Consider the following 95,215-nt stretch of genomic DNA (forward strand, 5'->3'; position numbering starts at 1 on the left):
ACTTCCGCGTGCGCCATCTCGGCTTCATCTTCCAGGGCTTCAACCTGATTCCGGTGCTCACCGCCTACGAGAACGTCGAGTATCCGCTCGTGCTCGCCAATGCCCCGAAGGCGCAGCGCGCGCGGCGCGTCACGGAACTGCTGAACGCCGTGGGCCTGGCCGACAAGGCGAAACATCGGCCGAGGCAGCTCTCGGGCGGCCAGCGTCAGCGCGTGGCGGTGGCGGCATCGCCGCGGATCGTGCTTGCCGACGAGCCGACCGCCAATCTGGACAGCCACACGGGCGCCGCCATCATCGCTCTGATGCGCCGGCTCCAGCAGGAGCAGGGTGTTTCCTTCGTGATCTCGCCCCACGATCCACAGGTCCTTGCCACCGACGACGACGTGGTCAGGATCGCCGACGGCAGGATCGTCGACGCCTGCCGCGGCCTTGTCGAACGGGAGGCCGCATGAATACGTTTGCCCTTGCGCTGCGCAACCTGATGCGCAATCGTCGCCGCTCGATCACGACGATCCTGGCCATGAACGTTGGCGCCCATGCGGTGCTGCTGTTCGGTGGCTACAGCCGCAACATCACCTACGGCCTGCAAACCGACTACGTCAAGTACGGCGGTCACTTGCAGATCCAGCGTGAAGGCTACTATCGCTACGGCAGTGGCAATCCGGCAGCGTACGGCGTCGCCGGTTACGACAGGACCCAAGCTGATTGCGTGGGTCGCCGCGCAGGCGCGCAAGGGCGCCACGGTGGTGGGCGTCTGCGACGGCGTCTGGGTGCTCGCGCGCGCTGGCCTGCTCGAGGGGCGCGAGGCCACGGGCCACTGGTATTCGTTCGACGACCTGCGCAAGGCCTATCCGAAGACGCAGTGGCTCCGCAACAAGCGCTACGTCGCCGACGGCAAGGTCGTGACCACCACCGGCGTCACGGCCACGATTCCGGTCTCGTTCGCGCTCGTCGAGGCGATCGAGGGCCGTGAGAACGGATTTCGGCGAGCGGACCGCGACCTGGGTGCGCCTGCAGATGGAATACCCGGGCCACTGACGCGCCGGGCAACACCCTCCTTTCATTCCTGCTGACTCGCCCCGGGCGCCGGCGCCGACCGGCGGGGCCACGCACGTCCAATCGGAGAGACTTTGAAGATGTTGATGCGTTCATTTGCCATCATGATGTCCGCCTTCAAGCAGAAGGTCTTTGCCTTTGTCGCAAAGCACGGCTACACGTACCGTAGCTATTTGCTTTCCATCCTGTTCCTGCCGCCCGCCGCAATCTATATCGCATGCAAGAAGCCTGGGCTGCCCAGGAGCGGACGTGTTTCGCTCAGCATCACGGGCGTAGTCGCACCGCCCATGGTTGGCGCGGCCACGGTAATGTTGGTCAAGACGGTGGTGGAGACCGTCCGTCAAGTCCTTTGACCCGCCGGGCTACATGCCCAGGCTACAAGCAAGACTGACCCGCTGCAGCAAATAAAGCGCTATAGCTACGACGGACTGGATAACCCGACCCAATGTCCACGCCGTGGTTAGAGAGCATCATTTGAGTGGGGCGACAACCACGCCGCGTACTCCGGCCCTCTCAATCGCGGCTTTGACCAAACCCTCGGACTTGGCGTCTTCAATGAACTGGCGCGCGTACGCATGGCCGAGATCTCGTCCCTTCGGCATCGCCATAGCGTGCGGATCGACACCAGCGCGGCCGTCGAGAACCCGGGAGCCAGGCAATTGATTCGACAGCTCGAACAGGATTGGCTTGATGCTGCCCCATACGTCTGCTTTCCCCGATTTCAGCGCCTCCAATGCTGCAGGGTTGCTTGGCGCTCGGACGAACACTGCATTCTTCAGCGTGCGAGTAAAAAAGAACTCCGGGCCGGACTTCTCCTGCAGGGCAACTCGAACCCCGGGCCGGTCTACATCAGCCATTGTCGAGATGGAAGAACCGGCAGGGACGAGGTACCCGAATTCGACTTCCAGGTGCACGGGAGCGAAATCAAACTCCTTTGCCCGCTCAGGAGTAAACCCAATAAAGGCGACGTCCCATTTGCCCGCTTTCCCGCCGTCGAGAAGGGCGCCGATTGACCCCGGGTACAGAACCGGTTCAAACGGAACCCCCATGCGCCGGGCTAGCTCTTTTCCGAGGTCAAATCCCACCCCTTTGATCTCGCCCGATGCAGTCTCCCGGACGACTTGTGTGGAGTTTCCGAGCAAGAGGCCAACGCGAAGCTTGCCGGTCGGCGCCAAAGCCTGTTGCACTTGCGATGTCGGGGCGCTACGTGTCTGGGCGCTTCGTGTCGGGGCGCTATCGATGCCCGCACAGCTCGAGAGCAGCAGCCCGAGCATTGCAGTCATTAGCCAATGTGTCGTTCGCATTGCGCCCTCCTTCAAGTTACCGTTGTTCTCTAATTTAGCCAGGCAGTCCGCGCATGCGGGCCTATCCTATCGTGAGAAGAAACAGGGCCAAAGCCTGCAGCCAAGGATGCTTCCCGCAATGAGGGGCGTCAATGGTCTGAACTGCTGCATCGTGGGCTTCCGAACGCGCGATCTATGGCCACCGCCGCCGACCCCGCGCCTGGTTTGCTACCGCAACGCCGCGGGGCAGAGCTGGGACGGGCAGGGCGAGATGCCGGACTGGCTGCCGCGGGCGGTCAATGCGGGACAGAGTGTGGCGTTTTACCGGATCAGATAGCTTCGGCAGCGGATTTGCTGGGGGCGGTCGTATTGTGAAAGTGGACTCACACCATTGCGCGAGGCCGTGCGGGCCGGTGGCCAGCAGGCAGGCGCTCTGTCGCATGGCTGCTCAGGTGCCCCGGCATCGAAACGGTCAGCTCGGGTGGCGCTCAGCGCGTGCACATTCCATACTAGAAGTGGTCGTCCCCGCCGGAATGCAGCGATGCGCGTTGGGACGTCTGCGCCTTACGACAGGAGGTATCCCATGTGCTTCCGGATTCATTACCTGGATCGCCCGCGTGAAAATGCGGCCCAGCAGCGGCATAGCTCGACGACCTTGCCGCTTCGCTCTCGCCTCGACGTGCGCCGGGCGGCGTTAGTGGCCTGGCTGCGTTGGTCTCCAAAACCAGCCAGCCCGGTGACGGCCGCATCCCTGGAGCAGGCCGAGCCAAGTGAGGCTGCGGCGAAGCAGGTCTGTTTGCCCATTCACCAGGCTTGCGCCGTCGCCAGTCCCGCTCGCGAGCGGGAGGCGGAGACGGCGTAGCTGCCGTTACTCCTACATGAGCCCTCCCAAGACCACCGGCCAGGCAAGCGCAGGACCGCTTGGACTTAGGGCGTGCGATGCCCGCCAACAGGGCTGGCAGGCGGAGGGCAACACGCACGGACTGGCTATCTTTATATAGAAAAGGGGGCGAAGCCAGGTATGAAAACGCTAGGCTTGCTTGTCGCCATATCCATGGCGGTAGGGGTTGCGCCGCACGCCAGTGCACTTGGATGCCAATATGACATGCAGTGCAAAGGGGAGCGAATTTGCGAGAAAGGCCAGTGCGTCTCGCCGGTAGCGGAGGACCAGAACGCAGAGCAAGCCACCAAGGCTTTCCCAGCCACGAAAAACGTCCCGACACCTGAGCAACCCGCCAGGGTTCCCCCAGCGACGAAGACTGTCCCGGCACCTCGGCAGCCCGCCAAGGCTCCCCCAGCGATGAAGAATGTCCCGGCACGTGAGCAACCCGCCAAAGCTCTCCCGGCAACAAGAAACGTCCCGACAGCTGAGCAACCCGCCATGGCTTCCCCAGCGATGACGAATGTCCCGGCACTTTCGACTGAGTTTCGTTATTGCTGCACGAAGGTCGGAAAATTCCCCCTCGCGCGAGAACCGAACTCAGAGGGCGATGCCGTCAACCTGAGCGACAGCTGTCATGGGATAACCAGTTATGGGACGCCTCTCCCGGGTACGCCGTGCAACTGACATGTTCCCGGTTCTGTCCGCGTGAGCGATCGTACTAGACCGGCGCATCACTGCCCCATCGCATACGCCCGCCGCATGACCGCGCTGGCCGCATCGACCAGGGCCGCCAGAACAAGCATGGCGATAATCACCGTACAAGCCTGGGGCAGACGGAACAGCGAGAGTTCGAAATACAACATCTGCCCAAGCCCACCAGCCCCGACGAATCCCAGGATCGCCGCCATGCGGATATTCGTCTCCCAACGGTACAGCACGTAAGCCAGGAGCTGCGGCAGCACGCCGGGCAGCGTTCCGTACATGAAGGCCAGCGCAGAGGGAGCACCACCTTCCGTCAGCGCACGGGCAGGCACGCCCGGTGCATTCTCCAGCGCTTCGGCGAACAGGCGGCCGAGCACGCCGGCGGTATGCAGGGCCAGGGCGAGGGTGCCGGCAAGCGGCCCGAGGCCGGCCGCGAGCACGGTCAGGGCGGCCCACACCAGCTCGGGAATCGAGCGCAACAGGTTCAGCAGGAAGCGCGACAACGTGCGCAGCGCGTTGCCATGCATGCCGGAAGCAGGCAGTGCCAGGCCAAAACCCAGCACCGCCGCGCACAAGGTGCCGACGGCGGAAACCGCGAGCGTTTCCAGCATGCTCCTGCCCGTTCGGGCCAGGAACCCGGACGACAGCTCGGGCGGAAAGAAAGACACCAGGAAGCGCAGCATCTCGCCGGCTACCTCCGCCGAGAAAAGCCGGCCCAGGTCGAGCGAGAGATAGGCAAAGCTGCCCGAGACCGCGATCGCCACCGCGATCAGGGTGAGCAGGCAGCTCAGGCAGAATTGGGCAGCCCTGGTCTGGTCCGGCACGATTCAGTCCAGCAGCTTGCGCAGCCGGGCGCTGATCGCGTCCGCCAGCAGGACCAGCAGCAGGAACACCAGCAGGATCGTCGCGGCTTCACCGCCATTGAGCAGTTTCATCGCCTGGTCCATCAGTTGGCCGAGCCCGCCGGCGCCGACGAAACCCATCACCACCGATGCCCGGATCGCGCACTCCCAGCGGTAAACGGTGTACGAGACCAGCTCTTGCGCGGCATTGGGCAGCAGTCCATAGAGCAGTGCCGCCACGCGTCCGCTGCCGCCGCCGAGCAGGGCATCCACCGCGCGCCGGTCGCTGGATTCGAGAATTTCCGCATAGACCTTTGCCAGCATGCCGCCATAGGTGACGGCCAGCGCCAGCACGCCCGCCGCCGCGCCCAGTCCCAGCGCGCGCACGAAGACCAGCGCCCAGACCAGTTCCGGCACCCCGCGCAGCAGCAGCACCACGGCGCGCACCCCGAAGCGCAATGCCAGGCGCGGCTTGCGCCCTGGGCCGGGGCCGATGCGGGAAACCGAAAGGCTGCCCGTCATCGCCACAGCCAGCGGCGCGGCAACAACAAAGGCGAGCGCAATGCCCGCGGTGGCGATCGCCAGCGTTTCGAGCGTTGCCCTGGCGAGGTGGCCGAGAAACTCGGCCGAAACCTCAGGGGGAAGGAAGTTGCGCACAAAGCTGCCTACCACCTTCAGGTTTCCGGCCTCGAACAACGCCGCGGGGCGGAACCGGGACAGCTGCAACAAGGGCCATAGCACAAGCAGCGCCAAGACCAGGCCGCTTGCCCGGCGCAGCGCCTGCGGATCGCGTGGATGGGACGTCATTTGCACGCTGCCCTGGGCCGGGCCCCGCCGCCAGTGGTGACGGTAGCAGCCGCGGCGACTACCAGGGGCTGGCTGCCCTGCACCGGTGGTGACTCGCTCTCGGAGGCATAGAGCGCGCGCAGCAGGGCATCGGTCACGCGCTCGGCCGGCAGGTCGAAGGCGATTTCGCCCGACTTCAAACCGACGATGCGCGGAAACCAGCGCAGCGCGAGATCCACGGCATGCAGGCTGGCGATCAGGGTCACCGCCCGCGTATCGGCTTCCTTGCGCAGTTCGCCCAGGGTGAGGTTGGCCAGAACGGGATCCATTGCCGAGACGGGTTCGTCCGCCAGGATCAGCTCCGGGCGCTGGTAGAGCACGCGCGCGACACCTACCCGCTGCAGCTGGCCGCCTGACAATTGGTCGCAACGATCGAACAAGCGGTCGGCCAGCTCAAGGCGGGCAAGCTGTTCGCTGGCGCCGGCAATGTCTGCCGGATAGACCAGCGAGAGCATGGATTTCCAGCCGGGCCAGACGCCGAGGCGGCCGGCAAGGATGGCGGTGACCACGCGCTGGCGCGGCGGCAGCGGCGGCGCCTGGTGCACCATGCCGATGCGGCAGCGCAACTGCCGCAGGCGTGAGGCGGACAGCGCCCAGGGGCTTTGCTCCAGCACCTCGACACGGCCCTCGCTGGGCCGCAGCGACGTTGCCAGCAAGCGCAGCAAGGAGGTCTTGCCGGCGCCGGACGGACCGATGACGGCGATGCGCTCGCCGCGGCCTGCCGACAGCGCGATCTGGCTGAGCGCACGCTGCCCGCCGGGGTAGCTGACGCTGGCGGCGTCGAGCCGGAAACTCACTTGATCAGGCCTGCGGCACGGGCCGCGGCCTCGATGCCGGCGTAGTTCTCCGGCTGGGTGGCGATGTACCTGGAGGTCCGCTGCAAGGCCATGATCTCCCGGTGCTCGGGATTGGCCGGGTCAAGGCGCAGGAACGCCTCGGTCAGCTTCTTGCGCAAGGCCGGATCGAGCCCGCCGCGTACGGTCCAGTTGTAGTCGTAGTAAGGCGGCGTGACGGCAAACACCCGGACCTTGCTGGTATCGACCTTGCGCTGCTCCACCAGCTTGTCCCAGACCGAGGCATTGAGCACGCCGGCGTCGGCCCTGCCGGCCTGCACGAAGGCGACCGTGGCATCGTGGGCGCCCGAATAGGCCACGGTCTTGAAGTCCTTGTCCGGATCGATGCCGGCCTGCAGCAGGAAGTGCCGCGGCATCAGATGGCCGGAAGTGGAGGAGGGCGAGCCGAAAGCGAAGGTGCGGCCCCGGAGGTCGGCCAGCGATTGGATCGCGCTGTTGGCGGTGATGAACTTGCTGGTGAATGCGGCATCTTCCTGGCGCTGGACGATGGGGATGGTGGCGCCCTTCGTGCGGATCTTGCTCTGCACATAGGTAAAGCCGCCCAGCCATGCCAAGTCGATCTTGCCGGTGGCCAGCGATTCGACCACGGCGGCGTAGTCCGTGACCGGTATGAACTCCACCTTCATGCCGGTTTCCTTCTCCAGGTATTTGCCGAGCGGCGCGAACTTGCGCTGCAGCTCGGTCGGTGCCTCGTCGGGGATGGCCGAGACCTTGAGGACGGCCTGGGCACTGGCCAGGCTGGCAAAGCCCAGCAGCGCCAGCGCGGCAAGGCGCTTCAGGATGCGCGGGAAAACATTGGGAATCATGGCTGAGCGGTGTTGGTGGATCGGGTGTGCAAGGCGACTATGCTACCGCGCCCCGGGCACCATGCGCACTCGCATTGCAGGCAACCGTCACTTCGCGCAGATCTGATGAGGCTGCGGAGACCGTCAATCAGGGAAGTCAGGGAATAAGGGTATACGGGCCCCACGGCGAGGAGCCGGGGGTAGGCAATGCCTCACTGCCGGCCTCAGGCTTGTTTCAAGGCATCGGCGACAAGCTTGAGCACTGCCGCTCGTTCCCGCGCCGGCGCGAACAGCGGCGCCCGGCGCGCAACCTGCTGCCGCAGGCAGGCCAGGAAACCGGCATCCCGGCTGGCCCGCTCGAGCAGAAGCGCCAGTTGCCCGGCGTCGCCGGCGGGGAAATAACCCGCATAGTCGCTGCCCAACATGCCGATGTTGCCCGGGATGCGGCTGGCCAGCACTGGTACGCCGCTGCACACGGCCTCGACGATGACGTTGGCACCGCCCTCCATCATGCTGGAGATCACCATCGCCTGCGCGTGCCGGATGCGCCGCCGCGTCTCGGCGTGCGGCAGGCTGGCCAGCCAGAGGTAGCGCTGCACTGCCGGCCAGGCACGTGCCTGCAGCGCCTGCGCCGCATGCAGGTACTGATCGTCAAGGGCGCCCCCTATATGGATGAGGCGCACGCGGGAATCGTCGGGCAGCAGGTCCAGCGCCCGCATGGGTGTCAGCGGGTCTTTTTCCGCCCGCATATGGCCGACCAGTACCACGTCGAAGGTGCAATTGTCGTGTGCACCCGGCGCGCAGGACGGCGCCGACTGGTAAATCACACGGCACTTGGCGCGATGCTCCGGCGGCAGTTCGGCTGGCCCCTCGTCCTGCAGCACCACCAGGCCGGTGGCGAGATCGAGGGAACGCCGGGCGGATTCGTCGCAGCGGATGTCGCGATACAGGTCAGTCCCCGTCAGCACCGTCACCAGCGGCCGATCCGGGCAGGCCATGGCGAACCTGGCGATGCTATCGGCCGAGCGCCGGGCGTGCAAAGCGATCATGCAGTCCGGCAGGACGCCGGCCTCGCCGCCGGACGGCCACTCGGCGGCCAGCAAGACATCGTAGTCGGCGCGCAGAAAGCGGGACCAGCGACTGGCGGTCTGCCAGTTGCCGTTATTGGCTTTCCGGAGTGCCGGACTGATAATTGCCACTGTGGCCTTTGGAGGGGGCATGGCGATGGGCGCAGAAGGGATTGCAGCAAGAAGGATAAACAAATCCGGGCTGGATCAGGCGTTCGTCGATGCGCATCGGCGTACCTGGGCCATCCTGCAGGACTTGTCGCCGTCCCAATGGCAGGTTCGCTACGATCCGGGGATTAACCCGCCCTTGTGGGAGTATGCCCATATCGCCTGGTTCACTGAGCACTGGATACTGCGGGATCCGCGTGCCGGCCAGGATGGGCGATTCACTGCCGGCCTGCCGTCATTGCTGGCCGACGCAGACCGCTGGTTCGATTCCATGCGCGTTGCCCACCAGGACCGCTGGCACCTGGACCTGCCTCAGCTTGCGGAGATACGCGACTACGTGGGCGCGGTGCTGGAAGGCGTGCGCAACAGGCTTGCCGCAGCAGACGACACCGACGAGGCGCTCTATTTCTTTCGTCTCGGCCTGTTTCACGAAGATATGCACGCCGAGGCGCTGACCTATATGCGCCAGACGCTCGATTATCCCCTGCATGCTCCGCTTGCGATGCCATCGCTTATGCCCCGCGCCGGCGATGTGGCGATCGCCGGCGATGCCTTCCTGATGGGCGCATCGGGGGACGGCGGATTCGTGTTTGACAATGAGAAGTGGGCCCACGCAGTCCGGATCGCCCCGGTTCGCATCGACCGCCAATGCGTCAGCAACGCGGCATACGCCCAATTCGTTGCCGCGGGTGGTTATCGCGACCGGCGCTGGTGGTCGGATGAGGGCCTGGCGTGGCTGCAGCAGAGCGGGCTGGCTCATCCGGCGCGGTGGCGCCAGGCGTCAGGGGACGTGCAGGGGCCTTGGGAATTGCGCTGGTTCGGACAGTGGGTGCCGCTACCCCTCGACCAACCGGTCTGCCATGTCAACGCCTATGAAGCGCAGGCCTATTGCCGGTGGGCCGGCAAGCGTCTGCCCACGGAAGCCGAATGGGAGTATGCGGCGAGCCGCGACCTGATCCAGTGGGGTGGGGCGGTATGGGAATGGATGGCCGATCCTTTCCTGCCTTATGCGGGTTTTTCGGCAGACCCCTACCAGGAGTACTCCGCGCCCTGGTTTGGCACGCATCGCGCTGTTCGCGGCGGATCGTTCGCCGCCCATCCCCGCATGCAGCATCCCCGCTACCGGAATTTCTACCTGCCGCACCGCGGTGACGTGTTTGTCGGATTCCGGTGCAGTGCTTGAGGGGTATTTTGCGTGGGATCGCGGATCGCCGCCGAAGCCGTCCAGGAAAGACCAGTAACCAGATTGGCGTTCTACTGGATGATCACTGAGCTCGAACTCGCCGTGAGCCGATTCACCGGATCGCCAGACCACAACAAGTTCGACTTCTCGGACGCTGTCCGACGAACCGCTACGCATCGTGGTTCAAGGTCAGAAAGTGGCCTGACAACGGCCAACTGAAATGATGGTGGCGAATGTCGCTTGATGGAGAGCGGAGCTCCTCGATCGCGGTATTCGACAGCCTTCTGTATCTTCGTTCCTGCTATGCTGAACAAATCGGAATCCCCTCTGTCAGGGAGCTTCCGGCAGTCCATCATTGCAAATCGCGCCAGCAGTTGTTCAGGTTGATCCGGAATCTGAATCGTACAAGATGGAGACCCCCATGCGCATTTCGCCTTTTCTGTACGGCATTCTACTTTCAGCCTTTGTTGGACTCGGCGGTTGCGCGATGCGGGATACGTCGAAGCCGACCACGCCATCGCCTTCGTTATACGATCGGCTAGGTGGCATCCAGGCAATTACAGCGGTGGTGGACGATTTTGTTGGCAACGTGGCTGCCGACACGCGCATCAATGCCAAGTTTGCCAATGCCAACATTCCTCGTCTGAAGATGAGACTGGTTGAACAGATTTGTGCCGGCGCAGGAGGGCCATGCACTTATTCCGGGCGAGACATGAAGACCGCCCATGCCGGTATGGGAATCACAAATAGTGAGTTTGATGCACTGGTGGAAGACCTGGCGAAATCGCTCACCAAATTCAAGGTGCCGCCGCAGGACCAGAAAGAATTGCTCGGCCTGCTGGGGCCAATGAGGAAGGACATCGTCTCTCGATAACCTTCGCGCAATCTTGTCTCGTAGTCGATTCGGCCTCTAGAGCTTTAAGGTACCGCTGGACGCTTTCCTCGATCTGCTGCTGACACTTATCACCCTTGCCCGCTGTGAGATTGCGATCGCGCGTATTGGGGCGGGAGCACGGCGAGGTCTTTCCACGCCGGAGCCGACGTAGCGGGCTTCGCGCCTGCCGCGTGGCTCGTCCTTGCAGCGAGCGGTTCATTCTTGCCGAGTTCGGCGCCCCGGGGTTGGGGCGGGAGTGGTGCGGAAGACTTCGGGCGTGTGGCACGGGGATCACGCGTAGCCTGCGGCGCGGACGCCCGCGATTTTTTCCCACCCGTTGATCGCCACCCGTTTCATCGCAGCCCCCAGGTCCCGTCCCGCCGTGGAAAATACAGTAGTACCATCGTCAATACCCACGCGCCAAGGAGCAGGGCATGCAGTTTCTCTGGCCGCAAATGCTCTGGCTGCTGCTCTCGCTCCCCCTGCTGGCAGCCGCTTACCTGTACCTGATTGCGCGGCGCAAGAAGGTCGCCCTGTTGTATGCCAGTCTTGCGCTGCCGCGCGCGGCGCTGGGTCGCAGCCAACGACTGCGGCGTCACATCCCGCCGCTGCTCTTCCTGCTCGCGCTGGGCGCGGCCCTGCTGGCTTGCGCCCGTCCTACCGCGACCATCACGCTGCCGTCCGACACCATCACCCTGGTACTGGCCATGGATACCTCCCGCAGCATGGAGGCGACCGACGTCGCGCCCAGCCGTATCAGCGCCGCCCAGCAGGCTGCGCGGGATCTCATCGTCGGGCTGCCGGCCAGCGTGCGCCTGGGCATTGTCTCTTTTGCCGCCACGGCGACCGTAGTGCTGCCCCCTACCGACAACCGGCAGGACATGCTCGACGCGATCGATCGCTTCCAGCTCCAGCGCGGCACGGCGACCGGCAGCGGACTGATCCAGGCGCTGGCGGTGTTGTTCCCCGACGATGGCATCGACCTGGAAGCGATCCTCTTCAGCGGCGAGTCGCTCGCACCCGGGCCCGGCGGCAGATCGCTGGCAGAGGCCGCCGCAGCGGACGCCGTGCGCAAGCGCGAGCAGGAGCGGCCGGGGGCGCAGGCCGGCTCTTACCGGCACGGTGCGGTGATCCTGCTCAGCGATGGTCGCCGCACCACCGGCCCGGATCCTCTGGACGCCGCGCGCATGGCCGCCCAGCGCGGCGTGCGCGTCTATACCGTGGGCTTCGGTACGCCGCCGGACGCGGGAGCGGCATTGTCGAACCTGTCTTACTTTATGCAGCTGGATGAACCCGCGTTGCGCGCGGTCGCGATGCTCACGGACGGCGAGTACTTCCAGGCTGGCTCGGCTGCGGACCTGACGCAGGTGTATCGCCAGCTGAACGCCCGTTTCGCGCTCGAGCGCAGGTACATCGAGATCAGTGCCTTGCTGGCGGCGACCTCGGTCCTGCTGCTGGTGGCGGCGTGCGGGCTGTCGCTGCTGTGGTTCCGGCGGTGAACTGAAGCGCGGGCGACCGGTTTCGGCACCCGCTTCGCGAACCGTCCACCGATAAGCGTACCCAAAGCACGCTACTTCAGCGCGCGCTCGTACATGCCAGTGACGTCGTCCATCACCTGAAGAATTCGCTCGCTGGTCGTGGCAATGTTTCTCAACTGCTCCGCTCGACTGACACCGGTTTGACTGAGCGCCTCCTTAAAGAACAGCCACTGGGAACCCGCAAGCTGCAGTTCGCTTCGGATTGTTGCAGTGTTTTGCGGTGCAGCGGTCAGCAATTCCTGCGCGGCGGTAAATTCCGTGATAGCCGTGTCCAGCTCCTGTGTCAGCTGGGGGGAGGTGATACCCCAGGCGCGTAGCATGCTGATCTTGGCGATTCTCTGCGAGAGCATTCGCTGGCGGCCGGCAACGTTGATCAGCTTTGCCGTCGTGGTGCCGGAGAATCTCTCCAGCTGTACGGTTCCTTGTTGTGCAAGCTTCAGTACCTCCTCGCTCATTCTTGCGATTGTCATCGCGTTCTCGAGTTTCGGATCGCTGCCGGACAGCAACTTTTTATAGGAAGCCCACGCCTGCTCGAGGCTCGCATAGGTGTTCTTGATCTCCGGGGTAGGCGCGAACGCCTGCAGATCGATGAGTTGTTTGTCGAAGAGCGCTACTGATTGCTCGAGGATCCTCTTGGCTCGTTCGACTTCCACACCGAGGCCAACCTGGCAATAGGCCTTGGCCATGCGCTGGGACAGCATGCGCTGGCGGCCCGCCTTGTTGATTGCCGCATTAACGGTCAGTGTTTCAGCCGAAGCGGTTCCGGCCACGGCAAGCGCCAGGACGCTGCAGACGATCAGGCAAACGACACCGAGGTAACGCTTCAAGGCAGTCTCCGCATCAAGTTCTCACGGCACTCTTCTGGGCGCCGTTCGAGCCAACGACGTTGCCTGCCCCAAACGCAATATGTGTGCCATACCTGACACAAGCTCCGGCGAGGCTGAGACGCAGGGAACAGCGACCGGATTTCTGCCGCGCACTAGTCTGGTGCCAGATGCGCATAGCGATGGGTGCGTTGGGGAGAGGTCTTGCAAGGGGCCTTGAGGCGACAGACCGGGCCGGCCCGCCAGGGAATCATCTTTCCATCTGGCCGGCAGATGGGTACCAGCCCAGAGGTGTATCGCCTTGCGCAATGGCCAAGTCCGATTGCACGTTAAATGACCGGCACCAACTCGTTTATTGAGGGTCGGCCGGAATTCGTGAAATTTTCGCCAAAGTTGCCTTAAGTATTTGATCCGAAACGTAAAGGCGGTTCTCTGCCTCGGGCCAAGGCACGGTTGTGTGGGCGATGCCGAGCCGTGACGCATCTATCGCGTACGGATTGTTCAGCAACTGAGCTGCCCCGTGCAGGAGTGGCCCGGTATCCAAAATTCCTCTACGCCGCCGATCCGAAAACGAAATCGATCGACGTATCGCTATCGCGTACGGATTGGATCTCCAGCGGAAGGTGCCGCCGCTCGCGAGCTGGCCGACGGCCTACCGCCGCCGCCGGAAATGCGAACGGTTGCGGCGCAGGGCAAGCGGATTGCCTGCGAGGTAGCCGGCCGCGACAAGGTAGTGCAACAGACCTGAGAGGATACCGAGCGCCTGACGGCGGCTGCGCTCGGCAAGCGGCCCCCCGAATAGGCGCCGAGCGCCGCCGCGGCGCGGCAGCGCCGGGTCGACGCGTGGCTCGCGCGCGCGACGCGTCGAGCGCTACCTCGATCATGCGCTGTGGCAGGTGGTGCTCGCGTCGATGGAGGGCTGGCCGCAGGGCACGCCGCGCGAGTGCCAGCATTACGAGCGCAGCCGCTGGGTGATGCGCTTCCTCTACCATACGGCGCTGCGCGCGAGCGAAGCCGCCCACGCGAAAGCAGCCGACTTCGTCCAGCGGCGCGGGCGCTGGTGGCTGTACGTTGTCGGCAAGGGTGGCGCCGAGGGCGAGGTACCCGTGAGCGACGCGTTGATGGCCGAGTTTGCTCGCTATCGCGCGTTCCACGGTCTGCCGCCGATGCCGGGGCCCGGTGAGCTGAGCCCGGCCATCCTGAGCGTCGCCGGCGACGCGCAGCGGCACCTCACGCCGACGGCGGTCTATCTGATCGCGAAGGAGGTGTTCCGGCGGGCGGCCGCCGTGTTGGTGGCGAGCGATCCGGTCGGCGCGGCGACGTTGGCGCGTGCCTCGACGCATTGGGTGCGCCATTCCGCAGCTTCGCACCAGGCCGACGCGGGTACCGATATCCGCTTTATTCAGAAGAACCTGCGGCACGCTTCGATTGAGACGACCGGCATCTACCTGCACGCCGAGGACGACTGGCGGCATGCGCACACCGTGGGCGAGCAACAAGCTCAACCATCCACGGCGCCCGTCGCGCCACAGTAGGCGCTTATTGGCTCTGGCCTTCGTGAAGCGCTCGGACCATCGGCCTCGAATGGATCGGCCCCACCGGTTTGCCTCATCGATCGCGTGCGCCAAAGCTCGTGTCGGAACCCATTGGCCCTCTTGCGCTATGAATCGCGCGGACGCGTCGACGACGGGTGGCTTGCTCTCATCCGCGGATGCGGCGAAGACGGGGGCAACGACCGACTCCGCGAGGGCAAACTGCTGCCTTTCGAATGCCCCTGGATCGAGGCGACCTTCGGCATCGAACGTGAGAATGGAAAACGTCGTTCGAACGACGCGCACAGGCTCTCTGGCCACGAGTTCGACGACCACATCGGCCATGCGTGCGCGTTGCCCGGCAAAAGTGGCTAAGCAGTGTTTGGCCGGCTCCCGCAACATCCGCTGGAATTTGGTGCTTGGCAGCTGCCAGAGAGTATCGTCACGCGCGATGAGGAATTTTCGGCAAGAAAACCCCATATCTGCCCCCCATGCACCACTTTGAGGTTCCACAATGTCCCGTCCCACCGGGACGGCTCTCCCCGCACATCGTACACCGAGAGCATGACCGGGCCTTGTGCTGTGACGAAGGTCGCTTCCCGGCCACAAGAAGCCATTCGCCACCTCACAATCGACCGGCCGTTAAATAGCCTTGATCGGTCATCCAATTGGTCCGTGCCCCCAAGCTCCCGATAGCTCTGGGAAGATTAGCAGCGTCGCACCTGCTATGGGCTTCCACGAACTCAGCTATGAATTCGTGAAGTCCGTGCACGGACGCATCTGGTTAGCCGGTGGCGAAGCGTTTGCCATTGCCGGCCTTGGCGCGACTGGCCAGACTGCGTGATCAGCTTCACCATCCCGACTGCCAACGCGCATAGCCGGTGATGCTCGGGCGTGCTTGCCCAGATAGACCGCCCTTCCAAGGCGACAAGCTGGCCCCGTTCTGGGAAACGTAGTCTACAACGCCGGGGAAGATCGACGGGAAGCGGTTACAGCTTTGGAATGGGCGGATCGGATTTATCGTAAGATCGCGGCTGCTAGTGATCGCGAAGCTTATCCCGAGCCGAGATAGCCGGTCGCATTACGTCAACGGACCTGCGAAATCGTTATTGTCTTCAGGACGACTTGGCCCGTGCTCTGGTGCCGAATACAAAGACTGGCCAAGCGCCTACCGCCCCGGTGAAGCCGATCATGGCAATGGCGACCGCTGCTATTTGCGGCAGCGAAGGCATCTCATGTAGAACAATGGCACCCAGGATAATGGCGACGGGCGGCACCATGGCAGGCAATACCGCGGCGCGGGAAGCGCCCAGCCGGCGGACCGATTGCGCGTAGAAATATACCGTTACCAGGGCGGCGACAATCCCCTGTATGAAGGCCGTTGCGGCAAACCATCCCATGCTGACCTCAGGCAGTCCGTGGCCGGTAAGCAGATAAACCGGAAGGCAGACGAGGCCGGAAATCACGTTCACCGCCGCCACGGACGAGATCGGATCTGCATTCCAACGCCTCAGCATGAAGGTGTAGGCGGTCCACAGTATTGAACACGGCCCAGCCGAGCACGGCCAATAGACCCGCGGCAATGCCGGAACGTAGCGCGTCGTCGATATTGGCCTGGATCCGGGATTGGCTGGCATTCATGTCGTTTCTCCTAAGCGGTCAGTGATGCGTTTCGCCCCGGAAACCGGCAGGGCGAACGGTCACTCGAACTATCACTCAGGGCAGCAATGCCTACAAATGCCGCTTTATGGGGTGGGTGATGCCTTTTGCATATCACCCAAGGTGGCATGCAGGACGGAAAGGAAGCGGGACAGAACCGGGTTGGACGCATCACTGCGATGCGCAAACGTCAGCGGCATTGGTATCGACAGATCGTTCAGCCGGAAAAAGCGCACCTGAGCCGGCGGACGCCCGAGATTGGCCGAGTTGACAACAGCGGCGCCGATCCCGGAGCAGACCAACGACAGGATCGCTGCTTCGGTCGTCTCTTCCTGCACCACGTTCAGATGGATGCCGCTTTGCTGAAAGGCGCCGATCAGCCGGTCGTAATAGGTCGGGTAGGCCATGCGCGGAAACATCACGAAGGGACGGTCGGCCAGGCTGCGCAGATCGATGGGGAGGGTTTCGTCATGGTCGATGTCCCAGGCGCGCGGCACCGCCAGCACCACGTTATATTCCAGCAAGGGAATCGTGGTGAATTCACCGGACAGCGGCCCGTACTGATAGATGAATCCGCCATCCAGCGTTTCATCCGCTATCGCGCGCAATTGTTGCGGGCTGTTCAGCGCGGTCAGCTCGATTTTGACTTCCGGCACTTCGGCCTGGAAACGGCTGAAGGTCTTGGGTACCAGACCATCCCAGCCGGCGTTCTCGACGTAGCCGAGCCTGAGCTGGCCCCGCACGCCCACGGCCACGCGCTTGGCCACCTCGGCCGCGCTATCAAGCGCCGCCATCACTTTGCGCACGTCGCGCAGATAACTGTCCCCCGCTAATGTGACCTTCAGCCCGCGCGGTGAGCGCTCGAACAAGAGAAAGCCCAGTTCGTCCTCCAAGTCCTGGATTTGCCGCGAGATGGCCGGCTGGGTAATGTGCAGATGCTCGGAGGCCAGGCGCACGCTTTCGAATTCGGCCACGGCCATGAAATAGCGAAGATGGCGCAATTCCACGTTGAGTCTCTCGGATGAGCGATGCTTCGAATTTATCGCATGTTAGGAAATCGGCATTGGAAAGCATCAGCCGATTCCACGATAGTACTGCTCAACGAGACGGTCATCCCGACTTGCCCACCTTGAAGCGAGGAAGCGTATGAACACCACCAAAACCTACCGGATCGGCGACGCCAGGATTACCCGCGCCACGGACACGCTGCTCCACGGTCTGACGCCATCGTTCCTGTACGGCGACTGGAGCGCCGACGTGCTGAACGAACAGCCACAATTGCGCCGCCTGCTTGACGAGACGGGCGAGCATGTGATTCTCAGTGTCCATACCTGGGTAGTCGAATGGGGCGGGCAGATCTTCCTGATCGATACCGGGGTCGGCAACAACAAGGAGCGCCCGTTCAGCAAGCTGTTCCACATGTTGCAAACGCCTTATTTGGAACGCCTGGCCGCGCTGGGCATCCAGCCGGGGGACGTGAATCACGTGCTGCTGACGCACCTGCATGCCGACCATGTCGGCTGGAACACGCGCCTGGTCGATGGCCGTTGGGTGCCGACCTTTCCGAACGCGAAGTACGTGATGTCGCAGGGCGATCTGGATTTCTACGCCACGCCGGCCGCGGACAGCCGGCGGATGGTATTCGAGGACAGCGTGGCACCGGTGATCGAAGCCCAGCAGGCGGTCTCCATCAGCATCGACGGGGGCGAGTATCTGGATGGTTTTCGCTTCCATCCGACGCCTGGCCATTGTGCAGGCCACATGTCGATTTCGTTGACCTCGCGCGGCGAGACGGCGCTGTTCACCGGCGACGTGGTACACACCCCGATCCAACTGTATCGGCCGGAATGGAACTCGGTGTTTTGCCGGGAGCAGGAGCCGGCGCGGGAGTCGCGCCGCTGGCTCCTCGACTTCGCCGCGGATCAGGGCGCCACCTTGTTCACCGCGCATTTTCCCGACACCTCCGCCGGTCTGGTCAGGCGCCAGGGCAGCGGCTTCGAATGGCAGTTCGTTTAATCCCGCTTACGCCCGGAGCAACCAATGACTTCAACCACTGTCACGCCACAAGCCCTGGAGGCCCTGGCCAAGGAAACCGGCTTTGAATTTGACGCTGAACGCCTGGATGCCGTCACCGGCACCCTCGCATTCATCCGCTCGGTGATCGGCAAGCTGGACGAGCTCGACATGTCCGACGACAGCCTTTCCCAGCCATTCAACGTCGACTGGAGCTAATCCATGCAACCCTTTGAATTGAGCGTTGTGGAGGCTGCCCAGTACATTCAGTCCAATAACCTCTCGCCGGTGGAGTTGACCCGCTCCGTGCTGGACCGGGTACAGGAACTGGACAGCAAGTTGTCTGCCTACGTCACGGTCACGGAAGAGCGCGCCATGGCGGCCGCCCGCATTGCTGAGCTGGAAATCCGCCGAGGCGAATACCGTGGCGTGTTGCATGGCATTCCCTACGCCCTGAAAGACCTGATCGATGTCGAAGGCCTGCCGACCACGGCAAGTTCACGTGTCCGCCAGCATCACGTCGCTACTGCCAATAGCGTAGTGGCGGACAGGCTCGCACTAGCCGGCATGGTACTAACCGGCAAGACGCACACCCACGAGTTCGCCTTTGGCCTGACCACGCCGCAGACCAACAACCCATGGGCGCATGACCGCTCCCCGGGCGGATCGAGTGGTGGCTCCGCCGCCGCGGTGGCTTATGGTGGAGCGCTGGCTGCTCTGGGGACCGATACCGGCGGCTCAATCCGGGTACCGGCCGCGCTATGCGGCGTGGTCGGTTTGAAACCGACTTTCGGTCTGGTCTCGCGCCAGGGTGTGGTGCCACTCTCTGGCTCACTCGATCACGTCGGGCCGATTACCCGCACCGTAACCGATGCCGCGGCGATGCTCGATGTTATCGCACAGCCGCGTTCCAAACGGTCGCAGAGCTACCGCCATACCTTGGGGCAGGACATCAAAAGGGTGCGTGTCGGGGTGCCGACTAACTATTTCTTTGACCATGTCGCTCCGGACATCAAGGCCACGGTCCACAGCCATCTCACCGCACTTGCCGCCGCCGGCGCTGTACTGGTGGACGTCGAAATCCCGCTGCCGGACTATTTGATCCCGACCCAGTGGGGGTTGATGGTGCCCGAGTCCGCCACATACCACGAGGACACCATCCGCCGGGTGCCACATCTGTATGGGGACGACGTGCGGATTCTGCTTGAAGCCGGCTCCTTTGTACCGGTGCGTGACTACATCCTGGCCCTGCGTGCGAGAAATGCCCATCAAAGGGCGTGGCGGGAAATGTTCGCGGGCATCGATATCCTGCTCACGCCGACTGTCCCACACACTGCGCCGCTGCATGGGCAGGAGACCTTCACTTGGCCGGACGGGGCCGAGGAAAGCGTGGTGTCCGCCTTTGTCCGGCTGTGCGCACCAGCGAATGTACTGGGGTTGCCTGCGTTGAGCGTGCCGGCTGGATTCGATAGAGGCGGTTTGCCGTTCGGCGTGCAGCTAATTGGCAAACCTTTCGACGAGCACACGGTGCTGCGCGTCGGTCATGTCATCGAGGCGCAAATCCCGGCTTGAGCCTGGCCTGCTCGTAATTCCCCCTGCTGATGCAGGCCAAGTTTGAAGTCCCCTCTCCAAAAATGGGAGGATACCTGGGACGCTATCGCCATTACGAATCCAGTCATCTTGCGATTCATCACTCCCACTACTTTGGAGTCAGACATGTTTGCCAGATCCGCTATGTCGTTGCGTGCCCTGATGCTCGGCGCGCTTGTGGTTACTTCCAGCATTGCGGTCGTTACGCCGCGCTCTGCCTACGCCGCCGCGCCTCAAGTGCGTACTCAAGCGCCGGGCTATTACCGGATGATGTTGGGGCATTACGAAATCACCGCTCTTTCAGACGGCACCGCCAAAGTCCCGCTCGACCACTTGCTGGCAGGCATTTCGCCGGCGGAAATTCAGCGGTTGCTTGCACGCAACTTTGAGATGCCCAAGGCGGAGACCTCTATCAATGCCTTCCTGGTCAATACCGGGACAAAGCTGCTGTTGGTGGATACTGGGGCCGGCAACGATTTCGGGCCTGGCATTGCAGGAGCCTTGCAAGCCAATATCCAAGCAGCAGGTTACCGGGCCGAAGATATCGACGCAGTTTTGCTGACCCATATTCACCTCGACCATTCCGGTGGGCTGACGGTAGATGGGAAGGCGATGTTTCCCAACGCCGTGATTTATGTGAATCAGGAGGAAGCGGAGTTCTGGTTCAACCCCGCCAACCGCTCCAAGGTGCCCGCGGGGCAGAGGGATGCATTTGCTCGCGCAGATGCGTCGTTTGCCCCGTACCGAACCGCCGGAAAGATCCGTACGTTTGCCGGAGGAACCGAGCTTTTTCCTGGCGTCCGTGCCATAACCATGTCGGGGCATACGCACGGGCACACTTTTTACCAAGTCGAAAGCCGGGGGAAGCGCATGCAGTTTTGGGGTGACACCATTCACGCTCAAAGCGTGCAGTTCTCCAGGCCAGAGGTGACAATCGATTTCGATGTGGACCAAGCTGCTGCGGCAAGGCAGCGTAAAAAAGCATTTGCCGATGCTGCCGCAAAGGGATATTGGGTGGCCGCAGCGCACATCTCTTTTCCTGGTCTGGGACATATCCGTCGCGATGGGAAGGCCTATAGCTGGGTACCCGCCAACTACAGCAGTGGTCAGTAACTCAAGAGGTGAGTTCAACGACAGACCTTTTCCCCACGAGGATACAAAGGAGGCTTCAACGGGAGCCTCTTTTTTTTCAGGGACATGTTCACTAGGACCTGGCTGAGTGGCCGCAATTGCCCAAACTTTGCAATGTTCAATCCCGTCGCGACGAACTCGATGACTGCTGTGCGCCCAACACCCGCCGTTGGGTTAGCGAGTCTCCAACGGCAGCGAAGGGTCGGACAGCGACCGTTACAGCAGGCGCAAACTGACTCTCCCTTCACCAGAAAGGAGCTTGTCATGGACACGCAAACCTCCCCCGCGCCTCACGTTCCTTGGAACAAAGGGAAGCTTACGGGTCAGAAGCCGCCCTTGAAGCTCAAGGAAATCTGGGCGATCCGCACCAGACTCTAAATGTCCTCGAATGCTCGCGAGCTTGCGCTATTCAACTTGGCCATCGACAGCAAGCTCCGAGCTTGCGATCTGACTCGAATGCTGGTCCAAGACATATGCCACGGCGATCACGTGGCCGCCCGAGCCACAGTCACTCAGCAAAAAACCCATCGACCGGTGCAGTTTGAGATCACCGAGCAGACCCGTGAGAGCGTTGCTGCCTGGATTCGGATACGAGGGCTCCGTTCATCTGACCACCTTTTCCCAAGCCGACTTCACGCCACCGCGCGGGCGGCTTCGTCCGATCGGCCGCTACGGCCGACTTGACACAGACAGTTGACCTCACGGCAGCCATGGTCGACGACTGTCGCGGAAGAAGGCCGCCTGGCGCCGAGTTCATCTCTCGCCGTCGCGAGAGGTCCTAACGAGAAAATCGTGAATGTAGTCGGAAATAAGTTCGGGGTGTTGGTGCTGTGGGGCGTGCCCCGCTTCGGAGAAGAAGATGAATTGTGCTTGCCGCATCTTCCCGATCAAAGGAAACCAGTTCTGCCCAGCGGTGCTCGTATCGTGGTCTCCTGCAATTACCAGGATCGGCACATTCACTTGCCCCATGCGATCGCGCCGGTGCTCCTCATCCTTGCGGAAGCCCTCTGCCGCCGTGAAGTACGGCGCCAACTCGTCGGGCCTGGCGGGTATCTTGGAGGTAACGTCAGCCCTAGCGTAGATGCGTTCGTGAGATGCCTTGGCCGCGGCACGGCTTGCCTTGGAGGCGGGCTCGAAAAACAAAACCTCCTCATCCGCCAGATCGTTCACAGGCTTGAATGCACGATCGAGAAACACCTGCTGCAGTGGGATATCGTTATGTCCGGGTGGGTTGGTTCCGATGAGGATCGCCTGAGTAACGCGTTGCGCGTGGTCAAGAAGATAGGTCTGAGCGACAAGTCCTCCCCACGACCAGCCGAGGATGACGAAACGATCGGCCTCGATTGCGTTGGCGAACTCATCGATGAACTTCGACGCCGATGCCATGGAGTCGGGCAGTTTGCCAGTCGAGTATCCGATGCCGGGATAGTCGACGGTGACGACGGTGTACCGCGACGCTAGTCCGTCAAGAAACAACGGATCCCATGTATCGAGCGTCCCGCGTAAGCGGTTGGCGAGAATGATCGTCGGTCCCCGCCCTATCTTGCGGTAGGCAATCCTGTCGCCCTCGACCGTCACGTAGGACGTCGGGGCGGTACCCGCGGAGACCGCGGCATCGGCGGCAGCCGCGTGGGCCGCAGTGGGGAGAACGCCGAAGGTTGGCATGCATCGGGCGAAAAAACGCTTCATGACCGTATCTCCTGGAAAGTTGGTGGCTATGTCACCACCGGATCATTGGGAGTGGCTTGAGGAGGTGCAGGACAGCGTGCCGGCATGTCAGTCGAAGAAGACAGCGGTGGAATCCGGCGTTTGGAAACAGCGCGAATTCGTCGGCCAGAAACCTTTTCGAAATCGACGCCGTGATGAATCCGCCGGTCACGTCTACACAGTCGGCCTGCTGAAAATATCGACCAACTCGCCTTCGGTGCCGCGATAGGGTCGGATCTTGCGATGCTGGCAGATCATGGCGTCCACCAATTCGCCGATGCTCCGGTGATCGGCATCGTCCAGCCAGTCGCCGTCGAGCAGCGGCAGTTGGGCAAATAGCCTCGGCTGTCCTTGTTCTGCATGGCTCATCACAAGGGCAACAGAGATTCAGGGGGTGACCGTCAGTCGGTGGGAGCGGCGGATACGCATCGCCTGGACCGTCGCGCCAGTCAGGTAGACGAGGAAGCCGATGCCAACCATCGCCTTCAGTGTCGGATCTTCCGGACCGCTGAAGGCCGGATGGCCGATCGGGATGCGCGTGCCGGTCTCCGTCAATCCTGGGATCAGATGGAAGAACAGCGTAAGCGAGTAGCCCAGTACGGCCAGGTAGCGTGCTACGCCCGCTTCCCTATGTCGCTCGCAGGCACTGGCAATGGCGAGCACTGCCAACGTCAGGATTGCCAGTGCATGGGGCGGCCCGAATCCGCCATGGCGGAAAATAAAGAGCCCGGTGAATGCCGTCGCTGCCGTCAGCCATATATAAAGCCGGCCGGATCGCGTCCTCATCTCGATTTCGCCGTGCTTAAACAACGCCACCAGACCACACGCCACTGCCACCAGGGCAATCGAGGTGTGGAGTATTCCGAGCGGACTGAGGTTGAGCATGATGGCACTCCGGGTTCGCCTGCTTAGACGCCGTGGAGGATCCGTATCGGCAGTACGTCTGCGCGAGCGGGGGAATAATCAGGAGCGAACGAAAGCCAACAGGTCCGCGTTAATCGTCTCGGCATGCGTGGTAGGCATGCCATGTGGGAATCCCTTGTATGTCTTCAGGATGCCATTGCGCAACAGCTTTGCCGAAAGGGGTGCTGAGTCGGCATAGGGCACAATCTGGTCGTCGTCGCCATGCATTACCAGCGTCGGCACAGTGATCTTCTTCAGATCCTCCGTGAAATCGGTCTGTGAGAAGGCGACGATGCCGTCGTAGTGCGCCTTGGCGCCTCCCTGCATGCCCTGCCGCCACCAGTTCGCGATGACTCCTTCGTCCGCCTTGACGCCCGGTCGATTGAAACCGTAGAAGGGACCGGCTGGAATGTCACGGTAGAACTGTGCCCGGTTGTTTGCTACCTGCGCCTGGAAGCCGTCGAAGACGTCCTTCGGCAATCCACCTGGATTGGCCTCAGTCTTGACCATCAATGGTGGCACCGCGGCGATCAGCACGGCTTTCGCAACGCGACTTTCCCCGTGTCGAGCCAGATAGCGGACGACTTCGCCCCCGCCGGTGGAGTGGCCGACATGGATGGCGTTCTTCAGGTCTAGATGGGACGTCACGGTTGCCAGATCGTCGGCATAGTGGTTCATGTCGTGACCGCTGGCGATCTGGGTCGACCTGCCGTGGCCACGCCGGTCATGGGCGATCACCCGGAATCCGTGGTTCAGGAAGAACATCATCTGCGCGTCCCAGTCGTCCGCGCTCAGAGGCCATCCGTGGGAGAAAACAATGGGCTGGCCACTGCCCCAGTCTTTGTAAAATATGTCGACGCCGTCCTTTGTTCTGACCGTATGCATGGCATTGTCTCCTTGTTGGTTGCCCGTGCTCGCCGGGACGGTTGCATTGGTGGCGGCGTCCGCTGCGCGGGACATCGAAAGCCATGCCGCGATCGACGCGGTGGCCATCAGAATGCCGCGCCTTGTCGCCATCATCACCGGTTCTGTTGTGTCGTTCATTGCGCTTCTCCGCGGTTCTCCCACATCACCCGGCCAAGGAACGTCAGCGTGCGGTCCCAGGCCTGCTCGGCCCACAACGGATCGAACTGCGTCCGCGAAATGCGACCGGGTCCGATTGCCGTCTCGTTCGCGAACGCGTGATGCGCGAGGTAGCGGTGAAACTGCGCGCGCGCGCCGGCCGCGTTCAACCGGCGCTCCAGCTCGTTCACCGTGTCGATGGCGAAGAACGCATCCTGGATCGCCCAGTGGCCAATGATCGGCGCCCGGATCTCGCTGGCGTCCAGATATTCAAGGGGTGGATAACCGTACCAGATGACGCCGGCCGCGAGCATTCGGTGCTGGCACAGCGATAGCAGCGACAACGCGCCGCCCATGCAATAGCCCATCACCGCAATCCGTCGCGACCTGGCGCCGAGAAAGGCCAGCGCACCGGCCACGTCCTGAGCGGCCACGTCCGCGAAGTCGAGGTTGTTCATCAAGTGATGGGCCTCTTCCTCTTCCACGGTCATCCGGCCGCGATACAGGTCAGGCACCAGGGCAGCATAGCCGGCCCGGGCAAGCCGGTCGGCAACACCGCGGATCTGGTCGTTCAGCCCCCACCACTCCTGCAGGATGAGCACCGCGGGCGCGTCGGCCGGATCGTCGGGTTCAACCAGGTAGCCATCGAGCCCGCGTCCATCCGGACGCTCGAAACTCGCCATCGCTCCGCGAAATCTCATAGCACTGCTCCTCCATTGGCATGCCGCAGTCCTGCAAGTGCTTTCGAGGTTAGCGCTCCACGCCTTGGTTCGCCTTGGGGAGTGCTGAAACGTCCTGAAAAGTCCTGACAAGCGGCGGTGGAAGGCAGCCTGGGTCACGCTGCGTCCCGCCATCGCTGACCCATAGCCGTGCGAGGCTCGCGCGGCAGCGCGCCTCCCAGGCGACAAAGCGGTGTCGGCGTGCCAGGTAGAACGCATTCAGGAGCATCGCCTCGGCTGATGGCCCGGCCGACGTCTCCGATCGCCGCATCCGCACCTCGGCCTTTGCCCGCAGCAGTTCTACCCACGAGAACAGGTCGTTCGTCGCTACAGCGCGTGCCAGCGGGCGGGCCAGCAGGCGTTGCGCATCGTCCGGCCGCCCGGCCTTGGCCAACGCGATGGCGGTCTCCGAAAAGAAGGCAGCCAGCACGACGCAATACTGCGCGTGGCCAATCTCCTCGAGCGACGGGACGATGCTGGCGTCATAGGCCTGCACCACGCCCGCGCGCAGCGCCAGCAGCCCGCGCCACATTTCGGCGCGCGCCTTCCAGGTGGACACACCGTGCCGCCGCGTGACATCGGCAAGCGCCTGAGCCGCGACGTCGAGGCCGTCGTGGTCCTCGCGCAGCAGCGCGGTCGGGCATACGGCCTCGCTCAGCGCATAGCACGCCGATGGCGCGTGGCCTAGCGCCTGGGCCTCGCCAAGCGCGCATCGGGCTGCGTGCACCGCCTCGTCGAACCGGCCAAGGAAGGCCAGCGACTGCGCGAGCAACGACTGCGTCATCGCACGTTCGTCGTACAGGAACCGGATTCGTTCAAGACGGCTGGCGCCCTCCGACGGCATGCGAATCCGCGCCAGTTCCGCCAGCGCATTGTCCATCCGCCCGATGCACATCTGCGAGATGGCGGAAATCCTGCGCGCCACCATCCGGTCTCCGGGCCAGCCGGTGCGTATTGCGACATCGGAGAATCGCGACGCCAGCCGGAGCGCCTCGGGATGTCGTCCGTTCAGATAGGCGTGACTCCAGCAGCCCCAGAGGCCGCGCAACTGGTATTCGGCGTCGCCAGCCTCCTCGGCAAGCGCCAGTGCTCTCGCAAAAGCATCGCTTGTATCGTTGCCCACATTCTGGAAGAGCAGGCAGGCGCCGCGCGCGGCATGGAGCTTCATCTCCCATTCGGGCAACGGCAGCGATCTCCGGGCCGCCGCAGGCAAGTGTGGCAGGCGTTCCAGGGCGAGGTCCACTCGCCGCAGGCATTCTTCGATCAGCGAGAGCTGCATCATCGGCGCGATGCTTGCCACCACGAGTTCGATGGCAATCGCCTGCGTCCCGGCGCCCGAGAAGCCCCAGTCGATGGCCGCGCGAAGATCGTGCAGATACAGTCCAAACGTGCGACGCCAGTCGATGTCCGCCCTGTCACGAGCGAGCTTCTCTGCCGTCCGGAAGACATCGAGAACGTGCCGGGCGTGGCGGCCGATCCAGTCATGGCTCGTGCCGCTCTCGGCCAGCCGTTCGCGCGCGTAGGCTCGGATGGTGTCCAGCAGGCGATAGTGCATCTGAGGCAGCCTCGTTACCGTTCCGACGAGCGACTTGTCGACCAGCTCCATGAGGACAGAGGCCACTTCATGCCGTGGCATTTCTGCGCCCGCCAGCAAGCGCTGCGCCGATTCGAGCGTAAAGTTGCCCGCGAAGACGCTCAGCCGGGCCAGCGCCGTCTGCAGGTCCGGGCGCAATAGCGCATAGCTCCAGTCCACCGTGGCGCGCAGAGTCTGCTGGCGCGGCAATGCGGTCCGGGCGCCGTAACGCAGGATTGCGAATCGGTCCCCCAGCCTGGCCGCGACTTCGTCAAGACCCAATGCGGGCGTGCATGCGGCAGCGAGCTCGATGGCCAGCGGAATGCCGTCGAGCTGGCGACAAATACCCGCAACGAGTGGCACGTTGCTCGCCTGCACCTCGATGCCGACGCGCTCGATGAAGAGTTCGACCGCACCGAAGCGCATCGCGTCCCCAGCTTCGTCGCGCGGAGGCATGGCGAGCGAAGGCACACGATGCACACGCTCGCCATCGATCCGCAACGGCTCCCGGCTCGTGGCCAGTACCTTCGAGGCTGGTGAGATCTGCAGCAGGGAAGCAACGAATTGCGCGGCGCTGTCGATCAGGTGTTCGCAATTGTCGACGACGATCAGGCACTGGCGGTCGCACAAGCGCGAAGCCAGCTTGCCAAGATCCGGCGTGCCATCCCCCGGCGGGAACCCAAACGCGCCCGCGATCGCGGCAGGGACATAGTCCCCCGACGAGATTCCCGCGAGCTCCACCAGCACTACGCCATCGGTGAACGCGCCCGCCTCGCCTCGCGCCGCTTCGATGGCGAGCCGGGTCTTGCCGACCCCTCCCGCGCCCGTCAGGGTCACGACGCGGTGCGCGCCGATAAGATGTTTCACCTCGGCAAGCTGTCCATCACGGCCGATCAGGCGCGACACATGGGCGGGAAGCCCCCGCCTGTGCAAATCTGCCGCCCGTCCTTCCGCCGATGCGGCGGCGGAAGGGGCTGGGGCTGCGGTCGATACTGCCGGCCCATCGATAGTCAGGTCCGAAACGAACTGATATCCGTGCCCCGCTATCGTGCGTATCGCGTCGCGGTCGTCGCACAGCGCTCGGCGCAACAGCGATACCTGTCCCTCCAGCGTGTTCTCGCCGACGACGCGGCGGGGCCAGACCGCTTTCATGATCTCCGCCTTGCTGACCACCACACCACGCTGCTCAATCAGCAGCAACAGCAAGTCGAAGGCACGCTCCCCGACGTTGATCCGGACGCCATCGCGCAACACTTCTCGCCGCGCGGCGTTGACTGTCGTCGTACCAAAACGGCATTCCACAAGGGACGAGGGCGTCGGGGATATCTGCGCCATGATGCGGTCTCCGGACCGGGCGAACTCAAGATAGTCTAGCCGTGGACGCGCCCGTAGCTTTTCCGCCGTCCGGCTAGTGACAAGTTGGTATGGCTCAACTCCACTTCTGGCCGGTCGGCCGCGGAGATTCGCCAGTTCAAGCGACCGGCGAACGTGCGGCGCGTTGGTGACAGTTGCGTGGGCCAACCGCCCATCATTTCTTGAAACTTCGATCTCCAGCTACGTAAAATCGGCAAGTGTCGCCTGAACTTTGCATGGCAACCCCACGTGAAGTGCCTCCCAAGGAGCCATCCATTGACGAAGCTGGTCTGCCCGGAGTTCGACGAGTTCGAGGCGGCGCTTTACGGCGTCCAGGGAAGATATGTCTTACGGTCCCGGCCACAGCGAGACTGGCAGCTAAAGGTCATCGACCTCGATGGCGTGGCGATCATGATGGGCCGGGAGGGCGCCTCCACTGCCTATTCCGGCGTCGGCATGGCCGACTACTTCAACATCTTCGTTCCGTTGAGTGCACAACAATGCACCATTGTCGATGGCCATGCCTTCGACGCCCGCACGGTCGGCTGGATGGCGCCCGACCAAATGTTCCATATCGTTGCGGAGCGGGCGGCAAGCTGGCTGACGGTGGCAATATCGGCGCCATTGGTCCTGCACTGGGTCCACATGCACGTCGACGAGTTCGACGCCACACTCCTCTCCAACAATCTGGTCTGCACCGGTCGCAACGGCGTGCCAACGCTACTGGCAACGATTCGGCGCATCTTGCGCGTCGAGCGCGACGAGCCCGATCAATTGCGCCATCCGGGCGCCTTGCTCGCAGCGCGCGCCGAGTTGATCGACCTCGTGTTTCGCGCCGTGCTGACGTTCGACGATGGCGCGGCCCAAATCCGCCTCAAGCCGCGTCATCGGCAGATCCTGAGCAGGGCGCTGGGCTTCCTCGAATCCGTGGGGGAAACGACGGTTCTTGTGGACGACCTCTGCGCGGCTGCCGATGCATCTGAACGCACGGTCCGCAACGTCTTTCATCGATACCTGGGCATGGGACCGCATCGCTACCTGGCGCTGTACCGCATGCATGCCATCCGCGTAGCCCTCTGCAATGCAATGCCGGGCGATACGGTATCCGCGATCTGCGGACGATTCGGTGTCTGGGACTTTGGCCGGTTCGCCGCGCTCTATCGCGCCTACTTTGGGGTTCTCCCATCGCAGACGCTTCGACGGCGCCGGCGTTGATTGAGGGGGAGAATTTGGATTGGTTGGGGCGCCCGCGGACGGGCGACTGCAATGCGAGATAGCAGGCGACCAGCCATGCAGTGCCCTTGGCGATTGACGGTAAGCGGAAATGGATACTAAATTCCCTTATAGATCAATGCGTTAGACTATTTTTGGCGAAAATTTCACGAATTCCGGCCTTTATTTGCGCTTGCCGATCCGGGCGAGGGAAAGGGTTTCAAGCCGCTCCGCAATGACGTTGCGCATCGTTGCAGGTGCGTTCAGTTGGTCCAGCAGCCCCGGCCAGTTGGCATGGGCCAGCGCAACGGCTTCCTTGACCGCGGCCGTCGCGATGCGGCGCGGCACGCCAGCCTTCTCCGCGATCATCTCGTACGTGGCGAGCGTTTCCTGCCGCTGCAGCTTGTCGATCGCTACGTTCTGGCCATAGCCGGCAAAGCCCGGTAGCGCGGCGACGCAGACAATGTCATACGCCGGCGACAACTCGGGAAGGATGCCGTTGTGGTAGATCACCGAGAAATTCTTCAGGTGCGCGTCGCTGTTGCCGATCAGGGTGTTGACGGCTTGGCGCAGGAAGAACTGCCGGACGTTCTCTACGCCGCTCGGGCTCAGCCGGTAGAGCGTGGCGACGAGCTGGATATAGGCGCCGACGTTCGCGTACTTCTTCGCCGGCATCCGGCCCAGCATCTGGCAGCCGTCTTCCGCGTGCACGTGGCCCGCCGGCGTGCGGTCGAAGCGATCGACCGCGAGGTAGTGGAGGTCCGCGCCCAGCGAATCAGCCAGCCCCTCGACGTCGATGGTCGACATCGGAAGCACGCGCGTCGGGGCGACATTGACGCCAGCGGCCGCGGCAAGGCGCATCGAGATGAACTCGTTGAACACCTGGGCGTCGTCGTTCTTCGCCGGCAGCTTCGCAATGATGTCCGAGAGCTTGCCCCTGGTTGGCAGGGTATAGCGCTCTCCCTTCTGCACGGTGGACAGTGCCAGCTTGTTCTGCACGCCGGACACCGAGGCCGCGCCTTCGGTCGCACCTTCCACCACCGCGATCTTGAGATTGTCTGCGCCGCCGGTGACACCAAACGTCCGGGCGTATTCCGGCAGCGAATCGATATCCGCAGGTATGGCGACGACCGCTCCAGGCAAGTCATTGCCTGCCGAAGCGAGGATGCCAAAATCGTCCTTGTCGTCCGGATTGCTGCGGGTCACCTCGAGGCGCTTGCGCAGTTCGCCTTCCGGAAGCAGCCCCGCAAAATAGGGCGGAAGCTCGTGGCCAGTGCTGTAGATCGCCGGATGAAAGGGGTTGTCCAGCACCTCGGACGTCGCCTTGCGGCCCGCTTCGGTCGGGACGGTGATCGACAGGCTCAGCGTCGGCCGGTCCGCGTCGCCACGATACGCCTCCGACGGGACGAAACGGACATTGCCCCCGGCCTCGCACAGGTAGCCGCACAGGCGACCGTACAAGTGGACCTCAAGAAAACGCGGGTGCCATTCGAAGCTCATTCTTTATTCAGGAATACGTCGAGGGCACTGCGAGCGCTGCGGTCGGGGCCGCTGCCTTTGCCTTCCAGGATCTGCTTCACCTCCATCAACCGCTCCTTGGGCACCAGTACCCATTCCGAATCCAGGGCGGCGGCCAGCGCTTCCAGAGTCGAGGCGCGACTGTCGTTTTTCCCGCGGAGAATGGCAGAGAGATTCTGCGCGGCCATGCCGAGCGTGCGGCCTAGCTCGGCGAGCGTTTTGTGTCTTGCCAGTCGCATCTGCTGGCACTGAAGGAGTAATGACATATCATTAACCAGCTTGGGAATGTATGCCATAGTATGAGCCATCCATCGCGTCGCCACAAGCCAGGCACAATGATATGGCATGAAAAAGCCTGAAAACTAATGCCATATCATGCGAACCAGCTTGAGGGCAAAATACCGCACGCAAAAAGCGTTTATCGCGCGTCTTTGACATCAGGATAGGGGCCAACATGCGGCGATGACGAGGGCTGCCCGGCCCGCCGGTCGGCATGGCGTGCTGAGCGGCAGGCTTTCGTGGTGAACTCGGGGCGGGCGCAGTCTGGACAACGATGGCAGGACTTTGTGGCCCGAATAGGCAGCCCCGGACCGTCATCGTCAAATTTAATTGAACATTTTGTCAATGTGAGTGGGGATTGTATAGCGTAATTATCCAAGCAAGAATGCTAGGCTGACCGCGATGGGACAGCCCACGCCCGAGAAACCTTCAGCTTCAGGGACGGCGCGTGCCTCGAAACAGCCCAAGGAGACAAACAATGCAGACGCCTGACCAATCCCAAGGCATCGACTTCCCGCTTGAGGGCGTGCGCGTACTCGACCTGTCGCGCGTGTTTGCGGGGCCGCTGTGTGGCCAGGTCCTGGCCGATTTCGGGGCTGAGGTGGTCAAGGTGGAGCATCCCGGCCGCGGCGACGACACGCGCGACTGGGGCATGCGCATCGGCAAGACCGAGACGACCTACTACAACAGCATGAACCGCAACAAGCGGTCCATCACGCTGGATCTGCAGAGCAAGGAAGGCGTGCAGATTGTCTACGACCTGCTGCCGCAGTTCGACGTGGTCATCCACAATTTCAAGACCGGCGGGGCCGAGAAGCTGGGCCTTGGCTACGAGCAGCTCAAGGCGATCAAGCCCGAACTGATCTATTGCGCGGTTTCCGGCTACAACAGCAGCGGCCCCGAGGCCAAGCGTCCCGGCTACGACCTGGTGATCCAGGGAGAAGCCGGCCTCATGGCGCTCAACGGCGAAGCCGACACGCCGCCGCTGAAGTTCGGTGTGGCGGTGGTGGACCTGATGACCGGCATGTATGCCGCGCAGGCGGTACTGGCAGCCTTGTTCCGCCGCGAACGCAAGGGCAAGGGCCAGCTGATCGAAATGGCGCTGTACGACTGCGGGCTGATGGTCACCGGCTATTACGGCCTGGACGCCATGCTGCTCGGGCGCGACCCTGCCCGCTATGGCAATGCCCATCCGTCCATCGTGCCCTATGGCATGTTCGAGGCCGCCGATGGCCCGCTGATCATCGCCGTGGGCAACAACAGCCAGTTCGACAAGTTCTGCCGCCAGGTCATCGAGCGTCCGGACATTGTCGAGGACCCGCGCTATGCCACCAATGTGGAGCGCGCCAGAAACCGCGAGACGCTGACCCCGCTGATCACGGGTTTGATCCGCGGCTTTGCGCGCGACCTGCTGCTTGAGCGCATGACCGCCTGCGGCATTCCCTGCGGCAAGGTGGCGGGACTGCACGAGGCTTTGACCAGCGAGCGCACCCGCGAGGGCGGCCTGCTGCGCGAGATGCCGCATCCCGTGGCAGGCAGCACGCACGTGTTCGCGCCCCCATATCGTTTGGATGGCCAGCGCCTGCCGATCCGCAACGCGCCGCCCACGCTGGGCGAGGGCACGCGGGCGGTACTGCAGAACCTGCTGCAGATGAGCGATGAGCAACTGCAGGATCTGCAGGCCCGCGGCGTGCTGACGCTGCCCGAGGCACCGCAGCAAGCCTGAGTTTTCGCGCCGCGCGGACGCACATTGACGTCCGCGCGACCCCGCCCGGCAAGGGGGGCTTGGGTTCCCTTGCACTGATTCAACCTGGAACAACAATCGTGCGTACTCGAAATTTCACCCGTAAGGTCCACTCCCGGCGTCGTGCCATTCTGGCCCTGGCCGCAGTGCCGCTGCTCGTCAGCAGCGCTTTCGCGCAATCCTGGCCCAGCAAGCCGATCAAGCTTGTCGTGCCGTTCCCGCCGGGCGGGCCCACGGATACGGCGTCGCGCATCGTCGGCCAGAAGCTGGCCGAGCGCCTGAAGCAGCCGGTGGTGGTGGAGAACCGCGCCGGTGCATCGGGTTCCATCGCTGCCGCGCAGGTGGCCAAGAGCGCGCCGGACGGCTACACGCTGATGATGCTGGCCACGCCCACGCTGCTGGCGCCGTACCTGTACAAGAAGGCGGGCTACGACACGACCAAGGACTTCACGCCCGTAGCCACCGTCTATGACCTGCCGATCGTAGTGGTGGTCAACCCGACGCTGCTGCCCAACGTGACGGACCTGCCCAAGCTGATCGCACAGGCCAAGGCCCAGCCGGGCAAGCTCAACTACACCAGTTCCGGCGCGGGCAGCTTCGGCCATCTGAGCATGGAACTGCTCAAGCAAATGGGCGGCTTCGAGATGCAGCATGTGCCGTACAAGGGTGGTGTGCCTGCGATCAGCGACACCATCGGTGGCCAGGTCCCCATCATGTACGCCGACCTGGTCGCCGCGCTGCCGCATATCCAGGCAGGCAAGCTGCGTGCGATCGCGGTCGGCTCGCCGCAGCGCGTGAGCATGCTGCCCGACGTCAGGACCATTGCCGAGCAAGGCTTCAAGGGCTATGACGCCGTTTCCTGGGGCGGCCTGCTGGCGCCGCCGGGCACGCCCAAAGAGGTGGTGGACCGCGTCGCCGGCGAGGTCGGCAAGATCCTGGCCGACAAGGATGTGCAGGACAAGTTGCTGAAGGCCGGTGCCATTGCCAACTACCAGGCGCCGGCGCAGATGGGCCAGCGCATCCAGCAGGATTATGCCAAGTGGGGCAAGGTGATCCGCGAGAAGGGCATCGCGGTCGAGTAAGCGTCAGCAAGCCGGGCACGCTGCAACGGCGTGCCCGGTGCACCCATTCCCGGGCGGTCAGCGACCCGGCATCCACGAATCTCCCCGCAGCGCCTCCATCGCGCTGCCGAAATCTCCCACGCGCGGCATTGCTGCGTTCAGTCCAGCGTCACCCCAGTATCGGCAGTCAGCTTCATCACCACCGGCAGGTACGCCTTGTAGGCGTTTTCGGCTTCGGCAGGCAGATTGCCGATGGGCTCGGCGCCCATGTCCTCGATACGCTGCGAGAACTGCGGGCTTTTCACCAGCGCGCTGACCTCGCGGCCCAGGCGGTCGATGATGGGCTGGGGGGTCCTTGCCGGGGCCATCAGGGTGATCGGTCCGGTAAGCCGGTAAGCCTCATCGGGATAGCCGGCCTCGGCAAAGGTGGGCACGTTGGGCAGCGCCCTGGCGCGATGCGAGCCGGCAACCGCCAGGGGCCGTAGCCGGCCGCCAGCGAAGTGCTGCTGCAGGGCGGTGACCGAACCCACCGTGACATTGATCTGGCCGGCCAGCAGATCGGTCACCATCGGCCCCTCGCCACGGTAGGGCACGTGCAGGATGTCCACTCCATACATTTTGGCCATGTAGGTCTGGATGGTATGCGGCTGGGTGCCGGGTCCCCACGAACCCATGCGCAGCTTGCCGGGTTCCTTTTTCGCAAATTGGATCAGTTCGCTCACCGTCCTGGCCGGCACGGCGGTGTTGACCGCCAGCACGGTACGTGCGGTCGCCACGTCGGAAATCGGGCGCAGGTCGGTGCGCGGGTCGTAGGGCAGCTTCTTGTACAGGGCCAGGTTAGCGGTGATCGGGCCAGGGATGGTCAGCAGCAGGGTGTAGCCGTCGGGCGGCGACTTGGCCGCCTGGTCGGTGCCGATGATGCCGCCCGCGCCGCCCTTGTTCTCCACCACCAGGGTCTGGCCGAGGCGCTTGCCCAGGCCATCAGCCAGCGCGCGTGCCAGGGTGTCGGTCAGGCCACCGGCCGGGTAGGCCACGATCAGGCGCACCGGCTTGCTCGGGGAGCTGGCCTGGGCCTGTGCGCCCAGCGGCAGCAGGCACAGGGCTGCCGCCATGAACAGGGCGGCACGCCGCCCGCCGGACTGGCTGCGGATTTTCATGTTCTGTCTCCTGGAAAAAGGTGGAATCACCCCCGGGTGGTCCATGGCCCCGTTCAGGTTTCCCGCTCCGGTTTCGAATCTCTGTCGAAGCCACAGAACATAGGGGTGCTCCGCGAGACCGGTCAAGGCGATGGCCTATATTTCCAATATGTGGAAATTGATTCCGCTTTTTGACACAGGATGGACAGCTGTCCAGACTGGATAAACGGGAGACGCCATGAACATGCCAGTCGAACAATTCATCGCCGAGCGCCGCCGCGAGGACCCGTCCTTCGGTGGCCTGCTGGCCAAGGGCTTTGCCTTGCTGCGCTGCTTTATCGATGAGCCGCGTCCGCTGGGCAACGGGGAACTGGCGCAGCGCCTGGAACTGCCGCGCGCCACGGTGTCGCGCATCTGCCGCACCCTGTTCGAGCTGGGCTACCTGGACTGGGACCCCAAGCTCGACAAGTATTTCGTCAGCGCCCAGGTGCTCGCACTCGGCTATCCCTACCTGAGCGGGCTGCAGGTGCGCCACGTGGCCCGGCCGCTGATGCAGGCCCTGGCCGACCGGATCGAGGGCGCCGTATCGATGGGAGTGGCGCACCGGCTGGACGTGACCTACCTGCAGTCCTGCACCCACAACGAGGGGACGCCGGCGCGGCCGGGAACCGGTGCCGTGCGCTCGGTGCTCAGCACGGCGATGGGCCGGGCCTACCTGTGCACCTTGTCGAAGGCCCAGTTTGAAAGCCTGATGGCGGCCGCCCGCGAGGAGCGGCCCGAGGAATACGCGGCGTTCTACGACACGCTTTGCCATAACGTGGCGCATTACCCCAAGCGCGGTTTCGCGCTCAACGAGGGCGACGCAGGTATCGGCGTGCATGGCGTAGGCGTTTATTCGCGCATCCATTACCTGAATCGCCCGCTGCTGTTCAACTGCGCGCTGTCCGGTTCCCAGGTGAAGCGCGGAATGATGGAAAAGAAGGTGGCGCCGCTGCTGATGGAGATGGTCCGCTCCATCGAGGCCACCACCGGCCTGCGGCAGTAGCGACCGCAGGCCATCCCTACAACGGACCAGATCCGGAGACTTCCACATGGTTGACCTGAATTCCCTGCTGTACCCGCGTTCGATCGCGGTGGTGGGTGCTTCCACCCAGCCGGACAAAGTGGGCGGCATGCCCATCCGGCTGCTGCGCGAACTCGGCTACGAGGGACGCCTCTACCCGGTCAACCCGTCCGCCGCCGAAGTGCAGGGCCTGCGCGCCTATGGTTCGCTGTCAGATATCGGCGAACCCGTGGATCTGGCGATCGTGGCGGTACCGGCCAGCGCCAGCCAGGACGTGATGGCGCAGCTGGCCGGCAACGGCACGCGGGCAGCGGTGGTCTTCACCTCGGGCTTTGCCGAGGCGGGGGAGGCGGGCGTGCGCATGCAGGACATGCTGGCCCGGAGCGCGCAGGAGGCCGGTGTAACGCTGCTGGGGCCCAACTGCCTGGGCGCAATGAACCTGCGCGAGCGCATGTTCGCCACGTTCTCGCCGATCCCGCTGAGCGGCGTGCCGCCGGTCGGCGAAGTGGGCCTGGTCAGCCAGAGCGGCGCCTTCGGGGCCTATGCATACGCCCTGGCGCGCGAAGCGGGCCTGGGCCTGAGCCACTGGGTCACTACCGGCAACGAGGCCGGCCTGCAGGTGGCCGACGTGATCGCATGGCTGGCCAATGACCCGAACACGCGCGTGATCCTCGCGTACATCGAAGGCTGCCGCGACGGCGCCCGCCTGCGCCAGGCGCTGGACGCCGCGCGGGCGGCCGGCAAGCCGGTCGTGATCACCAAGGTCGGGACCACGGCGGCCGGCGCGCGCTCGGCGCAGTCGCACACGGCCAGCCTGACCGGGGAGGATGCGGTGTACCAGGCGGTGTTCGACGCCTACGGCGTGCACCGGGCCCATACGCTGGAGGCGTTCTTTCGGCTGGGCTATGTGTTGTCCAGGGGCCGGCGGCCCGCGCTCTGGCATTGCCCGGAAGACCTCGATGCCAGTGCCGTCACACCGCTCGCGGTCGTCACGGTTTCCGGTGGCGTGGGCATCATGATGGCCGATCGCGCCGAAGAACTGGGCCTGCCGCTGCCGCCCATGCCGGAAGCGGAGGCCGAGGCGCTACGCACGGCCATCCCGTTTGCCAGCACCGCCAACCCGATCGACGTGACGGGGCAGGTGGTGGCCCAGCCGCGCGTCTTCATGGACGCCATCGCGGGCGTGGCGCGAAGCGGTGCCTACGGCTGCGTTGCTGCCTTCCTGGCCGGGGGCGCCAATGCCCCGCGGCTCTGGCCGGAGCTGCAGCAGACCGTGGCCATGCTGAGCGACGAGCCGAATGCCGCGCCGCTGTTGCTGGCAGGCATCGTCGATGACGACAAGCGCGCATGGCTGGAGGCCCGCGGCTGCCTGGTGTTCCGGGAGCCCGCCCATGCAGTGGAAGCCGCAGCCACGCTGGCGCGCGCGGCGGCCATGGAAGGTGCCAGCGGAGCCGGCACGCCACCGCTGCCGACACCGGTCATGCACGCAGGCATGTTGCGCGATCTCACGCCTGCAGCCAGGGCGCTTTCCGAATACGAGGCCATGCGGCTGCTTGCAGACGCCGAGGTGCCAGTGGCCCCGCACGGGCTGGCACAGGACGCGGATGAAGCGGTGCGCATCGCCGAACGCCTTGGCTATCCCGTGGCGGTCAAGCTGTGCTCGCGCGAGATCCTGCACAAGAGCGATGTGGGCGGCGTGGCCCTCAACCTGGCTGACGCGCAGGCGGTGCGCGCAGCTTTTGCCCGGATGGAAGCGGCCGCGGCACGGGCGGGGACAGAAAACGGCGCTCCGGTGCCTTTCGAAGGCGTCCTGGTGGCCCGGATGGTGCGCGGCTGGGGCGAGGTAATGGTGGGCGTGCGGCGCGACCCGGTGTTCGGGCTGGTGGCACTGGCAGGCATCGGCGGCACGGCCGTCGAGATCTTCCGCCAGACCGCCTGCGGGCTGGCGCCGCTGTCGCGCGAGCGGGCCCGCGCCATGCTGCGCGAGAGCCGGGTCGCCGCGCTATGCGAAGGGCATCGCGGCAATCCGGCGGCAGACCTGGACGCCGCCGCGCAGGTGCTGGCCAGCGTGTCGCAGCTGGCCGCGAACCTGGGCCCGCGGCTCGACACGCTTGAAATCAATCCTTTCATCGTCACTGCGCAGGGACTGGTGGCCGCCGACGCGGTCGTCACGCTCCGCCCGGACGGTATCAGCGCCCCGTAGCTACGCAGTGCTGCGCGGTGGACAGGATGCCTGCACAGACGGGCACCGCCACCGCGGAAAAACGCCGTCCACCCATCAAGACAGGAGACAAGCATGCCATTGCAGAGGCAATTGCCGGCGCGGCGCATGGTGCTGCGCGGACTGGGCGCGCTCGCCGTGACGGCGCTGTGCGCGGTCCAGCCGGCCGCGCACGCCGGCCCGTATCCCGACAAGCCGATCCGCCTGGTCGTACCGTTCCCGCCGGGCGGCGGCACCGACGTGGTCGGCAGGCGGCTGGCAGCCGGCCTGTCGAAGGAACTCGGGACGACCGTGGTGGTGGACAACGTCGCCGGTGCCACCGGCACCATTGGCTCGGCCCAGGTCGCGCGCGCCGCGCCGGACGGCTACACCCTCGTGCTGGGGATTTCCGCCACGCACGCGATTGCCCCGGCCATCTTCCCGAAGCTGCCTTATGACCCGTTGCGCGATTTCGTGCCCGTCGGCCGCCTCTTCTACGGCGGCAACGTGCTCGTCGCCGGTCCGGCCTTCGCCGGCCGCGACCTGCCAGCGCTGATTGCTGCGGCAAAGCGTCCAGGCGCCGATCTGACCTACGGCTCCTGGGGCAACGGCTCGGGCGGGCACCTGGCCGGGGAGAGTCTCAACGTGTCCAGCGGCATCCACCTGCGTCACATCCCGTACAAGGGCGTCAGCCCGATGCTGACCGACGTGATGGGCGGCACGCTGCCGGTGGCCATGTCCGACCTGGCCGGCACACTGCCCCTGATCCGCGGCGCCAAGGTGAGGGCGCTGGCCGTCAGCGGCTCCGAGCGCTCCCCCGCGCTGCCCGACGTGCCGACCTTCAAGGAAGCCGGCGTGGCGTTCGGCGTGGACAGCTGGTTTGCCCTGTTCGCGCCCGCGCGGACGCCGCCTGACATCGTCGACAAGCTCGAGCGTGCCACGGCCGCCGTCATGCGCGACCCTGCCATCAAGGCGCAGGCCGATGCGCTCGGCATGCGCTATGCCCCCCAGCCGCGCAGCGCCTTCGCCGCGCAAATGCGCGCCGACGTGGCCGCCTGGGCTGCGCTGGTCAAGTCGAGCGGAGCGGCACAAGAATGAACCGCTACGCGTCCCAACTTTCCCTGACTTCGCTGTCTTCCCATTGCCGGAGCCATGCATGAACCATCCCGCGCCAGAGTTTTTCGCTGCCCCCGTCTACAGCTCCAGCCAGGAAGCGCTGGTAGCCGCCGCCGCGGTGCCGCTCGTGATCTACGGCTATCCGCTGCTCGAAACGCTGCGCACCTGCCGCTTGCAGACCGCCGTCAGCGAAGCCACCGGCTATGGCCGTGCCCCGGTCAACACGCTGTCGGCGAGCGAGCGCCCGTGGACGCATGAAGATCGCGACGTCGTCACGCCCGCCAACGACCTGCTTTATTTCTGCGGCTGGGTCAACCTGGCGGACGGGCCGGTCACGCTGCGCGTGCCGCCGCTGCCGCAGCATGACCGGTACTACGTGGTGGAATTGCTGGACGCGCACACGAACAACTTCGAGAACCTGGGGCCGCGCAATGTGCCGGCCGAAGGCGGCAAAGTGACCCTGGTCGGCCCCGGGCAGACGGCCGCAGGCACCCATGTGGTGACTTGCCCGACCTCTCTGGTCTGGCTGCTGGGCCGAGTGCTGGTGCAAGGCCCCGATGACCTGGACACGGCCCATGCCTTCGAGCGTGGCTTTGCGCTCGACGCGCCGGGCAGGGCGCTGCCGCGCTGCGTCAGTGCCTGGCACGAGACCGGCAACGAAGGCCTGGACTTCTTCCAGAACCTGTTCAACGCGCTGCGCGAGTTCCCGCCCGCCGAACGGGAACTGGGCGCCTTCACGCTGCTGCGCAAGGCTGGCCTGAAACTGGAAGACGAGGTGGAGGTTGCATCCCTGCGCCCGGACCTCCGCGCCGGCCTGGGGAACGCCTATCGCCAGGCCATGCAGCTGATCGAGGCGCACACGCGCAGCCAGGGCCGCAAGAGCTGGGGCTACAGCCTGAAGCTCGGGGTCTATGGCGACGACTGGTTGCAGCGCGCCTGCACCGCGATGAAGGGCCTCGGCGCGCTGCGGGCCGACGAGGCCATCTACGCGATGGCGGACTTCGATGCCGACGGCGAGCCGCTGAACGGCGCACACGCGTACGAACTGCGCTTTCCGCCCGGCATGCTGCCGCCCGCGCAGGCCTTCTGGTCGGTCTCCCTGTACGGCGAGGATCGCTTCTTCAGCGCCAACGAGATCGGCCGCTACGCGGTGGGCGATCGCACGCCCGGCCTGCAACTGGAGCCCGATGGCAGCCTGGTCATCCCCATTTCCCACCGGCGACCGGCCCAGCCCGACAACTGGCTGCCGGCACCCGCGGGCCCGTTCTACCTGATCCTGCGCCTGTACCACCCCGCGCCTGCCTTCATCGAGGGCCAGTACCGCATCCCGGCCGTGCGCCGCGTTTCCTGAGAGCGAGCCCAATGACCCGATCCCAAGCTGATTCCCGCACCCTCGCTCTCGCCCGCGATGCCGTGCTGTACACACTGCCGCTCTACGAGATGGCGCGCATGCGCGCCGCCACCTGCCCGCGCCGCCGCCGCGAAGGCGCCTTTGCCGACGAGCGGCCCGATGGCACGCTGCGCTGGGTCAATCATTTCATCCACACGCGCCAGCTGCTCGGCCCGCAGCACCGGCAGGTGGTCACGCCCAACAACGACACGCTCTACAGCAACGCCTGGCTCGACCTGTCGCAGGGACCGCTGCTGCTTGAAGTGCCGGACAGCGCCGGCCGCTACTACGTGCTCGGCCTGCTCGATTTCTACACCAACCCCTTTGGCTATATCGGCAGCCGTACCACCGGCACGCAGGCCGGACGCTACCTGTTGCATGGCCCGGACTGGCAGGGCGAGCTGCCGCCTGGCGCCACTGCCATTGCCTGTCCGACCCCTGCGGTGTGGCTGCTGGGCCGGCTGCTGGTGGACGGCACGGACGATCTGCCCGCGGTGCATGGGTTGCAGGACCGCATCCGTCTGACGCTGCCGGACGGTGGCGATGCGGTACGCGCCTACGACGTGGGCATGCAGCCAGGCGAGCAACTGGGCGCATTGCCGCAGCAGGTGCAGCGCTACGCCGAAGTGGTGAACCGCGCGTTGCGCGAGAATCCGCCACCAGCCGCCGAAGCTGCGCTCGTGCAGGGCTTTGCCGCGCTCGGCCTGGGCGCGGAGTGCGAGGACACACCGCTGGATGCCGCGCAGGTGCAGCAACTCGCCGTTGCATTGGCGCAGGTGCTCGCCGAGCTGGCCAGGCCGATGCCTTCCGCGCTGGGCGGGGGCTGGACGCTGCCGGTCGAGATCGGGGCTTCGTTCGGGGCGCGCTATGCCGAGCGGGCGCAGGTGGCGCGCAACTATATCGGCGCGCTGGGCATGGAAGAGGCCATGTACATCGTCGCCGACTGTGACGCGCAGGGCCGTCCGCTGGACGGTCGCCAGCCGCACGAGCTGGTGTTCCCATCCGGCCAGTTGCCCGACGTGGGTGCGTTCTGGTCACTGACCATGTACGACAAGGGCGACTGCATGCTGGTGGACAACCCGATCGGCCGCTATTCCCTGGGCGACCGTTCGCCGAGCCTGCGCCATGAACCGGACGGCAGCCTGCGCCTGCATCTGGGCGCCGCGCCGCCGCGCGACCCGGGGCGCCACGGCAACTGGCTGCCCGCGCCCGCCGGCCCCTTCTACGTGGCCTTGCGACTCTACGTGCCAGGCCAGGCGCACCTGGACAAGACCTTCTCCTATCCGGGCATCCACGCCGCGGAGGCATGATGACAACCAACACGATGTCACGCAGGGCCATGCTCGGCCGTGTGCCGGGCCTTCTGTTGCTGGCCGCGGCGCCGGCCCTTGTACCGCGGGCCGCGCGGGCTCAGGGCTATCCGGGGCGGACCGTGCGGCTGATTTCCCCTTATGGCCCCGGTGGGTCCAACGACACCTCGGCGCGGTTGCTGGCAGGAGCGCTGAGCCGCAAGTACGGCCAGCAGTTCGTGGTCGAGAACAAGCCCGGCGCCGGCACCCGGGTCGCCAATGAAACGCTGGCGCGTGCCGCCCCCGACGGCTATACCCTGCTGTGGGCCGCGGCACCCTTTGCCATCAACACCGCGGCGGGCCTGCCGCAGCAATACGACATCCACAAGGATTTCGTTGCGGTGGGCCCGCGCGTGATCGGTCCCCTGTTCCTGATCGTCAAGGCGGATTCCCCGGTACGCTCGGTGGCGGATTTCGTGCGGATGGCGCGGGCGAAGGCGCAGGGTGTCACCTTTGCCTCGCCGGGCGCGGGTTCGGGGCCGCATCTTACGGCGGAACTGTTCGCCGTGCAGGCGAAGTTCAAGGCCCTGAACGTGCATTACCGCGGCGATGCCACGGCCTACACCGAACTGCTTGCGGGCCGCGTGGACGCCACGCTCACGGCCATTACCTCGGCGCTGCCCTTCATCAAGGCGGGTCAGTTGCGGGTGCTCGCGGTGGCGTCGGAGCAGCGCACGCCCGTCTATCCGGATGCGCTCACCTTCGCCGAGCAGGGCTTTCCCGGTGTGACCGGCTACGGCTGGTTCGGGCTGATGGCACCGGCCGGCACACCCGCCGCCATCGTGGGCCAGCTCAACCGCGACGCCAGCGCCGTGCTGGCCGGCGCCGACGTCCGCAACAAGCTGGCAGCGCTGGGTCTGCAGCCCGAGCCGGGAGACAGCCCTGCCTTTGCGCAGTTCATCGATGCGGAAGTGCGCAAATGGGGCGCCGTGATCAAGGCCAGTGGCCTGGTCCTGGAGTAGCGGGCATCCGGCGCAGGGCGCCTAGTGCAGGCCGAAGGTATCGGTCGCGCCAGCCAGGGGCAGGTCTTGCCGGCTTTCCATGCGATCCACTCCTCGTCCGTGCCGGCGGTGCCGGCGTTGCGATGATGCGAATTAATCATGCGGCAGCACGGCGCATCGCGGCACAACGGCAGCAAGATCTGGACGTCGTACGCGCAGTACGCCGACTGGATCTTCTGCCTGGTGCGCACCGATACCGAGGCACGCGCGCAGCATGGCATCAGCTTCCTGCTGATCGACATGCGCAGCCCCGGCATCAGCGTGCGGCCGCTGATGGGCATCCACGGCTGGCACCTGTTCAACCAGGTGTTCTTCGATGAGGTCGAGGTGCCCGTCGAGAGCCGCGTCGGCGCCGAGAACGCCGGCTGGGCCATCGCCAAGTCGCTGCTGAAGCATGAGCGGCTGAACCTGGCGCGCGTGGCCGGGAACCGGCGCCGGCTGGCCAAGGTGCGCGCGATTGCCGCGGCGCTGGAAGAGGGCGGGCAGCCGCTGATGCAGCGGCCGTGGTTTGCGCGACGTTTTCGTGAGCTGGAGGTGCGGCTCGAAGCGCTGGCCGCCACCGTGCTGCGCTTTCGCTGGCGGGCGCGCGCGGGCGCACAACTTGGACCGGAGACCGGCATGCTCAAGCTGCTCGGCAGCCGGAACCTTCAAGGCATCGGCGCTCAAGCGGCAGATCCTGGGCGGCGGACAACGGCCGCTGGCGGTGACGCTGGGGTGGGATCATGATCTCAGCAAGCGCACCACGGCGTATATGCGCGCGGTGCTAGTGCATAACAGCCCAGGAGGCAGCGTCAGCCTCAACAGCATCGCGATCGATCCTGGCAGCGGCGATGATGCCAGGTCGATAAGCGTGGGGTTGGGGCATCGGTTTTGATGAAAACTGGCCGTGAACCGCCGGTCTAAACTTCCTTCGTGTCGAAGATGAGCATGTCGACGCCGGCCTGGGCAAAATTGGCCAGGTCAGTTGCTGTTGCGGCGCCCTCAGGCGAAGCCATTGCCTGCCGGAGCGCCGCCAGCGAATCGAAGGTCAGCACGGCAACCAGGTGAAACGGCGAATCGCCGCCCGGGCTTGCAACCGGGCCGCTGCTGACCTCGTAGCATCGCACGCCGGCGATTTTCTTGGCGATGGGAACATGGGTCGAGAAGTAATATGAATCGAACGCCGCCTGGTCCGCAGGTTTCTTGTATAGCACGACCAGCTTCGCCATCGTGGTTTCTCCCAGACGTGAGTCAGCCAGAGCCTGAGCTTGCCAGGTGTTCGGTACAGCTATCCCTGCAACTGGCTAGCAGCCCACCGTTGACCTGCAGGGCTAATACTTGATACGTGGCTTACAAGGGTGCGACCACCCTTACCGAATGCGGCGCACGGCTTCGAGCATGGAATGCCCCTGACTTGTCAGGCGGGGGTAAGCCTCGCCGCTGTCATGACCATGCTCGAACGTGACCAGCTTGTGAACCAACAAGGTGTCCAATTGCTCGGGCTCCAGGTCGTCGATATCGTGCGCGTCGCCAAGCAGCAGTAGCGCGGCGATTTCATGCGGGCTTAGCATGTCGGCCTCCTTTGTCGTGGTTGGAAAATAGAACTACGACTGCTGCCCCGAGCTCGCTTCCACGGTCGACGGTGACGACGGCAGTGGGTGCATCGGTGCGAGGAGCGCTGGGAGCGTACACCGAACGGGAACAATAGACGTCTTTGTCGCCTGCATCAAGGCAGAGATATGCGGCAATGCAGCAGACTGAAGCAGCGCCCCAGTCTGCGACGGTCAGCGACTGCGCCTGCATCAAGCCACTTTCGCCGAGCCGACATCCCACTGCGCCGCTTCGCGCTGGAGCGCTGAGGCGCGCTGCGCCAGCTTGCTGAGGCTGGGGTTCATCGGCTTGAGCTCCATGCGCTCGGCCGCCAGCGCGCAGGCCAGATTGGCGCGTTCGCCGCGCAATGCCGCCTCGATCAACGTCAGGTTGATGAGGTCGCGCTGGGCGTGGCTGCCGCCAAAGCGGTGCGCGATCTGGCGGACCGGCAGCAGCAGATCGATGGCGTGGTCGTAGTCTTGGCGCGAGAAGGAGAGCAGGGCTTCGGTCACAGGCAGTCCCACTTCCCGCGTCATCATGGCATTGGTGCCGTTGCCTTCTGCCGCCGCGCGCATGCCGACAAGCAGGGCATCCAGTGCGCTGTCGCGCCCCGCGCAGAGATAGGACATGGCCGCATGGGTGTCGTTGAAGGCGTAGTAGCCTTCGGCGCCCCGTGCCTGCCAGGTGTCGGCGAGTTCGTTCCAGCGCTCGCCCACGTCGATGCCGCGCAGGTGCAGGCGCCACAGCATGGCACAGGCATCGATCAGCTCCAGCGCCACCGCGGAGTGGTTCTCGCGGATGTGCGCGTCGTAGATGGCCAGCACCTGCCTGGTATGGCCGAGGTCGAGATGGAACAGCGCCAGGTGCCACCAGTTGTGCACGGCCATCATATTGTCCTGCGACCAGTCGGCGGCGCGCCCGCTCAGCCAGTCGATGCCTTCGTCCTGGCGACCCTGCATTTCCATTACGTGGGCGACCGCATGAATGGCCCAGGGATCACGCGGGTTCAGTTCCAGGGCAAAGCGGCCGCGTTCCTCGGCTTGCTCGTACAAGTGCGTTTCCTCGAGACCGAATGCATGCATTCCAAGGACATAGCCGAAGCCCGCTACGCGCGTATTCCAGTGGGGCAGCACCTGTGCGATGCGGTCTCGCAGCAAGGTGGACTGCCCGAGCAGGAAGTCGCCGATATGGGCGATCTGCAGCGCGAGGCTGTCGCGCGGATAGTCGACCACGATGTCGCCGTACAGCTGGATCGAGCGCGCGAAGTGACCATCCAGCCAGGCGCGCGCCGCCGCGATATGCCGGCGCTCGCGCTCGTTGGCGCTGGCGGACAACGCTTCGCCTGCCTCCACGCTGTGCCTTAGCATCGGCGCCACGGTGCCGTCACCAGCCGTGATCATCATCCCCGCGCGCATGGCATGGCCCATCACGAAGTCCGGGTCTTCGGCCAGGGCATGTTCGATCACCGTAAGCGGGTCTCCGTAGTAGCCATGCAGCAATTCCAGGGCGGCTTCAAAGCGCTCCAGCGAGCTGATGTTGGTGCTCGAGACCGAAACACCGCGCGAGTCAGTATGTGTCATGACGCAATCCTTCCAATGTGGCGGAGGCAGCCTTTGCCTCGACGGCAGACCCGGTTCGCCCGCTTCGGCGGATGCCACGCGGGCCGGGGTTGTCCACATACTAGGTAGCGGGCGTGAACGGGCCCGGCAATCGAGCGTGAAAGAAGCGTGAAAATTGCGGCAGGGCGGCAAGTACCGGCTTCATCTCTTTGCGCCGGCGAGGCGCGCGCGGCCCGTGCCGTCGCCTATAAATGATGGGCTTTCCGGTTTCCCTATCATGGCCCGCGCCCGACTTGACCTGTTCGGCGGCTTCCAGCTGAGTTCCGCAGCCGGCACGCCGGTTTCGCTGACTGCCCGCAAGGCGCGTGCAGTGCTGGCCTATCTCGCGCTGGCGCAAGGCCGTGCCCAGCAGCGCGACAAGCTCGCCGCACTGTGCTGGGCCGAAAGCAATACCGAGCAGGCCCGCAGCAGCCTGCGCCAGGCGCTCAGTGCGGCGCGGCGCGCGCTGCAAGAGGCTGGCCAGCAGGTGGTGCTGGCGGAAGCCGACTGTGTGACGCTCGGCGCGATCGACGTCGACGTGTGCGAGTTCGAACGGTGTGCCCGTGAGGCCACGCCCGCGTCGCTGGCGCGCGCCGCGGCGCTGTACCGGGGTGACTTGCTGGAAGGCTTTCATGCCGCTGCGCCGGCGTTCGACCATTGGCTGGCGATCGAACGCGAGCGTCTGCGCGGCGTGGCATTGGCGGTGATGGCCAGGTTGCTGGCGCACCATGAGCAGGCCGGCGAGACGGAGCAGGCCATCGCCACTGCCACCCGCCTGCTGGCGCTCGATCCGCTGCAGGAAAGCGTGCACCGGGCGCTGATCCGGTTGTATGAACGGCAGGGCCGGCAGGCGCTGGCGCTCAGGCAATACCGCTTGTGCCGGACGGCGCTGCAACGCGAACTCGGCGTGTCGCCCGAGCCCGAAACCGAGGCGCTGTACCAGGCAATGCTGCGGGCCCGCCGCGAGCCGGTAGCTGGCATGCCGGCCGGTGACGACGGTGCCGCGGTGCCTGCCGCCGCCGTGATCGCTTCCGAGCCGCAGCTGCGCCACGCGGTGGTCCTGGTAGCCAGCCTGGACGATTGCAGCGCTGGCCTGGAACCCGAGCCACTGCACGCTGCCCTTGCCCGCTGGCGCCAGCATGCCAGGGCATTGGCTGGTGCATGCGGCGGCCATATCACCGATGAAATCGGCACCCGGCTGACCATCGTGTTCGGGGTTCCGGTGGCGCATGGGAACGATGCCGAGCGAGCCCTGCACACCGCCGGCGCGCTGCATGCCGGGCTGGCGCGGCTGGCGGATTCTGCAAGCGCCATGCTGCTGGCGCGCGTCGGTCTGGCCAGCGGGCAGGTGCTGGCGGCCAGCGGCGACAGCGGCATGACGCTGACCGGCGGCCCGGTTGGCGTAGCCTTGCAGGCAATGGAGCGCGCCGAGCCTGGCTCGACCGTGGTGTCGAACCGGGTCTACCAGGCGCTGCCGGGACGCCTGGAAGCCGACTGCGTGGCACAGGCCGCGCTCCCTGGCGTGGCCGAACCGATTCCGCTCTGGCGCGTGCGGCGCTTTCTCGGGGTGGAACACGCGCCGGCGCAGCACGCCTTCGTCGGGCGGCAGGCCGAGCTGGCCCAACTCGCCGGTGTTGCCGACAGCGTCCTGCGTTCCGGCCATGGCCGGGTCGTGCTGATCCGCGGCGAGGCCGGCATCGGCAAGAGCCGGCTTGCCGACCGCTTCGTTGCGCTGGCGCGCGAGCATGGCCTTGAGGCGCACCGGGCGCTGGTGCTGGACTTCGGCGCCGGCAGCGGCGGCGATCCCTTGCGCATGCTCGCGCGCAGCCTGCTGGGTGCCGCCTCGCGTGCGGGCGCGGGTGGCGGTGATGCCGAAGAAGCGACCGGTGCGGCCATCGAGCAGGCGCTCGCAGCCTGCCAACTCGGCGAGGGCGAGCTTGTATTCGCTCGCGAGATGTTCGAACTGCCCCCGTCCGCCGAGCAGGCCGCCGCGCTGGCCGCAATGGACGCCGCCAGCCGGCAACGCGGCGCACAGCGATTGATGGTGACGCTGGCCACCCGGAGGAGCGCCACGCGGGCGCAGTTGATCGTGGTCGAAGACGTCCACTGGGCCGAGCGGATGGTGCTCGATTGCCTGGCGCAACTGGCCGCGGCAACGCGCAGCCATGCGCTGGTCCTGGTGCTGACCGTACGCCCCGAGCACGACCCGCTCGATGCGGCCTGGCGGGCAACCAGCCAGGGCGCGTCGCTGACCACCATCGATCTCGGGCCGCTCGACGATGCCGAGGCGCACGAACTGGCCGCATGCCATCGGCAGGTCGATCCTGCCGTGGCCGCGTCCTGCATCCGCCGGGCCGAGGGAAATCCGCTGTTTCTCGACCAGTTGCTGCGTGGCGCGGAGGCGGGCGCGGACGAGCTGCCCGGCACGCTGCAGAGCATCGTGCTGGCGCGGCTGGACCGGTTCTGTGCCGCCGACCGCCAGGCGCTGCAGGCCGCCGCCGTACTGGGCCAGCGCTTTAGCCCGGCCGCGCTGCGGCATTTGATCGACGATCCTGGGTACGTTTGCGAGCGCCTGGTGCAGCAAGCCATGGCCCGGCCGGAAGGCGAAGACTTCCTGTTCATGCACGCACTGATCCACGAAGCGGTGTACGCCTCGCTGCTCAAGTCGCGGCGACAGAACCTGCACCGGCGCGCGGCCGCGTGGTACGAAGGCCGGGATCCGGCGCTGATGGCCGAGCACCTGGATGCTGCCGGCGATGCGAGGGCGCCCGAGGCCTATGCCGCTGCCGCGCGGCATGAGGCGGCTCACTTCCGCGGCGAGCGCGCGCTGCGCCTGGTCGAGCGCGCGCAGCGTCTGGATAGCGACAACGCCTGCAGGCACACGCTTGCCTGCCTGCACGGCGAGCTGGCGCTTGACCTGGGCCTGCCGGCGCAATCGCTGCAGGCGTTCCGGCAAGCGCAATCGCTGGCGACCGAGGCGGCACAGCGGGCCCGGGTGTGGCTTGGCACGGCGGCCGCCTTGCGCCTGCTCGACCGCTATGAAGAAGCGCTGGCGGCACTGCGCGAGGCGGAGCAGGCCGCCGCTGCTCCGGGCCAGCCCGAGCGGCTGGCCGAGATCGAATCGCTGCGCGGCAATCTCTATTTCCCGATGGGCGACATGGACGAATGCCTCGCCGCCCACCAGCGCGCCCTTGGCCATGCCAGGGCGGCCGGATCGGTGCTGGGCGAGGCGCGTGCTCTGGGCGGCCTCGGCGATGCGTACTATCAGCAGGGCCGCATGCTGACCGCGCATGCGCATTTTGTTCGCTGCGTCGAGCTGGCACGCGCGCATGGCTTCATCCGCATCGAATGTGCCAACCTGCCGATGGTCGGCGCGGTGGAACTGTTCCGCAACCAGCTTGGCGCCGCGCAAACCCGTTGCGAGGAGGGCCTCCGCCTGGCGCGGCGTATCAGCGATGCGCGCAGCGAGATGCTGGCCTACGATGTGATGACATCGACCGCGCAACTCGCCGGCGACTGGCCGCGTGCCGAAGCGCACGCGCGGCTGGCGCTGGCGTTGACGCGCCGCTTGGGGGCCCGGCGTTTCGAGGCTGAAGTGCTGGCACGGCTTGGCCTGGCCATTGGCGCGCTCGGCCAGGTGCAGGAGGCGGAGTCCCTGCTCGACGAAGCGCTGCAGCTGAGCTACGCCAGCGGCGTGCGGTATTCAGGGCCAACCGTGCTGGGGTTCCTGGCGCGCACCGCACGCGATCCGGACAAGCAGCTCGAGGCGCTGCGCCAGGGCGAGGCCCTTCTGGCCCAGGGCTGCGTAAGCCATTGCCATATCGACCTGCTCGAAGCTGCGATCGAAGTTTCCCTGGCGGCAGGCCGGTGGCAGGAAGCCGAACGCTACCTGGCTGCGCTACAGGATTACATGCGGCATGAGCCGTTTCCGTGGGGAGATTTCCTGATCCGCAGGGGCCGCGCCTTGATATGCGCCGGACGGGAAGAGGGTGGGGCGAGCGCGACGGCCCTGCTTGCCCGGTTACATCTGCTCAGGGACGAGGCCCATACGGCCGGTTTGATGCAGTCCGTGGATGCCATCGATGCGGCACTGGAGCGGCTGGCAGCCTGATCGCGGATCGAACAGGCGGCATCAGACCTGTCCTGCGACCTTCCTGCTCTCGCGGATCACGCCTGTAGCGCGCCGGGCGCCTTCCCGCTGCGGTTCGCCCATCTCCTATCATGGAATCACGCCTTGCCTGTGAACGAGCAGGCAGCTTCAAGCCCGGCGCGAACCGGCCGGCCGATTCCTGATATGGCGTCTCCGACGCCTGTGCATGTTGGGAGAATTCCATGGGCGACAACCAGCAACAAGCTGTCTCGGCGCTGAACCAGCTGATCGAGGCTGGCAAGGACAGCGAACTGGCCTGCATGAGCGGTGCCAGTGAAGTGCGCGATGCGCAGCTACGCGACATTCTGACCAGCACCGCGGAATCCTACCGGGCGTCGGTGAAGGAATTGCAGTCACTGGTCGCTGGCATGGGCGGTCAGCCGGCCGAGCGCGGCAGCATGAATGGCACGCTGTTCCGCGGCTGGATGGCGTTCCGCCACATGCTGCAGCCAAACAACGATGACGCAGTGCTGGGGATGTGCGAGCACGAGGAAGATGCCGCCAGGCGGGAGTATCAGTCCGTCATGATGAAGCCGTTGCCACCAGAGGCCAGCGCAACGCTTCAGCGCCAGTATGACGCGTTGAAGCGGCACCATGAGCGGATTCATGCCATGCGCGGCATGCAGGTTCACTGAGGGCGCGCAGTCATCCACGCGGCATTCAGACATGGCAACCTACGAGTTCAAGGACAAGGATCTCCAGTTCCTCGCCCAGGGCGCTGACTCCTGTTTTCCGTCTCCTGATACGGCTTTCGTTGAATGCGCAGACAGCCATCCGGCGTTCATGGTGACATGGCCGGAGAGCGGATCGACGATGATGAGTCTCAAGGTGCAGATTCGCGCAAGCCAGTACGCCAGTTACCTGACGGATCCGTTCAGGGGACGCGAAGTCCTGCGCAAGGCAGTCGAGGATCGACTTGCGCTGATCCACACAGTGAAAAGCGGCCTCCTGCTCGCCCCCGACATCTAGTTTGTCGTCGTGCCGCAATCGCGCAATGGTGGCGGCTGGGATGCGGGCGGCCGACGTCGTCCTGCATGCCGCCAACAAAAAAGCACCTTTTCAGGTGCTCAGCGCTTGCCATCTGGGTGCGTCCGAACCGGGTCAGTATTTCATGATCCGGTCCGGACTTGCAGGCATATTTCTTCGCCTGCACGATCGTGCTTCACTTGGAAATCATCCAGGAAACATGATCGTTTCGCTGGCCTGCCTTCGCTTTATTCAAGCGTGTCTCAGTCAGCACTTCAATTATAGGCCAGCCCGCAGTCAGGTCAACCTCCATCCGGCTGCGCCGCCGTCGCGCGAGCCACATGGTCCATCGCGTTGCGCTACAGGGCGGCGATAGCCTGGTCCCATGGCGTCGCTTGCAGGGTCTCGGTAGAGGCGTGTCCATAGCCTCGGATAATCAGTGCCGCGCGCTCGAGTTGCTTCAGGTCATCCGTCTCGACAATGTCCACCACGTCAAAGCGCCCGAGTGTCAGATAGCTGTCCTTCCAGGTCACGGCAGGGCATTCGGTCTTGATTTTCTCGGCGACTGTGGCGGCGAGTTTCTTTATGTCCTTGGGATCCGTGAACGCGTCAGGAGCGAGACGGCTGAGAATGACGTACGTAGTCATGGCATACCTCCGTGCAAGAAATTGCTCCGCAATTCGGCACGACAGTCACAAGCGAGAGCCGGCCGCGCCAAGCAGAAGCGTTGCGGCGCGTCTGCTATCGCCATTCGCCTGCTTGAATCGGAGGCCAGCGACGTTGCATTGCCTCAAAGCGGCACCGGGCAAGCGATAGACGGTCTTTTAGTCTATGCCATCGTCGCTCGCCTGCTCTTTGATCAGCGGTGCACCGCAATGGGCACAACGCGTGAAGGGTTGGGGGAAAGCGTTTTCCGAATCTGAAGACTTATTAGCTTTTCCCTGAGGAGTGAAGAACGAATATCTTGCCGGCCGACTTTATTATGCGTATAAGTCAACAATGACTGGAAAATCGGAGGCACAGATGGCAACGTATCAGGAACTGATGGCGCAAAAGCAGGCGTTGGAAGCCCAGATTGAACAGGCGCGCGCCAATGAGGTGGAGAGCGTCATCGAACAAATTCGCGGCCTGATGACTCAGTATGGTCTGGCGCCCGAAGATATCGCACCGCGGCGCGGTCGCGGCCGGCCCGCCGGGGCGGCTTCCACTTCAACGGAAAAGGCATCGCTGCCGCCGAAGTATCTGGATCCCAAGACCGGGAAGACCTGGTCGGGACGTGGCCGCGCGCCGGCGTGGCTGGGCAAGCGACCCGAGCGGTTCCTCATTCCGCAGGAATGACAGGTCGCCCGCGGGGCGAGCAGCGCGCCCGCGACGGCGACGATTACCCGGCGCGCCATCCGCAGCGCTGGTCGAATGGAATCCGCGGGTTGCCGGGCCTTGGTCGTGTCATGTCTGCCACGCTGAGCTAGCCCGGCTGTAATATCGTTCACAGCGACTTAAGATATTCCGCCAGATCAGCAATATCCTGGCTGCTCAGCCCCAGCCCCCGCTTTGTGTTGTAGGTCCTCACGACATCCGGCAAAGTCGCCGCAGATCCGTCATGGAAATAGGGGGGGTGTTGCCATACGCCCTTCAGCGGCGTGGTTCGGTATTGCTTGGTGGCGGAGCGCGAGGCGTAGCTTGGGGTCTCCGGTTCAGCCATCGAGTCGCCGGGCGGATGAAGGAGCGAGTTGGCATCGGTAAATGCCGGGCCACTATGGCACGTGGCGCATCGGCCCGCGCCTTCGAAGAGAACCTTGCCCCGCAGTGCCGCCACGGGGTCGAAACTGCCAGCCGGCGGCGGCGGAGCGCTCAGGGATAGCTGATACGCTTGCAGGGCCGGAAGCTTGCTGGTGACAAGATCCACCGAGCCATTCGTGATGGAGATATTCAGGCGCGGCTCGGATACGGAGCCAAGGCCGCCCATCTGGGAGACGGCGACATACCGATTCCAGTACATGATGTCTTCGCCATCGCCGGTAAAGGTAATGCGATGAATGCCGGCCAGCCCGAAGGCGGGCGGTATCACGACCGGCTTGCTGAGGCCGTCGATATTGTTGCGGGGATCGTACTTGCCTGCACCCCAGGCGTTGAGGACCTTCTTCATGGCGTCGTCAATGGCAGGTGACAGCGCGATGATGGCGCCAGGATTGAGATCGCGATTGGGCCATCCGTCCAGTCGCTTGCCGATGCCCGGCGCGAACGAGTTGTCCACCGTCGAATGACAGAGCGCGCAGGTAATGCCGACGCGGGTGAGTCTGTCTACCCCATTGACCGTCTCGACGGTCCCTTTGATGCCGACGACCGCGTCCAGTTTCAGCAGCGCCACCGTCGTTGCCGGACTCTTGAGGTCGATCGTGCCGTTGCGGATTCCATTCGCGACAGCCTCGGGCAAGGCCTCGGCGTCCACCTTCAGCCCGACGGAAAATGCGGTCAAGGGATCCACCGAGCTGGCGATGACCTCGTGCATCTTCAGGTTATCGGTCCACTTCGCTTCGTCCCCGAAGGTATCGAAGCGAAATATCTGCTTGCCCTGCTCGACCAGGGCCTTCTGCGCCGCTTCCGTGCTGGCCGCGTCAGTTCCTCCCCCTCCAGAACCGCCGCCGCATGCCGAGGCTGCCGCCACCGCGACCGCCGTCATGAGTGCATTGACCAGCCTCCGTCGAGGCAGCCACTGCATCGACCGATGCAGTAGCGGGACGGGCTGCACTTCCGTTTCAGGTGCCAGGGAGGAGGGTGGCTTGTTCATGATCGACGTCCTTGTCAGGATGAGATGCGGCAACTGATATGACAACCGACATGTCTCCGACGGCAGTGGCTCGAACATGTCCGTTGCATATGTCGTTAGACGCTGGCGGACGCGGGAAGGTGACACGAGGCCTGGGCCACATTGCGATGGGTTGTGGCGGGTGCGTTTGCCTATGATTGCTGACGCGTGGCTCGACTCGAGGCCAGGGATGGCAGCAGGGTATGTGCCCCAGCCGACTGTCACCTTTTCGCAGCGGTGCCGTCTAATGATCAGGAACGGGAAAGGAGGGATATCTCCAACATGGACGCAAACCGGGATCCCGGGCCACCCATGCCGTCTGGCGTCGATGCCACCACAGATGCCGAACTGGTCGCCAGCGCTCGCGCCGGCACCGCGTCTGCCTTCGAAGCCATCATGCGGCGTAACAACCGCCTGTTGTTCCGGACGGCGCGTGGCGTGGTCCCGGATGATGCCGAAGCCCAGGACGTAGTGCAGGAAACCTACCTGCGTGCCTTTACCAGCCTGGATTCGTTTCGCAGCGAGGCCGCGTTGAGCACCTGGCTGGCGCGCATTGCCATCAATGTCGCCCTGACGGCGCAGCGCAAGAGACGCCGGCTCGTCCAGATGGAAGACCGGATTGCTGAAGAAGATCTTCCTGGAGAACCTTTACAGGAGAACGTGATGTCCTTGCGCAGCGCTGACGACGAATCACCTGAAGCCATGGTCGAACGCGGTCAGGTGCGCGATCTCCTGCAGGCTGCGGTCGAAAACCTGCCGCCTATCTACCGCAGCGTGTTCATCCTGCGGGCCGTCGAAGACATGAGCGTAGAGGAAACGGCTTATTGCCTTGGCGTAAACGGTGACGTGGTCAAGACGCGCTTCCTGCGGGCCCGCATGATGCTGCGCGAATCCTTGGCCGAAGAGGTAAAGCCCTATCTGCAGGGCACGTTCAGTTTTGCCGGTGCACGCTGCGACGCGGTGGTCAATCACGTGTTCGCCGCACTTAGCATGCGCGGACTGGTCCGCTCGCAATGACGAGGGGTCTTTACCTATGTGTGCACCCTGCATCCAATGATGAAGGCTACGCTGCGGGTTGAGTAGGACCTGGTGAATTGGCAGGCCGGCCAGGTGGTGGCATCGAGCGCTTCCACCGGCAGGATGTATGCCTCCCGCCTGGCGCCGAGCTTGTCGATCACACTCGGCCGATCATCGGGTATAGCCGTTCGTTGATGGCCCCGAGATTTCCACGCGCTGGCGATCTGAAAGGCCCGCGGCGCACGCCGGTCCGGCCTTCGACATATCGTCACGCTGTGCTGCCTCCCGCTTTCGGCCCGGTCACCGTGTCAGTGCCGCTCGCCAGCGTACCGGCCTTGTCCGCAGACACCGCGCCGCTGCCCGCTGCGGACCCCTCCGTCGTTACGCTGGAGGTGCTTAACCCGCTGATGCCCCCGCCCCCGGTGCTGCCGGGCCTGGCGGCGCCCGGCGATGGCGTCGTGCTGATTTCCGCGCCGACGCGCAGGCGGTTTTCGACCTCCTTCACACCGAAGGTATCTTCCACGATTTCCTCGATGCGGTATTTCAGTGCGCGCTCGGCGACCGACCCTGTCAGGGTCACGACGCCGGCCGCGACACTGACTTCCACATCGTGCACGGGGTAGCGGCATTCGATGAGCCGCTCGCAGACCTCCTCGCGGACCCGTTCGTCTGAGCGCTGATAGCCCTTCGGCCCTGTGCGCGTGCCGCCCGAGGGGCCGACGCCGGGACTTTCACGGTCGTAGACGCCGAAATTGCTTTCGCCGAAGGCCCCTTCATAAACATCCTTGTCAGAGAAGCCGCCCCTGGGGTCTGGCTCGTTGCGTCGGTTTATGCCTTGGTTCATGTTCTCTCTCCATTCGGGTCTAAACTGACCGAAGCGAGGGCGGACTCTCCGGACAGCTATCGATCCGGCGCAGAAGGGTTCGAAACCTCGGCGAACGTATCGCCGGTCTTCTCGATTTCGCCGGACTTCGTTGCGATGTCGCCGAGCGAAACCATGCCAACCAACTTATTGTCGCGATCAACCACCGGCATCCTGCGGATCTGCCGCTCGGCCATGGCAGCACGCGCGTCATCGACGGTATCGTCCTCGCGGCACCATTCTGTTCCCGTGGACATGGCTTCGGACACCTTCGCGTCGGCATTGCGACCGGCTGCCGTGCAGCGGACGGTGATGTCGCGATCCGTGATCATTCCCTCCAGGCGTCCGTTCATGCAAACGGGCAACGCGCCAATGTTGAGATCATCCATCAGCTTGGCCGCCTGCTGGATGGAATCGTCGCGGCCGACATAGACAGGATCCCTGGTCATGACGTCCCGCAAGCGCAGCGAGGCGTTCGTCGTTTGGGAGATATTCCGGGTCTGCATGGTACGCCTCCAACAGTATTTCCTTGCGGGCACGAGCTCGCATCCTCGCGTGCCAACGTGAACGCCTACGCGCGGGCCTCGACGTACTTTTTGAATCGCTCCAGGTCACCCTCGACTCTGCGTTTCAGGACGCCCGCAGCATCGCCCACGGCCTCCACCACGCCTTCGGTTTCGTAATTCATCCGTACCGACACCCGAGTCGTTCCCTCGTCGAGGGGGGAAAAGTTGACCTCGCCTGAATTCTCGGCGCCCGCGACACTTCGCCACGCGATGCGCTGCCCGGGAATATTCTGCGTTATCTCGGCATCCCACTCTTTCTCCTTCCCGGCGATCTCGGCACGCCAGTGCAAACGGCGTTCGTCAAGCTGTTTCACCTCTTCCACGCCCTCCATGAACTGCGGAAATTCCTCAAACCGGGACCATTGCTGATACGCGAGCTGCACCGGCACCCTTACATCGACCGATTCTTCGATGGTTGACATATCACCTCCATTTTTCAAAGGCGGGTGAACCGGCGCAAGTCTCATTCCATGTTGCTGGGTGCCACTCGCGCTATTGCTGCGGGAAGCGTTGTAGAAGGCAGTGCAGAAATTACGCGCAGGACTGAAAGAACGGGAAGGCGAGGGCCGGTCACCGTCGAGAATTCTCATCCGGGCGGCGCTTCGACATCGTGGGCCGTGTGCCGACACCGTCGCTACGCAGCTTCTTTCCCTCAGCGCAACGTCCTGAACGCGGATCGCAGTTCGGCGCTGAATAGCTCCGGTTGTTCCCAAGCGGCGAAGTGACCGCCTTTGGCAACGCGGTTGTAATAGATCAGGTTCTGATAGGCGCGTGCCAACCACGGCTTCGGTGGCCGGTACACCTCGCCAGGGAAAATGGTCACTGCCGCGGTAACGGTGATGGGGCGTTCTTTGGCGGGGCGACACTGGTTTCCCAGTAGATCCGTCCGCTCGACGTGCCCGTATCTGTGAGCCAGTAGAGCGAGGTTTGCGGCCGCGTTTGCATGAGGGCCGCGTAACCGAATCCCTTGTTGACATCGCTACTGAGGCCGCACGCAATGCGTGATCAACGGAATGAGGCGCGAATCTCTTCAATGGTTTGCTGCGGGTTCTGCAGGTGCGGGTAATGACCGATTCCAGGAAGAAGGGTGAGCTCTGCATGAGCCTTCCCGGCGAACTCGATGCCCATTTCCTTTTTGATATAGATATCTTTCTCACCCCAGACCACCTTGACAGGCGTTTTGAGGCGGCCCAGGTTCGACTCGAAATACTCCTGATCCCGCGTGAAGTGCGAGTAGTAGTGATAGAAGGCGTCCGCTGACGTCATCTCGCCGTGGCTCCATCCGCGCGCCATGTCGTCCTCGAGTTCGCGGGATATGTCGAACTGCGCTTCCCTGGGCAAGCCGCGCCTGTAGGCATTCTTGAGAACATCCTCGCGATTCTTGTTCAGCTGAGCACGAGCCAGCTCCGCCGACGGTTGCGACTTCAGGCTCTGCAGGCTCTCATACATGTATTGAGGTCGGTTGAGCGGAGCGAAGTCGCCCACGATCATCGTCCTGGCAATGCCCGGTTCGTCCAGAGCCAGCAAAAGCGCTGGCAACGCTCCGATATCCGTTGCGTAGATCGTGAGCTTCGACGTGTCGATGCCGGCCTTGCGGATATACGCCTTCAGGACACGGGCGTAGTCTCTGGGCGCATAGGAAAACTTGTCGGCCGTCGGTCGGGATGAGAGACCGTAGCCGGGCCAGTCGATGGCGTGTACTTCGTAGTCATCGCCCAGAGCCAGGGCAATGTCCTTCCAGGCGTACAGGGTCTCCGGGAATCCGTGCAGAAGAAGAACTGTCCCTTTCGGGGCAGGGTTGTGCACGACCATCCTTCTGAGCGAGATACCCTCGTCGATATCGACGAATCCGGTCTCGGCTTTCTGTACCTGCTTGTGGGCGTGATGGGCACATCCCGACGCCATCCATGCGCCGAGAACGATAAGGGAGATAAGCAGCCGCTGTAGCAATGGCCTGGACATGTCAGTGGTTCCTTGAGGCGGGCCTGCGGATCAGTGAATCAGGCGATCGACCTGCGCTTGCAGACGCGGACCGACCAGCAGAATGGCGGGAATGGCGATCACGTATCCGACACCCCAGGAACGCAGCCACATCAGGGCAAATCCTTCCGAGAATCCGAGATTCAGAGCAAGGAGCGCGAAAGAAATGATCCCCGTCGTCACGACTCCCATTGACAGGGCGAAGGCGACTTTCCGTTTCAGTTGCAAGCTCATGGCTACTTCCTTTGAAAATAAAATACCAATTGGTATATTCTTGGTCAAAAAAAATCACGCCAGATCGATGATGGTCTTTTTTACCGCCGACATCACGGCCTTCCTGTAGCCGGCGTTGCCCGTTAGGCGAGAGATCATGATGGCGCCCTCAATCAATGCAATCAGCGTGACGGCAGTCTGCCCGGCATCGACGTCTTTTCGGAATTCCTGCGAAGCAATCCCTGCCTGGATGACCGTGACCAGATTCGTGTTCCACCCCTGAAAAGCCTCCCTGGCTTTCTCGCGTAGCGCCGGGTGAGTGTCGTCGGCTTCAATGGCGGTATTGAGCAGGGGACATCCGCCTTCCGGAAAATCCACAGGGAGGTTTTCGTACACGCCTGTCAAGGCGAGCAGCTTCTCCGTGCTGGTTTCTCTACTGGCCATTACGGCCCGAACCGCGCCCTGCGCCAGCTTCCAGTTGTGATCGAAAGCGGCCAGGGCCACTTCCTCCTTGTTGGCGAAGTTGCCGTAGACGCTGCCCTTCGTCAGCCCGGTGGCCTCCGTCAGATCGGCCAGGGACGTGCCGGCATAGCCCTTGGTGTTGAAGATCGGGGCTGTCTTCTCGACGATGAACTGGCGGGTTCGCTGAGCTTTATTCATAGGAACTCAGAATATACCAATCGGTATTTTTGTCAAGGTCATCCTTCCTGGGTGGCCCTTGCTTCCCTTTGTGGCATTGGCATCGCTTGCCAGCGCGCCGGGTCTCTGTGGGATGCTACGCGGAGCCAATTCCTTCACTTCACAGGGGCTGTACGATGCGCAATCGTTTCCTTGTCAGGTTGTTCTGGTTCGCCCTGGTGGCCGGTGTGCTGTACTTGCTTATATGGGGCGTCCCGGATTATTCGAGCTGGTTCGGCAGGTCCTCACCGGAATTGACACCCCGCGTGGTCACCGCCCGCGGTGAGCTTGCCGGCGAGGAGCAAACCACCATCGAGATCTTCGAGAAGTCGCGTGGTTCGGTGGTATTCATCACCACGAAGGCAGAGGTGATGGACTTCTGGACGCGCGACATCTTCGCGATTCCGCGCGGCAGTGGCTCAGGCTTTATCTGGGACGACGCGGGCCACGTCATCACGAATTTCCATGTCATCGAAGGCGCCAGCGAAGCGACCGTGAAGCTGGCAGACGGGCGCACCTTCAGGGCGGTACTGATTGGCGCTTCTCCGGGCCACGACATCGCGGTCCTGCGCATCGGCGTGAACATGAAGCGGCCACGGCCCGTGCCCCTTGGCACCAGTGCAGACCTCAAGGTAGGGCAGAAGGTGTTCGCCATCGGGAATCCTTTCGGCCTGGACTGGACGTTGACCTCCGGCATTGTTTCCGCGCTGGACCGCTCGCTGCCATCCGAGAGCGGGCCGTCCATCGAGCACCTGATCCAGACCGACGCCGCCATCAACCCCGGCAATTCCGGCGGCCCGCTGCTGGATTCCGCCGGCCGGCTGATCGGCATCAACACCGCCATCTACAGCCCGAGCGGCGCCTCGGCTGGCATCGGCTTCGCTGTGCCGGTCGACACGGTCATCACTGTCGTCCCGCAACTCATCAAGAGCGGCAAATTTGTCCGGCCGACCCTGGGCATCGGGGTGGATGAGCGGGCTAACCAGACGCTGGTGCAGCTGACCGGCCGGCCCGGCGTCTTCGTGCTGCAGGTGCCGCCCGGCTCTGCCGCCGCTGCTGCCGGCCTGGTCGGCGCGAGGATTGCGCCCGATGGCGCCTTTGTGCCGGGTGACGTCATCACTGCGGTGGAAGACAAGCCGGTCGGATCGGTCGGGCAGCTGATGGCACGGCTGTCGGACTATAGGGTCGGTCAGGCCATACGCTTGTCGGTGGAACGAAACGGCACGCAGCGCGATGTCACGGTCACCTTGCAACCGGGGGTCTAGCACTCACCCTCGTTCCATCGGGTGCAGTCGCTCTGCGTCAAGACAGTAATCGAAGACGACGATGCAGGAACGAAAGACGCATGGCCAACTTGTTTCAGAGGTATTGGGGGAAAAGGCTGGTCACGCGCGCGCGGCGTATTTCTTGCTGTTGCGGCCATCGCAAATCAAGGCGACGGCGGAGGAAGCTGCATTGATGATCCCAGCGGCCGCGAAGTTTCGCGATCTTTACTCCGGGCTGGACGTGCCGGTGACCCTGATAGCGGGGGCAGGGGACAAGATTATCGACGTCGAATCGCATTCGGCCCGGCTGCATCGCGCTGCCCGAGAGCAAGTTGATGGTCACGCCAGGAGCGGGTCATATGGTCCACTACGCGGTGCCCGATGACATCGCGCAAGCTGTCGAACAGATGTCGGGTGCGTTGGATATTCGATCAACCGTACCGTCGGCAGGATCCTCGCCATACGCAGACGATGCCGGAGGTCGACTGAAGGAAGATGCCTCCACAGCAGAGTGATGTCCCTGCCCATCCGGGAATCGCACGGAGACGTCAACTCCTATGGACTCATCTGGACACTACGGAGGTTTAGGCCATTCACGACTTAACACATTGGGGTGCCCTTATGGGCCCTGGCACATGGATATCGACGACAAGCGGGCAACCCAACAACCACGCCGCTCGTGACAGCGGCGGATTTCGTTGGTGCCTGGATGAACTGAACGTGGTGCTGTCGTTTTCAGGCTTGTATGTACGGAAGGACGGTCGTGTCGCTTTTTTAGCCAATGGATTAACGCGTGACGGCTCGTAACCGCGCGGGCGCGGTGGCGCTCATGGCGCCGCCAGGCGTCTCGCATTTGCTGTCGCACGGTTGTGAATCGGCGCCAGGATTTCTTGCATCAGGGATGTCGCGGAACTGACCAATTGCAGGGGATGCGCGGGGAAGTCAGTGGCAAACCTCAAGAGTTCGGTCTGGCATTCGAACCATTGCGTGGCCGAACGACTCGACACCAGCGTCGTCACTGCAGCGGATGTCGCCCAGAGATGAGCGTTGGTGTCCTTTGCGAGCACCATGGTCAGATTCATCAATCCAGAGTGCATCGCAAGGATCGATTCCGATGCAGCCTCGCCCTTTTCAACGCTCATGAGGCTGAATTCGCGCCGGTCCTGCTCATCAGGCGACGGACCCGCTATTGCCATGCGTGTTGTGCGTACGCTGACGACTTGCATCGTCGCTTCCAGCAATTCGCACATTTCACTGAAGAGGCGCGACCAGTTAGTAGAAACGTCAATGACAGGCTGGGACAGGGTGGGGGAAGGCACGTAATATTTTCCTTGGATGTCCGCTTATACGGGCATCTGACAAACGGACAGGGTGAGAATCGCAATCAGAGCCGGCGACAAATACGGTGAGCGCACTCGCATTCATGGTGCTTTGTGTCTCGGCAATCGGTTCAAGCATAGTCGCCTGCATGCTGCACTGCAACATATTCCTTGTCCGTTGCGACAGCGCCCTGCTGCGTGGGCGACAGGCGAGAATCCGGGGCGGACTCCTTCCGCCAGGACAGCTCCGCCCCTACGAATGCAGTTCCACCACGTCCCGATCGTCAACCAGATGACCAGCGCCCACTTGCTGCCCGCTGAACTTGCCACTCCCCCAGATGCGCGCGAACTTGAACGTACGCGCGAGATCAGGGTGCACCCGCTGGGCGACATCCATGACGATGTCGCCGCGCCGCATCGTAAAAGGCCGACTCTGGTCGACGGGTTTCCCGGGTGCCTTGGTGTAGACACGCACGATGCCCAGAGCGCTGAACAGGAACGGCCCGATCTCGGCCAGTCCGCTCCCACGGGTTGCCGAGGTTGCGAGTGCCGGAAAGCGGACACCGAGCAGGTCTTCCAGCACGGCTGCGTCTTCCGGGCTGGCGAGATCGGTCTTGTTGGCCAGCAGCAGCGTAGGGAGGTGGACACTGAACGGGTCAGCCGCCTCCGGCTCCGCCGGCGCCACGGGGCTGTCGGCGTGACCCGGCCAGCGCTCCGACAGGTGGATTTTTGCCTCGCCGAGCCGCTGCAGAATCAGCGACAGCCGTTCTGTACAGTCAGGCGCGCTCAGGTCAACCACGAGCAGCACGCCGTCTGCCATGCGCAAGATGTCGGTGAGCCCGGGTTGCATGAATTCGGCGGATACAGAAGGCAGGTCCACCAGCTGAAAATTGATGTCCTCGAACGGCAACATGCCGGGCACCGGCAACCGGGTGGGGTGAGGGTAGGGGCCGGCCTCGCTGCCCGACCCTGTCAGCCGCTCGTGCAGGGTGGATTTGCCCGCGCCGGGCGGGCCGATCAGGCAGAGCTGGGCAGCGCCCTCCGGATGCACCGCATGTGAGGGCCCTCGGTGAGCCGCTTTCCCGTGGCCCGCGGATTCGTGGCTGAGTTCCCTAATGCGCGACTTGATATCGGCTTGCAGGCGCTCCGTCCCCTTGTGTTTCGGGATGACGCGGAGCATCTCCTTCAGGCATTCGAGCTGCTCGCGCGGCTGGCGTGCCAGCCGGTAGGCTTGTTCGGCATGCTTGTACTCGGGAGTGAGGTTTGCTGGCATGGGGCCGTCAGCGCTGCAACTACGTTCCGATGTGGACAGGGATCCGCCGCCGCCCGAAGTGATGCTCGAACTGCCCGAAACGACCGGCAACCGGCGCAAAGCAGTCGGGGCAGGTTCCCGTGGGCGTGAGGCGATAGCTGTCGATGGCATGCCAGTCGCGCACGATCAGCGGCGCATGGCAGGCGGGGCAGTAGGTGGTTGCGCCTTCCGTGTCGTGGACATTGCCGGTGTACACATACCGCAGTCCCTCCGCGAGCGCGATCTTGCGGGCACGCGCGAGCGTGGCGAACGGCGTCGGCGGTACGTCGCGCATCTTGTAGTCGGGATGAAATCCCGTGAAGTGCAGCGGGATGTCGGTGCCCAGTTCTTTCGCGATCCACTGGGCCTCCGCGCGGATCTCCTCATCGCTGTCGTTCTTTCCCGGGATCAGCAGCGTGGTGATCTCGAACCAGACCTTCGTTTCGTGCTTCAGGTACAGCAGCGTATCGAGCACCGGCTGCAAATGCGCGCCGGTGCAGGCAACATAGAACGCGTCGGTAAAGCCTTTCAGGTCGACGTTTGCGGCGTCCATCCTGGTGTAGAAATCGCGTCGTGCCTGCTCGCCCATATACCCGGCGGTCACCGCCACCGCCAGCACGCCCAGGTCATGGCAGGCATCGGCAACGTCCATCGCATATTCGGCGAAAATCACCGGGTCGTTATAGGTAAAAGCCACGCTCTTGCAGTCATGGGCCGCCGCCGCTTCGGCGATGGCGTCGGGCATGGCCGTGGCGGCCAGGGTCTCCATCTCGCGTGATTTGCTGATGTCCCAGTTCTGGCAGAACTTGCAGGCCAGGTTGCAGCCGGCGGTGCCGAACGACAGCACGGCGCTGCCGGGGTAGAAGTGGTTGAGCGGCTTCTTTTCGATGGGGTCGATGCAGAAGCCCGAGGAGCGGCCATAGGCGGTCAGCAGCATCCCATCGCCAAGCCGCTGGCGCACGAAGCAGGCGCCGCGCTGCTCGTCATGCAGGCGGCAGTGGCGCGGGCACAGGTCGCACTGCATGCGGCCGTCGTCCAGCAAATGCCAGTAGCGGCCGGGATACGTTCCCGGAGAGGGCTTGTCGAATGCCGTCATGGCATATCCCTCCTGAAACGCGTTTTGAGACAGGTTACGCGCGGCAGCCTGGCCATTGGGCCAAAAACGCCAGAGTCTCGGCGTCCGGAACGCCAAAGGGTAATTTCATTCTAGTCCGCAGGCGGCGTTGCTACTGCCCAGCGGGTCCGGCGGTAGTGGCGCCGTAGCCGGTTTCCAGCTCCACGTTTCGCTCGGCACGCAAGGCAGCCCGCCGGCCCCGTGCCGTGTTGACCCCGAACAGCAGGGCCAGCCCGACGACGAAGTAGCTGCCGGTGACCAACAGCGCCTGCCGGTGATCGCCGCCCGTCAGCCAGCTCGCCATGCCATAGGTCAGCGGCCCGGCGATCGAGGCCAGCTTGACCGCCAGGCCCCACAGGCCGAAGAACTCCGCCGCGCGCGAGGGCGGGGCCAGCAGCCCCACCATGGCCCGCCCGGCGGACTGGGAAGCGCCCAGGCACAGGCCGGCCACATTGGCGGCAAGCCAGAACAGCGGCGCTTCGCGCGCGGCGCGCGCCAGCAGGATGGTCAGGATCCAGCCCAGCAGCGTCAGCGCAATGGCGCGCACGTGGCCGATGCGGTCCTGCACCGGGCCAAACAGAAAGGCGCCGGCAGCCGCCGTCAGGTTGACCACCAGCACCAGCATCAGGGTCTGCTGCATGGTGAAGCCCATGGCCTGGTTGGCGTAGATGGCGGTCAGCGTGATCACCGCCTGGATCCCGGCCTGGTAGAACAGCGTGCACAGCAGGAAGCGGCGCAAGTCCTTGAACTGGCGCAGGTGGCCGAGGCGTTGCCATACCTTGGCCCAGGCCATGCCAACCGCCTGTTCGCCAGCGGCTGCAGCGATCTGTGGCGCCGCGCGGTCGCGCAGCAGCAGGAAGGTCGGCAGGCTCGCCAGCGCAAAAATGGCCGCGGTGATCAGCATGGTGACCGGCACGAACTGGCTGGCCCCGTGGCCGCGTGCGGTGGCCCAGTTGACGTAGAGCAGGCAGGCGCCCAGCGTGGCCAGGCCCCCGATATAGCCAAGGCTCCAGCCCCAGCCCGATACCCTGCCTAGCGCGCGGGCGGTGGAGAGCGATGGCAGGAACGCGGCGATCAGGTTTTCCCCGCTGCCGAAGAAGAAGTTGGACAGGACCACGCACAGGATGGCCAGGCCAAGGGTGCCGGGCTGCGCGAAGTAGAGCAGGGCGGTGAACACTACACAACCGGCCGTCGTCACCGCGAGCAGTGGCTTCTTGGCAGCGCGCAGATCGGCATAGGCGCCAACGAGCGGGGCGCTCAGCACCACCAGCGCATAGGAAAGGGAAAGTGCCGCGGTCCAGGCCAGCGTGGCCCACTGGGCATTGCCGGCCACCACGGCGACGAAGTAGGCATTGAACAGCGCGGTGATCACCACCGTGGTGTAGCCTGAATTGGCAAAGTCGTACATGGCCCAGGCCCATACTTCGCGCGGCCGTACGTCGGCGCCCAGGGCGGAGGGCGCGCGCGCCTGGTCACGCGTCTGAGGTATGGTCATGTCGTTCCTCCACGATCCGGCGCCGCTTCAGCCGGGCAAGCTGGAATGCCGCACGTTAAGCCTCGCCTGGCAGCCCCGCTACAATACTCCCCTCGACCCCCACTTGAAGTTGGAATGATGAAGACGAGAATCTCGATCATGGCATTCGTGCTTGCCGCGCTCAGTTCGTCGGCGCACGCGAGCCTGGCTTCGGATGCCCGGGCGTTCAAGCAAGGTGTCAAGACCGCAGGAAAACAGACCGGGCACGCCGTGCGCGATGCCGCGCGCGCAATAGGCCATGGTGCGAAAGGGGCCGGTCACGCCGTTGCCGACACGACAAAGCGAGGCTATCACGCGACGAAGAAGGCGGTGAAAGGGAGCGAGTAGCGGTCGCACCGCTCAGTGCTGGGTTGTGAAATGGCGAGTGAGGCCAAGTGTAAGCGAGGTTTCGGGTCAAGCACGCGATGGCCCACACGCCTGAATGACGGCGCCATCGCGCGTTGCCTCGCTCAGTCGTCGTGACGATGTTTCTTGCGGCCCTTGTGCTTGCCGCGATTGCCCTTCTTGTGGTCATCGGCATAGTTGTTGCGCGACACATTGCCACCCAGCGCTGAACCCGCTGCACCACCCGCCGCGGCGCCGACGATGCCGCCGGTCCTGCCGCCCATGGCATTGCCGGCCGCAGCGCCAGCGCCGCCACCCAGCGCGCCGCCGACGATGGCGCCAGTTCGTTCCTTTTTGTTGGCGGTCACCGCGCCGCCCGCGCCACCGCCTACCGCACCGCCGATCACGGCACCCGTGCTGCCGCCCAGTGCGCCGCCGACGGCCGCGCCCGCGGCCCCGCCCAGGCCGCCGCCGGCGGCGTTTTTCAGGTCATCGGCCAGTGCCGGCGTGGTTGCTGCGGCCAGCAGCACGGTCAGGCACAGCGTACGAAGTGGTTGGCGAATCATGTTCTTGCTCCTATAGGGAATGGTCGGCAATGCAACGATGCAGGAGTCTACATGGAGCGGCGAGCGGCGGGGCCGTCGGTCTGGCAGGGCTCGGCGGACGGTCCCCTGTTGGGTCAGGCCCTGTAAAATCGGCACCCACCCAACCCCAGGAACGTCCCGCATGGACTCTCAAGCCCCGGATCGCAGCGCTCTGGTGCCGCTGGCCTATCACGCAGCGGTGGTCGACTACCTGCGTCGCCACGAGCCCGAGGTCTGGCGCTGGGCCAGCACCCGCGCGACCGGCGCCGATCACCGCGAGGCCTTGCGCTCGATGCTGCTGCGCGATACCTACCGCATCGAGGCCGACGCGCATGCCGACGTGCACGCGGCGCTGGCCGAGGCGATGGCGCGGCTTGGCATCGAGGCGCGCGCGACGCTCTACCAGTCTCCGGGCCGGGACATGAACGCCTCGCTGGTCTACGTGCCGGGCGAGGTCCACATCGTCCTGCAGGGGCCGCTGCTGGAACGGTTGGCGCCGCCGGAGCTGCTGGCGGTGTTCGGCCACGAACTGGCGCACTACCTGCTGTGGTCACGCGACGACGGCCAGTTCCTGGTGGCCGACCGCATCCTGAACGACGCGCTGGCCGCGCCGGGCGCCAGCGCCAGCCATCGCGAGACCTGGCGCCGCTACGCGCTGCACACCGAGCTGTTCGCCGACCGCGGCGGCGCCGTGGCCGCGGGTGCGGTGGCGCCGGCGGTGTCGACGCTGGTCAAGGTGCAGACCGGCATGGGCAGCGTGGACGCCGCCGCCTACCTGCGCCAGGCGGCCGAGATCGAATCCCTCGAAGCGGGCGCGAGCGCCGCCCACAGCCATCCCGAAACCTTTATCCGGGCCCGCGCGCTGGCGCTGTGGTGGGACGGGGCGGCCGATCTCGATCCGTGGATCGAAACCCGCCTGCATGGCCCGCTGGCGCTGGAGAAGCTGGACCTGCCGGGACAGGTCCGCCTGCAGGCACTGACGCGCGGCTTCCTCGCCCACTTCCTTGCCGGCACGGCGCTGGCGAGCGAGGCGGTGCTTGCGCAGGTGCGGATGATGTTCCCCGACTGGCGCGACGACGAAGCGGCGATCGGTCCCGAGGGGTTGGGCCCGGACGTGGCCGACGACAGCGTGCGCGGCTACCTCAACGCGCTGATGATGGACCTGGCGCTCGCCGACGCCGACCAGCAGGACGCGGCGCTGCTGCGCGCCGGTGAGGTGGCGCAGGCGCTCGGCAGCCTGGAAGCGCTGCAAGGCAACCTGCGCCGCGACGCCGGCTTCGGCAAGCGTGAACGCGATCGTTTCCAGCGCCAACTTCACCGCCAACGGGCCAGGGAGGGCCGGGCATGACTGACAGCACGACCCACGGCACGAGCCCGATTCCCGGTACGACCGGCAGCAGGGAGCGGCGCGAGCCCGGCACGCTGCGCGCCCTGATCGACGCGCAGGCGGGCGCGGCGCTGTCCACCGACGACGTCCTGGTGCTGATGCTGCCGCTGTTTGCACAGGTCGCGGCGCTGCACGCGCAGGGCAGGGTGGCCACGCTCGATCCCGACAGCATCCTGGTGGACGAGGACGGCGGGCTGCGCCTGCGGCGGCCCGATGGCGACGCGCCCGTGATGGACATCGGCGCGGTGCATCGCGTGCAGCCGCATCCGGCCTCGGGCCTGAACATCGTTGGCGCGCTGCAGCTCGGCCACGCCGACGACGGAGAGCGCGACCAGACCGACCTGGCGCTGCAGCTTGACGCTGCCGCGCCCGTCAAGCGCCCGGTCTACCTGCCCGGCCCGGCCAGCTGGGAACGGCTGGTCGGCCACCACGACGAGATCGGCGACGTCTTCCTGCTGGGCATGGTGCTCGCCAGCCTGGCCTGCGGCCTGGACTTCGCCGACGAGGACGACCTGCGCAGTTTCGTGGCGCAACGCCGCAACCTGTTCCTGATGCACGAGCGGTTGCATCCGATCGTCGCCGCGGTGATCGTCGAAATGACCGAGATCAACCGCCACGACCGCGCCACCGATGTCGCAGCGCTGGCGACCCGGCTGCGCACATGGCGTGACCAGCCGCTGGGCCTGGACGTCGAACGCGCACTGGCCGGCACGACCGGCGCCGCGCCGCGCCGCGCCGCCGTGCTCACGCATCTGCGCGACCGCCTCTTCGATCTGTCGCGGCGCAACCGCCTGCTGCACTTCCGGCCGACCGCGGCCACCGTCAACGTGACCGTGGCCAGCGTGCCGCTGATGCTGCAGATCGAAAGCGTGCGGCCCGAGCATATCTGCACCTGGGGCGGACCGTTCGCGGCCGACCTGGTGGCGGGCAAGCCGGTGTCGCTGCAGCACTGGCTGCGCTTCGAGGACCAGCCCTACCTGCCGGCGTCGCTGGACCGCCTGATCGCCGAGACCCGCCGCGACCGTGCCGAGTACGGCTTCAGCAACCTGCGCCTGGTGGTGGCGTTCCTGCGCTGGCACAACCTGAAGGAGGCGCCGGACGAGCGCATCGTGACGCCGCTGCTGTGGCTGCCGGTGGAACTGGTCAAGCGCAAGGGCGTGCGCGACCAGTATGTGATCCAGTGCGCGGGCGGCGAGGCCGAGTTCAACCCGGTGCTGCGCCACTACCTGAGCCAGCTGTACGACATCCGGCTGGACGAGACCGTGGATCTCGGCAAGACCTCGCTCGAGGAGATCCATGCCGGCATCCTCGCGCAGATCCGCCGCTCGGAGCCGTCGGTGGAGCTGCGCCTGGTGGACAAGGCCGCGGTGCGGCTGGTGCGGCAGAAAGCGCTGCAGCGGATGCAGCAGTTCCAGCGCCGCAAGCCGGGGACGGCCACCGCGCGCACCGGTGGCTGGCTGCCGCCGTACAGCTATGCGCAGGACGACTACCGGCCGCTGGGACGCGCGCTGTTCGAGCACTGGGTGCGGCCGAGCGAGCTGCCGCAGCGCTTCGAGGCGGGCGCCGCACCGGGCGCCGGTCCGCGCCAGCCACACATGAGCGGCCCCGCCGCCGCGGAAAGCGATGAGCGCCAGGGCTACGTGCTCGAGGAGTCCGAAGGCCACCGCTATGCCTGGGACCTCGACCTGACGCAGGTGACGCTCGCCAACTTCAACTACCGCAAGATGTCGCTGGTGCGCGACTACGCGCAGCTACTCGACGAGCCTGGCGCCAATCCGGCGTTCGACCGCGTGTTCTCGATCGAGCCGCGCGACGTGGAGACGCAAGCGCCCGCGCCGCTCGCACCGGCCGAGCAGTGGAACGTGGTGGCGGCCGATGCGACGCAGAACGCCGCGGTCGGCCTCGCGCGCAGCCAGCGCAGCTTTATCATCCAGGGCCCGCCGGGCACGGGCAAGTCGCAGACCATCACCAACCTGATCGCCGACTACGCCGGACGCGGCAAGCGCGTGCTGTTCGTCTGCGAGAAGCGCGCCGCGCTCGATGTGGTGTTCCACCGGCTCAAGCAAAGCGGGCTGGACTCGCTGTGCTCCCTGATCCACGATTCGCAGACCGACAAGAAGGCCTTTATTGCCGACCTGCGCGTCTGCTACGAGCAGTGGATCGCGCAGCCGCACGATGGCGACGCGCTGGCTGCGCGCCGCACGCAGGTGGCCGAGGCGCTGGCCGCATACCAGCATCGCATCGACGCATTCGAGTCGGCGATGGCCAGCGCGCCCGAGGCGCTCGGCGACAGCGTGCGCGCGTTGCTGCGCCGCGTGGCCGCGTTGCCCGCTGTGCCCGAGGCAGGGCCTGCACTGCGCGAACGCCTGCCGGCGCTGGCCGCATGGGACCGCCAGCGCGATCTCGCGCACCGGGTGCATCGCGCGATGCGCGAGCGGTTCGGCCTGGACAGCCTGGCCGCGCATCCGTTCGCGCGCCTGTCCCCGCAACTGCTGGCCGACGAGCGCGCCTATGGCCGCGCCGAGCAGCTTTGCCATGACGCCGAGGCGCTGTTCGATGCGCTCGACCCGCTGCTCGACAATACCGCGAGCCTGACCGGCCAGGACACCACGCTGGAACTGGCACGCGCGATTGCGGCCGACAGCCAGTGGCTGCTCGACACAGGCCTCGCCGCGCATCTGGACCTGCTCGATCCGGCCTCGCCGGCGCAAGCCGCGCTGCGCGAGGTCCGCGCGGACCTGGAGCGGCGCGCGCAGGCACTCGCCGGCGCGCAAGCCGCAACGTCGAACTGGCAGGACAAGCTGAGCCCCGGCGATACCGAATCGGCGCTGGCGCTCGCGCGGCGGCTGGAGCCGTCGTTCGCGCGCTGGCTGCAGCCCGCCTGGTGGCGGCTGCGCGGCGAACTGAAGCGCCGCTACGACTTTGGCAAGCACGCCGTCCATCCGGGCTACGGCAAGGTGCTGGCAGCGCTGGCCGCCGAGCACGCCGCGAGCGCCGCGCTGGCGGCGGCCGATGCCGACAGCCGCCGGCGCTACGGCGTCAGCGAGATGCAGGCCTTCCTGCGCGCGCTCGGCGAACTCGAGCAGCGCCTGCAGTCGGGCGCAGGCCCGCGCGAACTGGTCGCGCACCTGCGCCAGGCCGTCGATCCGGTCGGGGCGGCGCGCGCCGAGGCCGGTGCGCGCGAGGCGCTGGAGAAGCTCGCGCAGCGCGTGCGCGACGGGCTGGTGCTGGCCACCGACGCGCGCCTCGGCGATATCGCCGAACTGCTGCGCGACCTGCGCGAGGCGCTGGACGACTTGCCCGACCTGTTGCCGCTGTTGCGCGCGGTGCATGCGGGCGACCCCGCCTGCGCCGCCACGCTGCAGTGGCTCGACCATGCGCCGGCGCAACTGGAGGCGCTGGTCGCCGACGAGGCGCTGCGCCGTCTCGCGCGCGAGAATCCGATCGTGGCGCGCTTCGGCGGCGCGGCGCTGGCGCAGGCCGCGCGCGCCGTGGCGCAGAGTCAGCGCGAGCTGCTCGCGCTGAACGCCCAGGTGGTGCGCGCCACGCGCCACAAGCAGTTCGCCGAGCATGTGCGCGTGTCCTCGCTGTCGGCCACGATGCTGGACGCCGACGGCAAGACGTTCAAGAAGCAATACGCCACGGGCCGCCGCGAACTGGAGCATGAGTTCGGCAAGAGCATGCGCCACCGCTCGATCCGCGACCTGTCCGACGACGAGACCGGTCTCGTCATCAACGACCTGAAGCCGATCTGGCTGATGAGTCCGTTGTCGGTGTCCGACACGCTGCCGCTGTCGCCGGACCTGTTCGACGTGGTGATCTTCGACGAAGCCAGCCAGATTCCCACCGAGGAAGCCGTGCCGGCGCTGAGCCGTGCACGCCAGGTGGTGGTGGTCGGCGACGAGATGCAGCTGCCGCCGACGAGCTTCTTCACGGCCGGCGGCGCCGAGGGCGAGGACGAGATCGTCGTGGAAGAGGAGGGCGAACGCATCGCCATCAACCTCGATTCGGACAGCCTGCTGAACCAGGCCGCGCGCAACCTGCCCGCGACGCTGCTGGCGTGGCACTACCGCAGCCGTCACGAGTCGCTGATCAGCTTCTCCAACGCCGCCTTCTACGACGGGCGCCTCGTCACCATTCCCGACCGCGTGCTGGAACAGGCCGAGGACGAGGCGGCGCCGCTGCGCTCGGACCAGCAGGATGCCGGCATCGCCGGCGCCGACGCGCTGCTGGCGCGGCCGGTCAGCTTCCACCGGCTGGCCGACGGCGTCTACGCGGACCGCCGCAATGCGCCGGAGGCGAGCTACATCGCCCGGACCGTGCGCGAGCTGCTGCGCCGCGAGACCGGGCTGAGCCTGGGCATCGTCGCGTTTTCCGAGGCGCAGCAGGGCGCCATCGAGTCCGCGCTGGAGGCGCTGTCCGCCGAGGACGCGGACTTCGCGATGCGCCTCGAGCGCGAGTACGTGCGCGAGGACGACGACCAGTTCAACGGGCTGTTCGTCAAGAACCTGGAGAACGTGCAGGGCGACGAGCGCGACGTGATCATCCTGAGCATCTGCTACGCGCCGGGACCGGACGGCAAGATGCTGATGAACTTCGGCCCGATCAACCAGCGCGGGGGCGAGAAGCGGCTGAACGTGATCTTCAGCCGCGCGCGCCATCGGATGGCGGTGGTGTCGACGATCCAGGCCGAGGCTATCACCAACGTGCACAACGACGGCGCGGCCGCGTTGCGTGCGTTCCTGCAGTTCGCGCAGGCCAGCGCGCGCGGCCAGTTCGAGCGCGCCCAGGCGGTGCTCGGCGCGCTGAACCCCGGCGCACGCGACGCCTTCACGCGCGAGCCAACGCCGGACAGCATCCGCGACGCACTGGCCGGGGCGCTGCGGGCGCGCGGCCACCAGGTGCACGCCAATGTCGGCCGCTCGCAGTTCCGCTGCGACCTGGCCATCGCCGCTCCGTCGGGGCAAGGCTACGCGCTGGCGATCCTGCTCGATGCGCCGTCCGAGGTGGTGACGGACACCGCCGAGCGCTATGTGTTCCGCCCCGGCATCCTGCGCGGCTTCGGCTGGCGGGTGCTGGACATCCCCGGCAAGGACTGGCTCGACGACCGCGACGCGGTGCTGGCCCGCATCGAGGCCATGCTGGCCGACGGCGAGGATCGCGCGCTGGACGTGGAGATCGGGATGCCGGCGCCGCTGACGAAACCGGCCGCCGTGCAGAGCGCTGCGTCAACCGCATCGACGGAAGGCCGCACGGACGCGGCGGCGGCATCGACGGCGCAGACGGAGCTGGTGCGGTCGCTGCGCTTCGAGCAGGGCACGTCGCGCAAGTTCTGGCGCGCCAGCGTGCGCGGGGCTGAGCTTTCCGTCACCTTCGGCCGCATCGGCAGCGCGGGACAGACCGGCGTGAAGGCGTTCGACAGCGCCGAGCGGGCCCGGCGCGAGATGGACAAGCTGGTGGCGGAGAAGCTGCGCAAGGGCTATGTGGAGGAGGGCGTGGACGATTAAGCGCTGCGGCGTGCGGGGCGGCATCGTGGACAGCGCAGCTCAGGCCGGCTCCCGCCGCAACCCGCGCCGCAACGTCTCCACCAACGCATCGCGCACTGCGGCGCTGGCATCGCTCATGCCAGCCACTTCCAAAGCGCCACCAAGTTGTTGTAGAATCCGCGCTTCGCTGAACGGCGATTCCCTGATAGCTCAGTCGGTAGAGCGACGGACTGTTAATCCGCAGGTCCCTGGTTCGAGCCCAGGTCGGGGAGCCAGCATGCGGGAGTAGCTCAGTTGGTAGAGCGCAACCTTGCCAAGGTTGAGGTCGCGAGTTCGAGACTCGTCTCCCGCTCCAAATATTCCGGCGCACTCGCGCCGGAGCGCACGCCCATGTGGCTCAGTGGCAGAGCACTCCCTTGGTAAGGGAGAGGTCGGCAGTTCGATCCTGCCCATGGGCACCATCCCCCATTCTTCGCTTCGGCATCCTTTGCCTGGTCCCGCCATCGACGGCGGCTGCATGCACCTGGCTCAGATCGCAACCCCCGCCTGCCGCCACCAATGGCCTGATCCGCCACGCCACGTTTCATTTTCTATACATACTTTTGCCGGTCTTTTTGGCTGAAGAGTGTGGCTTTACCCCAAATTCGTAGGTCGTCCATCGGGCCGATTCTCCATTCCAATTCCGCCAGCTAGATTGACCTCATCGTTGGCGCTTCCATCGCCAGCGACCTTTACGTACCGAGAAAAAGCCTGGGGAAGGGGGTCCACCATGAAACAAATCCATATGAAGCTGGCGGCCGTGCCGCTCGCCTGCCTGATCATCACGGTAGCCGGTTGCGGGGGCGGGGGCGGTGACTCGACGCCTGCCGCCGCGGCAGGACCGGGCGCGGCAGCGGGGACGGGGACGGAAACTGGGACGGGAACGCCAACGACGCCGACCAACGGCACGGCGAGCAGCAGCGCCTTGCTGTCAGGCACCACCGATCCGGGTCCCGAGGTCGGTAAAGACGGCGACTATTACCTGAATACCGTCACCTGGATGATGTTCGGGCCCAAGGCAAACGGCGTGTGGCCGGCAGGGACTTCGCTGGCCGGCCCGACGGGTGGAACCGGCACCCAGGGAGGTACCGGCAATACCGGCACGGCCGGCAACACCATCCTGTCCGGCTCGGTCGATCCGACCGACGGCGTCGGCAACAACGGCGACTACTACATCAATACCTCTACCTCGACCCTGTTCGGGCCCAAGGCGGACGGCACGTGGCCGCCGGGCGTCCAGCTGGGTGGCGGCACGGGATCGTCGGGCGGCGGCACCATCCTTTCAGGCACCGGCGCTCCGGACAACAGCGTCGGCAACAATGGCGACTTCTACCTCGACACCAGCACCTGGACCCTGTATGGGCCCAAGGCCAATGATGTGTGGCCTGCCGGGATCTCGCTGGTCGGCCAGACGGGCGGCAATGGCGGTACCGGTGGTACCGGGGGCACGGGGGGCACCGGCGGCAGTGGCGGGCATATCCTGTACGGCAGCGGTGCGCCGAGTGACTCGCTCGGTGTTGATGGCGACTTCTATTTCGACACCTCGACCTCGACGATGTACGGCCCCAAGCAGGACGGCAAGTGGCCGACCACGGGCGTGACCATGACGACAGGCACCGTCTACAACGGCAACTTCAACGTGCCGGACACGCTCAGCCGCGGCCGCTATGCCATGACCGGCGCCGGCGGTGCGGTTCCCCTGCCGTCTGACTTCGGCGTCATGATTCCCTACGACTGCAGCCGTGTCACGCTGACTGCCACCACGCTCGGCAAGGTGCAGGGGACGCTGGACATTTCGGTGCATAAGGTAACGGGATCCGGCGCTTCGGCGACCATCACGCCGATCGGCGACCTGAGCTGCAAGATCACCAACGGCCAGCAGATCTGTTCGGAGGAAGTGCCGTCCGGAACCGTCAACCACAGCGACAAGCTGCAGGTACAGGTTGACAACAACCAGGCCACCGACTGGGGCGGCCTCACTGTCAACCTCGCTTGCGCCAAGTAAGCTGGTTGGATCGGGGCGCGCGTCTGTCCAGCAGTGGCAGACGCGCGCCTCTGCGCATTTCGAACCGACCTTGAAGTGCGAAGCCTGGGCAGACGCGGCGTAGACATCCTCGCCGCCGGCCCGCTGCACCCACGTTGCCGCTCTGACATGCCGCCCGCTCGCAGCAGCCTGGCGTGAGCAATGTCAAAAAAATCCTCCGCTTCCGGGCCGCCGCTGTGTTGCATTGCAGTGTGATCGGCGGGTCGGGATGTGTTAAAAATGCGTGCCGCACGGCAGTGCGGCGCCGCATCGTTTCGGCCCGGTACGCGGCCCATCTCCTCTGGACGACACTAACGCACGGCATTCAGGATTTACGCCTGTTGAGGAAGCTGACATGACGCAATCTTATGCATTGCAGCACGCGCGACGTGTGTCATCCGCGGTCGACACAGCTTCATCCTGCCCGGCGGACACGCAATCGCGCCTGTTTCGCTCGTGGGCCCGCTCGCTCAATACCTTCCGGCTGGACCCCGGAAATACCTCCGGCCCGCGCGTGATCAGCGCCGCGGAGCTGAAGGACAGACGCAACAGTGCCGAAGCCCTGCTGCGCTTCTCTGGCCCGGTGGTGGAGCGCTTGCACGGCGTCGTCGGCACAGCGGGCTATTGCGTGCTGGTTGCCGATACGGACGGTGCCCTGATCTATTTTCGCGGGCAGGACGACCGCCGCAAGGAATATCGGCAGCACGGGCTATATCACGGCCGCTATTTCACGGAAGATGCCGAAGGCACCAGTGGAGTGGCCTGCGTCCTGGCCGACCAGGAACCCATTACCGTCCACACCGAGGATCACTTCAGGGCAGCTTTCACATGCCTGACCTGTACTGCGGCACCCATTTTCTTGCCATCCGGTGAGCTGGCCGGCGTACTCGACGTATCGGCCGTGCGCAGCAGCGAAAACCGCGACTCGCAAGCGCTGATCTATGGCTGGGTTTGCCAGGCTGCGGAAATGATCGAGAACGCCTACCTGCTGCACGATGCCACGGACCTGTGGACGCTGTACCTGCACCGCAGCCAGGACTATCTGAGCCTGTACCCCGAATTACTGATTTCATTCGACGATGCCGGGACCATCGTATCGATGAACCGGCAAACCCAAAGCACGCTGAGCGCGCTATATACCAGGATTCCGCAGAATATCCAGCATCTGTTCGACCTGAACGCCGGACAGGTTATCGACCTGACCAACGGCCCGGAGATGTTCCCGTTGCGCCTGACGCGCGGGGCAGGGCGCTTCTTTGCAAAACTGCGCCCGCCGCGCCGCGCCATGCGCACGATATCGCTGTTACCGGAACACCCGGCCACCATGCACGCCGCACCGGCCTCGGGCGCCATCGCCAGCCAACATCTCGTCACAGGGGACGCCCGAATCTCATCGCACCTCGCCCGCGCGCTGCAGATCGTCGACCGGCGCATTCCCATGCTGCTGCAAGGCGAGACGGGAACGGGCAAGGAGGCGTTCGCGCTCGCCGTACATCGCGGATCGCTGCGTGCGTCGCAGCCGTTTGTCGCCGTGAACTGTGCGGCGATCCCGGATACGCTGATCGAAAGCGAGCTGTTCGGTTACGCTGAAGGCGCGTTCACCGGCGCGAAGCGCAAAGGCCTCAAGGGAAAAATACGCCAGGCGGACGGAGGCACGCTGTTTCTCGATGAGATCGGCGACATGGCTTTACCGCTGCAGACGCGGCTCCTTCGCGTGCTCTCGGAAAACGAGCTGGTACCGCTGGGGTCCGAGCAACCGGTGCGGATCGATATCAACCTTATCTGCGCCACCCACCGGGATCTTGCGCGCATGGTTGCCGATGGTACCTTCCGGGAAGATCTCTACTACCGCCTGACCGGCGCTGTGTTTGCGCTGCCCGCGCTGCGCGAGCGCACCGATCTTGACGAGCTTGTCGCGTTTTTCCTGGCGGCCGAAGCCGAAGCGCACGGTAGCCGGCCGGTGCTGTCCGATGCAGCGACGGCGTGCATCCGCCGCTATCGATGGCCAGGGAACGTGCGCCAGCTGCGCATGGCCTTGCGGTACGCATGCGCGCTGGGCGCAACCCGGGGCGTCATTGCTGTCGAAGACCTTCCCGACTATCTGCGCGGCGACAACGCCGTCATGGCGTCACCGCAACCGCCGATCCCGCCGGTGGCCGCGCAGGCCGCGGACCTTCGCCCCAGTGAGCTTCTCGAACGCGAGCACATCGTCCAGACGCTCGCCTGCCACCACTGGCGCGTCAAGGAAGCCGCCAAAGCGCTGCGCATGAGCCGGGCAACCATTTACCGCAAGATGGCGAGATACAAGATCGCCTATCCGGGCCCGACATCATCGCCGGAATCCGCGTCCTTGTCTCAGGCGGACGAGACCAAATGAGGCACGGTGTCTCACCGTACGAGGCAAGCCATCTCACCCTGGTGCCTCAAGTGGCCGGCGCCAGCGCTCATCGGCCTCGTGCTGTATCGCAGCAATAGACCGGCGCAACCAACGCTTCAGCGCACATGGGCCCATACGCCCCGGCATTGCGTCGCAGCGTACGCAGGGCTGCGCACGCATTCGCTGCCGTCTCGATTCCACTTTGGCATGGTTAATGCGTTTTGACCCTGCACGAGGGCCATGCCATGCACGCTGCCGTGGCACCCGCATGGCCTGTCGTTCCCCATAACCCGATGGAGACAAAACCGTGAGCAACGAAGGATCGGTGCAGCAGTCCAGCATGAAAGCCGCCGTATGGCGGGGCAGACACGATATCCGCGTCGAAGACGTACGCGTACCCGACAGTCCCCCCGAAGGATGGGTAAAGATCCGCGTGCACTGGTGCGGCATCTGCGGGTCGGACTTGCATGAGTATGTCGCCGGCCCGGTCTTTATCCCTGTCGACCATCCCCACCCGCTCACAGGCCTGAAAGGGCAGTGCATTCTGGGCCATGAGTTCAGCGGCGAGATCGCCGAACTTGGCGCTGGCGTCACCGGCTTCAAGGTCGGCGAACGCGTCACCGCGGATGCCTGCCAGCATTGCGGAACGTGTTTTTACTGTACCAGCGGCCTGTATAACGTCTGCGAGAATCTTGCGTTCACCGGGCTGATGAACAATGGCGCATTCGCGGAGTACGTCAACGTGCCGGCGGAACTGCTCTACAAGCTGCCGGAGGGCTTCCCGACTGAGGCGGGCGCGCTGATCGAACCGCTGGCGGTAGGGCTTCATGCCGTGAAGAAAGCGGGCAGCATCGTCGGGCAGACGGTTGTGGTGGTCGGCGCCGGCACCATCGGCCTGTGCACGATCATGTGCGCGAAGGCCGCCGGTGCCGGCCGCATCATCGCGCTCGAAATGTCGTCGGCACGCAAGAAGAAGGCACTTGAGGTCGGCGCAAGCATCGTCATCGATCCCAGGGAATGCGACGCGATCGCGCAGCTCAAGGCGCTGACCGGCGGCTATGGCGCGGACGTGTCCTTTGAGTGCATCGGCAACAAGGCCACCGCGAAGCTTGCCATCGACGTTATCCGCAAGGCCGGCAAATGCGTGATGGTGGGCATCTTCGAAGAGCCAAGCTCGTTCAACTTCTTCGAGATCGTATCGACGGAAAAGGAAATCATCGGATCCCTCGCCTATAACGGCGAGTTCGCTGACGTGATCCGCTTTATCGCCGATAGCCGCATAGACGTGCAGCCGCTCATTACCGGGCGAATCTCACTGTCCGACATTGTGTCGCATGGCTTTGAGGAGCTGGTCAACAACAAGGACGGCAACGTCAAGATCATCGTCCAGCCAGTTGCCAGCCCGGGAAGTTGACGCTCGCCTGATTCAAGCGCCGCGTTGTCCCACGCGGCGTTCGGCCCCCATCATCGGGAGGATCCCGATGGTGGGGGCGCGCTATGGATGGGGGCATTTCAGGGGGAGGGCAAAAGCGGCGAAACGTGGTGGCGTACGAGACATCCGCGCCCATTACCCTCGTCTCAGCTAAAATCGGCTCCAAGCGGTTCCCCAAGGTTTATAGCGTGGCACTCCAGCAAGGTTTTGTCCTCACCCGACATTGGCGCGATACGCCGGCTGGCACCGAGGTCGAGGTCTGGCTGGCGACCGATGACGGGCCGCGCCGGCTGCGCCTGTCAGGCCAGCCCTCCATTGCGTTTATCCCCGAGGCACAGCGTGAGCGCGCCGAGGCGCTGCTGCGCGGCGAGCGCGATGTCGAACTGCGCCCGCTCAAGCTTCAGGATTTCCAGCGCAGGCCCGTCATGGGCCTGTACTGCCAGCAACATCGGCAACTGATCCAGCTCAGCCGTTCTCTGCGCGACGCCGGCGTGGATGTCTACGAAGCCGATATCCGCCCGCCCGAGCGCTACCTGATGGAACGCTTCATCACCGCCCCGGTCTGGTTCGACGGTGAACCGGATGCCAGCGGCACGTTGCGCAATGCCCAGATGAAGCCGTCGGCGGACTACCGGCCCACGCTACGCCTGGTCTCGCTCGATATCGAGACCAACGCGTTCGGCGAACTCTATTCGATTGCGCTCGAAGGCTGCGGTCAGCGCCAGGTCTACATGTTGGGCCCGGCGCCGCAGGTGCCTGTCGGCCTCGACTTCTCGCTCGAATACTGTGCAACACGACCAGCGTTGCTGGAAAAGCTGAACCGGTGGCTGGCCGAACACGACCCCGACGCGATCATTGGCTGGAATCTGATCCAGTTCGACCTGCGCGTGTTGCAAGAGCATGCACGCCAGTTCCAGATTTCGCTGCTCCTGGGGCGGGGCGGGGCCGAAATGGAATGGCGCGAGCACAATGCCCAGCAGCACTATTTCGCCAGTGCACCGGGCCGGTTGATCATCGACGGCATCGAGGCGTTGCGTTCCGCCACGTGGAGCTTCCCGTCGTTCAGCCTGGAATCCGTGGCACAGACGCTGCTCGGCGAAGGCAAGGCGATCGACAACCCATACGACCGCATGGACGCCATCGACCGCATGTTCGAGCAGGACAAGCCGGCGTTGGCCCGCTATAACCTGCGCGATTGCGAACTGGTGACGCGGATATTCGAAAAAACCGAGCTGTTGCCCTTCCTGCTGGAGCGTGCCACGGTCACGGGCCTGGCAGTCGACCGCAGCGGCGGTTCGGTGGCCGCCTTCACGCATCTCTACATGCCGCTGATGCACCGCCAGGGTTATGTAGCACCCAACCTCGGCGACATGGCACCGGAGGCCAGCCCTGGCGGCTTCGTCATGGATTCGCGGCCGGGGCTGTACGAATCGGTGCTCGTGCTCGACTACAAGAGCCTCTATCCGTCGATCATCCGTACCTTTCTGATCGACCCGATCGGCCTGGTCGAGGGTCTGGCGCATCCCGACGATGCCGATTCGGTACCTGGCTTCCGCGGTGCGCGGTTTTCCCGGACGAAGCATTGCCTGCCGGCTATCGTCGCCAAGGTCTGGCAAGGCCGTGAGGCCGCCAAGCGCGACCGCAACAAGCCGCTCGCTCAGGCGCTCAAGATCATCATGAACGCGTTCTACGGCGTGCTCGGGTCCAGTGGTTGCCGGTTTTTCGATCCACGACTGGCGTCGTCGATCACGATGCGCGGGCACGAGATCATGCGGCAGACCCGCACGCTGATCGAGGCGCGCGGCTACGAGGTGATCTATGGCGACACGGATTCCACCTTTGTCTGGCTGCGTCGTGCCCGCACGGAAGCCGATGCCAACCAGATCGGCCGCAGCCTCGTCGCGTACGTCAATGACTGGTGGCGCGACCATCTCTGGCAGGCTTATGGCCTGGAAAGCGCGCTCGAACTCCAGTTCGAAACCCACTTCCGGCGCTTCCTGATGCCGACCATACGTGGCACGGACCTAGGCAGCAAGAAGCGCTATGCCGGGCAGGTCGAACGGCCTGACGGGACGGTCGAGATGGTGTTCAAGGGGCTGGAGACGGTGCGTACAGACTGGTCGCCGCTTGCCCAGCGGTTCCAGCAGACCCTCTACGAGAAAATCTTCAACCGCGAGCCGTACGAAGACTATGTGCGGGACATCGTGCGTCGCACGCTGGCCGGTGAGCTCGACGAGGAGCTGGTTTACCGCAAGCGGCTGCGCCGCAAGCTCGACGAATACCAGCGCAACGTGCCGCCGCACGTCCGGGCCGCCCGCATCGCCGATGCCTATAACGAGCGCCAGGGGCGCCCGCGCCAGTATCAGCATGGCGGCTGGATCAGCTATGTGATGACCGTGGCCGGCCCGGAGCCACTGGAAACCCGCTCGGCGCCGATCGACTATAGCCACTACGTCGCCAGGCAGCTCCAGCCGATTGCCGATGCGATTCTGCCGTTCCTGGACGACAGTTTCGAGACACTGTTGAGTGGGCAGATGGCGTTGTTTCCCCAATAGCGGGACATCAGGTGGGCAGCTGTCATGAACCTTGGCATGGCCGGCTCATCGTCGGCACCTAGTAAGTGGCCTAAACGGCATTTATCCTCATTTATTTGCCAAGGATAATTTATCCGGCTAGGATAAATACCGATAATCACACCCAGAAGGCCACCATGTCCGAGCCGTCCGCCGCCTCCGAACGCTACACCTTCCGCCGCCCGGCGCTGGCGGCAAGCTTCTGCGCAGCCTTGACCGGGGAAGGCATCCAGGATGCCCGCTCCGGCCTGTTCCTGGCGGCGCCGCGCAGGGTAGGGAAGTCCACGTTCCTGCGCGAGGACCTGATGCCGGCCGCCGGGCAGCGCGGCTGGGTAACCGTGTATGTCGACTTATGGTCGAACAAGGCCCACGACCCCGGCGAGCTGATCGCCGACGCCATCAAGCACAAGATTGCCGATCACGCCGGTGTGGTGAGTAAAGCCGCAAAGGCGGTAGGCCTCACCAAGGTCAGCGTGATGGGCACCCTCGGGCTGGACCTCACCGCCACGGGATTGCCAGCGGGCATCTCCCTCACGCAAGCCCTTGAGGCGCTGTGCAAGGCCGCCAGGAGACCGGTTCTGCTGATCGTTGATGAAGCGCAGCATGCGCTGACCACGGAAAAGGGCGTCGAGGCGATGTTCGGCCTGAAGGCGGCGCGCGACGCGATGAACGTCTCGGGCAAGGCCCCGGATCTCATGCTTGTCTTCACCGGCTCAAGCCGGGACAAACTCGCACACCTCGTCATGAATTCGCGCATGCCGTTCTACGGCTCCCAGGTGACGCCGTTCCCGTTGCTCGACCGAAACTTTACCGACGAATTTACCAAGAGCGTGAACCGGGCGCTTGCCGCTGGCAATCAGCTTGAGCCCGAGGCAGTCTACGAAGCCTTCGTAATGGTCGGACACCGCCCCGAGATGCTGCGCCACCTGATCGGCACCATCGCACTGGCAAACGAATCGCCAAACCTCAGCACCCGGCTCAAGGATGACGCGACGCTCGTCCAGGAGCGCTTGTGGCATGACGTCGAAAGCGACTTCACATCGCTGTCGCCACTTCAGCAGGCGGTGGTGCGAGTCATGGCAGGCAAGGACGGTCAGTTCTCTCCGTTCGGAGAGAGCGCAATGTCCGCGTACAAGGCGCTTGTGCCGGATCATGTGAGCGTCAGCGCCGGAACGGTCCAAAACGCGATCGACGCTCTTCGTGAGCGGGAGATCGTGTGGAAAGAGTCGCGAGGCTCCTACGAGATCGAAGATCAGGCCTGGCTGAGTTGGCTCCGCGCCAAGGGACTGACGGGATGAAGTGGGCGGTAAGGGGATGCGCCAGGCGAAGGGTCATCGAAGAGGTGACTTGGCTGAGCGTCCGACATCTCGAGCGGTATGGCTACGGAAACCATGCAGTTGATTTAACATAATATACATCGTTGATCCGGAATAGCTCTGCGGGCTAGGCCAGACGCGGGGTCTGGGCTATCCGGAGGTGCTCGCAGAGCGTCTCAAAATTTACGGCAAAGCGGTCAGCTAGCGACGCCCAGATCCGGCGCAGTTCCGGGTTCTTAGTGCGCTCCGCGTGAGCAGCAGTCACCACCGCGGCGGGATCGATATCCAGCACGCGCGCCACCTTCACAGCCGTTTCATCATCGAAGCCGCCAAGGCCATTGCGGTACTTGCTGACCGCCGAACGCGAAATGTCCAGTTCCTTGGCAATCGCGTAATCCGAGGCGCCGCCAAGCTTTGCGCGGACGGCTTCCAGAAATTCAAGAGTCGTTTTCATCACTACCCCTAGTGGTCTACCCAGACCGAAGGATAGTCAACTGTCCTCGAACGAGCAACGTCATCTGTGTGCGGACGTTCTCATACAGTTGACTGTTCTCGGTCGGTTGACTATATTCCGTTCCAGACGCGCCGCCGCCTGGAACCCTACCCGCCAGGGCCGGCTTAGCTAGCTGGCAGGCGGCGCGCTCTCCCAAACGGGAGCTTCCGCAACAGGGTAGGGGTTAGAGGGGTGGTCACATGTCGTTACAAATTTCCACACGAGAGCACGAGCACAACAGCAAGCCCGGCGTATTCATCGGGGCGGTGACGGTCGAGGGCGAGGGCGTCTTTGTGGACTTCATGTTTGGCGGCTCATTCGGGCAGACGCGCGAGCAAGCAGAGCGCAACGCGCGCATCTTCGTGGCCGCGCTGGACTTCGTGGATCGCGTGAAGTCGGAGGGCGCACTGTGAAGCCCGCCCGCGTCCACCGTACCGCCTTGGGCGGTTTCACCATCGACGGCCCGTACTACACGCGCCGCTCCAATCTGGCCGTTCTGGCCGATCGCTTTTTCCACTGGCTGGGAGCCTGACGCGATGCCGCTGCCGATCATATGGACGTTCGCCGCCTATGTGTTTTGGGCGGATTTCTTCAACGTGCGCCGGGGCTAAGCCATGGGCTATAGCGAGGAAGTCGCATACGTTCCCGGCAGCACGCGCGAGCCGGCACACGCATCGCATCAACCGGCCAGCGTGGGGCCGATGGGCAAGCGCAGCCAGGACAGCGACGCGCGGGCGTTCGCCGCGCTGGAGCAGGCGCGCGCCGTGCTGGCGACGCACCGCAGCCGCATCAAAACGCCGCGCTGGTGGTAAGCGAATGGCCTGGGGATACCTCCGCGACGCAGTAGCCGCTGTGCCCGCGCTTCCGGAAATGCAGGAAGCGCGGGCCCGCGTGCCGATGCGCTGGTATAACCGCGTGCTCAAGGCCGCCGACAAGGCAGGGCGCGATAGCGCGCTGCGCCTGGACCGTCCCGACATGTTCGACCTGGGCGCCGCCGCTGGCGCCGTCGCTGCGTTCCTCGCGGACCATGCGCCGCAGGGCTTGCCGGTGCGCCCGGACGCATCCGACTACGAAATTTGCATGAAGGCGCGCAAGATCGCCGCCGACGTGCTGCTGAAATCAACGGGCCTGGGCACTGATGACGCGCTAGTGATCTGCGCGGCCGAGTGCGAACGCCAGGGCGTGGCGCTGCCCGACTTCAAAGAAGCCGCCGAGCAAGTGGCGCGCGTGCGCTGCGAACTGTGGTGGCGCCGACGTCTGCGCACGAAGCATATCCGCGCGCTGGAACACTCGAATATCCGGCTGCACTACGTCCACTATCGCAGCGACCCATACGCGAGCAATGACGCGGTGCGCCGCCGTGTCGCGCAGAACCGCCGCAACGCCGCCACGCTGGCCGCGACGACCTTGAAGAACGAGCACGGCCAGCAATTCACGCTGGCCGAACTGGCGGAAAAGTCGGTCGCAAACAAGGCGCTGCGCCGCGGCGAACTGATGACGCGCCTGAAGGGCAGCGAGGAACTAGCAGACGCCGCGGGCTTTGCCGGCGTGATGTTCACTATCACCTGTCCGAGCCGCTTTCACGCGGTCAAGCAAGCCGGCCACAAGTGGCATCCCAACGCGAAATATGAGGGCGAGAACCCGCGCGAGGCGCAGCTATACCTGCGCGGCGTGTGGGCGCGCATCCGGGCCGAACTGGCGCGCCTGGGCATTGTGTATTTCGGCATGCGCGTCGCGGAGCCGCATCACGACGGCTGCCCGCACTGGCACGGGCTGCTGTTCTCGGACCGCGTGAATGACGTTTGCCGGGTGATCCGCGCGCACGCGCTGAAAGACTCGCCGGATGAGAAGGGCGCCGATCGCCGCCGCTGCCGCTTTGAGCGCATCGACCGCGCCAAGGGTAGCGCCGTCGGCTATATCGCGAAGTACATCGCCAAGAACATCGACGGTCACGCGGTAGGCGAGCATAAGACCCACGAGGGCTACACCGTGCAAGCCGATTGGCTGGGCGATGACGTGATAACGCCGAGTCAGCGCGTGGAAGCCTGGGCGGCGACCTGGGGCATCCGCCAGTTTCAGGCGTTTGGCGGGGCTCCGGTGGGCGTCTGGCGCGAACTGCGCCGGGTGAAGGCCGCCGACCTGCCCGAAGCCGCCGACGCGCCTGCCATCGTGGCCGCGTGGAACGCCGCGCAGCGCACCGAGGACAAGCCGGCAAGCTGGGCCGACTATGCGCGCGCAATGGGCGGCGTGGCCGGTGAAAAGCGCCGCGTGTCGATCAAGTACACCGAACGTATGGAACCGGGCCGTTACGGGCTCGCGCTGCGCAAGGTGCCGCACGGGGTGCAGGCGGTGCAGTGGTATCGGATGCCGGGTTCGGGCGAACTGACGTGCGACGCGGTATTTGTGCCGGCGACGCGCTACACCTGGACGAAGGTTGAGCGCAGCGGCGAAGCCGCGAGCACTCGGACTCGTGTCAATAACTGTACGCGCCCAAACGGCGCGCGCAGCGCGGCGGATACCGGCGAGCGCCGACCCGCCTGGATGAATGGGCTGGAAATGCCCGAAACCGCGCCCGGTGGGGCGCCAACATGAGGGGGAAGGGAAGTGGAAACGAAGTCTTTCAAGGACCGCGCTGATACCGCGCTGCTGCTGTTTGGGGGCGTGCTGCCGCGCCCGGTGAAAGAACTGTTGCGCGACATGGCCGTCGCGCTGGACGAACTGAAAGGGGAAAAGCAATGAGCATCAAAGCGGAACTACTGGCGCTGGTCGACCAGATTGAAAACCTGGGGCCGCATGTGCGGGATACCGGCGAGGTGACGTATTTTGCCGCGCGCCATCAAGTCGGCGCCGTGCTGGAAATGGCCGAGGCCGAACTGTCGCCGCCGACCGAACCGACCGAAGCCATGACGACGGCCGGCATCAACGCGTTTGCGAACCTGCCGGCCGACACGACGGCGGCCGGTGTCATTGATGCGGTGCTGCGCGCTGCGCTGCAAGCCGGCCAGGAGGGCTGATGCAATGAGCAAATGCACCTGTCCGGTCTGCAATCAAGGCGCGCGCTGGTCCGTCATGAAAGGGAAAGGGCGGGTGTGCATCGTCTGCACCGCGCCCGGTTGCGGCATCCAACTGTTTGCGCGGTCCGACGACGCGGACGAGAAAATCCGCGAGCGGTTCATTCTGGCCGATGGCGCGGCGCCCGAACGTAACGTAACGGAACCCGCGTCCGAACGTAACGAACTGGCGCAAGGGGGGCTGATGGCATGGGTGGTCTGATCGAACTGGACGCGCTGGACGCGCTCAAGCGCAAGGCGTACGCATTCGAGGGGCAGGCGGCGGCGAGCCTGCCGCCGCTGCCGGGGGAGCCGGAGCCGGTCGACCCGGTAGTCGAATGGGAAATGTCACTGTCGCTGCTGGTGGCCGTGCTGTCGCCCGCGCTGCCGTACCTGCCGACGGTCTACACGCCGGACACGATCAAGGCGCTGGCGGGCGCCATCGTGCCGGTGGCGGACAAATACGGCCTGAGTGTGGGCGGGATCATGTCCGGGCCGGAAATCGGCCTGCTGATAGTGGCCGGGCCGCTGGCGCTGGCAACGTACGTCGCGCACAAGGGCTGGCGCGAGCAACAGGAGGCCGAACGTACGGTCGAGAACGGCGGGGCGCTGCCGGAAGTGGTGCCGCCGCAGTCGCGGTCGCACCTGGGCGAGAACATGGAAGATAGCGGCGGGCGCCTGCCCGCGATCCGGGGGTGATATGCAGGTAACGGAAATCGCGCAAGCCGCCAGCGAGGCGGCCGGCAGTCAGAACGTGGCGCGCATTATTGGCGTGATCGGGGCGAGCGGTAGCGGCAAGTCGCGGTGGCTGAAAGACGGCCTGCGCCTGATGCGCCCGCCGCGCCTTCTGATTTGGGATCCGCAGGACGAATACAGCGAGTTTGGCCGCGTCGTCACTGACATGCGCGAATTGATCGAGATCCTGGGCGAGCTTGGGCCGTCGGACAATTTCCGCATCGTGTACCAGCCTGGGGATGACATGTCGACGTACCGCTGGAAATTCGATCTGTTCTGCGAAATAGCCTACATGATCGAACGGCTGTGTCTGGTGGTGGAGGAAGTCGCGGACGTGACCAGCGCGAGCTACGCGCCGCCGTTCTGGTCGCGCCTGTCGCGCAAGGGGCGCCATCGGGCGATGACCATGTTTGCGGTCACGCAGCGGCCTGCCGTGATCGACAAAACGTTCCTGGGCAACTGCACGCTGATTCACTGCTGCCGGCTAAACGACAAGAACGACATTTCGGTCATGGCGGCAATCCTGGGCGTGCCGGTGGATACCGTACGGAACCTGAAAGCCGATCCGGCCGGCGACGTGTTCGAATTCATTGAGCGGCAAATGCAGACCGGGCAAACGGGCGTCGGGGCGCTGCCGAGGCGCGGAAGCAACAGGGCGCCGGCCGTACGTAACGTACGTACGTTAGAGGCGCCGGAGGCGGCAACGTAACGTAATGGTGCGAGCTTGAATGCTGCCGGGACGCTGCCCACACTGAAGGCTCAAACGCGGGGGGATATCTCCCGACATTGCAAACACGCACTTTCGGGGGAAACCATCATGAGCGTGAAGGAAATTGGCAAGGCTGTCGCGATGACCGCTATCGCGCTGGTGCTGATCAACCAGGGCAAGAAGTTCCTGCCCGATTCTGTCGCCAAGCTGCTGGGCTGAACGCCAATGAGCGAATTGAAAAACGCCATCAAAACGACCGCACTCGTGCTGGCCGTGATCTATGTCGCCCGGCGCCTGCCGGTGACTGACCAACTCGTCGCGACCGCGCTGGTCGGCTGATAGGGAAAAGAACACATGTCGATCATTCAACAACTGCCGCCGTTCCTGAACGTGGTTGCCTCCGGCGTCGCGACGCTGCAAATCCCGCGCTACGCCAACACGCTGAACCGCATTGTGCTGGCGCTGGGCGGTACGACCTTTACCAAGGCCATGATCACCGATATCAAGGTGAAGATTGGCGCCCGGACGATCTACAACGTCAGCGGTTCGCGCCTGGACCTGATCAACAGTTACAAGGGCATGCAAGCCGATGCCAACTTCCTCGCGATCGACTTCACCGAGCGCGACGCGCCGAGCATCGACGGCAAGGAAGTCGGCGGCCTGGATATGACCGCGTGGCCGGACAACCTGAATCTGGAAGTGACGATCGCCGGTGCGACCGCACCGACGCTGACCGGTTACATGGTGCTGACGCCGCCGCAAGGCCAGGGCGCCGGCGAACTGGTCCACAAGCTGCTTTACTTCCCGGCGTCGACGTCGGTCGCGGGTAAATTCCCGATCAACTTCGCCGCACGTGGCGCGCTGATCAAGCGCGTTCACATGTTCTACACCGGAACCGATTGGACCGCGACGACTGACGGCAACGTCAACCGCGTCGAGGTCAAGAAAAACGGCCTCGTGGTGTGGGACGCAACCAGCCGCGTGCAGCGTTTCATTGAGCAAGAGCAGCGCAAGGTTCCGCAGGCAAAGCACTACTGCGTCGACTTCATTTACGACAACAATCAGTCCGGCGCGCTCAAAACCGCCGATGCTGCCGCGCTGGAATTCAATGCGTTCCTGACCGCTGCCGATGGTATCGACGTGTATGTCGAAGCGATCGACCTGCCGTTCAACCTGTAAGGGGCCGTCATGGGTGATTGGACCGATAGCGTTCAGCCGCAGTCGTATTTCTCGGACCCGATGACCAGCACGGCGGCGGACGCGAGCGACATGAACCCGCTTGCGCAAACCGGCGCCGACCTGCTGCGCATGGGCCTGTCGCGCGTCATTGACGTGCAGACGGTTCGCGCGCTGCAAGGCACCAACACCGCTGCCGTGCTGCAATCGAACGGCATGACGCTGTCGACGGCACCGCGCTACGCTCCGGTGGCGATCGCGGGTGGCCTCGTGCCGCTGGTGATCGCAGGCGCCGTAATTTGGCTGCTGGCGGGGAAAAGCTGATGAATAGCGCGCTCGGGGCGGGTGTGGGCGGGCTCGCAATGTCGAATCCCTGGACGGCCGGCATTATGGCCGTGGGATCGGTGGCCGGGCAGATGATGGGCGCGCCCGAACCGAGCAACACGGCGTTATCCGGTTCGGGCATGTTCGACCAGCATTTCGACGGCTCCGGCTGGGTGGTAGCGACCGGAGGCAGTGAGGCGCGAGCCTTGCCGACCGTGACCAGCGCCGTGCAGGCGACGGCAGGGCAGGCGCTGGGCCTGCTGAATAACCCGATGGTGCTTATCGCTGGCGTCGTGGTGGCGCTGGCGTTCTTTCGGCGATGATGATCGAAATCAAGCACGAGCCATGGACGCCGGAGCATGCCGCCGAGGTCGACAAGGCGTTTGCGGGCCATGCCAAGAGCGACGCCAGCGGCGGACTGCTGGCGCCGGCCGAGTATCTGGACACCTGCGGCTTTTTCCGCGTGTGGAAGGATGGCGAGCCGGTAGCGTGGTACGTGCTGATGCCACACAAGCACGCGCATACGCTGGAAATCGAAATCGCGCTCGCGCATGGTCGCGCCGATTTTGATCTGGTGGCCGAAGTGCTGCCGCTGATCGAGTACCAGTGCCGGGAGGCGGACGCGATCCGCGTGACAACCTGCCGGCCTGGGCTGATCAAGAAACTGAAGCGCGCGGGCTATCGCAGTGAAGCGGTAGTGCTGCGCAAAAAGCGGGGCAAGGCATGAGCAAAATTGGCAGCGGCACGGGCATGTCCCGGCAAAGCAGTTCTGAGAACACCAGCGTAACGACGTCGACGACTAACAACGTCGACAATCGCATGGTGGTTGATAGCGGCCTGGGCGTGAATGGGTCGAACAACTACGCCAGCGCGGTATTCAGCGACCAGGGCGCCATCGACGCCGCGTTTGACTTCGCCAAGGGCAGCACGGAAACCACTTACAAGTCGACCGCCGATGCGATCGGGCTGGCGCGCGACGGCCTCAAGCTGAATCTGGACCAATCCGCGATCAACGCGAAAGGCTTTCTGGACAGCATGGGCAAGCTGTTGGACACGGCAAAGGCCGTGAACGAAAACGCCACGGCGAACGTGGCGGCGGCATACAGCAACGTGCAAGAAATCGGCACCGGGCAAAAATTTCTGGTCGCGGGCGCGCTCTGCATCGCCGGGATTGTGGCCGTCAGCAAAATGAAGGGGTGACAGCGTGGGCATTATTGAGTCGGTACAAGAATACGACCTGAACATTCCGGCCGGCGCCGCACAAGCGATCGACGTGGCCGGTGACCGCATCCATTTCCTGTCCGCGACCGATCCATTCGCGGAAATCGAGATTCGCCCGAACTTCGCGCAGGGCAATATCAGCCTCAAGCCGGGCCAGGGGTTCCGGTTTAGCGAGCAAGTCACGCGCTGGATTGTGTTTAACCGGGGGCTGGTGGCACTGACCGGTGCGCTGATGATTGGCTCGGGCGATTTTTTCGACCAGCGAATCAGCGGCACCGTCGACGTGATCGACGGCGGCAAGGCGCGCACGCTGGGGGGAGTGGCGTTCATGGTGCCGGTGTCGCAGAGCGCCGTGGCGGCGCAATACTCGGCTGTGCAATTGTTCAACCTCGCGGGAAGCGGGAAAAACCTGATCGTGGAAGCGGTGTCGGTGCAATGCACGACTGCCGCAACCCAAATCGGCCTCGGACTGGCGTCGACGGTATTTAGCACGGCGGGGATCTTTGGCAACGCGAAGAAAGCGGGCGCCGCGGCATCGACGGCGGCAAGAACGTACTACCAGGCAACGGCGGGCGGGCCGTGGATCGGGCAAAGCCAAATCGTGACCCTGGGCGTGCCGTTGAGCCAAACCATCGAAAAGAAATTCAATGAGCCGATTGTCTTGCCGCCCGGCTATGCGCTCAGTGCGTGGAATGGCAACCCGAATCAGGACGTATGGGCAAGTTATGAATTCTTTGAGGAAAACGCCTGATGACCCGCTACGAGTTCGCGCTGCTGGCACTTGCCGCCGTGGGCTATGTGGTGTGGCGCGACTGGCAGCGCAGCGCAGAGCCGGGCGCGCAGTCGCCCGACTTTATCGACCAAGCTGAAAACCTGTTTTATGACGCCGCCGAGGGCAACATGTTCGGCGGCAACGAGGAAACCGATATGACGCAAGCCGCGAGCAATCGCGCAGCGTTCCTGCTGATGATTCGCAGCGCAGAGGGAACGGCCGGCGCGAACGGATACCGCACGCTGTTTGGCGGCGGGCTGTTCGAATCGTACGCGGACCATCCGCGCCAAGTCGTGACCGCGCTGTCGAATGGCAAGCCGATAAGCAGTAGCGCGGCCGGGGCGTATCAAATCCTGCGCCGTACCTGGGATTCGATCGCGCCGCGCCTGGGGCTGACCGATTTTTCGCCAGCAAGCCAGGACGCCGCGGCGCTGCAACTGATCCGCGACGCGGGCGCGCTGGGCGACGTCGATGCCGGGCGCTTTGCGCTGGCAGTGCGCAAGGTGCGCAAGATTTGGGCGAGCATGCCGGGCGCTGGCTACGGCCAGCCGGAAGTGGAACTAAACCGATTGCAAGCCGCATACGAAGCGGCGGGGGGCGTGGTGTATGGCTAAGGCAGCGGCAGGGGGCGGCGGCCCCGATCTTTTGATGCTGGCGGCGGTGGGCGCGATGGCGTTCCTCGCGCTGCGTTCGCGTGCGGCAACGGCGGCAACGGGCGTGCCGGTGGCGACCGCCGCGCAACTGCGCCCGGACTACACCGCGCAGCGAAACATCGCTTACACGCAGGCAGGCGTGGGCCTGCTGGGCACCATTGCGGGCATGTTCGGGGCGGGCTCGCCGGATTCCGTAATCAGCGGCGGCCGGGTGTCGGGGGTGTTCGGGGGCGGCAATTCGAACGCACTCGAATACAACGCCTTCAATGGCTACATTGGGCAGTTGGGTAGGGATGCCACCGACGGCTTTACGCCGGCCGAGTTTGGCAATCTGAACGGCGCCTATACCTTTGGTTCGCCGGTGGAGCCGCCGAGCCTGGGCAATTTCATGTCGTGGTGACGCGATGAAAGACGGCACCGCAAAGCTACTGCTGGCGGCCGGCGCGATCGCCGCGATTGCGTTCGTCGTAAAAAAAAACGGCGGGCTACAGGGTGTGGCTGCGGGTGCAGCAAGCGCGCTGGTCGGCGCCGTGGGGGATGCGGCGAGCGGGGCAGTGCTGGGGATAGGTGACGTGCTGGGCGTGCCGCGTACCGACATGAGCGAGTGTGAGCTCGCGATAGCGGAGGGGCGCACTTGGGACGCGTCGTTTGCATGTCCGGCCGGCGCGTTCCTGGGCTCGTTCGTGAGCGATGACCGCCTGCCCGACTATGGGCAACAGGCATTCACCGGCACGTATGCAAGCGGGCCGATAACGCCATGGACTGTGACCGAGAACGCGGGCGGCGCAGCTTTTCTCTATCCGCGAGTCAAAAGGTAAGGGGGGTCATATGAAATTTCTGCAACGTCTGCGCGAGCCGTCGACCTGGGCGGGCTTCGCCGGGCTGGCCGTCGCAATGGGCGCCAATCCGGACAAGGCCAATTTGACCGCGCAAGCGATTGCCGCCGTGCTGGCCGCTGTCGCGGTGTTCCTGCCGGAAAAGGGCAAGGCCGAGTGATGGACGCGGTCACGCTGGACACGCTGAAATACATCGCCACGGCACTGGTGAGTGCCGGCGCGGTGTATGGCGGCATCCGTGCCGATCTGCGCGCCATGCGGGCCAGCATCGACCGGGCGCATCTGCGCATGGACAATCATTTGCAAGGGCATCGGGGCTGATGGCAACGGGATGGATTCCAACACCTGCCGAGATAGGCCGGGAAACGCTGATTGTGATTGGGGGCGTCATCTGCGCCGCCGTGATCCTGTCGCGCTTCCCTGGGCTGAAATCATGGATTGCGGATCAAGGGGCGGTGACGCTGAAAGACCAGCAGGGCCGCGTATTGTGGTGACAACAGGAGAGAGCATGGCAACGAAGAAACGACGCACGCCGCCGCGAAAGGCCAACGGCCAGTTCAGGAAGCGCAAGAAGTGAAAGAGCCCCGGGAAGCCGGGGCTTTTTTCGTTACACTCCCGGAAAACAACGGGAGGGGTTATGCGCTCGATTCTAGCGGGGGTGATGGTGATTGGGCTGGCCGGCTGTGGGCTGCGATATATCGGCAGCGAGGACCAGATGCAGCAGGTAGCGCGCGGCACCGCGGAACTGATGAAGAAAGACCCATACAGCGACACGGTGACGGCGGCGGGAAGCGGCGCGCATCTGGCGCTGAAGGCCATCATGAGCACGCCGGAGACTGCGGCGCCGCAGGTGCATGGAGCCTTCGCAGACGAGGCAAAAACCCAGCACGATGCCTACATGGAGCTTCTGCGCAAGAGGCCAAGCATGTACGGGCCGCGCGATTCAACCGATTAGGCCTGCATCTGGCCGGGCTCCGGAAGCGGTGTCACGCTGGCGGGCTTGGCTGGCGCCGGCTTTGGCTGCAGGCGCCGGGGCCGAAACTCGATCACTTCGCCGCTAACGATGCCGAGCTTGGGCAGCAGGTGCGCGTAGCCCATCTGGCGGGCCATCTCGTCGCGCTCGAGCTTGTCGAGGCGCAGCACGTGGACGGCCCACCAGGGCGCCGGACGCTTGCCAGACTGCCAGGCGCGCGCGGTGGCGGGCGTGCAGCGCAGATAGCGGGCGAGATATTCAATCGGGATGCTGCGTGCCCAATGGGCGAATTCGGAGGGGATTGCGTGTTGTTGTTTTGGCATTGTTGACCCGTCATAAAAGAAGCCCCACGGTGCCGGGGTGGCAGGCGTGGGGCTTAAATTGTCGACGCGCTCAAGAAATCGTGCAGAAACTGCCGGAGAGCCGCGCCAGTATTGGGTTGCAGAGCCGGACCAACGATTTAACATAATATACATTATGCGTGCTCTTGCTGTAGCGGCTAAGCGGTAATGTCCGGTTCTGGCTAAGTTCAAATGTCCGAGTTTGGCAGGCGTAAGCTTGACGGCTTCCAGCGCGCGGGAGCCCGTC

The 95,215-nt window shown here is 64.7% G+C and carries 94 protein-coding genes, 3 tRNA genes and 6 pseudogenes (1 of these 103 only partly in view); 66 read left to right on the plus strand and 37 right to left on the minus strand.

Annotated features, from left to right (window positions below; all coding sequences use genetic code 11):
• From AB1I47_RS04490 to AB1I47_RS04505, 4 genes and pseudogenes are all read left to right on the plus strand, one after another.
• Positions 1–452: the 3' portion of an ABC transporter ATP-binding protein gene (locus tag AB1I47_RS04490; RefSeq protein WP_354682575.1), read on the plus strand. 256 nt of this gene lie to the left of the window's left edge; only the last 452 of its 708 coding nucleotides appear in the window; its start codon lies beyond the left edge, outside the window; the stop codon is at positions 450–452.
• A pseudogene (locus AB1I47_RS04495) lies at positions 449–694 on the plus strand (ABC transporter permease); the annotation flags it as partial. The gene AB1I47_RS04490 and the pseudogene AB1I47_RS04495, both read left to right, overlap by 4 nt.
• A gap of 52 nt (positions 695–746) precedes the next feature.
• Entirely contained in the window at positions 747–1,073 is a 327-nt protein-coding gene (locus AB1I47_RS04500) for a DJ-1/PfpI family protein (protein ID WP_354682662.1), read from the plus strand.
• Positions 1,074–1,136: 63 nt separating this feature from the next.
• Positions 1,137–1,409, plus strand: coding sequence for a hypothetical protein (locus AB1I47_RS04505; RefSeq protein ID WP_354682663.1), 273 nt, complete (start codon positions 1,137–1,139; stop codon positions 1,407–1,409).
• Positions 1,410–1,526: 117 nt separating this feature from the next.
• On the opposite strand, the gene AB1I47_RS04510 is transcribed toward AB1I47_RS04505, so the two are convergent.
• Positions 1,527–2,360, minus strand: a complete 834-nt coding sequence (locus tag AB1I47_RS04510) for a transporter substrate-binding domain-containing protein (protein ID WP_354682576.1) — start codon at positions 2,358–2,360, stop codon at positions 1,527–1,529.
• A gap of 178 nt (positions 2,361–2,538) precedes the next feature.
• On the opposite strand from AB1I47_RS04510, the pseudogene AB1I47_RS04515 reads away from it, so the two are divergent.
• A pseudogene (locus AB1I47_RS04515) lies at positions 2,539–2,676 on the plus strand (H-NS family nucleoid-associated regulatory protein); the annotation flags it as partial.
• Positions 2,677–3,953: 1,277 nt separating this feature from the next.
• Here AB1I47_RS04515 and phnE read toward each other — a convergent pair.
• The 5 genes from phnE to senB all read right to left on the minus strand — a co-directional run bounded on the left by phnE (position 3,954) and on the right by senB (position 8,471).
• Positions 3,954–4,748 (minus strand): phosphonate ABC transporter, permease protein PhnE, encoded by a 795-nt coding sequence (gene phnE / locus AB1I47_RS04520; protein ID WP_354682577.1) that lies wholly within the window; start codon positions 4,746–4,748, stop codon positions 3,954–3,956.
• Positions 4,749–4,751: 3 nt separating this feature from the next.
• Positions 4,752–5,573 (minus strand): PhnE/PtxC family ABC transporter permease, encoded by an 822-nt coding sequence (locus tag AB1I47_RS04525; RefSeq protein WP_354682578.1) that lies wholly within the window; start codon positions 5,571–5,573, stop codon positions 4,752–4,754.
• Positions 5,570–6,409, minus strand: a complete 840-nt coding sequence (locus AB1I47_RS04530) for a phosphonate ABC transporter ATP-binding protein (RefSeq protein ID WP_354682579.1) — start codon at positions 6,407–6,409, stop codon at positions 5,570–5,572. The genes AB1I47_RS04525 and AB1I47_RS04530 overlap by 4 nt, the downstream gene beginning before the upstream one ends.
• Entirely contained in the window at positions 6,406–7,272 is an 867-nt protein-coding gene (locus tag AB1I47_RS04535) for a putative selenate ABC transporter substrate-binding protein (RefSeq protein ID WP_354682580.1), read from the minus strand. Before AB1I47_RS04535 ends, AB1I47_RS04530 begins: the two co-directional genes overlap by 4 nt.
• A gap of 203 nt (positions 7,273–7,475) precedes the next feature.
• Positions 7,476–8,471 (minus strand): selenoneine biosynthesis selenosugar synthase SenB, encoded by a 996-nt coding sequence (senB, locus tag AB1I47_RS04540; protein ID WP_354682664.1) that lies wholly within the window; start codon positions 8,469–8,471, stop codon positions 7,476–7,478.
• Between senB and senA the strand changes: the two genes are divergently transcribed.
• The 3 genes from senA to AB1I47_RS04555 all read left to right on the plus strand — a co-directional run bounded on the left by senA (position 8,470) and on the right by AB1I47_RS04555 (position 12,042).
• Complete coding sequence (gene senA / locus AB1I47_RS04545) at positions 8,470–9,669, plus strand: selenoneine synthase SenA (protein WP_354682581.1); 1,200 nt, start codon at positions 8,470–8,472, stop codon at positions 9,667–9,669. The two genes, senB and senA, sit on opposite strands and share 2 nt — an antisense overlap.
• Before the next feature lie 421 nt (positions 9,670–10,090).
• Positions 10,091–10,543 carry a group I truncated hemoglobin gene (locus AB1I47_RS04550; RefSeq protein WP_354682582.1) on the plus strand — a complete coding sequence of 151 codons (453 nt, stop codon included), beginning with the start codon at positions 10,091–10,093 and terminating at the stop codon, positions 10,541–10,543.
• 434 nt (positions 10,544–10,977) lie between these two features.
• Positions 10,978–12,042, plus strand: a complete 1,065-nt coding sequence (locus tag AB1I47_RS04555; RefSeq protein WP_354682583.1) for a VWA domain-containing protein — start codon at positions 10,978–10,980, stop codon at positions 12,040–12,042.
• Between the two features lie 71 nt (positions 12,043–12,113).
• Here AB1I47_RS04555 and AB1I47_RS04560 read toward each other — a convergent pair whose 3' ends face one another.
• On the minus strand, positions 12,114–12,908 hold the full coding sequence (locus AB1I47_RS04560; RefSeq protein ID WP_354682584.1) for a type IV pili methyl-accepting chemotaxis transducer N-terminal domain-containing protein: 795 nt from the start codon (positions 12,906–12,908) through the stop codon (positions 12,114–12,116).
• Positions 12,909–13,578: 670 nt separating this feature from the next.
• Positions 13,579–13,743, minus strand: a pseudogene (locus tag AB1I47_RS04565) (site-specific integrase); the annotation flags it as partial.
• Between the two features lie 13 nt (positions 13,744–13,756).
• On the opposite strand from AB1I47_RS04565, the pseudogene AB1I47_RS04570 reads away from it, so the two are divergent.
• Both AB1I47_RS04570 and AB1I47_RS04575 read left to right on the plus strand, forming a co-directional pair.
• Positions 13,757–14,440, plus strand: a pseudogene (locus tag AB1I47_RS04570) (tyrosine-type recombinase/integrase); the annotation flags it as partial.
• Between the two features lie 111 nt (positions 14,441–14,551).
• Positions 14,552–14,812, plus strand: coding sequence for a hypothetical protein (locus AB1I47_RS04575; protein ID WP_354682585.1), 261 nt, complete (start codon positions 14,552–14,554; stop codon positions 14,810–14,812).
• Positions 14,813–15,552: 740 nt separating this feature from the next.
• Here the strand turns inward: AB1I47_RS04575 and AB1I47_RS04580 are convergent.
• Positions 15,553–16,074, minus strand: coding sequence for a DMT family transporter (locus AB1I47_RS04580; RefSeq protein WP_354682586.1), 522 nt, complete (start codon positions 16,072–16,074; stop codon positions 15,553–15,555).
• A 108-nt stretch (positions 16,075–16,182) separates the two neighbouring features.
• The gene (locus AB1I47_RS04585; RefSeq protein ID WP_354682587.1) at positions 16,183–17,103 is read right to left on the minus strand and encodes a LysR family transcriptional regulator; all 921 of its coding nucleotides are present in this window, start codon (positions 17,101–17,103) and stop codon (positions 16,183–16,185) included.
• 139 nt (positions 17,104–17,242) lie between these two features.
• Between AB1I47_RS04585 and AB1I47_RS04590 the strand changes: the two genes are divergently transcribed.
• The 5 genes and pseudogenes from AB1I47_RS04590 to AB1I47_RS04610 all read left to right on the plus strand — a co-directional run.
• Positions 17,243–18,112: an MBL fold metallo-hydrolase gene (locus AB1I47_RS04590; protein ID WP_354682588.1), complete on the plus strand. Its 870-nt coding sequence runs from the start codon at positions 17,243–17,245 to the stop codon at positions 18,110–18,112.
• Between the two features lie 24 nt (positions 18,113–18,136).
• Positions 18,137–18,328 (plus strand): hypothetical protein, encoded by a 192-nt coding sequence (locus tag AB1I47_RS04595; protein ID WP_354682589.1) that lies wholly within the window; start codon positions 18,137–18,139, stop codon positions 18,326–18,328.
• A 3-nt stretch (positions 18,329–18,331) separates the two neighbouring features.
• Positions 18,332–19,681, plus strand: coding sequence for an amidase (locus AB1I47_RS04600; protein ID WP_354682590.1), 1,350 nt, complete (start codon positions 18,332–18,334; stop codon positions 19,679–19,681).
• Positions 19,682–19,825: 144 nt separating this feature from the next.
• The gene (locus tag AB1I47_RS04605; RefSeq protein WP_354682591.1) at positions 19,826–20,812 is read left to right on the plus strand and encodes an MBL fold metallo-hydrolase; all 987 of its coding nucleotides are present in this window, start codon (positions 19,826–19,828) and stop codon (positions 20,810–20,812) included.
• Between the two features lie 282 nt (positions 20,813–21,094).
• Positions 21,095–21,472, plus strand: a pseudogene (locus AB1I47_RS04610) (site-specific integrase); the annotation flags it as partial.
• A gap of 111 nt (positions 21,473–21,583) precedes the next feature.
• Here the strand turns inward: AB1I47_RS04610 and AB1I47_RS04615 are convergent.
• From AB1I47_RS04615 to AB1I47_RS04640, 6 genes are all read right to left on the minus strand, one after another.
• Positions 21,584–22,519, minus strand: coding sequence for an alpha/beta fold hydrolase (locus tag AB1I47_RS04615; RefSeq protein ID WP_354682592.1), 936 nt, complete (start codon positions 22,517–22,519; stop codon positions 21,584–21,586).
• A 192-nt stretch (positions 22,520–22,711) separates the two neighbouring features.
• Positions 22,712–22,906 carry a hypothetical protein gene (locus tag AB1I47_RS04620; RefSeq protein WP_354682593.1) on the minus strand — a complete coding sequence of 65 codons (195 nt, stop codon included), beginning with the start codon at positions 22,904–22,906 and terminating at the stop codon, positions 22,712–22,714.
• An 18-nt stretch (positions 22,907–22,924) separates the two neighbouring features.
• Positions 22,925–23,422 carry a DUF2306 domain-containing protein gene (locus AB1I47_RS04625; protein WP_354682594.1) on the minus strand — a complete coding sequence of 166 codons (498 nt, stop codon included), beginning with the start codon at positions 23,420–23,422 and terminating at the stop codon, positions 22,925–22,927.
• A 78-nt stretch (positions 23,423–23,500) separates the two neighbouring features.
• The gene (locus AB1I47_RS04630; RefSeq protein ID WP_354682665.1) at positions 23,501–24,325 is read right to left on the minus strand and encodes an alpha/beta fold hydrolase; all 825 of its coding nucleotides are present in this window, start codon (positions 24,323–24,325) and stop codon (positions 23,501–23,503) included.
• 155 nt (positions 24,326–24,480) lie between these two features.
• On the minus strand, positions 24,481–25,185 hold the full coding sequence (locus tag AB1I47_RS04635) for a dienelactone hydrolase family protein (RefSeq protein WP_354682595.1): 705 nt from the start codon (positions 25,183–25,185) through the stop codon (positions 24,481–24,483).
• A 67-nt stretch (positions 25,186–25,252) separates the two neighbouring features.
• Positions 25,253–28,129, minus strand: coding sequence for an ATP-binding protein (locus AB1I47_RS04640; RefSeq protein ID WP_354682596.1), 2,877 nt, complete (start codon positions 28,127–28,129; stop codon positions 25,253–25,255).
• Between the two features lie 294 nt (positions 28,130–28,423).
• Between AB1I47_RS04640 and AB1I47_RS04645 the strand changes: the two genes are divergently transcribed.
• A complete protein-coding gene (locus tag AB1I47_RS04645; RefSeq protein WP_354682597.1) occupies positions 28,424–29,362 on the plus strand; it encodes an AraC family transcriptional regulator in 939 nt (312 codons plus the stop codon).
• 180 nt (positions 29,363–29,542) lie between these two features.
• Here AB1I47_RS04645 and AB1I47_RS04650 read toward each other — a convergent pair whose 3' ends face one another.
• Positions 29,543–30,859: a type II toxin-antitoxin system HipA family toxin gene (locus AB1I47_RS04650; protein WP_354682598.1), complete on the minus strand. Its 1,317-nt coding sequence runs from the start codon at positions 30,857–30,859 to the stop codon at positions 29,543–29,545.
• A complete protein-coding gene (locus AB1I47_RS04655) occupies positions 30,856–31,116 on the minus strand; it encodes a helix-turn-helix domain-containing protein (protein WP_354682666.1) in 261 nt (86 codons plus the stop codon). The genes AB1I47_RS04650 and AB1I47_RS04655 overlap by 4 nt, the downstream gene beginning before the upstream one ends.
• 518 nt (positions 31,117–31,634) lie before the next feature.
• Here AB1I47_RS04655 and AB1I47_RS04660 point away from each other — a divergent pair.
• Both AB1I47_RS04660 and AB1I47_RS04665 read left to right on the plus strand, forming a co-directional pair.
• Complete coding sequence (locus AB1I47_RS04660; protein WP_354682599.1) at positions 31,635–32,882, plus strand: CaiB/BaiF CoA transferase family protein; 1,248 nt, start codon at positions 31,635–31,637, stop codon at positions 32,880–32,882.
• Between the two features lie 98 nt (positions 32,883–32,980).
• Entirely contained in the window at positions 32,981–33,982 is a 1,002-nt protein-coding gene (locus AB1I47_RS04665; protein ID WP_354682600.1) for a Bug family tripartite tricarboxylate transporter substrate binding protein, read from the plus strand.
• 137 nt (positions 33,983–34,119) lie between these two features.
• Here the strand turns inward: AB1I47_RS04665 and AB1I47_RS04670 are convergent, their stop codons facing one another.
• Positions 34,120–35,118 (minus strand): Bug family tripartite tricarboxylate transporter substrate binding protein, encoded by a 999-nt coding sequence (locus tag AB1I47_RS04670; RefSeq protein ID WP_354682601.1) that lies wholly within the window; start codon positions 35,116–35,118, stop codon positions 34,120–34,122.
• Between the two features lie 217 nt (positions 35,119–35,335).
• Here AB1I47_RS04670 and AB1I47_RS04675 point away from each other — a divergent pair, with 217 nt between their 5' ends.
• From AB1I47_RS04675 to AB1I47_RS04710, 8 genes and pseudogenes are all read left to right on the plus strand, one after another.
• Entirely contained in the window at positions 35,336–36,142 is an 807-nt protein-coding gene (locus tag AB1I47_RS04675) for an IclR family transcriptional regulator (protein ID WP_354682602.1), read from the plus strand.
• A 46-nt stretch (positions 36,143–36,188) separates the two neighbouring features.
• Complete coding sequence (locus AB1I47_RS04680) at positions 36,189–38,363, plus strand: acetate--CoA ligase family protein (protein ID WP_354682603.1); 2,175 nt, start codon at positions 36,189–36,191, stop codon at positions 38,361–38,363.
• Positions 38,364–38,456: 93 nt separating this feature from the next.
• Complete coding sequence (locus tag AB1I47_RS04685) at positions 38,457–39,458, plus strand: Bug family tripartite tricarboxylate transporter substrate binding protein (RefSeq protein WP_354682604.1); 1,002 nt, start codon at positions 38,457–38,459, stop codon at positions 39,456–39,458.
• Positions 39,459–39,516: 58 nt separating this feature from the next.
• Positions 39,517–40,827 (plus strand): DUF1254 domain-containing protein, encoded by a 1,311-nt coding sequence (locus AB1I47_RS04690; protein WP_354682605.1) that lies wholly within the window; start codon positions 39,517–39,519, stop codon positions 40,825–40,827.
• An 11-nt stretch (positions 40,828–40,838) separates the two neighbouring features.
• Positions 40,839–42,176: a DUF1254 domain-containing protein gene (locus tag AB1I47_RS04695; protein WP_354682606.1), complete on the plus strand. Its 1,338-nt coding sequence runs from the start codon at positions 40,839–40,841 to the stop codon at positions 42,174–42,176.
• A complete protein-coding gene (locus AB1I47_RS04700; protein ID WP_354682607.1) occupies positions 42,176–43,177 on the plus strand; it encodes a Bug family tripartite tricarboxylate transporter substrate binding protein in 1,002 nt (333 codons plus the stop codon). Before AB1I47_RS04695 ends, AB1I47_RS04700 begins: the two co-directional genes overlap by 1 nt.
• Positions 43,178–43,315: 138 nt before the next feature.
• Positions 43,316–43,942, plus strand: coding sequence for an acyl-CoA dehydrogenase family protein (locus tag AB1I47_RS04705; protein WP_354682608.1), 627 nt, complete (start codon positions 43,316–43,318; stop codon positions 43,940–43,942).
• A pseudogene (locus AB1I47_RS04710) lies at positions 43,860–44,090 on the plus strand (porin); the annotation flags it as partial. The gene AB1I47_RS04705 and the pseudogene AB1I47_RS04710, both read left to right, overlap by 83 nt.
• Before the next feature lie 25 nt (positions 44,091–44,115).
• Here AB1I47_RS04710 and AB1I47_RS04715 read toward each other — a convergent pair.
• From AB1I47_RS04715 to AB1I47_RS04725, 3 genes are all read right to left on the minus strand, one after another.
• Positions 44,116–44,424: an EthD family reductase gene (locus AB1I47_RS04715; RefSeq protein WP_354682609.1), complete on the minus strand. Its 309-nt coding sequence runs from the start codon at positions 44,422–44,424 to the stop codon at positions 44,116–44,118.
• Between the two features lie 141 nt (positions 44,425–44,565).
• Positions 44,566–44,766, minus strand: a complete 201-nt coding sequence (locus AB1I47_RS04720) for a hypothetical protein (RefSeq protein WP_354682610.1) — start codon at positions 44,764–44,766, stop codon at positions 44,566–44,568.
• A 231-nt stretch (positions 44,767–44,997) separates the two neighbouring features.
• Positions 44,998–46,365: a tetratricopeptide repeat protein gene (locus AB1I47_RS04725; RefSeq protein ID WP_354682611.1), complete on the minus strand. Its 1,368-nt coding sequence runs from the start codon at positions 46,363–46,365 to the stop codon at positions 44,998–45,000.
• Positions 46,366–46,621: 256 nt separating this feature from the next.
• Between AB1I47_RS04725 and AB1I47_RS04730 the strand changes: the two genes are divergently transcribed.
• From AB1I47_RS04730 to AB1I47_RS04740, 3 genes are all read left to right on the plus strand, one after another.
• Entirely contained in the window at positions 46,622–50,494 is a 3,873-nt protein-coding gene (locus AB1I47_RS04730; protein WP_354682612.1) for an ATP-binding protein, read from the plus strand.
• A 221-nt stretch (positions 50,495–50,715) separates the two neighbouring features.
• Positions 50,716–51,168: a PA2169 family four-helix-bundle protein gene (locus AB1I47_RS04735; RefSeq protein ID WP_354682613.1), complete on the plus strand. Its 453-nt coding sequence runs from the start codon at positions 50,716–50,718 to the stop codon at positions 51,166–51,168.
• Between the two features lie 31 nt (positions 51,169–51,199).
• A complete protein-coding gene (locus AB1I47_RS04740; RefSeq protein WP_354682614.1) occupies positions 51,200–51,502 on the plus strand; it encodes a hypothetical protein in 303 nt (100 codons plus the stop codon).
• 356 nt (positions 51,503–51,858) lie between these two features.
• On the opposite strand, the gene AB1I47_RS04745 is transcribed toward AB1I47_RS04740, so the two are convergent.
• Positions 51,859–52,146 (minus strand): GYD domain-containing protein, encoded by a 288-nt coding sequence (locus AB1I47_RS04745; protein ID WP_354682615.1) that lies wholly within the window; start codon positions 52,144–52,146, stop codon positions 51,859–51,861.
• 376 nt (positions 52,147–52,522) lie between these two features.
• On the opposite strand from AB1I47_RS04745, the gene AB1I47_RS04750 reads away from it, so the two are divergent.
• On the plus strand, positions 52,523–52,837 hold the full coding sequence (locus AB1I47_RS04750; protein ID WP_354682616.1) for an H-NS histone family protein: 315 nt from the start codon (positions 52,523–52,525) through the stop codon (positions 52,835–52,837).
• 148 nt (positions 52,838–52,985) lie between these two features.
• Here the strand turns inward: AB1I47_RS04750 and AB1I47_RS04755 are convergent, their stop codons facing one another.
• Positions 52,986–54,365 (minus strand): c-type cytochrome, encoded by a 1,380-nt coding sequence (locus tag AB1I47_RS04755; RefSeq protein ID WP_354682617.1) that lies wholly within the window; start codon positions 54,363–54,365, stop codon positions 52,986–52,988.
• 222 nt (positions 54,366–54,587) lie between these two features.
• Between AB1I47_RS04755 and AB1I47_RS04760 the strand changes: the two genes are divergently transcribed.
• Entirely contained in the window at positions 54,588–55,322 is a 735-nt protein-coding gene (locus tag AB1I47_RS04760) for an RNA polymerase sigma factor (protein WP_354682618.1), read from the plus strand.
• Positions 55,323–55,590: 268 nt separating this feature from the next.
• On the opposite strand, the gene AB1I47_RS04765 is transcribed toward AB1I47_RS04760, so the two are convergent.
• From AB1I47_RS04765 to AB1I47_RS04790, 6 genes are all read right to left on the minus strand, one after another.
• Positions 55,591–56,166: a BON domain-containing protein gene (locus AB1I47_RS04765; protein ID WP_354682619.1), complete on the minus strand. Its 576-nt coding sequence runs from the start codon at positions 56,164–56,166 to the stop codon at positions 55,591–55,593.
• A gap of 56 nt (positions 56,167–56,222) precedes the next feature.
• The gene (locus tag AB1I47_RS04770) at positions 56,223–56,690 is read right to left on the minus strand and encodes a CBS domain-containing protein (protein WP_354682620.1); all 468 of its coding nucleotides are present in this window, start codon (positions 56,688–56,690) and stop codon (positions 56,223–56,225) included.
• Positions 56,691–56,755: 65 nt separating this feature from the next.
• Positions 56,756–57,172, minus strand: a complete 417-nt coding sequence (locus AB1I47_RS04775) for an SRPBCC family protein (RefSeq protein WP_354682621.1) — start codon at positions 57,170–57,172, stop codon at positions 56,756–56,758.
• 583 nt (positions 57,173–57,755) lie between these two features.
• Positions 57,756–58,712: an alpha/beta fold hydrolase gene (locus tag AB1I47_RS04780; protein WP_354682622.1), complete on the minus strand. Its 957-nt coding sequence runs from the start codon at positions 58,710–58,712 to the stop codon at positions 57,756–57,758.
• Positions 58,713–58,742: 30 nt separating this feature from the next.
• Positions 58,743–58,964 (minus strand): DUF2798 domain-containing protein, encoded by a 222-nt coding sequence (locus AB1I47_RS04785; protein ID WP_354682623.1) that lies wholly within the window; start codon positions 58,962–58,964, stop codon positions 58,743–58,745.
• A 54-nt stretch (positions 58,965–59,018) separates the two neighbouring features.
• Positions 59,019–59,603, minus strand: coding sequence for a TetR/AcrR family transcriptional regulator (locus tag AB1I47_RS04790; protein WP_354682624.1), 585 nt, complete (start codon positions 59,601–59,603; stop codon positions 59,019–59,021).
• Positions 59,604–59,758: 155 nt separating this feature from the next.
• On the opposite strand from AB1I47_RS04790, the gene AB1I47_RS04795 reads away from it, so the two are divergent.
• Entirely contained in the window at positions 59,759–60,886 is a 1,128-nt protein-coding gene (locus AB1I47_RS04795) for a S1C family serine protease (protein ID WP_354682625.1), read from the plus strand.
• Between the two features lie 61 nt (positions 60,887–60,947).
• Positions 60,948–61,271: a hypothetical protein gene (locus AB1I47_RS04800; RefSeq protein ID WP_354682626.1), complete on the plus strand. Its 324-nt coding sequence runs from the start codon at positions 60,948–60,950 to the stop codon at positions 61,269–61,271.
• 442 nt (positions 61,272–61,713) lie between these two features.
• On the opposite strand, the gene AB1I47_RS04805 is transcribed toward AB1I47_RS04800, so the two are convergent.
• From AB1I47_RS04805 to AB1I47_RS04820, 4 genes are all read right to left on the minus strand, one after another.
• Positions 61,714–62,205: a polyhydroxyalkanoate granule-associated phasin gene (locus AB1I47_RS04805; RefSeq protein ID WP_354682627.1), complete on the minus strand. Its 492-nt coding sequence runs from the start codon at positions 62,203–62,205 to the stop codon at positions 61,714–61,716.
• 253 nt (positions 62,206–62,458) lie between these two features.
• Positions 62,459–63,478, minus strand: coding sequence for a TGS domain-containing protein (locus tag AB1I47_RS04810; RefSeq protein WP_354682628.1), 1,020 nt, complete (start codon positions 63,476–63,478; stop codon positions 62,459–62,461).
• Between the two features lie 19 nt (positions 63,479–63,497).
• Positions 63,498–64,592, minus strand: coding sequence for an AmmeMemoRadiSam system radical SAM enzyme (amrS, locus tag AB1I47_RS04815; protein WP_354682629.1), 1,095 nt, complete (start codon positions 64,590–64,592; stop codon positions 63,498–63,500).
• Between the two features lie 130 nt (positions 64,593–64,722).
• Positions 64,723–66,105 (minus strand): MFS transporter, encoded by a 1,383-nt coding sequence (locus tag AB1I47_RS04820; RefSeq protein WP_354682630.1) that lies wholly within the window; start codon positions 66,103–66,105, stop codon positions 64,723–64,725.
• A 117-nt stretch (positions 66,106–66,222) separates the two neighbouring features.
• On the opposite strand from AB1I47_RS04820, the gene AB1I47_RS04825 reads away from it, so the two are divergent.
• Positions 66,223–66,471: a hypothetical protein gene (locus AB1I47_RS04825; protein ID WP_354682667.1), complete on the plus strand. Its 249-nt coding sequence runs from the start codon at positions 66,223–66,225 to the stop codon at positions 66,469–66,471.
• A 122-nt stretch (positions 66,472–66,593) separates the two neighbouring features.
• Here AB1I47_RS04825 and AB1I47_RS04830 read toward each other — a convergent pair whose 3' ends face one another.
• Positions 66,594–67,034 carry a hypothetical protein gene (locus AB1I47_RS04830; RefSeq protein ID WP_354682631.1) on the minus strand — a complete coding sequence of 147 codons (441 nt, stop codon included), beginning with the start codon at positions 67,032–67,034 and terminating at the stop codon, positions 66,594–66,596.
• Positions 67,035–67,194: 160 nt separating this feature from the next.
• On the opposite strand from AB1I47_RS04830, the gene AB1I47_RS04835 reads away from it, so the two are divergent.
• The 10 genes from AB1I47_RS04835 (at position 67,195) to AB1I47_RS04880 (ending at position 83,667) form a co-directional block, all read left to right on the plus strand.
• The gene (locus tag AB1I47_RS04835; protein WP_354682632.1) at positions 67,195–68,400 is read left to right on the plus strand and encodes a M48 family metalloprotease; all 1,206 of its coding nucleotides are present in this window, start codon (positions 67,195–67,197) and stop codon (positions 68,398–68,400) included.
• On the plus strand, positions 68,397–73,946 hold the full coding sequence (locus AB1I47_RS04840; protein ID WP_354682633.1) for an AAA domain-containing protein: 5,550 nt from the start codon (positions 68,397–68,399) through the stop codon (positions 73,944–73,946). Before AB1I47_RS04835 ends, AB1I47_RS04840 begins: the two co-directional genes overlap by 4 nt.
• Positions 73,947–74,124: 178 nt before the next feature.
• A tRNA-Asn gene (locus AB1I47_RS04845) sits at positions 74,125–74,200 on the plus strand.
• Positions 74,201–74,204: 4 nt separating this feature from the next.
• Positions 74,205–74,280: transfer RNA gene (locus AB1I47_RS04850), tRNA-Gly, on the plus strand.
• Between the two features lie 31 nt (positions 74,281–74,311).
• Positions 74,312–74,386 (plus strand) — tRNA-Thr (locus AB1I47_RS04855).
• 308 nt (positions 74,387–74,694) lie between these two features.
• The gene (locus AB1I47_RS04860; protein ID WP_354682634.1) at positions 74,695–75,969 is read left to right on the plus strand and encodes a hypothetical protein; all 1,275 of its coding nucleotides are present in this window, start codon (positions 74,695–74,697) and stop codon (positions 75,967–75,969) included.
• Between the two features lie 373 nt (positions 75,970–76,342).
• Positions 76,343–78,364 carry a sigma-54-dependent Fis family transcriptional regulator gene (locus tag AB1I47_RS04865; protein WP_354682635.1) on the plus strand — a complete coding sequence of 674 codons (2,022 nt, stop codon included), beginning with the start codon at positions 76,343–76,345 and terminating at the stop codon, positions 78,362–78,364.
• Positions 78,365–78,704: 340 nt separating this feature from the next.
• Complete coding sequence (locus AB1I47_RS04870) at positions 78,705–79,778, plus strand: 2,3-butanediol dehydrogenase (protein ID WP_354682668.1); 1,074 nt, start codon at positions 78,705–78,707, stop codon at positions 79,776–79,778.
• A 206-nt stretch (positions 79,779–79,984) separates the two neighbouring features.
• Positions 79,985–82,351 (plus strand): DNA polymerase II, encoded by a 2,367-nt coding sequence (locus tag AB1I47_RS04875; protein ID WP_354682669.1) that lies wholly within the window; start codon positions 79,985–79,987, stop codon positions 82,349–82,351.
• A 155-nt stretch (positions 82,352–82,506) separates the two neighbouring features.
• On the plus strand, positions 82,507–83,667 hold the full coding sequence (locus AB1I47_RS04880) for a hypothetical protein (RefSeq protein ID WP_354682636.1): 1,161 nt from the start codon (positions 82,507–82,509) through the stop codon (positions 83,665–83,667).
• A gap of 145 nt (positions 83,668–83,812) precedes the next feature.
• Here the strand turns inward: AB1I47_RS04880 and AB1I47_RS04885 are convergent, their stop codons facing one another.
• A complete protein-coding gene (locus AB1I47_RS04885; RefSeq protein WP_354682637.1) occupies positions 83,813–84,139 on the minus strand; it encodes a helix-turn-helix domain-containing protein in 327 nt (108 codons plus the stop codon).
• Positions 84,140–84,378: 239 nt separating this feature from the next.
• On the opposite strand from AB1I47_RS04885, the gene AB1I47_RS04890 reads away from it, so the two are divergent.
• The 22 genes from AB1I47_RS04890 to AB1I47_RS04995 all read left to right on the plus strand — a co-directional run bounded on the left by AB1I47_RS04890 (position 84,379) and on the right by AB1I47_RS04995 (position 94,609).
• Positions 84,379–84,591 carry a hypothetical protein gene (locus tag AB1I47_RS04890; protein WP_354682638.1) on the plus strand — a complete coding sequence of 71 codons (213 nt, stop codon included), beginning with the start codon at positions 84,379–84,381 and terminating at the stop codon, positions 84,589–84,591.
• Positions 84,588–84,710, plus strand: a complete 123-nt coding sequence (locus AB1I47_RS04895) for a hypothetical protein (protein WP_354682639.1) — start codon at positions 84,588–84,590, stop codon at positions 84,708–84,710. Before AB1I47_RS04890 ends, AB1I47_RS04895 begins: the two co-directional genes overlap by 4 nt.
• An 82-nt stretch (positions 84,711–84,792) precedes the next feature.
• Positions 84,793–84,990: a hypothetical protein gene (locus AB1I47_RS04900; RefSeq protein ID WP_354682640.1), complete on the plus strand. Its 198-nt coding sequence runs from the start codon at positions 84,793–84,795 to the stop codon at positions 84,988–84,990.
• Between the two features lie 40 nt (positions 84,991–85,030).
• Positions 85,031–86,770 carry a replication endonuclease gene (locus tag AB1I47_RS04905; protein ID WP_354682641.1) on the plus strand — a complete coding sequence of 580 codons (1,740 nt, stop codon included), beginning with the start codon at positions 85,031–85,033 and terminating at the stop codon, positions 86,768–86,770.
• Between the two features lie 12 nt (positions 86,771–86,782).
• Positions 86,783–86,917, plus strand: a complete 135-nt coding sequence (locus AB1I47_RS04910) for a hypothetical protein (RefSeq protein WP_354682642.1) — start codon at positions 86,783–86,785, stop codon at positions 86,915–86,917.
• Positions 86,914–87,192 carry a hypothetical protein gene (locus AB1I47_RS04915; RefSeq protein WP_354682643.1) on the plus strand — a complete coding sequence of 93 codons (279 nt, stop codon included), beginning with the start codon at positions 86,914–86,916 and terminating at the stop codon, positions 87,190–87,192. The genes AB1I47_RS04910 and AB1I47_RS04915 overlap by 4 nt, the downstream gene beginning before the upstream one ends.
• A gap of 4 nt (positions 87,193–87,196) precedes the next feature.
• Positions 87,197–87,451 (plus strand): adenylate kinase family protein, encoded by a 255-nt coding sequence (locus AB1I47_RS04920; protein ID WP_354682644.1) that lies wholly within the window; start codon positions 87,197–87,199, stop codon positions 87,449–87,451.
• Entirely contained in the window at positions 87,439–87,927 is a 489-nt protein-coding gene (locus tag AB1I47_RS04925; RefSeq protein ID WP_354682645.1) for a hypothetical protein, read from the plus strand. Before AB1I47_RS04920 ends, AB1I47_RS04925 begins: the two co-directional genes overlap by 13 nt.
• Position 87,928: 1 nt before the next feature.
• Complete coding sequence (locus AB1I47_RS04930) at positions 87,929–88,672, plus strand: P-loop NTPase family protein (protein ID WP_354682646.1); 744 nt, start codon at positions 87,929–87,931, stop codon at positions 88,670–88,672.
• A gap of 354 nt (positions 88,673–89,026) precedes the next feature.
• Positions 89,027–89,851 carry a major capsid protein P2 gene (locus tag AB1I47_RS04935; protein ID WP_354682647.1) on the plus strand — a complete coding sequence of 275 codons (825 nt, stop codon included), beginning with the start codon at positions 89,027–89,029 and terminating at the stop codon, positions 89,849–89,851.
• 60 nt (positions 89,852–89,911) lie between these two features.
• Positions 89,912–90,172, plus strand: coding sequence for a hypothetical protein (locus AB1I47_RS04940; protein ID WP_354682648.1), 261 nt, complete (start codon positions 89,912–89,914; stop codon positions 90,170–90,172).
• Complete coding sequence (locus tag AB1I47_RS04945; protein WP_354682649.1) at positions 90,172–90,495, plus strand: hypothetical protein; 324 nt, start codon at positions 90,172–90,174, stop codon at positions 90,493–90,495. The genes AB1I47_RS04940 and AB1I47_RS04945 overlap by 1 nt, the downstream gene beginning before the upstream one ends.
• Positions 90,492–90,899 carry a hypothetical protein gene (locus AB1I47_RS04950; protein WP_354682650.1) on the plus strand — a complete coding sequence of 136 codons (408 nt, stop codon included), beginning with the start codon at positions 90,492–90,494 and terminating at the stop codon, positions 90,897–90,899. The genes AB1I47_RS04945 and AB1I47_RS04950 overlap by 4 nt, the downstream gene beginning before the upstream one ends.
• Positions 90,896–91,372: a hypothetical protein gene (locus AB1I47_RS04955; protein ID WP_354682651.1), complete on the plus strand. Its 477-nt coding sequence runs from the start codon at positions 90,896–90,898 to the stop codon at positions 91,370–91,372. Before AB1I47_RS04950 ends, AB1I47_RS04955 begins: the two co-directional genes overlap by 4 nt.
• A gap of 4 nt (positions 91,373–91,376) precedes the next feature.
• A complete protein-coding gene (locus tag AB1I47_RS04960) occupies positions 91,377–92,144 on the plus strand; it encodes a hypothetical protein (protein ID WP_354682652.1) in 768 nt (255 codons plus the stop codon).
• Positions 92,145–92,182: 38 nt separating this feature from the next.
• On the plus strand, positions 92,183–92,779 hold the full coding sequence (locus AB1I47_RS04965) for a glycoside hydrolase family 24 protein (protein WP_354682653.1): 597 nt from the start codon (positions 92,183–92,185) through the stop codon (positions 92,777–92,779).
• Positions 92,772–93,218 carry a hypothetical protein gene (locus AB1I47_RS04970; RefSeq protein WP_354682654.1) on the plus strand — a complete coding sequence of 149 codons (447 nt, stop codon included), beginning with the start codon at positions 92,772–92,774 and terminating at the stop codon, positions 93,216–93,218. Before AB1I47_RS04965 ends, AB1I47_RS04970 begins: the two co-directional genes overlap by 8 nt.
• A gap of 4 nt (positions 93,219–93,222) precedes the next feature.
• Positions 93,223–93,636, plus strand: coding sequence for a hypothetical protein (locus tag AB1I47_RS04975; RefSeq protein WP_354682655.1), 414 nt, complete (start codon positions 93,223–93,225; stop codon positions 93,634–93,636).
• A 10-nt stretch (positions 93,637–93,646) separates the two neighbouring features.
• Positions 93,647–93,814 (plus strand): hypothetical protein, encoded by a 168-nt coding sequence (locus AB1I47_RS04980; protein WP_354682656.1) that lies wholly within the window; start codon positions 93,647–93,649, stop codon positions 93,812–93,814.
• Entirely contained in the window at positions 93,814–93,975 is a 162-nt protein-coding gene (locus AB1I47_RS04985) for a hypothetical protein (protein WP_354682657.1), read from the plus strand. The genes AB1I47_RS04980 and AB1I47_RS04985 overlap by 1 nt, the downstream gene beginning before the upstream one ends.
• Complete coding sequence (locus AB1I47_RS04990; protein WP_354682658.1) at positions 93,975–94,148, plus strand: hypothetical protein; 174 nt, start codon at positions 93,975–93,977, stop codon at positions 94,146–94,148. Before AB1I47_RS04985 ends, AB1I47_RS04990 begins: the two co-directional genes overlap by 1 nt.
• A gap of 143 nt (positions 94,149–94,291) precedes the next feature.
• Entirely contained in the window at positions 94,292–94,609 is a 318-nt protein-coding gene (locus AB1I47_RS04995; protein WP_354682659.1) for a hypothetical protein, read from the plus strand.
• Here AB1I47_RS04995 and AB1I47_RS05000 read toward each other — a convergent pair.
• On the minus strand, positions 94,606–95,215 hold a 610-nt coding region (locus AB1I47_RS05000; protein ID WP_354682660.1), incomplete at its 5' end, for a hypothetical protein. The two genes, AB1I47_RS04995 and AB1I47_RS05000, sit on opposite strands and share 4 nt — an antisense overlap.

Origin of the sequence: Cupriavidus necator, assembly GCF_040578825.1 — a bacterium.
Taxonomy (GTDB): domain Bacteria; phylum Pseudomonadota; class Gammaproteobacteria; order Burkholderiales; family Burkholderiaceae; genus Cupriavidus; species Cupriavidus necator_E.

Excerpts from the sequence above, each read along its gene's own strand:
- AB1I47_RS04505 (WP_354682663.1), top strand. The coding sequence starts at position 1,137 with ATGTTGATGCGTTCATTTGCCATCATGATGTCCGCCTTCAAGCAGAAG.
- AB1I47_RS04510 (WP_354682576.1), bottom strand. The coding sequence starts at position 2,360 with ATGCGAACGACACATTGGCTAATGACTGCAATGCTCGGGCTGCTGCTC.
- AB1I47_RS04525 (WP_354682578.1), bottom strand. The coding sequence starts at position 5,573 with ATGACGTCCCATCCACGCGATCCGCAGGCGCTGCGCCGGGCAAGCGGC.
- AB1I47_RS04535 (WP_354682580.1), bottom strand. The coding sequence starts at position 7,272 with ATGATTCCCAATGTTTTCCCGCGCATCCTGAAGCGCCTTGCCGCGCTG.
- senA (WP_354682581.1), top strand. The coding sequence starts at position 8,470 with ATGGCGATGGGCGCAGAAGGGATTGCAGCAAGAAGGATAAACAAATCC.
- senB (WP_354682664.1), bottom strand. The coding sequence starts at position 8,471 with ATGCCCCCTCCAAAGGCCACAGTGGCAATTATCAGTCCGGCACTCCGG.
- AB1I47_RS04550 (WP_354682582.1), top strand. The coding sequence starts at position 10,091 with ATGCGCATTTCGCCTTTTCTGTACGGCATTCTACTTTCAGCCTTTGTT.
- AB1I47_RS04555 (WP_354682583.1), top strand. The coding sequence starts at position 10,978 with ATGCAGTTTCTCTGGCCGCAAATGCTCTGGCTGCTGCTCTCGCTCCCC.
- AB1I47_RS04580 (WP_354682586.1), bottom strand. The coding sequence starts at position 16,074 with ATGCCAGCCAATCCCGGATCCAGGCCAATATCGACGACGCGCTACGTT.
- AB1I47_RS04590 (WP_354682588.1), top strand. The coding sequence starts at position 17,243 with ATGAACACCACCAAAACCTACCGGATCGGCGACGCCAGGATTACCCGC.
- AB1I47_RS04595 (WP_354682589.1), top strand. The coding sequence starts at position 18,137 with ATGACTTCAACCACTGTCACGCCACAAGCCCTGGAGGCCCTGGCCAAG.
- AB1I47_RS04600 (WP_354682590.1), top strand. The coding sequence starts at position 18,332 with ATGCAACCCTTTGAATTGAGCGTTGTGGAGGCTGCCCAGTACATTCAG.
- AB1I47_RS04605 (WP_354682591.1), top strand. The coding sequence starts at position 19,826 with ATGTTTGCCAGATCCGCTATGTCGTTGCGTGCCCTGATGCTCGGCGCG.
- AB1I47_RS04615 (WP_354682592.1), bottom strand. The coding sequence starts at position 22,519 with ATGAAGCGTTTTTTCGCCCGATGCATGCCAACCTTCGGCGTTCTCCCC.
- AB1I47_RS04620 (WP_354682593.1), bottom strand. The coding sequence starts at position 22,906 with ATGAGCCATGCAGAACAAGGACAGCCGAGGCTATTTGCCCAACTGCCG.
- AB1I47_RS04625 (WP_354682594.1), bottom strand. The coding sequence starts at position 23,422 with ATGCTCAACCTCAGTCCGCTCGGAATACTCCACACCTCGATTGCCCTG.
- AB1I47_RS04630 (WP_354682665.1), bottom strand. The coding sequence starts at position 24,325 with ATGCATACGGTCAGAACAAAGGACGGCGTCGACATATTTTACAAAGAC.
- AB1I47_RS04635 (WP_354682595.1), bottom strand. The coding sequence starts at position 25,185 with ATGGCGAGTTTCGAGCGTCCGGATGGACGCGGGCTCGATGGCTACCTG.
- AB1I47_RS04640 (WP_354682596.1), bottom strand. The coding sequence starts at position 28,129 with ATGGCGCAGATATCCCCGACGCCCTCGTCCCTTGTGGAATGCCGTTTT.
- AB1I47_RS04650 (WP_354682598.1), bottom strand. The coding sequence starts at position 30,859 with ATGAGCTTCGAATGGCACCCGCGTTTTCTTGAGGTCCACTTGTACGGT.
- AB1I47_RS04655 (WP_354682666.1), bottom strand. The coding sequence starts at position 31,116 with ATGCGACTGGCAAGACACAAAACGCTCGCCGAGCTAGGCCGCACGCTC.
- AB1I47_RS04660 (WP_354682599.1), top strand. The coding sequence starts at position 31,635 with ATGCAGACGCCTGACCAATCCCAAGGCATCGACTTCCCGCTTGAGGGC.
- AB1I47_RS04670 (WP_354682601.1), bottom strand. The coding sequence starts at position 35,118 with ATGAAAATCCGCAGCCAGTCCGGCGGGCGGCGTGCCGCCCTGTTCATG.
- AB1I47_RS04675 (WP_354682602.1), top strand. The coding sequence starts at position 35,336 with ATGAACATGCCAGTCGAACAATTCATCGCCGAGCGCCGCCGCGAGGAC.
- AB1I47_RS04680 (WP_354682603.1), top strand. The coding sequence starts at position 36,189 with ATGGTTGACCTGAATTCCCTGCTGTACCCGCGTTCGATCGCGGTGGTG.
- AB1I47_RS04685 (WP_354682604.1), top strand. The coding sequence starts at position 38,457 with ATGCCATTGCAGAGGCAATTGCCGGCGCGGCGCATGGTGCTGCGCGGA.
- AB1I47_RS04690 (WP_354682605.1), top strand. The coding sequence starts at position 39,517 with ATGAACCATCCCGCGCCAGAGTTTTTCGCTGCCCCCGTCTACAGCTCC.
- AB1I47_RS04695 (WP_354682606.1), top strand. The coding sequence starts at position 40,839 with ATGACCCGATCCCAAGCTGATTCCCGCACCCTCGCTCTCGCCCGCGAT.
- AB1I47_RS04700 (WP_354682607.1), top strand. The coding sequence starts at position 42,176 with ATGACAACCAACACGATGTCACGCAGGGCCATGCTCGGCCGTGTGCCG.
- AB1I47_RS04705 (WP_354682608.1), top strand. The coding sequence starts at position 43,316 with ATGCGGCAGCACGGCGCATCGCGGCACAACGGCAGCAAGATCTGGACG.
- AB1I47_RS04715 (WP_354682609.1), bottom strand. The coding sequence starts at position 44,424 with ATGGCGAAGCTGGTCGTGCTATACAAGAAACCTGCGGACCAGGCGGCG.
- AB1I47_RS04720 (WP_354682610.1), bottom strand. The coding sequence starts at position 44,766 with ATGCTAAGCCCGCATGAAATCGCCGCGCTACTGCTGCTTGGCGACGCG.
- AB1I47_RS04725 (WP_354682611.1), bottom strand. The coding sequence starts at position 46,365 with ATGACACATACTGACTCGCGCGGTGTTTCGGTCTCGAGCACCAACATC.
- AB1I47_RS04730 (WP_354682612.1), top strand. The coding sequence starts at position 46,622 with ATGGCCCGCGCCCGACTTGACCTGTTCGGCGGCTTCCAGCTGAGTTCC.
- AB1I47_RS04735 (WP_354682613.1), top strand. The coding sequence starts at position 50,716 with ATGGGCGACAACCAGCAACAAGCTGTCTCGGCGCTGAACCAGCTGATC.
- AB1I47_RS04740 (WP_354682614.1), top strand. The coding sequence starts at position 51,200 with ATGGCAACCTACGAGTTCAAGGACAAGGATCTCCAGTTCCTCGCCCAG.
- AB1I47_RS04745 (WP_354682615.1), bottom strand. The coding sequence starts at position 52,146 with ATGACTACGTACGTCATTCTCAGCCGTCTCGCTCCTGACGCGTTCACG.
- AB1I47_RS04750 (WP_354682616.1), top strand. The coding sequence starts at position 52,523 with ATGGCAACGTATCAGGAACTGATGGCGCAAAAGCAGGCGTTGGAAGCC.
- AB1I47_RS04755 (WP_354682617.1), bottom strand. The coding sequence starts at position 54,365 with ATGTTCGAGCCACTGCCGTCGGAGACATGTCGGTTGTCATATCAGTTG.
- AB1I47_RS04760 (WP_354682618.1), top strand. The coding sequence starts at position 54,588 with ATGGACGCAAACCGGGATCCCGGGCCACCCATGCCGTCTGGCGTCGAT.
- AB1I47_RS04765 (WP_354682619.1), bottom strand. The coding sequence starts at position 56,166 with ATGAACCAAGGCATAAACCGACGCAACGAGCCAGACCCCAGGGGCGGC.
- AB1I47_RS04770 (WP_354682620.1), bottom strand. The coding sequence starts at position 56,690 with ATGCAGACCCGGAATATCTCCCAAACGACGAACGCCTCGCTGCGCTTG.
- AB1I47_RS04775 (WP_354682621.1), bottom strand. The coding sequence starts at position 57,172 with ATGTCAACCATCGAAGAATCGGTCGATGTAAGGGTGCCGGTGCAGCTC.
- AB1I47_RS04780 (WP_354682622.1), bottom strand. The coding sequence starts at position 58,712 with ATGTCCAGGCCATTGCTACAGCGGCTGCTTATCTCCCTTATCGTTCTC.
- AB1I47_RS04785 (WP_354682623.1), bottom strand. The coding sequence starts at position 58,964 with ATGAGCTTGCAACTGAAACGGAAAGTCGCCTTCGCCCTGTCAATGGGA.
- AB1I47_RS04790 (WP_354682624.1), bottom strand. The coding sequence starts at position 59,603 with ATGAATAAAGCTCAGCGAACCCGCCAGTTCATCGTCGAGAAGACAGCC.
- AB1I47_RS04795 (WP_354682625.1), top strand. The coding sequence starts at position 59,759 with ATGCGCAATCGTTTCCTTGTCAGGTTGTTCTGGTTCGCCCTGGTGGCC.
- AB1I47_RS04800 (WP_354682626.1), top strand. The coding sequence starts at position 60,948 with ATGCAGGAACGAAAGACGCATGGCCAACTTGTTTCAGAGGTATTGGGG.
- AB1I47_RS04810 (WP_354682628.1), bottom strand. The coding sequence starts at position 63,478 with ATGCCAGCAAACCTCACTCCCGAGTACAAGCATGCCGAACAAGCCTAC.
- amrS (WP_354682629.1), bottom strand. The coding sequence starts at position 64,592 with ATGACGGCATTCGACAAGCCCTCTCCGGGAACGTATCCCGGCCGCTAC.
- AB1I47_RS04820 (WP_354682630.1), bottom strand. The coding sequence starts at position 66,105 with ATGACCATACCTCAGACGCGTGACCAGGCGCGCGCGCCCTCCGCCCTG.
- AB1I47_RS04825 (WP_354682667.1), top strand. The coding sequence starts at position 66,223 with ATGAAGACGAGAATCTCGATCATGGCATTCGTGCTTGCCGCGCTCAGT.
- AB1I47_RS04830 (WP_354682631.1), bottom strand. The coding sequence starts at position 67,034 with ATGATTCGCCAACCACTTCGTACGCTGTGCCTGACCGTGCTGCTGGCC.
- AB1I47_RS04835 (WP_354682632.1), top strand. The coding sequence starts at position 67,195 with ATGGACTCTCAAGCCCCGGATCGCAGCGCTCTGGTGCCGCTGGCCTAT.
- AB1I47_RS04840 (WP_354682633.1), top strand. The coding sequence starts at position 68,397 with ATGACTGACAGCACGACCCACGGCACGAGCCCGATTCCCGGTACGACC.
- AB1I47_RS04860 (WP_354682634.1), top strand. The coding sequence starts at position 74,695 with ATGAAACAAATCCATATGAAGCTGGCGGCCGTGCCGCTCGCCTGCCTG.
- AB1I47_RS04865 (WP_354682635.1), top strand. The coding sequence starts at position 76,343 with ATGACGCAATCTTATGCATTGCAGCACGCGCGACGTGTGTCATCCGCG.
- AB1I47_RS04870 (WP_354682668.1), top strand. The coding sequence starts at position 78,705 with ATGAAAGCCGCCGTATGGCGGGGCAGACACGATATCCGCGTCGAAGAC.
- AB1I47_RS04880 (WP_354682636.1), top strand. The coding sequence starts at position 82,507 with ATGTCCGAGCCGTCCGCCGCCTCCGAACGCTACACCTTCCGCCGCCCG.
- AB1I47_RS04885 (WP_354682637.1), bottom strand. The coding sequence starts at position 84,139 with ATGAAAACGACTCTTGAATTTCTGGAAGCCGTCCGCGCAAAGCTTGGC.
- AB1I47_RS04890 (WP_354682638.1), top strand. The coding sequence starts at position 84,379 with ATGTCGTTACAAATTTCCACACGAGAGCACGAGCACAACAGCAAGCCC.
- AB1I47_RS04900 (WP_354682640.1), top strand. The coding sequence starts at position 84,793 with ATGGGCTATAGCGAGGAAGTCGCATACGTTCCCGGCAGCACGCGCGAG.
- AB1I47_RS04915 (WP_354682643.1), top strand. The coding sequence starts at position 86,914 with ATGAGCATCAAAGCGGAACTACTGGCGCTGGTCGACCAGATTGAAAAC.
- AB1I47_RS04920 (WP_354682644.1), top strand. The coding sequence starts at position 87,197 with ATGAGCAAATGCACCTGTCCGGTCTGCAATCAAGGCGCGCGCTGGTCC.
- AB1I47_RS04925 (WP_354682645.1), top strand. The coding sequence starts at position 87,439 with ATGGGTGGTCTGATCGAACTGGACGCGCTGGACGCGCTCAAGCGCAAG.
- AB1I47_RS04930 (WP_354682646.1), top strand. The coding sequence starts at position 87,929 with ATGCAGGTAACGGAAATCGCGCAAGCCGCCAGCGAGGCGGCCGGCAGT.
- AB1I47_RS04935 (WP_354682647.1), top strand. The coding sequence starts at position 89,027 with ATGTCGATCATTCAACAACTGCCGCCGTTCCTGAACGTGGTTGCCTCC.
- AB1I47_RS04940 (WP_354682648.1), top strand. The coding sequence starts at position 89,912 with ATGACCAGCACGGCGGCGGACGCGAGCGACATGAACCCGCTTGCGCAA.
- AB1I47_RS04945 (WP_354682649.1), top strand. The coding sequence starts at position 90,172 with ATGAATAGCGCGCTCGGGGCGGGTGTGGGCGGGCTCGCAATGTCGAAT.
- AB1I47_RS04950 (WP_354682650.1), top strand. The coding sequence starts at position 90,492 with ATGATGATCGAAATCAAGCACGAGCCATGGACGCCGGAGCATGCCGCC.
- AB1I47_RS04955 (WP_354682651.1), top strand. The coding sequence starts at position 90,896 with ATGAGCAAAATTGGCAGCGGCACGGGCATGTCCCGGCAAAGCAGTTCT.
- AB1I47_RS04970 (WP_354682654.1), top strand. The coding sequence starts at position 92,772 with ATGGCTAAGGCAGCGGCAGGGGGCGGCGGCCCCGATCTTTTGATGCTG.
- AB1I47_RS04975 (WP_354682655.1), top strand. The coding sequence starts at position 93,223 with ATGAAAGACGGCACCGCAAAGCTACTGCTGGCGGCCGGCGCGATCGCC.
- AB1I47_RS04980 (WP_354682656.1), top strand. The coding sequence starts at position 93,647 with ATGAAATTTCTGCAACGTCTGCGCGAGCCGTCGACCTGGGCGGGCTTC.
- AB1I47_RS04985 (WP_354682657.1), top strand. The coding sequence starts at position 93,814 with ATGGACGCGGTCACGCTGGACACGCTGAAATACATCGCCACGGCACTG.
- AB1I47_RS04990 (WP_354682658.1), top strand. The coding sequence starts at position 93,975 with ATGGCAACGGGATGGATTCCAACACCTGCCGAGATAGGCCGGGAAACG.
- AB1I47_RS04995 (WP_354682659.1), top strand. The coding sequence starts at position 94,292 with ATGCGCTCGATTCTAGCGGGGGTGATGGTGATTGGGCTGGCCGGCTGT.